At 71.4% G+C, this 111,052-nt stretch carries 117 protein-coding genes and 2 pseudogenes (2 of these 119 running past the window's edge); 45 read left to right on the forward strand and 74 right to left on the reverse strand.

What is annotated here, in order from left to right; translation table 11 throughout:
* A protein-coding gene (locus BJY16_RS05280; protein WP_311775298.1) for a class I adenylate-forming enzyme family protein crosses the window boundary here: on the reverse strand, positions 1-651 show its start. It extends 876 nt beyond the left edge of the window; the window shows 651 of its 1,527 coding nt (coding positions 1-651); its start codon is at positions 649-651; its stop codon lies beyond the left edge, outside the window.
* 351 nt (positions 652-1,002) lie between these two features.
* Between BJY16_RS05280 and BJY16_RS05285 the strand changes: the two genes are divergently transcribed.
* Both BJY16_RS05285 and BJY16_RS05290 read left to right on the forward strand, forming a co-directional pair.
* Complete coding sequence (locus BJY16_RS05285; RefSeq protein WP_185037992.1) at positions 1,003-1,947, forward strand: ECF subfamily RNA polymerase sigma factor, BldN family; 945 nt, start codon at positions 1,003-1,005, stop codon at positions 1,945-1,947.
* Between the two features lie 166 nt (positions 1,948-2,113).
* Positions 2,114-2,974: pseudogene (locus tag BJY16_RS05290) on the forward strand (DUF5667 domain-containing protein); the annotation flags it as partial.
* Positions 2,975-3,365: 391 nt separating this feature from the next.
* On the opposite strand, the gene BJY16_RS05295 reads toward BJY16_RS05290, so the two are convergent.
* From BJY16_RS05295 to BJY16_RS05315, 5 genes are all read right to left on the reverse strand, one after another.
* Positions 3,366-4,376: a lysophospholipid acyltransferase family protein gene (locus BJY16_RS05295; protein ID WP_185037994.1), complete on the reverse strand. Its 1,011-nt coding sequence runs from the start codon at positions 4,374-4,376 to the stop codon at positions 3,366-3,368.
* Positions 4,373-5,452: an NAD-dependent epimerase/dehydratase family protein gene (locus tag BJY16_RS05300; protein ID WP_185037995.1), complete on the reverse strand. Its 1,080-nt coding sequence runs from the start codon at positions 5,450-5,452 to the stop codon at positions 4,373-4,375. Before BJY16_RS05300 ends, BJY16_RS05295 begins: the two co-directional genes overlap by 4 nt.
* A 73-nt stretch (positions 5,453-5,525) precedes the next feature.
* Positions 5,526-5,627 (reverse strand): 30S ribosomal protein bS22, encoded by a 102-nt coding sequence (locus BJY16_RS05305; protein WP_007465623.1) that lies wholly within the window; start codon positions 5,625-5,627, stop codon positions 5,526-5,528.
* Between the two features lie 170 nt (positions 5,628-5,797).
* Positions 5,798-6,010: a helix-turn-helix domain-containing protein gene (locus tag BJY16_RS05310; RefSeq protein WP_014694808.1), complete on the reverse strand. Its 213-nt coding sequence runs from the start codon at positions 6,008-6,010 to the stop codon at positions 5,798-5,800.
* Positions 6,011-6,203: 193 nt separating this feature from the next.
* A complete protein-coding gene (locus tag BJY16_RS05315; protein ID WP_185037996.1) occupies positions 6,204-7,124 on the reverse strand; it encodes a proline dehydrogenase family protein in 921 nt (306 codons plus the stop codon).
* 89 nt (positions 7,125-7,213) lie between these two features.
* Here BJY16_RS05315 and BJY16_RS05320 point away from each other — a divergent pair, with 89 nt between their 5' ends.
* Positions 7,214-7,792, forward strand: a complete 579-nt coding sequence (locus tag BJY16_RS05320; RefSeq protein ID WP_185037997.1) for a CGNR zinc finger domain-containing protein — start codon at positions 7,214-7,216, stop codon at positions 7,790-7,792.
* Positions 7,793-7,872: 80 nt separating this feature from the next.
* Here BJY16_RS05320 and BJY16_RS05325 read toward each other — a convergent pair whose 3' ends face one another.
* Positions 7,873-8,679: a sugar phosphate isomerase/epimerase family protein gene (locus tag BJY16_RS05325; protein WP_185037998.1), complete on the reverse strand. Its 807-nt coding sequence runs from the start codon at positions 8,677-8,679 to the stop codon at positions 7,873-7,875.
* Between the two features lie 122 nt (positions 8,680-8,801).
* Here BJY16_RS05325 and BJY16_RS05330 point away from each other — a divergent pair, with 122 nt between their 5' ends.
* A complete protein-coding gene (locus BJY16_RS05330; RefSeq protein WP_185037999.1) occupies positions 8,802-9,647 on the forward strand; it encodes a DUF3109 family protein in 846 nt (281 codons plus the stop codon).
* 34 nt (positions 9,648-9,681) lie between these two features.
* On the opposite strand, the gene BJY16_RS05335 is transcribed toward BJY16_RS05330, so the two are convergent.
* Together BJY16_RS05335 and BJY16_RS05340 are read right to left on the reverse strand one after the other, a co-directional pair.
* The gene (locus BJY16_RS05335; RefSeq protein WP_185038000.1) at positions 9,682-10,365 is read right to left on the reverse strand and encodes a response regulator; all 684 of its coding nucleotides are present in this window, start codon (positions 10,363-10,365) and stop codon (positions 9,682-9,684) included.
* Positions 10,366-10,439: 74 nt separating this feature from the next.
* Positions 10,440-11,726 (reverse strand): sensor histidine kinase, encoded by a 1,287-nt coding sequence (locus BJY16_RS05340; RefSeq protein ID WP_185038001.1) that lies wholly within the window; start codon positions 11,724-11,726, stop codon positions 10,440-10,442.
* Between the two features lie 199 nt (positions 11,727-11,925).
* Here BJY16_RS05340 and phoU point away from each other — a divergent pair, with 199 nt between their 5' ends.
* Entirely contained in the window at positions 11,926-12,582 is a 657-nt protein-coding gene (phoU, locus tag BJY16_RS05345; protein ID WP_185038002.1) for a phosphate signaling complex protein PhoU, read from the forward strand.
* Positions 12,583-12,652: 70 nt separating this feature from the next.
* Here phoU and BJY16_RS05350 read toward each other — a convergent pair whose 3' ends face one another.
* Complete coding sequence (locus BJY16_RS05350) at positions 12,653-13,399, reverse strand: phosphoglyceromutase (protein ID WP_185038003.1); 747 nt, start codon at positions 13,397-13,399, stop codon at positions 12,653-12,655.
* Between the two features lie 113 nt (positions 13,400-13,512).
* Between BJY16_RS05350 and BJY16_RS05355 the strand changes: the two genes are divergently transcribed.
* Positions 13,513-14,778 (forward strand): MDR family MFS transporter, encoded by a 1,266-nt coding sequence (locus BJY16_RS05355; RefSeq protein ID WP_185038004.1) that lies wholly within the window; start codon positions 13,513-13,515, stop codon positions 14,776-14,778.
* A gap of 894 nt (positions 14,779-15,672) precedes the next feature.
* Positions 15,673-16,917 carry an MFS transporter gene (locus BJY16_RS05360; protein ID WP_185038005.1) on the forward strand — a complete coding sequence of 415 codons (1,245 nt, stop codon included), beginning with the start codon at positions 15,673-15,675 and terminating at the stop codon, positions 16,915-16,917.
* A 705-nt stretch (positions 16,918-17,622) separates the two neighbouring features.
* Here the strand turns inward: BJY16_RS05360 and BJY16_RS05365 are convergent.
* Together BJY16_RS05365 and mshA are read right to left on the reverse strand one after the other, a co-directional pair.
* Positions 17,623-18,123: a type III secretion system chaperone family protein gene (locus BJY16_RS05365; protein WP_185038006.1), complete on the reverse strand. Its 501-nt coding sequence runs from the start codon at positions 18,121-18,123 to the stop codon at positions 17,623-17,625.
* The gene (gene mshA / locus BJY16_RS05370) at positions 18,117-19,406 is read right to left on the reverse strand and encodes a D-inositol-3-phosphate glycosyltransferase (protein WP_185038007.1); all 1,290 of its coding nucleotides are present in this window, start codon (positions 19,404-19,406) and stop codon (positions 18,117-18,119) included. The genes BJY16_RS05365 and mshA overlap by 7 nt, the downstream gene beginning before the upstream one ends.
* A gap of 109 nt (positions 19,407-19,515) precedes the next feature.
* Between mshA and BJY16_RS05375 the strand changes: the two genes are divergently transcribed.
* On the forward strand, positions 19,516-20,271 hold the full coding sequence (locus tag BJY16_RS05375) for an SDR family oxidoreductase (protein ID WP_185038008.1): 756 nt from the start codon (positions 19,516-19,518) through the stop codon (positions 20,269-20,271).
* A 3-nt stretch (positions 20,272-20,274) separates the two neighbouring features.
* Positions 20,275-21,075 carry a class I SAM-dependent methyltransferase gene (locus BJY16_RS05380; protein WP_185038009.1) on the forward strand — a complete coding sequence of 267 codons (801 nt, stop codon included), beginning with the start codon at positions 20,275-20,277 and terminating at the stop codon, positions 21,073-21,075.
* A gap of 45 nt (positions 21,076-21,120) precedes the next feature.
* On the opposite strand, the gene BJY16_RS05385 is transcribed toward BJY16_RS05380, so the two are convergent.
* Both BJY16_RS05385 and BJY16_RS05390 read right to left on the reverse strand, forming a co-directional pair.
* On the reverse strand, positions 21,121-21,525 hold the full coding sequence (locus tag BJY16_RS05385) for a response regulator (protein WP_185038010.1): 405 nt from the start codon (positions 21,523-21,525) through the stop codon (positions 21,121-21,123).
* 120 nt (positions 21,526-21,645) lie between these two features.
* Positions 21,646-22,872, reverse strand: a complete 1,227-nt coding sequence (locus tag BJY16_RS05390) for a S8 family peptidase (protein ID WP_185038011.1) — start codon at positions 22,870-22,872, stop codon at positions 21,646-21,648.
* A gap of 247 nt (positions 22,873-23,119) precedes the next feature.
* Between BJY16_RS05390 and BJY16_RS05395 the strand changes: the two genes are divergently transcribed.
* Positions 23,120-23,332 (forward strand): DUF7455 domain-containing protein, encoded by a 213-nt coding sequence (locus BJY16_RS05395; protein ID WP_185038012.1) that lies wholly within the window; start codon positions 23,120-23,122, stop codon positions 23,330-23,332.
* A 35-nt stretch (positions 23,333-23,367) separates the two neighbouring features.
* Positions 23,368-24,975, forward strand: a complete 1,608-nt coding sequence (locus BJY16_RS05400) for a sensor histidine kinase (RefSeq protein WP_185038013.1) — start codon at positions 23,368-23,370, stop codon at positions 24,973-24,975.
* Between the two features lie 287 nt (positions 24,976-25,262).
* On the opposite strand, the gene BJY16_RS05405 is transcribed toward BJY16_RS05400, so the two are convergent.
* From BJY16_RS05405 to BJY16_RS05435, 7 genes are all read right to left on the reverse strand, one after another.
* Complete coding sequence (locus BJY16_RS05405) at positions 25,263-26,063, reverse strand: SRPBCC family protein (protein ID WP_239177195.1); 801 nt, start codon at positions 26,061-26,063, stop codon at positions 25,263-25,265.
* 86 nt (positions 26,064-26,149) lie between these two features.
* Positions 26,150-26,896, reverse strand: coding sequence for a hydrolase (locus tag BJY16_RS05410; protein WP_239177197.1), 747 nt, complete (start codon positions 26,894-26,896; stop codon positions 26,150-26,152).
* Positions 26,897-27,013: 117 nt separating this feature from the next.
* Positions 27,014-27,250 carry a carbon storage regulator CsrA gene (gene csrA / locus BJY16_RS05415; RefSeq protein ID WP_185038014.1) on the reverse strand — a complete coding sequence of 79 codons (237 nt, stop codon included), beginning with the start codon at positions 27,248-27,250 and terminating at the stop codon, positions 27,014-27,016.
* Positions 27,251-27,383: 133 nt separating this feature from the next.
* The gene (fliW, locus tag BJY16_RS05420) at positions 27,384-27,806 is read right to left on the reverse strand and encodes a flagellar assembly protein FliW (protein ID WP_260418266.1); all 423 of its coding nucleotides are present in this window, start codon (positions 27,804-27,806) and stop codon (positions 27,384-27,386) included.
* 17 nt (positions 27,807-27,823) lie between these two features.
* On the reverse strand, positions 27,824-28,807 hold the full coding sequence (locus BJY16_RS05425) for a flagellin N-terminal helical domain-containing protein (RefSeq protein WP_185038016.1): 984 nt from the start codon (positions 28,805-28,807) through the stop codon (positions 27,824-27,826).
* A 14-nt stretch (positions 28,808-28,821) separates the two neighbouring features.
* Positions 28,822-30,282, reverse strand: coding sequence for a flagellar hook-associated protein FlgK (gene flgK / locus BJY16_RS05430; RefSeq protein ID WP_185038017.1), 1,461 nt, complete (start codon positions 30,280-30,282; stop codon positions 28,822-28,824).
* The gene (locus BJY16_RS05435) at positions 30,282-30,767 is read right to left on the reverse strand and encodes a flagellar protein FlgN (RefSeq protein WP_185038018.1); all 486 of its coding nucleotides are present in this window, start codon (positions 30,765-30,767) and stop codon (positions 30,282-30,284) included. The genes flgK and BJY16_RS05435 overlap by 1 nt, the downstream gene beginning before the upstream one ends.
* A gap of 247 nt (positions 30,768-31,014) precedes the next feature.
* On the opposite strand from BJY16_RS05435, the gene BJY16_RS05440 reads away from it, so the two are divergent.
* The 14 genes from BJY16_RS05440 to BJY16_RS48290 all read left to right on the forward strand — a co-directional run bounded on the left by BJY16_RS05440 (position 31,015) and on the right by BJY16_RS48290 (position 44,485).
* Positions 31,015-32,217 carry a flagellin N-terminal helical domain-containing protein gene (locus tag BJY16_RS05440; RefSeq protein ID WP_185038019.1) on the forward strand — a complete coding sequence of 401 codons (1,203 nt, stop codon included), beginning with the start codon at positions 31,015-31,017 and terminating at the stop codon, positions 32,215-32,217.
* A gap of 128 nt (positions 32,218-32,345) precedes the next feature.
* Positions 32,346-33,812: a flagellar filament capping protein FliD gene (gene fliD / locus BJY16_RS05445; RefSeq protein ID WP_185038020.1), complete on the forward strand. Its 1,467-nt coding sequence runs from the start codon at positions 32,346-32,348 to the stop codon at positions 33,810-33,812.
* 51 nt (positions 33,813-33,863) lie between these two features.
* Positions 33,864-34,247: a flagellar export chaperone FliS gene (gene fliS, locus BJY16_RS05450; RefSeq protein ID WP_185038021.1), complete on the forward strand. Its 384-nt coding sequence runs from the start codon at positions 33,864-33,866 to the stop codon at positions 34,245-34,247.
* A gap of 7 nt (positions 34,248-34,254) precedes the next feature.
* On the forward strand, positions 34,255-34,575 hold the full coding sequence (locus tag BJY16_RS05455; protein ID WP_185038022.1) for a hypothetical protein: 321 nt from the start codon (positions 34,255-34,257) through the stop codon (positions 34,573-34,575).
* Between the two features lie 181 nt (positions 34,576-34,756).
* Complete coding sequence (locus BJY16_RS05460; protein ID WP_185038023.1) at positions 34,757-35,104, forward strand: flagellar basal body rod protein FlgB; 348 nt, start codon at positions 34,757-34,759, stop codon at positions 35,102-35,104.
* Positions 35,105-35,106: 2 nt separating this feature from the next.
* Positions 35,107-35,499 (forward strand): flagellar basal body rod protein FlgC, encoded by a 393-nt coding sequence (locus tag BJY16_RS05465; RefSeq protein WP_185038024.1) that lies wholly within the window; start codon positions 35,107-35,109, stop codon positions 35,497-35,499.
* Positions 35,500-35,564: 65 nt separating this feature from the next.
* Positions 35,565-35,843 carry a flagellar hook-basal body complex protein FliE gene (fliE, locus tag BJY16_RS05470; protein ID WP_239177199.1) on the forward strand — a complete coding sequence of 93 codons (279 nt, stop codon included), beginning with the start codon at positions 35,565-35,567 and terminating at the stop codon, positions 35,841-35,843.
* Position 35,844: 1 nt separating this feature from the next.
* Positions 35,845-37,470, forward strand: a complete 1,626-nt coding sequence (gene fliF, locus BJY16_RS05475) for a flagellar basal-body MS-ring/collar protein FliF (RefSeq protein WP_185038026.1) — start codon at positions 35,845-35,847, stop codon at positions 37,468-37,470.
* Between the two features lie 12 nt (positions 37,471-37,482).
* Positions 37,483-38,508, forward strand: coding sequence for a flagellar motor switch protein FliG (gene fliG / locus BJY16_RS05480; RefSeq protein ID WP_185038027.1), 1,026 nt, complete (start codon positions 37,483-37,485; stop codon positions 38,506-38,508).
* On the forward strand, positions 38,492-39,160 hold the full coding sequence (locus BJY16_RS05485) for a FliH/SctL family protein (protein ID WP_185038028.1): 669 nt from the start codon (positions 38,492-38,494) through the stop codon (positions 39,158-39,160). Before fliG ends, BJY16_RS05485 begins: the two co-directional genes overlap by 17 nt.
* Positions 39,157-40,464, forward strand: a complete 1,308-nt coding sequence (locus BJY16_RS05490) for a FliI/YscN family ATPase (RefSeq protein ID WP_185038029.1) — start codon at positions 39,157-39,159, stop codon at positions 40,462-40,464. Before BJY16_RS05485 ends, BJY16_RS05490 begins: the two co-directional genes overlap by 4 nt.
* Positions 40,465-40,965: 501 nt before the next feature.
* Positions 40,966-41,433 carry a flagellar export protein FliJ gene (locus tag BJY16_RS05495; RefSeq protein ID WP_185038030.1) on the forward strand — a complete coding sequence of 156 codons (468 nt, stop codon included), beginning with the start codon at positions 40,966-40,968 and terminating at the stop codon, positions 41,431-41,433.
* A complete protein-coding gene (locus BJY16_RS05500; RefSeq protein WP_185038031.1) occupies positions 41,430-42,416 on the forward strand; it encodes a lytic transglycosylase domain-containing protein in 987 nt (328 codons plus the stop codon). The genes BJY16_RS05495 and BJY16_RS05500 overlap by 4 nt, the downstream gene beginning before the upstream one ends.
* Positions 42,417-42,457: 41 nt before the next feature.
* Positions 42,458-44,485, forward strand: coding sequence for a flagellar hook-length control protein FliK (locus BJY16_RS48290; RefSeq protein WP_185038032.1), 2,028 nt, complete (start codon positions 42,458-42,460; stop codon positions 44,483-44,485).
* A gap of 80 nt (positions 44,486-44,565) precedes the next feature.
* Here BJY16_RS48290 and BJY16_RS05510 read toward each other — a convergent pair whose 3' ends face one another.
* The 25 genes from BJY16_RS05510 to BJY16_RS05630 all read right to left on the reverse strand — a co-directional run bounded on the left by BJY16_RS05510 (position 44,566) and on the right by BJY16_RS05630 (position 66,541).
* Entirely contained in the window at positions 44,566-44,781 is a 216-nt protein-coding gene (locus tag BJY16_RS05510; RefSeq protein ID WP_185038033.1) for a hypothetical protein, read from the reverse strand.
* Positions 44,778-46,289, reverse strand: a complete 1,512-nt coding sequence (locus tag BJY16_RS05515; RefSeq protein WP_239177201.1) for a hypothetical protein — start codon at positions 46,287-46,289, stop codon at positions 44,778-44,780. Before BJY16_RS05515 ends, BJY16_RS05510 begins: the two co-directional genes overlap by 4 nt.
* Positions 46,279-48,321, reverse strand: coding sequence for a flagellar biosynthesis protein FlhA (locus tag BJY16_RS05520; protein WP_185038035.1), 2,043 nt, complete (start codon positions 48,319-48,321; stop codon positions 46,279-46,281). The genes BJY16_RS05515 and BJY16_RS05520 overlap by 11 nt, the downstream gene beginning before the upstream one ends.
* A gap of 148 nt (positions 48,322-48,469) precedes the next feature.
* Positions 48,470-49,561 (reverse strand): EscU/YscU/HrcU family type III secretion system export apparatus switch protein, encoded by a 1,092-nt coding sequence (locus BJY16_RS05525; RefSeq protein WP_185038036.1) that lies wholly within the window; start codon positions 49,559-49,561, stop codon positions 48,470-48,472.
* Positions 49,562-50,326, reverse strand: coding sequence for a flagellar biosynthetic protein FliR (locus tag BJY16_RS05530; RefSeq protein WP_185038037.1), 765 nt, complete (start codon positions 50,324-50,326; stop codon positions 49,562-49,564).
* A 1-nt stretch (position 50,327) separates the two neighbouring features.
* On the reverse strand, positions 50,328-51,209 hold the full coding sequence (fliP, locus tag BJY16_RS05535) for a flagellar type III secretion system pore protein FliP (RefSeq protein ID WP_239177203.1): 882 nt from the start codon (positions 51,207-51,209) through the stop codon (positions 50,328-50,330).
* Positions 51,210-51,213: 4 nt separating this feature from the next.
* Positions 51,214-51,657, reverse strand: a complete 444-nt coding sequence (locus BJY16_RS05540) for a FliO/MopB family protein (RefSeq protein WP_185038038.1) — start codon at positions 51,655-51,657, stop codon at positions 51,214-51,216.
* Positions 51,658-51,668: 11 nt separating this feature from the next.
* Positions 51,669-52,439, reverse strand: coding sequence for a flagellar motor switch protein FliN (gene fliN / locus BJY16_RS05545; RefSeq protein ID WP_185038039.1), 771 nt, complete (start codon positions 52,437-52,439; stop codon positions 51,669-51,671).
* Positions 52,436-53,386: a flagellar motor switch protein FliM gene (locus tag BJY16_RS48295; protein ID WP_185038040.1), complete on the reverse strand. Its 951-nt coding sequence runs from the start codon at positions 53,384-53,386 to the stop codon at positions 52,436-52,438. Before BJY16_RS48295 ends, fliN begins: the two co-directional genes overlap by 4 nt.
* A 111-nt stretch (positions 53,387-53,497) precedes the next feature.
* Positions 53,498-53,953 (reverse strand): flagellar basal body-associated FliL family protein, encoded by a 456-nt coding sequence (locus tag BJY16_RS05555; RefSeq protein ID WP_185038041.1) that lies wholly within the window; start codon positions 53,951-53,953, stop codon positions 53,498-53,500.
* A 15-nt stretch (positions 53,954-53,968) separates the two neighbouring features.
* Positions 53,969-55,054 carry a flagellar motor protein MotB gene (locus BJY16_RS05560; RefSeq protein ID WP_185038042.1) on the reverse strand — a complete coding sequence of 362 codons (1,086 nt, stop codon included), beginning with the start codon at positions 55,052-55,054 and terminating at the stop codon, positions 53,969-53,971.
* A gap of 5 nt (positions 55,055-55,059) precedes the next feature.
* Positions 55,060-55,851: a flagellar motor protein gene (locus BJY16_RS05565; protein ID WP_185038043.1), complete on the reverse strand. Its 792-nt coding sequence runs from the start codon at positions 55,849-55,851 to the stop codon at positions 55,060-55,062.
* A 1-nt stretch (position 55,852) separates the two neighbouring features.
* Entirely contained in the window at positions 55,853-56,134 is a 282-nt protein-coding gene (locus tag BJY16_RS05570) for a flagellar FlbD family protein (RefSeq protein WP_185038044.1), read from the reverse strand.
* Positions 56,135-56,345: 211 nt separating this feature from the next.
* Positions 56,346-57,671 (reverse strand): flagellar hook protein FlgE, encoded by a 1,326-nt coding sequence (locus BJY16_RS05575; RefSeq protein ID WP_185038045.1) that lies wholly within the window; start codon positions 57,669-57,671, stop codon positions 56,346-56,348.
* A gap of 39 nt (positions 57,672-57,710) precedes the next feature.
* Complete coding sequence (locus BJY16_RS05580) at positions 57,711-58,151, reverse strand: flagellar hook assembly protein FlgD (RefSeq protein WP_185038046.1); 441 nt, start codon at positions 58,149-58,151, stop codon at positions 57,711-57,713.
* Between the two features lie 139 nt (positions 58,152-58,290).
* Complete coding sequence (locus BJY16_RS05585) at positions 58,291-58,779, reverse strand: hypothetical protein (RefSeq protein ID WP_185038047.1); 489 nt, start codon at positions 58,777-58,779, stop codon at positions 58,291-58,293.
* A 7-nt stretch (positions 58,780-58,786) separates the two neighbouring features.
* The gene (locus BJY16_RS05590; RefSeq protein ID WP_185038048.1) at positions 58,787-59,149 is read right to left on the reverse strand and encodes a response regulator; all 363 of its coding nucleotides are present in this window, start codon (positions 59,147-59,149) and stop codon (positions 58,787-58,789) included.
* Positions 59,146-59,631: a chemotaxis protein CheX gene (locus BJY16_RS05595; RefSeq protein ID WP_185038049.1), complete on the reverse strand. Its 486-nt coding sequence runs from the start codon at positions 59,629-59,631 to the stop codon at positions 59,146-59,148. Before BJY16_RS05595 ends, BJY16_RS05590 begins: the two co-directional genes overlap by 4 nt.
* Complete coding sequence (locus BJY16_RS05600; RefSeq protein WP_172898943.1) at positions 59,628-60,014, reverse strand: response regulator; 387 nt, start codon at positions 60,012-60,014, stop codon at positions 59,628-59,630. The genes BJY16_RS05595 and BJY16_RS05600 overlap by 4 nt, the downstream gene beginning before the upstream one ends.
* Before the next feature lie 5 nt (positions 60,015-60,019).
* Positions 60,020-60,865, reverse strand: a complete 846-nt coding sequence (locus tag BJY16_RS05605; protein ID WP_185038050.1) for a CheR family methyltransferase — start codon at positions 60,863-60,865, stop codon at positions 60,020-60,022.
* Positions 60,862-62,034, reverse strand: coding sequence for a protein-glutamate methylesterase/protein-glutamine glutaminase (locus BJY16_RS05610; RefSeq protein ID WP_185038051.1), 1,173 nt, complete (start codon positions 62,032-62,034; stop codon positions 60,862-60,864). Before BJY16_RS05610 ends, BJY16_RS05605 begins: the two co-directional genes overlap by 4 nt.
* Before the next feature lie 13 nt (positions 62,035-62,047).
* Positions 62,048-62,920, reverse strand: a complete 873-nt coding sequence (locus BJY16_RS05615) for a hypothetical protein (RefSeq protein WP_185038052.1) — start codon at positions 62,918-62,920, stop codon at positions 62,048-62,050.
* On the reverse strand, positions 62,920-63,357 hold the full coding sequence (locus tag BJY16_RS05620; protein ID WP_093619555.1) for a chemotaxis protein CheW: 438 nt from the start codon (positions 63,355-63,357) through the stop codon (positions 62,920-62,922). The genes BJY16_RS05615 and BJY16_RS05620 overlap by 1 nt, the downstream gene beginning before the upstream one ends.
* 1 nt (position 63,358) lies before the next feature.
* A complete protein-coding gene (locus BJY16_RS05625; RefSeq protein ID WP_185038053.1) occupies positions 63,359-65,719 on the reverse strand; it encodes a chemotaxis protein CheA in 2,361 nt (786 codons plus the stop codon).
* Between the two features lie 123 nt (positions 65,720-65,842).
* On the reverse strand, positions 65,843-66,541 hold the full coding sequence (locus tag BJY16_RS05630) for a response regulator transcription factor (protein WP_185038054.1): 699 nt from the start codon (positions 66,539-66,541) through the stop codon (positions 65,843-65,845).
* A 397-nt stretch (positions 66,542-66,938) separates the two neighbouring features.
* On the opposite strand from BJY16_RS05630, the gene BJY16_RS05635 reads away from it, so the two are divergent.
* Positions 66,939-67,607, forward strand: coding sequence for a CAP domain-containing protein (locus BJY16_RS05635; RefSeq protein ID WP_185038055.1), 669 nt, complete (start codon positions 66,939-66,941; stop codon positions 67,605-67,607).
* Positions 67,608-67,620: 13 nt separating this feature from the next.
* Here the strand turns inward: BJY16_RS05635 and BJY16_RS05640 are convergent, their stop codons facing one another.
* Complete coding sequence (locus BJY16_RS05640; RefSeq protein WP_275408059.1) at positions 67,621-68,673, reverse strand: UDP-N-acetylmuramate dehydrogenase; 1,053 nt, start codon at positions 68,671-68,673, stop codon at positions 67,621-67,623.
* A gap of 65 nt (positions 68,674-68,738) precedes the next feature.
* Between BJY16_RS05640 and BJY16_RS05645 the strand changes: the two genes are divergently transcribed.
* From BJY16_RS05645 to BJY16_RS05655, 3 genes are all read left to right on the forward strand, one after another.
* Positions 68,739-69,500: a maleylpyruvate isomerase family mycothiol-dependent enzyme gene (locus BJY16_RS05645; protein WP_185038056.1), complete on the forward strand. Its 762-nt coding sequence runs from the start codon at positions 68,739-68,741 to the stop codon at positions 69,498-69,500.
* A 157-nt stretch (positions 69,501-69,657) separates the two neighbouring features.
* Positions 69,658-71,061, forward strand: a complete 1,404-nt coding sequence (locus tag BJY16_RS05650) for a GH1 family beta-glucosidase (RefSeq protein ID WP_185038057.1) — start codon at positions 69,658-69,660, stop codon at positions 71,059-71,061.
* A gap of 10 nt (positions 71,062-71,071) precedes the next feature.
* The gene (locus tag BJY16_RS05655) at positions 71,072-72,082 is read left to right on the forward strand and encodes a LacI family DNA-binding transcriptional regulator (protein WP_185038058.1); all 1,011 of its coding nucleotides are present in this window, start codon (positions 71,072-71,074) and stop codon (positions 72,080-72,082) included.
* A gap of 182 nt (positions 72,083-72,264) precedes the next feature.
* Here BJY16_RS05655 and BJY16_RS05660 read toward each other — a convergent pair whose 3' ends face one another.
* From BJY16_RS05660 to BJY16_RS05710, 11 genes and pseudogenes are all read right to left on the reverse strand, one after another.
* Positions 72,265-72,783, reverse strand: a complete 519-nt coding sequence (locus BJY16_RS05660; RefSeq protein WP_185038059.1) for an O-acetyl-ADP-ribose deacetylase — start codon at positions 72,781-72,783, stop codon at positions 72,265-72,267.
* Positions 72,784-73,478: 695 nt separating this feature from the next.
* Positions 73,479-74,279: an EI24 domain-containing protein gene (locus tag BJY16_RS05665; RefSeq protein ID WP_239177205.1), complete on the reverse strand. Its 801-nt coding sequence runs from the start codon at positions 74,277-74,279 to the stop codon at positions 73,479-73,481.
* Positions 74,280-74,307: 28 nt separating this feature from the next.
* On the reverse strand, positions 74,308-74,784 hold the full coding sequence (locus BJY16_RS05670; RefSeq protein WP_185038060.1) for a hypothetical protein: 477 nt from the start codon (positions 74,782-74,784) through the stop codon (positions 74,308-74,310).
* Between the two features lie 282 nt (positions 74,785-75,066).
* Positions 75,067-75,951, reverse strand: coding sequence for an alpha/beta fold hydrolase (locus tag BJY16_RS05675; protein ID WP_185038061.1), 885 nt, complete (start codon positions 75,949-75,951; stop codon positions 75,067-75,069).
* Positions 75,952-75,976: 25 nt separating this feature from the next.
* A complete protein-coding gene (locus BJY16_RS05680) occupies positions 75,977-76,291 on the reverse strand; it encodes a DUF2516 family protein (RefSeq protein ID WP_185038062.1) in 315 nt (104 codons plus the stop codon).
* 61 nt (positions 76,292-76,352) lie between these two features.
* Positions 76,353-76,859, reverse strand: a complete 507-nt coding sequence (locus tag BJY16_RS05685) for a hypothetical protein (protein ID WP_185038063.1) — start codon at positions 76,857-76,859, stop codon at positions 76,353-76,355.
* A 2-nt stretch (positions 76,860-76,861) separates the two neighbouring features.
* Positions 76,862-77,284: pseudogene (locus BJY16_RS05690) on the reverse strand (helix-turn-helix domain-containing protein); the annotation flags it as partial.
* Positions 77,285-77,379: 95 nt separating this feature from the next.
* Complete coding sequence (locus BJY16_RS05695; protein ID WP_185038065.1) at positions 77,380-78,291, reverse strand: asparaginase; 912 nt, start codon at positions 78,289-78,291, stop codon at positions 77,380-77,382.
* Positions 78,288-79,121 carry a beta-keto acid cleavage family enzyme gene (locus tag BJY16_RS05700; RefSeq protein ID WP_373873436.1) on the reverse strand — a complete coding sequence of 278 codons (834 nt, stop codon included), beginning with the start codon at positions 79,119-79,121 and terminating at the stop codon, positions 78,288-78,290. The genes BJY16_RS05695 and BJY16_RS05700 overlap by 4 nt, the downstream gene beginning before the upstream one ends.
* A 111-nt stretch (positions 79,122-79,232) precedes the next feature.
* On the reverse strand, positions 79,233-80,258 hold the full coding sequence (ygfZ, locus tag BJY16_RS05705; RefSeq protein ID WP_221502330.1) for a CAF17-like 4Fe-4S cluster assembly/insertion protein YgfZ: 1,026 nt from the start codon (positions 80,256-80,258) through the stop codon (positions 79,233-79,235).
* Between the two features lie 8 nt (positions 80,259-80,266).
* Positions 80,267-80,689, reverse strand: coding sequence for a Fur family transcriptional regulator (locus tag BJY16_RS05710; protein WP_185038068.1), 423 nt, complete (start codon positions 80,687-80,689; stop codon positions 80,267-80,269).
* Between the two features lie 31 nt (positions 80,690-80,720).
* Between BJY16_RS05710 and BJY16_RS05715 the strand changes: the two genes are divergently transcribed.
* On the forward strand, positions 80,721-81,449 hold the full coding sequence (locus tag BJY16_RS05715) for an aminotransferase class IV (protein WP_185038069.1): 729 nt from the start codon (positions 80,721-80,723) through the stop codon (positions 81,447-81,449).
* A 962-nt stretch (positions 81,450-82,411) separates the two neighbouring features.
* Here BJY16_RS05715 and BJY16_RS05720 read toward each other — a convergent pair.
* Together BJY16_RS05720 and mtfM are read right to left on the reverse strand one after the other, a co-directional pair.
* Positions 82,412-83,011 carry a heme-binding beta-barrel domain-containing protein gene (locus tag BJY16_RS05720; RefSeq protein WP_185038070.1) on the reverse strand — a complete coding sequence of 200 codons (600 nt, stop codon included), beginning with the start codon at positions 83,009-83,011 and terminating at the stop codon, positions 82,412-82,414.
* Positions 83,008-83,112, reverse strand: a complete 105-nt coding sequence (mtfM, locus tag BJY16_RS48300) for a small membrane protein MtfM (protein WP_275408060.1) — start codon at positions 83,110-83,112, stop codon at positions 83,008-83,010. The genes BJY16_RS05720 and mtfM overlap by 4 nt, the downstream gene beginning before the upstream one ends.
* 14 nt (positions 83,113-83,126) lie before the next feature.
* Between mtfM and BJY16_RS05725 the strand changes: the two genes are divergently transcribed.
* A complete protein-coding gene (locus tag BJY16_RS05725; RefSeq protein ID WP_185038071.1) occupies positions 83,127-83,501 on the forward strand; it encodes a DsrE family protein in 375 nt (124 codons plus the stop codon).
* Between the two features lie 9 nt (positions 83,502-83,510).
* On the opposite strand, the gene BJY16_RS05730 is transcribed toward BJY16_RS05725, so the two are convergent.
* From BJY16_RS05730 to BJY16_RS05740, 3 genes are all read right to left on the reverse strand, one after another.
* A complete protein-coding gene (locus BJY16_RS05730) occupies positions 83,511-84,365 on the reverse strand; it encodes a hypothetical protein (RefSeq protein ID WP_239177207.1) in 855 nt (284 codons plus the stop codon).
* 111 nt (positions 84,366-84,476) lie between these two features.
* Positions 84,477-84,899 carry an NUDIX hydrolase gene (locus BJY16_RS05735; RefSeq protein ID WP_185038072.1) on the reverse strand — a complete coding sequence of 141 codons (423 nt, stop codon included), beginning with the start codon at positions 84,897-84,899 and terminating at the stop codon, positions 84,477-84,479.
* Between the two features lie 10 nt (positions 84,900-84,909).
* On the reverse strand, positions 84,910-86,910 hold the full coding sequence (locus BJY16_RS05740) for an ATP-dependent DNA helicase (RefSeq protein WP_185038073.1): 2,001 nt from the start codon (positions 86,908-86,910) through the stop codon (positions 84,910-84,912).
* 55 nt (positions 86,911-86,965) lie between these two features.
* Here BJY16_RS05740 and BJY16_RS05745 point away from each other — a divergent pair, with 55 nt between their 5' ends.
* Positions 86,966-87,472, forward strand: coding sequence for a DUF402 domain-containing protein (locus BJY16_RS05745; protein WP_185038074.1), 507 nt, complete (start codon positions 86,966-86,968; stop codon positions 87,470-87,472).
* On the opposite strand, the gene sigJ is transcribed toward BJY16_RS05745, so the two are convergent.
* Positions 87,455-88,333 carry an RNA polymerase sigma factor SigJ gene (sigJ, locus tag BJY16_RS05750; protein WP_185038075.1) on the reverse strand — a complete coding sequence of 293 codons (879 nt, stop codon included), beginning with the start codon at positions 88,331-88,333 and terminating at the stop codon, positions 87,455-87,457. The genes BJY16_RS05745 and sigJ overlap by 18 nt on opposite strands.
* Before the next feature lie 101 nt (positions 88,334-88,434).
* Here sigJ and BJY16_RS05755 point away from each other — a divergent pair, with 101 nt between their 5' ends.
* The 4 genes from BJY16_RS05755 (at position 88,435) to BJY16_RS05770 (ending at position 93,639) form a co-directional block, all read left to right on the forward strand.
* On the forward strand, positions 88,435-89,295 hold the full coding sequence (locus tag BJY16_RS05755) for a PI-PLC domain-containing protein (RefSeq protein WP_185038076.1): 861 nt from the start codon (positions 88,435-88,437) through the stop codon (positions 89,293-89,295).
* Positions 89,296-89,364: 69 nt separating this feature from the next.
* The gene (locus tag BJY16_RS05760; RefSeq protein WP_185038077.1) at positions 89,365-89,991 is read left to right on the forward strand and encodes a DUF47 domain-containing protein; all 627 of its coding nucleotides are present in this window, start codon (positions 89,365-89,367) and stop codon (positions 89,989-89,991) included.
* Between the two features lie 4 nt (positions 89,992-89,995).
* Positions 89,996-91,003 (forward strand): inorganic phosphate transporter, encoded by a 1,008-nt coding sequence (locus BJY16_RS05765; RefSeq protein ID WP_185038078.1) that lies wholly within the window; start codon positions 89,996-89,998, stop codon positions 91,001-91,003.
* Between the two features lie 1,418 nt (positions 91,004-92,421).
* On the forward strand, positions 92,422-93,639 hold the full coding sequence (locus BJY16_RS05770) for an IS110 family RNA-guided transposase (RefSeq protein WP_311775284.1): 1,218 nt from the start codon (positions 92,422-92,424) through the stop codon (positions 93,637-93,639).
* A gap of 102 nt (positions 93,640-93,741) precedes the next feature.
* On the opposite strand, the gene BJY16_RS05775 is transcribed toward BJY16_RS05770, so the two are convergent.
* Positions 93,742-94,731: a Gfo/Idh/MocA family protein gene (locus BJY16_RS05775; protein ID WP_185038079.1), complete on the reverse strand. Its 990-nt coding sequence runs from the start codon at positions 94,729-94,731 to the stop codon at positions 93,742-93,744.
* Positions 94,732-94,815: 84 nt separating this feature from the next.
* Between BJY16_RS05775 and BJY16_RS05780 the strand changes: the two genes are divergently transcribed.
* Entirely contained in the window at positions 94,816-95,586 is a 771-nt protein-coding gene (locus tag BJY16_RS05780) for an NUDIX hydrolase (protein WP_373873438.1), read from the forward strand.
* Positions 95,587-95,638: 52 nt separating this feature from the next.
* Here the strand turns inward: BJY16_RS05780 and pstB are convergent, their stop codons facing one another.
* The 6 genes from pstB to BJY16_RS05810 all read right to left on the reverse strand — a co-directional run bounded on the left by pstB (position 95,639) and on the right by BJY16_RS05810 (position 101,545).
* Positions 95,639-96,415, reverse strand: coding sequence for a phosphate ABC transporter ATP-binding protein PstB (pstB, locus tag BJY16_RS05785; protein ID WP_185038080.1), 777 nt, complete (start codon positions 96,413-96,415; stop codon positions 95,639-95,641).
* Positions 96,416-96,431: 16 nt separating this feature from the next.
* A complete protein-coding gene (gene pstA, locus BJY16_RS05790) occupies positions 96,432-97,481 on the reverse strand; it encodes a phosphate ABC transporter permease PstA (RefSeq protein ID WP_373873439.1) in 1,050 nt (349 codons plus the stop codon).
* A gap of 32 nt (positions 97,482-97,513) precedes the next feature.
* Positions 97,514-98,584, reverse strand: a complete 1,071-nt coding sequence (gene pstC, locus BJY16_RS05795) for a phosphate ABC transporter permease subunit PstC (RefSeq protein WP_185038082.1) — start codon at positions 98,582-98,584, stop codon at positions 97,514-97,516.
* Positions 98,585-98,625: 41 nt separating this feature from the next.
* Positions 98,626-99,729, reverse strand: a complete 1,104-nt coding sequence (gene pstS, locus BJY16_RS05800; RefSeq protein WP_185038083.1) for a phosphate ABC transporter substrate-binding protein PstS — start codon at positions 99,727-99,729, stop codon at positions 98,626-98,628.
* Positions 99,730-99,983: 254 nt separating this feature from the next.
* Positions 99,984-100,817 carry a mycothiol synthase gene (gene mshD, locus BJY16_RS05805; RefSeq protein ID WP_185038084.1) on the reverse strand — a complete coding sequence of 278 codons (834 nt, stop codon included), beginning with the start codon at positions 100,815-100,817 and terminating at the stop codon, positions 99,984-99,986.
* Between the two features lie 11 nt (positions 100,818-100,828).
* Positions 100,829-101,545, reverse strand: coding sequence for a winged helix-turn-helix transcriptional regulator (locus BJY16_RS05810; protein WP_185038085.1), 717 nt, complete (start codon positions 101,543-101,545; stop codon positions 100,829-100,831).
* A gap of 244 nt (positions 101,546-101,789) precedes the next feature.
* On the opposite strand from BJY16_RS05810, the gene BJY16_RS05815 reads away from it, so the two are divergent.
* The 6 genes from BJY16_RS05815 to BJY16_RS05835 all read left to right on the forward strand — a co-directional run bounded on the left by BJY16_RS05815 (position 101,790) and on the right by BJY16_RS05835 (position 106,016).
* Positions 101,790-102,803, forward strand: coding sequence for a hypothetical protein (locus BJY16_RS05815; RefSeq protein WP_239177218.1), 1,014 nt, complete (start codon positions 101,790-101,792; stop codon positions 102,801-102,803).
* Between the two features lie 70 nt (positions 102,804-102,873).
* Positions 102,874-103,665, forward strand: coding sequence for an LmeA family phospholipid-binding protein (locus tag BJY16_RS05820; RefSeq protein ID WP_239177220.1), 792 nt, complete (start codon positions 102,874-102,876; stop codon positions 103,663-103,665).
* 68 nt (positions 103,666-103,733) lie between these two features.
* A complete protein-coding gene (locus tag BJY16_RS48305; protein WP_311775359.1) occupies positions 103,734-103,808 on the forward strand; it encodes an Ms5788A family Cys-rich leader peptide in 75 nt (24 codons plus the stop codon).
* A gap of 175 nt (positions 103,809-103,983) precedes the next feature.
* Positions 103,984-104,832 (forward strand): sulfurtransferase, encoded by an 849-nt coding sequence (locus tag BJY16_RS05825; protein ID WP_185038086.1) that lies wholly within the window; start codon positions 103,984-103,986, stop codon positions 104,830-104,832.
* A 5-nt stretch (positions 104,833-104,837) separates the two neighbouring features.
* On the forward strand, positions 104,838-105,170 hold the full coding sequence (locus tag BJY16_RS05830) for a DUF1416 domain-containing protein (protein ID WP_373873437.1): 333 nt from the start codon (positions 104,838-104,840) through the stop codon (positions 105,168-105,170).
* 693 nt (positions 105,171-105,863) lie between these two features.
* Positions 105,864-106,016, forward strand: a complete 153-nt coding sequence (locus BJY16_RS05835; protein WP_185038087.1) for a hypothetical protein — start codon at positions 105,864-105,866, stop codon at positions 106,014-106,016.
* On the opposite strand, the gene BJY16_RS05840 is transcribed toward BJY16_RS05835, so the two are convergent.
* Positions 105,994-107,184: an AI-2E family transporter gene (locus BJY16_RS05840; RefSeq protein WP_239177222.1), complete on the reverse strand. Its 1,191-nt coding sequence runs from the start codon at positions 107,182-107,184 to the stop codon at positions 105,994-105,996. The two genes, BJY16_RS05835 and BJY16_RS05840, sit on opposite strands and share 23 nt — an antisense overlap.
* A gap of 250 nt (positions 107,185-107,434) precedes the next feature.
* On the opposite strand from BJY16_RS05840, the gene BJY16_RS05845 reads away from it, so the two are divergent.
* Complete coding sequence (locus BJY16_RS05845; RefSeq protein ID WP_185046288.1) at positions 107,435-107,731, forward strand: GroES family chaperonin; 297 nt, start codon at positions 107,435-107,437, stop codon at positions 107,729-107,731.
* Here BJY16_RS05845 and BJY16_RS05850 read toward each other — a convergent pair.
* Positions 107,722-109,449 carry a PrsW family intramembrane metalloprotease gene (locus BJY16_RS05850; protein ID WP_239177224.1) on the reverse strand — a complete coding sequence of 576 codons (1,728 nt, stop codon included), beginning with the start codon at positions 109,447-109,449 and terminating at the stop codon, positions 107,722-107,724. The genes BJY16_RS05845 and BJY16_RS05850 overlap by 10 nt on opposite strands.
* Before the next feature lie 72 nt (positions 109,450-109,521).
* The gene (locus BJY16_RS05855) at positions 109,522-110,697 is read right to left on the reverse strand and encodes an FUSC family protein (RefSeq protein ID WP_185038088.1); all 1,176 of its coding nucleotides are present in this window, start codon (positions 110,695-110,697) and stop codon (positions 109,522-109,524) included.
* A 21-nt stretch (positions 110,698-110,718) separates the two neighbouring features.
* Between BJY16_RS05855 and BJY16_RS05860 the strand changes: the two genes are divergently transcribed.
* Positions 110,719-111,052 carry the 5' portion of an HD domain-containing protein gene (locus BJY16_RS05860; RefSeq protein WP_185038089.1) on the forward strand. 314 nt of this gene lie beyond the right edge of the window, so 334 of the gene's 648 nt are visible here — the first part of the coding sequence; its start codon is at positions 110,719-110,721; the stop codon falls past the right edge of the window.

Consider the following 111,052-nt stretch of genomic DNA (forward strand, 5'->3'; position numbering starts at 1 on the left):
CGCCGCGTGGTGCGCCACGCTGCCCAGCCCGGTGTTCAGCCCGTAGGCGTGGAAGAACGGCACCGAGAGCAGCACCACGTCGTCCGGCCCGACCACGGCCGGCTCGATCCGGTCCAGCTGCTCGTGGTTCGCGGCGAGCGCGGCGTGGGTCAGCATCGCGGCCTTCGGCCGGCCGCTCGTCCCGGACGTGTAGAGCAGCACCGCGAGATCATCCGCGGCCACCCGCGGCAGCTCGGTGGTCACGGCCGCATCAAATTCCGGACGTACGCACGACTCGCCGAGTCCGAGCCGTAACTCGTCCGCCTGTCCGATCACGATCAGCGCACAGCCGGCGTCGGCGATCGCGTAGCCGGCCTCGTCCGCGGTGTACCCCGGATTGATCGGCACCGCGACGCGGCCGGCTCGCAAGGTCCCGAACCAGGTGACCACGAACTCCACGGTATTGCCGAGCACGGATGCGACGCGATCTCCGGGCGCCGTCCGGCCGGCCACGAAATGCGCCGCCGCGGTGACCTTGGCATCCAGATCCGCCCAGGTCAGGACGGTGTCACCGGCGATCAGGGCGGTGGCCTGCGGGCGGCGGGCAGCGGCCTGGGCGACCGGGTCACGGGCGGGTTCCTCCACGACGCCCGAGTCTGGCACAAACGTCACCCGACCGGGATAGCGGACAGCCGGTCCGTTGCCCTGCGGCCCCGGATCAGCGAGGGTGACCTTGATACCGGATGCCGAGTTCGGACGGATTCGCGGCTTTGCGCGCAGCGCACATGGTGTGCGACTCCCCGTGTCCGAACTCGGTGATACTTCCGGTCTGTGTAACGGACTCCACACGAACGGGTGAGGTTACCGGCGATTTCCGCGGGTTGCCCCACCCCTTTTGTATGCGAGTGACCACCCTCATCCCGAGGAGGCCGCTGTGCCACACAAAGGACGGAATCGCCGTGAATCCCTGCCTGGCGGGGCGGATTCACGGACGCCGCAGGCCCGCCGGGTTGAGGAGGCGCAGTGACTCATGTGTACGCCGGGGACCCGTACCACCGCGACGCCCTACCGGGGAGACAAGCGCTCTCCGAGGGCTTGAACGCGATCCGGGAGTCGGTCGACGGAATGATCACCAACGCGATCCGCGGGGACGGCCCGCGGCGCACCGGCAACCGCCGGTCGCTGAACAACTCGCCGTCGGTACCGGCGCCCGGAGCCAACGGCAAGTTCGGCGGCAACCGGCTCGGCGCCCGGCCACCGGCCCAGCCGACCGCCGGGCAGCGCTCCAACCTCCCGGAGGGCGAGACGATCGGCGGTGAGCACACCGTCGTGCTGCCCACCCAGAGCAAGACCGGGCCGCCCACCGAGACCCAGCCGCCCAAGGCCCGCCCGGACCGGGGCGACCCGGCCGCCGAGGTGTGGGCGCTGGTCGAGCGGGCCCAGGCCGGCGAGTCGGAGGCGTTCGGCCTGATCTACGACCGGTACGTGGACACCGTCTTCCGGTTCGTCTACTTCCGGGTCGGCAACCGGCAGCTGGCCGAGGACCTCACCTCGGACACCTTCCTGCGCGCCCTCAAACGGATCGGCAGCTTCACCTGGCAGGGCCGTGACCTGGGCGCCTGGCTGGTCACCATCGCCCGCAACCTGGTCGCCGACCACTTCAAGTCGGGCCGGTACCGGCTCGAGGTGACCACCGGCGACGTGCTCGACGCCGACCGCGAGGACCGTGGCCCGGAGGGCAGCCCGGAGTCCGCGGTGGTCGACCACATCACCAACGTCGCCCTGCTCACCGCGGTCAAGCAGCTCAACCCGGAGCAGCAGGAGTGCATCGTGCTGCGGTTCCTGCAGGGCTTCTCGGTGGCCGAGACCGCGCAGACGATGGGCAAGAACGAGGGCGCCATCAAGGCCCTGCAGTACCGCGCCGTCCGCGCGCTCAACCGGCTCCTGCCGGAAGGATTCCAGTCTTGATCGGGCGCTCCCGGATGTCGATCTCCGATACCCGATGGTCCCCCTCCGCACCCGTAACCGGACCCGCGTGTCGCGCGTTTGTCCGGATGCGACCCGTGGCTGCCAACCGTGGTCCGGTCGCCGACGCCGGCATACGGGCCGGCGGGACACTCACGAGCGAGGGGAGGTGCCCACGGTGAAGTTGCCTTTTCTGGATCGCCGGAGCGCCGAGCGCTTCGCGGAACAGGTCGACGACCTCAGTGGCGCCGGTCGGCACCACACCCGTGGTCACGCCGATGACGAGCTGATCGAACTGGTGGCGCTCAGCCACCGTCTGGCCGCCACCCGGCCGGCCGGGCAGGTCGACGCCGAGTTCCGCGTCGGTCTGCGCGCCATGCTGGTCGCCACCGCCGAGCGGGACGGCATCGGCCGGACCGCCGTCGAGGCGGATCCCGAGCCGGTCGCCGAGCCACCGGCCCGCGGACGAGCCGTCTTCGGCCGTCGGATCCGCACCCGGGGCGCGATCGTGCTCGGCGTGGCCGCCGGGGCGATGGCCGTCTCCGGGATCTCCGCGGCGAGCGAGAGCGCGTCACCGGGCGACGCCCTGTACAGCGTCAAGCGCTCCACCGAGCGGGCCCAGCTGGCCATCGCCGGCTCGGACGCCAGCCGCGGGCAGCTGTCGCTGGACTTCGCGCGCAACCGGCTGACCGAGGCGACCGCGATGAGCGGCGACGCCGCGGCGTTCCGGGACGTGCTGGACGACATGGACGCGGACACCCGCAAGGGCGTCCGGCTGATCACCACCTCCGCGGTGTCCCGAAAGGATGCCAAGCAGCTGACCACCCTGGACACCTTCGTCACCGAGCAGCGGGCGACCTTCGAGCCGACGCTGCGCAGCCTCTCCACGCCGAACCGGGAGCGGGCGCTGACCTCGCTCGGTCTGCTGTCCGACGTGGCCCAGCGCACCGAGCAGCTGCGGACCGGGCTGGACTGCGAGAAGGTGGCCGCGGCCGGCTCCGACGAGCTGGGCCCGAAACTGCACGGCTGCGGGGACGGCTCCGGGCCGGCCGACAAGACGCCGCCGACCTCGACCCACTCCGGTGGCGACAAGTCCAACAAGAAGAACGGCCAGGACAGCACGCCGGACAAGCCGACCCGCACCGGGTCGACCGCCCGGCCGGGCAGCTCCGCGGACACCACGGTGCCGGGCGACAAGGCGACCACGACGCCCGCCGGCGGCGCCACCTCCACCGGGACCAGCACGCCGGCCCCGGACGGGACGCCCGCCATCGACGGCGGCGAGCCCGAGGACGACGGAGGGCTCGGCGGCCTGCTGGGCGATCTGTTCTAGTTTCACCTCATGACGTGGCGAGGGGCGGTGCCGGATTACTCCGGGGCCGCCCCTCAATCGTCACTATAGGACGGTTCGCACCTGCCTGCTACCGAGCGAACGGATCGGGCCGTTTCTGCAGCAACTCGTGCAGGGTCGCCTGAATCGTCTCCCGGACCTGGTCGGCCAGGTTGTAGACGACCAGCGGATCGTCCGCGTACTCGGTGAGGTGGGCGGTCGGGATCGGCGGGCAGAACTCGATCAGCCACTTGCTGGGCAGCGGGATCAGGCCCAGCGGGCCCAGCCACGGGAAGGTCGGGGTGACCGGGAAGTACGGCACGCCGAGCAGCCGGGCCAGCGGTTTCAGGTCGGCCAGGATCGGATAGATCTCCTCGGCGCCGACGATCGCGACCGGGACGATCGGGGTGCCGGTGCGCAGCGCCGCCGAGACGAACCCGCCGCGGCCGAAGCGCTGCAGCTTGTACCGCTCGGAGAAGCGCTTGCCGATCCCCTTGAAGCCCTCCGGGAAGACGCCGACCAGCTGGTCGCTCTGCATCAGCCGCTCGGCGTCCGGGTTGCAGGCGACCGTGGCGCCGGCCGCCCGGGCCAGCTCGCTCAGGCCGGGCATCCGGAAGACCAGGTCGGCGCCGAGCAGCCGGAGGGCCCGCCGGTGCGGATGGTTCTCGCGCAGCGCCACGGTGAGCATCAGGGCGTCCAGCGCCAGCGTGCCGGAATGGTTGCCGACCACCAGGGCGGGGCCGTCGGCCGGCACGTTCTCGATGCCGAACACCTCGGTGCGGAACCAGTCGCGGTAGAGCACCCGGAGCATCGGGTGGAACACCGCGTCGGTCAGCTCCGGGTCGAAGCCGAACTCGTCCACCTCGTAGGCCCCGGCGAGCCGGCGGCGCAGGAAGGCCAGGCCGCCGGCGATCCGCCGGTCCCAGACGTCGATCGGGTCCGGGACCGCGACCGGGGCCGCGGTCGACTCCAGCTTGGCCACCTGCTCGTCCGGCTTCTCCGGGATCGGGCGGCGGCCGTTCAGTTTCCTCGGCTCGGGCACCTCGGGCAGCCGGAAGTCGGCGTGCCCGGGCAGCATGTCGCGGAACTCGTCCTGGCTCACGGGTGGTCACTCCCGGCGGGGGTGGCGTCGGCTGTCGCCCGCACCCGCCGGATGCCGTCCAGGATCGCCTGCTCGGCGGCGGCGAGCCGGTCGGCGGTCAGCGAGGAACCGGCCACGTGCGCCTGGATGAACTCCTCGAACGCGGTGGCGGTGGTGCGCGGGGTGAAGCCGAACTCACGGGTCAGCCGGGTGGTGTCGACCACCCGGCCGTGCACGAAGAGGTCGATCTGGTCCAGGCCGATCTGCTCGACGCCCAGCTGACGGGCGAGCGCGGCGGCGGTGGACAGCCCGCTCTCGGGCAGCGGCAGGGCGATCCGGCCGGCCCGGCGAACCGCCTGGGACAGCATCAGGACGCCGGCGCCGGCGACGTTGTAGGTGCCGGGATGCTCCTCGGTGACCGACCGGTGCAGCACCTCGAGCGCGTCGTCCACGTGGACGAACTGGAGGCGGGCGTCGCGGCCCAGCACGGTGGGCACCAGCGGCTGGGCGAAGTACCGGGTCAGCGAGGTCTCGGCGGACGAGCTGATCATCGGGGCGAAGCGGAGGACGGTGGCCGCCACCTCGGGACGGCGGCGGCGGAACCCGCGGACGTAGCCCTCGATGTCGAGGATGTCCCGGGCGAACGGGCCGCGGGGCACCGCCCGCGGCTCGGTGTCCTCGGTGAAGACGGCGGGGTCGCGGAACGACGCGCCGTAGGCGGCCGTGGAGGAACGCACCACCAGCTTGCGCAGCCGTGGCGCGCCCTGAGCGGCGGCCAGCACCTGCATGGTGCCGATGACGTTGTGCTCTTTCATCCCGGCACGGCCGCCGTGGTCCGGGTCGGGCACGCTGGTCACCGCCAGGTGCACGACCGCCTCGGCGCCGAGCTCGGCGATGGCCTCGGTGGCCGCGCGCGCGTCGGCCCGGATCCGCTCTACCCCGTCCAGCAGGCCGAGAAGGCGTGCGGGAGGGTCATGCGGATCCAGACCGACGACACGGTCGATCCGGGGATCTGCGGCGAGGCGCGCGGCCACCCGAGCGCCGAGGTATCGGCTGACTCCGGTGACCACGACAACGCTGGGCGGTGAGGTCACCACGAGCGCACCTTTCGATGCAGAGCCTGGGGTCGGCAAGCGACGGCGTCAGCCGGGTAGTGCACCCGGCCGGCCGTCACTTGCCCAAACGGCGACGCTGGACGCGGGTCTTGCGCAGCAGCTTGCGGTGCTTCTTCTTCGCCATACGCTTGCGGCGCTTCTTGACCACGGAGCCCATACGAAAGCCTCTCGAACCATGTTTGAGTGGAACCGGCGCGCGACCGGAACCGAACTGGACGGCGCCCGGAACGGCGCCGCTAGGTGGCGGCACGCGTCGGACCGGGAACCAACCGGTCCAGCGTACCGGCCCGCTCCGTGAGGGCCAACACGACCCCGGCAGCCCAGCCCTCAGGCGGTCTGGGAGAACGCTCCGCGCAGATACTCGTGTACCGCGTGCTCGGGCACCCGGAACGAGCGGCCGACCCGGACGGCGGTGAGGTCACCACCGTGCACGAGCCGGTAGACGGTCATCTTGGAGACCCGCATCAGCGTGGCCACCTCGGCCACGGTCAGGAACCGCACCTCCGAGAGGCGTTCCTCGGTCTGGGCTGGACCCGTCATCTCGTCGCACCGATCCTTTCGCAGGCACGCGCCTCGCCTGGCGAACGTGCGTGTCATCAGAACCGTATCGATGCGGCTGTGACCAGGGCGTCGCGTTCCGTAATTTGCCCACAAAAAGTCAAGTGCGACACGCCTGGTCTGTGACTGATTAGCCCGATAAGGTCGCCTTCGGCGAAAAGTCAGCCCGGCCGCGTCACTTCCGCGACGAAACGGCCTTCACCAGGAAGGCGGCGTTCGCCGGACGCTCGGCGAGGCGGCGCATCAGGTAGCCGTACCACTGCTGCCCGTACGGCAAGTAGACCCGCACGGTGTGGCCGTCCCCGGAGAGCCGGGCCTGCTCCTCCGGCCGCACGCCGTGCAGCAGCTGGAACTCGTACTCCCCCGTCGACCGGTCGAACCAGCGGGCCCGGTCCTCGGTGATCGCGATCAGCCGCGGGTCGTGGGTGGCCACCATCGGATAGCCGTCGCCGGACATCAGGATGTTCAGACAGCGCACGAACGACTTGTCCACGTCCAGCGGCGACGGGAACGCCACCGACTCGGGCTCGGCGTAGGCGCCCTTGCAGAGCCGCACCCGGGACCCGGCGACCGCCAGCTCGCGGCAGTCCCCCTCGGTCCGGCGCAGGTGCGCCTGCAGCACCGCACCCGTACCGGGGAAGTCCTTGCGCAGCTCCAGCAAGGTCTCCAGGGTCGCGTCGGTGGTGCTGTGGTCCTCCGCGTCCAGGGTCACCGTGGTGCCCGCCTCGGCCGCCGCGGCACAGACCGCCCGGGCGTTCTCATACGCGATCTTCTCGTCCAGGCGCTGGCCCAGGGCGGACAGCTTGACGCTGACCTCGGCGGCCGGGGTCAGGCCGGCGTCGTGCAGGCGGGACAGCAGCCCGATGTACTCGTCCCGGACCGCGTGGGCCTGCTCGGCGCTCCGGGTGTCCTCGCCGAGATGGTCCAGGGTGATCGCCAGCCCGTCGTCGGCCAGCCCCCGGCTCGTCCGGACCGCCTCCTCGGCGGTGCCGCCGGCGACGAAACGCCGGACCATCCCTTTGGTGACGGGCGCGGACTCGACCAGCCGCTCCAGCCGGGCGGAGCCGGCCGCGGCGAGAAACAGGGAACGGAGCATGCGTCGAGCGTAATCGCCCGGTCCGGCCCGGGCGCGGCAGTGCGGTCGAGGAATCGCACCTCGCGGCCGGTTGCGGCTACCGTGGTCGGGTGAACTTCGATGCGTACGCCCGGACGGCGGTCGACCTCGTCAACGCCGGCCTGGACGATCTCGCCGGGCTGCGGGCTCTGCTCTCCGGCGACCTGGACTACATGCGGGACCAGGTCGTGGAGAAGGACCTGGCCGCCTTCCGCCGGGCCCAGCGCCGGCTGCGCGAGGTCTTCGAGCACGGGACGGCCGGCCACGACGCCGACGCCGTGCGCGAGCTCAACGCGTTGCTCGAGGCATACCCGGTGCAGCCACGCATATCCGGTCACGACGCCAGCGACTGGCACATGCACGTCACCAGCCGCGGCGCCTCGGTGAGCGCGGAATATCTGGCCGGCGCCGTCTGGGGCCTGGCCGTCTGGCTGTGCGAGTACGGCAGCGCCCGGTTCGGCATCTGCGCCGACGAGCGGTGCGGCAACGTCTACCTGGACACCTCGTCGAACAACTGCCGCAGGTTCTGCTCGGAGCGCTGCGCCACGCGGTCCCACGTCGCCGCCCACCGCGCCCGCAAGCGGGCCGCGCAGTCCCCGGACCCGGTCCCGGCGCCGGCCCCGGCGTCCGAGACCCTCACTCCGGCCTGACGCCCGTTCCGTCACCGGCCGCCATCTCCGGCCGCGACCGCAACAGGCCCGCGCGAAGGCGACAGCCGCTGGAGGAGCGGTCAGGACTTGACGGCGGGCTGGGGCGAGAGGTGGCGGCGGGCGAACTCCAGGGACTCTCGGAGGTCGGCCTCACGGACGGCCCGGCTCGGGGCCTTGCGGGTGTTGATCTCGCAGGCGACGGAGCCGGTGAAGCCTCGGGTGGCCAGCGACTGCAGGAGCTCGGCGCAGGGCTGGGTGCCTCGGCCGGGGACCAGGTGCTCGTCGCGGCCCTCGCCGGAGCCGTCGCCCAGGTGCACGTGGCGCAGGCCGGCGCCCATCCGGTCGGCCATCTCCAGCGAGTCGATCCGGGACGCGGCGCAGTGCGACAGGTCGAGCGTGTAGGCGTCGAAGCCGGTCTCGGTCGGGTCCCAGCCCGGGGTGTAGGGCACGAACCAACGGCCGGCCATCTTCACCGGGAACATGTTCTCCACCGCGAAGGTGAGATCCGGGTGCCGGTCGCGGACCTTGGCCAGGCCGGCCGCGAAATTCTTGGCGTAGTCACGCTGCCAGGTGAACGGCGGGTGCACCACGACCGTGGGGGCGCCGAGCGACTCGGCGAGCTGGGCGGCCCGGGTCAGCCGCTCCCACGGGTCGGAGCTCCACACCCGCTGGGTGACCAGCAGGCAGGGGGCGTGCACCGAGAGGACCGGCACCCCGTAGTGGTCGGCCAGCCCTTTCAGGGCGCCGGTGTCCTGGCTGACGGCATCGGTCCAGACCATGACTTCGAGTCCGTCGTAGCCCACCGTGGCCGCCATCTCGAACGCGGCCGCCGTCGGCTCGGGGAAGACCGAGGAGCTGGAGAGAAGCACGGGAACTCGAGAACTCACGCCTCCCAGCCTAACCACGCACGGCACCGACGGATAAATCCGCTCCAAACGGTCATGATCCACAACGGCGCCCCGGGTCGCTTGTCCGGCCGGAGCGATCCGGCCCGCGTAGGCTGTTCGGGATGAGCCGCGCACGACGCCCCGCGGAAGTGAAACTCGACTTCCCTCGGGAATGGATCGAGTTCCTCGACCCCGCCGACGAGCAGCACCTGGTCCGCGCCGACCTGACCTGGCTGCTCTCCCGCTGGACCTGCGTGTTCGGCTCCGCCTGCCACGGGATTCTGCCCGGTCGCGCCGAGGACGGCTGCTGCTCGCACGGCGCGTTCTTCACCGACGCCGACGACGAGAACCGGGTGAAGGCGGCCGCCGCCCGGCTCACCCCGCAGACCTGGCAGCACCACCGGCGCGGGTTCAAGAACTGGACCGAGATGGACACCGTGGACGGCACCAAGCCGGCCCGGCGGACCGCCACCCAATCGAGTGACGGGCCGTGCGTGTTCCTCAACGACGCGGACTTCGCCGGTGGCGGCGGGTGCGCGCTGCACGCCCAGGCGCTGCGGGACGGGGTGCACCCGCTGAAGTACAAACCGGACGTCTGCTGGCAGCTGCCGGTGCGCCGGGAGCAGGACTGGATCACCCGGGCCGACGGGACGAAGCTGCTCCAGTCCACCCTGACCGAGTTCGACCGCCGCGGCTGGGGGCCGGGCGGCCACGACCTGGCCTGGTGGTGCACGTCGTCACCGGAGGCCCACGTGGGCACCGAGCCGATGTACCTGTCCTACGCCCCGGAGCTGACCGAGCTGATCGGCGAGGCGGCCTACCGGAAACTCGCCGAGCTCTGCGCGGCCCGGATCGCCGCCGGCCTGATCGCCGTCCACCCGGCCACGACAGCGGCGCTGACCCCGCCGGAGGCACCGAAACGGCGAGGCGGCCGTGAGCCCGCCTCGCCGCGGGCGGCCCGCGACTGATCCTGGCCGGATCGGGTCGCGGGCCCGGGTCGTCCTACGGCTCGAACTTGTAGCCGAGGCCGCGGACGGTGACGATGTAGCGCGGGGCGCTGGGCTCCGGCTCGACCTTCGAGCGCAGCCGCTTGACGTGCACGTCCAGGGTCTTGGTGTCGCCGACGTAATCGGCGCCCCAGACCCGGTCGATCAGCTGGCCGCGGGTCAGCACCCGGCCGGCGTTCCGGAGCAGGAGTTCGAGCAGCTCGAACTCCTTCAGCGGCAGCTGCACGCCGGAGCCGTCGACGGTCACCACGTGCCGTTCGACGTCCATCCGGACCGGGCCGGCGGCCAGCGTCGGGGTGCTCACCTCGGCGGCCTCGCCGCCCTGGCGACGCAGCACGGCGCGGATCCGGGCGACCAGCTCACGCGGCGAGTACGGCTTGGTGACGTAGTCGTCGGCACCGATCTCCAGCCCGACCACCTTGTCGATCTCGCTGTCCCGGGCGGTGACCATGATGATCGGGACTGCGGACCGTTGCCGGAGCTGGCGGCACACCTCGGTGCCGGACATCTCGGGCAACATGAGGTCGAGCAGCACGATGTCGGCACCGGTCCGGTCGAACTGCGTGAGCGCGGAGGTTCCGGTCGCGGCGACCGAGACCTCGAAGCCCTCCTTGCGCAGCATGTACGACAGGGCGTCGGAGAACGACTCCTCGTCCTCGACCACGAGCACGCGGGCCAATGAAGTTCCTTCCGTCGTCGGCGGCTGGGGCAGCGGGGTTTTCTCTGATGTCGCGGCGGAGCCGCCTCGGAGAATCACTGCCCGGCCACACCTGACTCGATCTCAATTGCCGTCGGTGACGGCGAGGGGGATTCGGGAGGGCGCGCCGGTAGGCGCAAGGTGAACGTAGATCCCTCGCCGAGAGCGCTGGTCACGTCCACACGACCACCGTGGTTGGTGGCGATGTGCTTGACGATGGCGAGGCCGAGGCCGGTCCCGCCGGTCGCCCGGGACCGAGCCTGATCAGCTCGGTAGAACCGTTCGAAGATCCGGTCCACGTCCTGCGGAGAGATTCCGATGCCCTGGTCCGCGACATCGATCTCGATCCAGTCGGCTTCCTGCCGCATGGTGAGCTCGACCTTGGTGTCCGGCCCGGAGTAGGCGATGGCATTCTCCACCAGGTTCGTCACCGCGGTGGCGAACTGGCTGTCACTGCCGTAGGCCATCAAGCCTTTCGGGCCGGAGTAGGCGATCTCGATGTTCTTCGCCGAGGAGGTCGTCCGGGTGCGGTCCAGCACCTCGGCGACCACCCAGTCCAGCGCGACCGGCTCCGGGTGCGGCAGCGGCTCGGCGCCCTGCAGCCGGCTGAGCTCGAGCAGCTCGCTCACCAGCCGGCCCATCCGGGCCGACTCGTGATGGATCCGCTCGGCGAACCGGCGGGCGGCGAGCAGGTCCTCGGACTGCGCCTCGGGCGCCGAGTCGGGCAGCTGGGTGGCGTCCAGCAGCGCCTCGGCGAGCAGCTGGAGCGCCCCGATCGGGGTCTTCAGCTCATGACTGACGTTGGCCACGAAGTCCCGCCGGACCCGGGCCAGCCGGTGCGACTCGGTCACGTCGGCCGCCTCGACGGCGACATGCGTCGCGTTCAGCGCGACCGCGCGCAGGTGCAGGCCGAGCGGCGCCTGCGCGCCACCGGCACGACCCCGCGGAAGATCAAGTTCAACTTCCCGGCGTACGCCGGTCCGCCGCACCTGGCCGGCCAGCGTCCGCAGGATCGGGTGGGCGGCGATGGTGCCCGGCGCCCCGCCGGAACGCAGCAGTCCCATGGCCCGGGCGGCCGGGTTGACCAGCACCGGGTAGTCGTCCGCGTCGAGCACGACGACGCCGACCCGCAGCGAGTCGAGGCTCTTGCGGCCGAGGCCCTTGAGACCGTGCTTGCCTGCCGGGCGATCGTCGTCCGGTTCGATGGCGGCTCTCCCCTCCGGCGAACCGGCCCCGTCCATCTCCTCCGACGCCGGTCGGCGGAAACGGGCGAGAACCAGCCCGGCACCGACACCGACGGCCAGCGCGGCTGAGACCAAGCCGACGGCGTATTCCCACTCCACGCTGCGATCGTAGGGTCATTGTTTACCTGGACCACAAGGCCAAAAGGGCAAATCGGGCTCACGTTGAATAATGTTCACCACTGAGCCTGGCGTCGTTCACCGGAGTTCATGTTCAGGAAGCCCGGCCGACCTAGCGTGAGCTGCACACATCGGCCGTTACCGCGAGGTGGGACGGCCCCGACAATCGGGACTTTAGAACATGCGCGAGGAGTTTCAGGCCGATCTCATCGAAGTGAGCCGGCTGCTGGTGACCATGGCGGAGTCGGTCCGCGCCGCACTGCGCAAGGCGACGACCGCGCTGCTGACCGCCGACCTGCAGGCGGCCGAGTCCGTCATTGCGCGCGACGCCGACGTGGACGCCATCTACGCACAGGTCGAGGCGAAGGTGGCCGACATCATCGTCCGGCAGGCGCCGGTCGCGGTCGACCTGCGCCGGGCGATCACCGCCCTGCACATCTCCGCCGACCTGGAGCGGATGGGCGACCTGGCCGAGCACGTGGCCAAGACCGCCGCCCGGCGGCACCCGTCGCCGGCCGTGCCGGCCGAGCTGCGCCCGGTCTTCAAGGGCATGGCCGAGATCGCCGACCACATGGCCGAGAAGATCACCCAGGTGCTGGCCGACTCGGACGCCGGCCTCGCCACCGAGCTGGAGAAGGACGACGACGCGATCGACGACCTGGAGCGCCAGCTCTTCAAGATCATGCTGGCCGACGACTGGCCGTACGGCGCGGAGACGGCGATCGACGGCGCGCTGCTCGGCCGGTTCTACGAGCGGTACGCCGACCACGCGGTGAACATCAGCGAGCACACCATCTACTTGGTCACGGGGGAGCCGGCCGCGGGTCAGCAGGCCTGACCGCCCCGGCAACGATGCGGGCCGGGACACCACGGGGGTGTCCCGGCCCGCACTCGTCACCGGTGCCTGATCAGCGACCCTGGTTCGCCACCGCGGCCGCGGCCTCCTTGGCCGCCGCCGGGTCCAGGTAGGTGCCGCCCGCGGTGACCGGGCGCAGGTTCTCGTCCAGGTCGTAGCGCAGCGGGATGCCGGTCGGGATGTTCAGCTTGGCGATCGCCTCGTCGGAGATCTGGTCCAGGTGCTTGACGATCGCGCGCAGCGAGTTGCCGTGCGCGGCGACCAGCACCGTCTTGCCGGCCCGCAGGTCCGGGACGATCGCGTCGTACCAGTACGGCAGGGCCCGCTCCAGCACGTCCTTCAGGCACTCGGCCTTCGGCTTGATCTCCGGCGGCAGGTCCGCGTACCGGGCGTCGTTCGCCTGGGAGAACTCCGAGTCGTCCTCGATCGGCGGCGGCGGCACGTCGTACGACCGGCGCCAGAGCATGAACTGCTCCTCGCCGTACGCCTCCAGGGTCTGCTTCTTGTCCTTGCCCTGCAGAGCGCCGTAGTGCCGCTCGTTGAGCCGCCAGGAGCGCTTCACCGGGATCCAGTGCCGGTCGGTGATGTGCAGGGCGATCTCACTCGTCCGGATCGCGCGCCGCAGCAGGCTGGTGTGCACGACGTCGGGCAGCACGTTCTGTTCCTTGAGCAGCTCTCCACCGCGGCGGGCCTCATCCTCGCCCTTGGCGTCCAGGTCCACGTCGACCCAGCCGGTGAAGAGGTTCTTGGCGTTCCACTCGCTGTTGCCGTGTCGCAACAGCACCAGGGTTCCAGTCATGACCACATCTTCCCCGCACCGCCCGGCGCCGGACCGGGCGGGTGGAAAATCGGTTGCGGCATCCCCTAGGTTGTAAGGCGGCGAGGCCGGGTTCAGTGCTTACGGGGGATCTTGTGCGAGGTTGGTTGCGGCAGGCCGCCGGCGGATTGCCCCGGCAGTTCTGGTTCCTCTGGACCGGCACCCTGATCAACCGCCTCGGTTCCTTCGTGGTGCTGTTCCTGAGCATCTACCTGACCGGGGAGCGGCACCTCAGCCAGAGCCAGGCCGGTCTGGTGCTCGGCCTCTACGGCGTGGGCGGCGCGGTCGGCACGATGACCGGCGGGGTGCTCGCCGACCGCTGGGGGCGCCGGCCGACCATGCTGGTCGCCCAGTTCGGGGCGGCGGCGCTGATGCTGACCCTCGGGTTCGCCGGGTCGTACCCGCAGATTCTGATCGTCACCGCGCTGCTCGGGGTCTTCACCGAGGGCGTGCGGCCGGCCTTCTCGGCGATGATGGTCGACGTCGTGCCGGAGCGGGACCGGGTCCGGGCCTACTCGCTGAACTACTGGGCGATCAACCTGGGCTTCGCGCTCGCCGCGATCGCCGCCGGCCTCGCCGCCCAGGCCGACTACCTGCTGCTCTTCGTGGTCGACGCGGCCACCACGGTGGCCACCGCGACGATCACGCTGATCTTCCTGAAGGAGACCCGGCCGGCCCACCGCCCGGTCACCGCCGGCGCCCCGCGCGGCGGCATGCTGACCGCGCTCCGGGACCGGGTCTTCGTCGTCTACTGGCTGGTCAACCTGCTGGTCGTGCTGGTGATCATGCAGCACATGTCGACGCTGCCGATCGCCATGCTGGCGGACGGCTTCTCGGCGGCCACCTACGGCTGGGTGATCGCGGTCAACGGCATCCTGATCGTGTCCGGTCAGCTCTTCGTGCCGCGGCTGCTCGACGGGCACCGCCCGCACCGCGTGCTGGCGATCGGCGCGTTGATCATCGGAGCCGGGTTCGGGCTGGTCGCGGTCGCGCACTCCGCCTGGATGTACGCGGTGACCGTGGTGATCTGGACGCTCGGCGAGATGATCCAGTCACCCAGCAACGCCACCACCGTGGCGGAACTCTCGCCGACCGCGCTCCGCGGCCGCTACCAGGGGCTGATCTCCCTGTCCTGGCAACTCGGCACGGCGCTGGCACCGGTCCTCGGCGGCCTGGTGCTGCAGGGCTTCGGATCGGCGGCGCTCTGGGTCGGCTGCTTCGGCCTGTGCGTCGCGGCCGCCGCCGGCCACCTGCTGACCGGCCCGGCCCGCGAGCGGCGCGCCGCCCTCCGCCGCGCCGAGGAAGCCGCCCTCCTGACCCCCACCCCCACCACCGACCCGACCCCAGCCCCCACCTCCTGACCGGGCCCACCCAGCACCCGCTCTCACGCCCGGCATTGCCACCACGCCGCCACGCCGCCAGCACCCGGCCTCACGCCCGGCAATGCCGCCACGCCGCCAACACCCATTCCTCCCGACGGACAGGCCCTGGCACCCGCCCTTCACGGCCGGGACACCCCCTGACCCGCCGCCACTCCGCTTGACCCGCAGGCCCCCATACACGCTTCAGACCGGCACGATCTCGGCACCCACCGCGCCCTGAAGCATGAGCCGCGTCCGTCGCCGGCCTTCTCCGGCCGCTTTGCCGACCGAAGAGACCGCCAGCGGGCGGCCGGTGCCGCTGGGCCGGCGGGCGCGTTTGAGAAATGCCGCAACCCGCCAACGCGGTCCTTCAGTGCGGAGTGCCGGCGTCATGGACCGGGGCGTTGGCGGAGGGGTCGGTTTTCTTCGTTGCGCCTGGTCAGATACGTTTAGGAAAGTTTGCAGTTGGGATTCGGGTCAGCGGGTCGTGGCCACCCGCGGACGTCGCCCCGGAGGGCCTCGCGTTCTGGACGCGCAGCGGCCAGCGAGGCACGCAGGGGTCCCTGGCGGGAGCGGCGATCAGTGATCAGCGCGGATCCGAGTCATCGATCTTTTGCCTTTGAACTTGATCTTGATCGCGGCGGGTCGGCGGGCATGGGTCGGTGGGCACGGGTCGGCGGGCACGGGTCGGCGGGCACGGGTCGGCAGGCACGGGTCAGCAGACACGGGTCAGCGGGCACCGGTCGGCAGGCACGGGTCAGCAGACACGGGTCAGCAGACACGGGTCAGCAGACATGAGTCGGCGGGCACGGGTCGGCGGGCACGAGTCGGTGGATGCCGGTCGGTGGGCAGCGGGTCGATGGATGGCGGCGCGGGGACGAAGTGGGAGCGAGGATGGGTGTGCGGTGGTTGCGCGGGGCGGTTGGCGGGCTGCCCGGGGTGTACTGGTTCCTCTGGGCCGGACTGCTGATCAACCGGGTCGGCGGGTTCGCCGTCCTCTACCTGTCGCTCTACCTGACCGCTGAGCGTGGTGCCGGCGCGGCGCTGGCCGGCCTGGTGGTCGGCACCTACGGGATCGGCGGGGTGATCGGCACGCTGGCCGGCGGCGTGCTCACCGACCGCTGGGGGCGCCGGTCCACCCTGATCTGGTCGCACCTGGCCTGCGCCGCGGTGCTGGTGGGGCTGGCCGTCAGCACCCCGCTCCCGCTGATCGCCGGCCTGTGCCTGCTGCTCGGGCTGACCCAGGCGATGCCCGGGCCGGCGTTCGTCGCGGCGATCACCGACGCGGTGCCGGCGGATCATCGGCTGCGCGCCTTCAACCTGCAGTTCTGGGCCTTCAATCTGGGCACCGCGGGAGCGTCGCTGCTGGCCGGGGCGCTCGCCCGGTGGAGTTACCTCGGCCTGTTCCTGCTCGACGCGGCCAGCACCCTGATCACCGCGCTGATCATCGCGTGGAAGGTGCCGGAGACGCTGACCCGGGCGGGCCGCTCCGCGCCGTCGACGGGCGGGATGCGGACCGTCTTCGCCGACCGGATCTTCCTGGTCTTCGTCGGGCTGACCCTGTTGCAGGCGCTGCTCACCAGCCAGACGAACACCATCGTGCCGCTGGCGATGCACGACGACGGGCTGGGGCCGGGCGGGTACGGCCTGGTGACCGCGCTCGGCGGGGCGCTGATCGTGGTGGGGCAGCTGTTCGTGCCCGGGTTCATCGACCGGCGGCGCAAGGATCGGGTGCTGGCGCTGTCGATGGCGGTGATGGCGGCCGGGTTCGCGGTGCTGGCGGTCGCCGACAGCCTGCCGGTGTACCTGGTGGCCGCGGTGATCTGGACGGTCGGCGGGATGATCGCCGCGCCGCCGAACGCCGCGATCAACTCGGAGCTGGCCCCGGCGCTGCTGCGCGGGCGGTACCAGGCGGTGTTCTTTCTCAGCTTCCCGGCGGCGTCGTTCGTGGCGCCCGCGCTGGGCGGGGCCGGGCTGGAGTTCTTCGGCGCCGGGCACTGGGTGATCGTGGCCGCGGTCGGCCTGCTGGCGGCGGGGTTGCATCTGGCGGCCGGACCGGCCCGGGAGCGGCGGGTGGCGGCGCTCGAGTCCACTGCGGATCAGCACCGGGAGAACACATCGGACAGATCCGCGCAGTGAACGCGGGAATCGACGTGCCGGGCTCCTTGCGAATGAGTCATGGCAATTCGATGAACGAAAGATCCTGACTCGTAACATGCCTGTAAACAAAAGCGCCGGCGGCGGCGGGCGACCCCCATCCCCATAGGCGTCGCCCGCACTAACCGCCGGTCTCGGGTCGCGCCGTCCCCCAACGGCTCATGCCACCCGTCCCCAAACGCCGATCCGTGGCGATCATTACTGATCGACCCGTTCCCCGAACTGACGGCTCGGCGTCCATCGACCACGCTAGTTGGGGCAGTCAAGCCTCACAAGCCGTATTCGTGTCGACATCTGTCTCGGGCGTCACAATCGCCAACAACCAACCGATCGGACGATCCGCCAATCACTCATCCGGCCTCCGCGAGACGGCGGAAATTACGACTCTTGCCGCCCGGGGGAAATGATGAACATCGAATCAGCGGACCCTCGGCGCGATCTTGCCGACGGGCGTCATCCGGATGAATTCCCGACTCGCATGATCACGTTTCCGCACGTCAGCGGGATCTTGCCGGATTCCGCGGTGTTATCGACGCCGCCGGACCACCACCGCGATCATCCACGCGGATGGATGACGTGCGAGCCGCCGGCCGGACGGCGGCATCCCTAGTCAGACCGCCCGGGTGGCCGCCGCCACCGGGATGGCCACTGTGGACAGCCGGGTGGGGGGCGTGACAGACGGCGCGGTCAGGACGTGCCGCCGCTGACGTTGTCCGGGGCGGCGAAGTGCTTGAAGGCCTGCAGGTTGGCCAGTGACTCGCCGCGCTTGACCCGCCACTCCCACTCGCGGCGGATCGACGTACCGAAGCCGATCTCCAACATCGTGTCGAACGACTCGTCGGCGTAGGTGAGCACCGCGCCCAGCAGCCGGTCCAGTTCGTCCTCGTCGAGGCCGTTCAGCGAGACCCGGCCGGTCAGGTAGACGTCGCCGACCGCGTCGATGGAGAAGGCCACCCCGTACATCCGGGCGTTGCGCCGCAGCAGCCAGGCCCACAGCTCCTCGCGCCGTTCGTCCGGCTGGCGCATGACGAACGCCTCGATCCGCAGCGCGTGCTCGCCGACGATCAGGTTGCAGGCGGTCTTCAGCTTGTGCGAGCCGGGCAGAGTGACCACATAGGACGCCTCGCCGGTCGGCTCCCACTCCAGCTCGCGGTCGTTCAGCACGCGCTCGATCAGCTCGGTCACCATGCGCAGGTCGCCCCTTCCAGCCGGGCGGCGATCAGCGCCCGGTGCTCGGTCACCGCGTCTCGGTAGACCCGGATCAGGTTCTTCGCGGTCCGGTCCCAGGAGAACCGGCGGGCATGCGCCACCGCGCCGGCCGACAGCCGGCGGCGGTAACCCGGCGCGTCCAGCAGTTTCTCCAGCACCCGCGCCCAGTCGGCCGGGTCGTGCCCGTCGATCAGCACCCCGCTCTCGCCGTCGCGCACCGCGGTGACCAGGCCACCGACCGCGGCCGCGACCACCGGCGTGCCGCAGGCCTGCGCCTCCAGCGCGACCAGCCCGAACGACTCGTTGTAGGAGGGCACCGCGACCAGGTCGGCGGCCCGGTAGAGGGCGGCCAGGTCGGCGCCGGTCTGCGGGGGCAGGAAGACCACCGCGTCGCTGACGCCGAGCGACGCGGCCAGCTCGATCAGCGCGGACGGCCGGTCCAGGCCGCTGCCGCTGGGACCGCCGCAGATCACCACGGTGACGTCCTCGCCGCCACGGGCGCGCAGCTCGGCGAGCGCGGAGATCAGCACGTCGGGCGCCTTGAGCGGCTGGATCCGGCCGACGAAGGCGACGATCCGGCCGTGCTCGGGCAGCCCGAACCGGGCCCGGTCGGACCGGCCGGGACGGAACCGGTCCAGGTCGACGCCCGGCTGCACCACGCTGACCCGGCCCGGGTCGGCCTGGTAGTGGGCCATCAGGTCGTGCGCCTCGAACCGGGTGTTGGCGACCAGCCGGTCGGACTCGGCGACCACCTGCTCCTCGCCGATCACCCGGGCTTTCGGCTCCGGGCGGTCGCCGGCCGCGATCAGCCTGTTCTTCACCTTGGCCAGGGTGTGCGGGGTGTGCACGTGCGGCACGCCCCAGCGCTCCCGGGCCAGCCAGCCGACCTGGCCGGAGAGCCAGTAGTGCGAGTGGATCAGGTCGTAGTGGCCGGGCGGGTGCGCCGCCTCGGCCCGCAGCACGCCGGTGGTGAACGCGCAGAGCTGGGAGGAGAGCTCCTCCTTGTTCAGCCCCTCGTAGGGACCCGCGGTGACGTGCCGGACGTGCACACCGGGCGCCATCTCCACCATCGGCGGCAGGTCGCTCGCGGTGGCCCGGGTGAAGATCTCCACCTCGACGCCGGCCGCGGCGAGCCGCTTGGACACCTCGACGATGTAGACGTTCATCCCGCCGGCGTCGCCGGTGCCCGGCTGCTCCAGCGGTGAGGTGTGCACCGAGAGGGTGGCAATCCGCCGGGGTGTGGGCCAGCCGACCTCAGCCACGATCGTTCCCTCCGCTCGGACTCATACCCAGTCATCTTCCCCATCGGCGTGGGCTGAACCACTACGCAGCGGGACCGAGGTGACTCAGGTCATGCGGTTAGATCGGACCATGCAGAGAATCGCAGTGGTGACCGGGGCCTCCAGCGGGATCGGCGCGGCGACCGCACGCCGCCTGGCCGGTGAGGGTTTCCACGTGGTCGCCGCGGCCCGCCGGGTGGACCGGCTGGACGCGCTGGTCAAGGAGATCGGGCCGGGCGCGACGGCGGTGGCGTGCGACGTCACCTCGGACGAGTCGGTGGCCGGGCTGGCCGCCGCGGTGGCCGGGCTGGGCGGCCCGCTGGCCCTGCTGGTCAACAACGCCGGCGGCGCCCGTGGGGTGGACCCGGTCGCGGCCGGTTCGACCGGCGACTGGCAGTGGATGTTCGACGTGAACGTGCTGGGCACCCTGCGGGTGACCAAGGCGCTGCTGCCGGCGCTGGAGGCGAGCGGGGCCGGGACGATCGTGACGATCGGTTCGACCGCGGCCTTCACGCCGTACGAGGGTGGCGGTGGCTACGTGGCGGCCAAGCACGCGCAGACCGCCCTGGTCGGCACGCTGCGCCTGGAGCTGTCCGGCAAGCCGGTCCGGGTGGTGGAGATCGACCCGGGGATGGTGCGCACCGACGAGTTCGCGCTCAACCGGTTCGCCGGCGACCCGGACAAGGCCGCCGCGGTCTACGCCGGGGTGAAGGAGCCGCTGGTCGCCGACGACATCGCGGACATCGTCGCGTTCGCCGCCACCCGGCCGCAGCACGTCAACATCGACCGCCTGGTGGTCCGGCCGATCGCCCAGGCCGCGCAGCACAAGGTGCACCGGGAGCTGTAGGCGGTGAAGCCGGTCGGCGCGATCACCCGGGGCACGACGAACCCCAACCGCCTGCGGCGGGTGGACAACTTCATCGCCTTCCGGTGCGCGGACCGGTTGCGGTCCGCGGTCGATCCGCTGGTCGTCGATCTGGGGTACGGCGCGACGCCGGTCACCGCCGTGGAACTCCGGGGGCGGCTGGCGGCCGCGGTCCGCCCGGACGTCACGGTCGTCGGTCTGGAGATCGATCCGGTACGGGTGACCGCCGCCCAGCCGTACGCCGACCCGCCCCGGCTGGAGTTCCGGCGGGGCGGGTTCGAGCTGGCCGGGCTCGCGCCGGCCGTGGTCCGCGCGTTCAACGTGCTCCGGCAGTACCCGGAGGACGGGGTGGCGGCGGCCTGGCGGCAGATGACCGGCACCGGGGCGACGCTGATCGAGGGCACCTGTGACGAGCTGGGCCGGATCGCCACCTGGGCGGTGGTCGAGGCGGGCGGGCCGGTGACGCTGACCCTGTCGGCCCGGCTGCCGGTGCTGGAGCATCCGGCGGTCTTCGCCGAGCGGCTGCCGAAGGCGCTGATCCACCACAACGTGCCCGGGCATCCGGTGCACGAGCTGCTGCGCGCGCTGGGGCGGGCGTGGGAGACCGAGGCGACGCCGTTCGGGCCGCGGCAGCGGTGGCTGGCCACCGTCCGCCGGATGCGCGACGAGGGCTGGCCGGTGCTGGACGGTCCCGCCCGCTGGCGCCTGGGCGAGCTGACCGTGCCTTATGGCGTCGCCTCCGGCTCCGCGGCATCCCACCCCGGAGAAACGGCCACGCTTCGCTAACCGATTCCGGTGCTCTCGCGATCGACGGGCGAACTGCGCCGTGGTTCAGTTGGCGTTGCCGTTGCCGAGGACCGTGCGCAGGGCGGTGAGCAGGGCGTCGGCGGTGAACGGCTTCTTCACCAGCAGGGCGTCGTCGCCGACCAGGCCCTTGGTGACCGCGATGTCCTTGGGCAGCCCGGAGATGAACACCACCCCGGTCCCCGGCCGCATCTCGATGATCGTGCCGGCCAGTTCGCCACCGGACTTCCCGCCCGGCAGGGTCAGGTCGGTGACCAGGACGTCGATATCGCCCGGGTGGTCGCGGCAGACCGAGATGGCCTCGTCCGGATCGCCGGCCACCAGGGCCGCATACCCTTTGCGCTGCAGCATGCGGCGCATGATGTCGCGGAGATCTTCTTCGTCGTCGACGACCAGGACGGTGGGCGTTTCGGCGACCGGCGCCTCGGACATGGGTCCTCCTCGCGGGCTGGGGTCGATCTCACGCTAGCCGCCGGAGGGCGCCGGACGACGACGTTCGCAGAAAAGCCGAATGCCGCTCTTCCCCCGGGGGGAAGAGCGGCATTCGTGAGGTCAGCGCTTCTTGGCGGCGGCGGCGCCGTTGTCGGCCAGGTAACCGGTGTAGAGAACCTTGTTCGGCGAGCCGGTGCCCGGGTTGCGGACCAGGCCCGCGCCGGCGTGCTCGACCAGGTCGTCGCGGACCTGCTGCGGGGTCCACTCCGGGTGGGCGCCGAGCACCAGGACAGCCGCGCCGGCCACGTGCGGGCTGGCCATCGAGGTGCCGCTCATCGTGGCGGTCGCCGAGTTCGAGCCCTTGCCGGCCGACTTGATGTTGACGCCGGGCGCGAAGATGTCGACGCAGGTGCCGTAGTTGGAGAAGGACGCCCGCTTGTCGGCGCTGTCCACGGCGCCCACGGTGATCGCGTTGGCGGTGTCGGCCGGCGAGAACTTGCAGGCGTTCTTGTTGTCGTTGCCGGCCGCGATGGCGTAGGTGACGCCCTTGGCGATCGACCGGTTGACCGCGTCGTCCAGCGCCTTGCTGACCGGGCCGCCGATGCTCATGTTGGCCACCGCGGGCAGCTTGGCGTTCTTGGTGACCCAGTCGACGCCGGCGATGAAGTCGGAGTACGAGCCGGAACCCGCACAGTCCAGCACCTTCACCGCGACGATCTTGACGTCCTTGGCGACGCCGTACGTCGAACCGCCGATCGTGCCGGCCACGTGCGTGCCGTGCCCGTTGCAGTCGTTCGCGGTCTTGTCGCCGTCGACGAAGTCCCAGCCGTTGCTGGCCCGGCCGCCGAAGTCCTTGTGCGAGACCCGGACGCCGGTGTCGATCACGTACGCGGTGACGTCCTTGGCCGAGCGGTACGAGTACTTCTTGTCCAGGCTGCGCGAGCGCTGGTCGATCCGGTCCAGGCCCCAGGTGGCGCCGGGCTGCACCGACGACGGCGCGATCACCGCGTCCTGCTCGACGTAGCGCACGGCCGGGTCGGCGGCGAGCCGGGCGGCCTGGGCGGCCGACATCCGGGCGTGGAAGCCGGAGACCGTGGCCTGGTAGTTCTCCAGCACCTCGCCGCCGTAGGCAGCGGTCAGGGAGCGGGAGTCGGCGTCGTGCCCCGGGTTGAGCACGACGATGTAGCTGTCCGGGATGGCGGCGGCGCCGGCCTCCAGGACCGTGCCGGTGCGCGGCGCGGCGGGAGCCGCGGCGGCCGGCACGGCGAAACCGTGAAGAGAAGCGGTGGCGGCGCTCGCGACGGCCAAGAAGCGGATGGCCAGGCGACGGGCGTCGGAACCGAGCATCAAGTGTCTCCCTCAGGTAGGTGCCCCGGCCCGGAGGTGCATGCCGTGGCGACTTGAGGGAAATCTTGAAGTGGGAAAAGTGCAGGTCCAGGTCGCACCGGGTTGCGACGACGTTGCGCCGTTCACACCGGAACAACGGGTGGAACCACTAAGGCCACCCAGCGCAGGGCCGATCTAGTCCGCTGTCAGGACCGCTGCACACCGCCACTGAGCCCCGCTTCATTGGCCCATGAGCAAGGAGAGCGATATGACCACCCTGCTGTCGCCCGAGATCGACACCGTCGGCGAGCTGACCGATCGCTGCGATCGCTGTGGAGCGGCCGCCAAGCTGGAGGTAACCCTGAGCAGCGGCGGCGACCTGGCCTTCTGCGGGCACCACGCGAACCGGATGCACGCCGAGATCTCGCGGGTGGCCAGCAAGATCCGCCTGGAGGAAGGCTTCGCCTGGGCGGGTAAGTAACCGCCTGCGTCGCGATATGATCATTTCCTCACGTCATGGGGGGATATGTGCATATCGCGGCACGCGGCGTGGGCAGGCTGTCCCGGCTGATCGCCGGCTGCGCCGGAGTCACGGTCACCGTGCTCGGCCTCCTGAACACGCACACGTCCGACACCACGTCGCCGGAGGGGCTCCCGCCCGCTCCGGCGTTCGTGTTGATCCCGGCCGGGCTGGCCCTGCTGCTGCAGGCGGTGCCGCTGGCCGACGGTCTGGCCGGGCGGCTGCGCGCCGGGGCCGCCGCCGTGCTCGGGCTCTCCGCGGCGGTGCTCGGCGGCGTCGCGCTGGACCGGCACCCGGCCGCCGGGCTGGCCACCGTGCTGGCCGGCCTGGCGCTGGCCGGCCTGGACGTCCGGCTGCCCCGGATCGGCCCGGTCCCGGTCCGGATCACCGACCCGCTGCTGCTCGGCGCCGCCACCATCGCGCTGGTCGGGCTCGCCTCCCGGCTGGTCACCGCCACCGTGATGCCGCCTTCGCTGGCCGCCGGCCTGCTCCTGCTGACCGCCGGGGCGGTGCTGGCCCGGCCCGAGGCGCCGGCCGCCGAGGACTCCGCCGCCGACCAGCTGCTGGTCGCCGAGCTGCGCGACCGGCAGGACTTCGCGGACACGCTGCTCCAGTCGATGAACGAGGCGGTCATGGTGCTGGACGCCAACTACCGGGTGATCGACGTGAACCGGCGCTGGCGCGAGCTCACCGGCCACCGGGACGAGGTCCGCGACCCGCCGCCGCTGCCGCCTCCCGGGCATGGCGGCGACTGGCTGCTGCCCCGCGCCGACGGCACCGAGGTGCCGGTGCTGGCCACCATGGCCGCCATCCCGGACGCCGCCGGCGCGCCGCGCGGCTACGTCGCCACCTGCGTCGACATCGCCTCCCGCAAGGAGGCCGAGGAGGCGCTCAGCGAGCACGCCGCCGAACTGGAGCGCGGCAACGCCCAGCTGGCCGCGGCGAACGCGCAACTGGCCGCCGCGCTGGCCTTCAAGAACGACCTGACCTCGATGCTCACCCACGACGTGGCACAGCCGATCAGCTCGATCGCCAGCCTGGCCGAGCTGCTCTGCGCGGACTGGGCGGACCTGCCGGAGGACATCCGGCTGGAGCTGTCCCTGAAGATCGACAAGAACACCCGCCGCCTGGTCAAGATGATGAACGACCTGCAGCTGCTGTTCCGCCTGGACACCGGCGCGGTGACCGCCCGCCGGGTGCCGGTGCCGCTGCTGGAGGTGGTCCGCACGGCCCGCGGCGAGACCGCCGGGGCCGACCAGGTGGAGATCGCGATCGACGAGGAGCTGTCCGCGCTGGCCGACCGCGGGCACCTCGCCGTGGTTGTGGAAAACCTGTTGAAGAACGCGATCGCGCACGGGGCCGCGCCGATCCGGGTGGGTGCCGAGCGGCAGGGCGGCACGGTGCTGCTCTGCGTGCAGGACAGCGGCGCGGGCATCCCGGAGGACGTGCTGCCCAACCTGTTCGGCCGGTTCCTGCGCGGGGCCGGGCTGGGCCTGTTCATCGTCCGGCACCTGGTCGAGGCGAACGGCGGCTCGGTGCGCTACGAGCACGCCACGCCCCGCGGCGCGCGCCTGCTGGTCACCCTGGAGGCCGCACCGCGCTGAGGCGCCGTCTCAGGCGCCATCCGATCCGTCATTCCTCGCCGCGAGCGGGCCCTGGACACGCCGATTCACCCAGGTGCGCTGGCGGGCACGACGAAGGCCGGCCCAACGGGCCGGCCTTCGGTTCTGACTGTGATCTGGCTTCCGCAACTACCCACGGACGTCGCCCTTGCGGGCTGAGCGTTCTGGACGCGCCAGCGGCCAGCTCAGCCCGGAAGGGTCCCTGGCGGGAGCGACGGCCGGTGATCAGCGCGGACCCGAGTCAGCAAGCTCTTGATCTTGATTGTGGATCAGCCGATGCCGCGGTCCTCTTCGTTGATCATGCCGTTGCCCCAGATGTCGGCGGCGGCGGTGCGGCCGCCCATCCGGGCCGAGCCGGACGAGGCCCCCCGCTTGGCCGCCGGCATGGTGCCCGGGCCGGCCGCGTGGTGCAGCGGGTTCTCGGTGAGGCCGGTGCCGGTCGGGTCGGCGTTGCTCAGGTCGGCGGCGCCGGTGTCCCAGCCGGCCCCCGGCGACGGCTCGGTGTCCTGCGCCAGCCCCGTCCCGGCCGGCGGATGCTTGTGCACGCGGGCGGCGACCGACGCCGGCGAGGCGTAGTCCGGCTTGCTGAACAGGGTGTGCGACGGGCCGGGCAGGCGCTTGACGCTGGCCCCGGTGGGCATCGGGCGGCCGCCCAGCACCCCGCTCTCGACCAGGCCCTTGAAGGTGGTCAGGTCGGCCTTGAGCCGGCGGTTCAGCGACTCCTGGCCGTGCCGGTCGCTGGGCATGAGGAACGCGATGTCGGCCTCGAGCTGGGCGACGATCTGAGTCTTCGTCTCCCCCATCGGGCGCAGCGTGATGGTCTCGGCGAGGAGCGGCCCCTCCATGGTCGACCAGGAGACCCGCTCGTCCGGCGATCGTTCGATGATCTGCGCGTCGAACTCCCGGCGCTTGCCGTCCACGTCCATGATCCAGTGCGTCTGGTCCCGGCCGGTGGTGGTCACCTGGCGGACCCCGGTCATGAACCGTGGGTAGTTCTCGAACGCGGCGAGTTGCTCGTACACCGTGTGCAGCGGTGCACTCACCTCGATGGCCTGCTGAACCATACTCATCGCATCTCTCCCATGCTGAAGTGCTGGCATGACAGAGCGTACGGAGACGAGTGCGACCCGTGTTCGCTTTCGCGGAGACCCGGCTTTCAGACTCTGCGCAGGTACTGCCAGCCGCCCACCTCGGCGGCGTACCGGGCGTCACTCGCGGGCACCAGCGTCACGGCGGCGTCGCGCAGCAGCGCCACCAGGCGCGGGGACGGGCTGCGCCAGGCCTCGCTGATCTCCACCAGGGTGCCGGTGGACCGGCAGGCGGCGGCCAGGTCGGCCAGCAGGGCCGGGGACACCGCGGCGTCGTCCACGCCGGCCTGGGCCAGCAGCGCGAGCGGGCGGGCCAGCTGGGTGGGCACGTAGCGGCAGGCCCGTTCCAGGCCCCGCACGGTCGCCTCGACCAGCAGCTCGGCAACCTGCTCGGGGGTCAGCTCACCGGCCTCGACCAGGGCGCGCACCGCCCGGGCGTCCAGCAGGTCGTCGCCGACCGGCAGGGCGGAGACCGCCACCGACAGCGCGTCCAGCTGGGCCAGGTCGGCGGGCAGCGCCAGCCAGCCGTCCGGGCGGACCACCTCGACCTCGGCGGCCACCCGCAGGGTCATCTCGGTGCGGTGCCGGGCCCGGCGCACCGCGTCCGCGTACGCGGTCAGCCAGGTGGTGTCCGGTCCGGCCTGGTCGGCGAAGGTCAACGAGGTCAGCCCGGCCCGGTCGGCGGCCGAGGCCACCACACCGACCGCGTCCCGCCCGGCCGCGAACCCGGTGTGCACGTGGGCATCCACCGTCAGGTCCAGCGCGTACGCGGTACCGACCGCGCCACCGCCGATGACTGATTCCCGCTCTGCCACGTTCGCTCCCCGACTGAAGTTCTCCGTCGGGGAGAAGAATGCGGCCCGCGCGTTGTCTCCGGGGTCAGCCGCCGGTGCAGGTGAGGTGCGCCCGCCACCGGCGGTGGCGGGCCGCCCTCAATTTCCCGGCTTCTCCAGCATCTTGGTGACCGCGTGCACCGCGTCGTCGGTCGGCGACGCCGCCTCCCGGTTCGCGTCCCGCAACTCGCGGTACACCTCCTCGCGGTGCACCTGCACGTCACGTGGCGCCTGGATCCCCAGCCGGATGACGTCGCCCCGGGCCTCCAGCACGGTGATCACGACGTCGTCGCCGATCATCACGCTCTCGCCGGCCCGCCTGGTCAGCACAAGCATCGACGCCCTCCTCCTCCATCCATGGAACGGACAGCATGGCAAAGGCGCGGCCGCGAGGGAACGCGACCGCGCCTTCGAGGGTTTGTCACGGGCCGCGCGCCGCGGCCGTCGCGAGCAATCCTCAACTGGAGGTTCAGTACGACCGGTTCATGATCGCCCGGACCGGGTAGCCCGAGCCGGTGAGGACCGTCTGCATCGCCCGCATGCTGTCCCGGTCGACCACGATCGGGGCGAGCAGGTTGGCGGTCGTCTCCTCCTTGCCCGCGGTGATCACCGTGAGCAGCAGCACCCGGTCCGGGTCCTTGGTGTTCAGCGCCGCGAACACCGACTCGTCGATCTCCGGGGCGTACTCCGGGAAGAACGGCTCCGGCGGCGCCACCAGGAACCGCAGCTCCGGGTTGTCGAGCGAGGTGAGGGCGTAGAGCAGACCGTCGTCGTTCAGGCGCACCAGGACGAATTCCTTGTGCGCCGGGAACCCCGGCATGGGCACCGCCATCGAGATGGTCGGCAGGCCCAGCGACGGGTCGGTCATGGTGGCCTCGATCGGTCGGGACATGGTGCGAGTAGTCATGGTCACCTCAGGAAATCGATGAGCGAGGGCTGGATCACCTTGGCCGTGGCGGCCAGGGCGGCCTGATACGAGGTCTGCTGGAGCTGCAATTCCATGATCGCCTTGGGCAGGTCGACATCCTCGATATCGGACAGCTGCGACGACACGGACATCAAGCGATCCTCAGCGGACTGCTTCATCTGTGTAACCCGATTGTATCGAGCGCCTACGTCCGAAAGAGTGGAATTCAGCAGATCAGACGCTTTGTCGAGGTTCCTCAGGCCGGTGTCGATAGCAGCCGAGTCGCCCGACTTCATGGCGTCGGACAGGTCCTTGAGCACGTTGAACAGCTGTGCCGGGTTCCGTACCCGGAGCGCCGGGTCGGTCTGGTCGGCCAGCTCCTGCCCGGTCGCGTCGACGTACTTGCCGTCGTCGTTGACCAGGTAGTCGTTGCCGAACACCTCGGGACCGCGGACGTCCACCCGCACCCTGGCGTTCGGGCCGATCATCCGGTTCGTCTCGCCGGACGCCTCGCCGACGTAGCCGCCGCCGGAGTAGGCGGTGGGGTCCGGGGTCGAGCCGCCGAAGACCGGGCGGTCCAGGTACTTCGTGTTGGCGAACTGCATCAGCGTGCCGCGGATCTGGTCGATCTCCGCGGCCCGCGCGTTGTTCGCCTCCGGCGTGCTGCCGCCGCCCGCGCTGGTCGCGGCCAGCGTGAGCTCCCGGACCTTGGCGACCAGCACGGTGGAGCTCTGCAGGGTGTCCTGCACGGTGCCGAGCCGGCCCATCGCGTCGTCGGCGTTGGTCGAGTACTTCTTGTTCGCGCGGACCTCGCCGCGCAACTGGAGTGCGGTCACCGTGCCGGTCGGCGAGTCCGACGGGCGGTGCAGCTGCTTGCCGCTGGAGATCTGGTCCTGCGCGGTCTGCGTCCGGCTGAGGTTGCGCTGCAGGCTTGCCATCGTCCGGGTGCGGACGCTGCTCTCGGTGACCCGTGGGCTGCTGCTCATGAGCCGTCGTCCCCCTACCTACCGACCATTCCGGTCCGGTTGATCAATTGGTCGAGCATCGAGTCGATGGTGGTGAGCACCCGGGACGCGGCCTCGTAGCCACGCTGGTAGGTGAGCAGGTTGGTCATCTCCTCGTCGAGGTTGACCCCGGACTCCGCGTCGCGCGCGGCGTCCACCTGGTCGGTCACCGCGTTCTGCACGTCGCGCCGGCGGATCGAGGCCTGCGCGGACACCCCGAGGTCGCCGATCAGCTGCTGGTACTCGGAGTCGGCGCCGTCCCGCGAGGTGGCCAGCTCGGCCAGGTCGTCGGCGATCCCGCCGTCCAGGACCCGGGTGGCGGCGGGGGCGGTCGGATCCCCGGTCGAGACGGCCAGGTCGGCCGGGTCGCTCACCGCCACCGCGATGTTCAGCGCGGTGATCCCCGGCTTGGGGTTCGGCGGGTTGTCCGGGTCGATGTCGCCGTTGACGAAGAACTCCTGCCCGGTCTCGCCCTTCATGGTGTAGCCGGTGCCGTACTTGTCGTTGACCGTCTGCGCCAGCTTCTGGGCCACCTTGTCCAGCCGGCCGGAGATCTCGTGCAGGGTGCCGCCCTGGGCGAGCAGCTCCATCTGCGAGCCCATCGTCCCGCCCGCGGCGACCGGCGTCCCGGTGTCCTTCCAGCGCAGGTTCACCGTGATGTCCTGGTCCAGGTCGGCGATCTGGGTGGCGCTGCCGGACGCGATCTCGATCGGGCGGTTGCTGAACTCGCTGACCAGCGGCGCGCTGCCGATGAAGACGTTGGTCGCGCCGTCCGGCAGGTCGGTGGCGGTGGCGCCGACCATCTGGGAGAGCTTGAGGATCTCCTGCGAGCGCTGGTCCATCAGCTCGTTGGCCTGCAGCCCGGCCGCCTTGGCGACGACGATCTCCTTGTTCAGCTTGGCGACCGCCTCGGCCGACTTGTTCACGTCGCCGACGTAGGTGTCCAGGCCGGCCCGGACCGACTCGAACTGGTTGTTGAGCGCCTTGGACGCGTCGTTGAGCGTGGCGGCCACCGTGGTCGCCTGCTCCAGCAGCGCGGACTTGGGCGCGGCCTTGTCCGGGTTGGTGGCCACCGCGTTCCAGCCGTCCCACATGTCCTGCAGGCGGGCCTGCAGCGCGGTGTCGCTGGGCTCGGCGAAGACGTCCTCGATCAGCGCGTACGCGCCGGCCTTCTCGTTGAGGTACGCCGAGTTCGCGTGCTCGGTGTAGCTGCGGTGGTCGAGCGCGGTGTTCCGCAGCCGCTCCACCGTGGAGACGGTGACGCCGGCGCCCACCGCGGTGGTGGTGGCGTAGATGCCGGGGGTCAGGTTGGCGTTCTGCGCCTGCATGACGACGCGCTGCCGGGTGTACCCCTCGGTGCTCGCGTTCGCGATGTTCTGGCCGGTGATGTCCAGGCCGCGGCGCTGTGCGTACAGGGACGTCAGCGCGGTGTTCAGTCCACTGAATGTGCTAGCCATCAGATCGCCTCATCGACGAGGGTGGGGCGGCGGATGCCGCCGGTGACGGTCTGGCCCTGCGGTCCGTACGTTTCCACAGACTCGGCGAACACGAGCATGGTTTCGCGAGCCGCGCGTTGTCCCGCGGTGAGCAGGTCACGGTTGACGTCGGCCAGGGCCCGGATCTCCGACGTCAGCAGCAGGAACGCCTTACGGTGCTGGTGGAGCAGGTCCGCCCAGGGATCGGGCGCCGCGTCGGCGAGTTCCCCGAGCGAGGCCTCCGGGTTGAGACCGAGCTCGGCGGCCACCTCCTGGGCGTACGCCGCGCGGATGACCTCGGTCTGCCGGATCTGGTCCAGCACCACCTCCACCTCCCGGGTGGCGTGGCTCAACCAGCGGGATCGGTTGGCCGCGAGGAGCAACTGCTCCTCCTCGAGCTTGAACAGGAGCATCTCCAGCAGCTCCCGGGAGCGCCACAAGACGCTGGCCAGGTCGGTCAGACTCACCCGGTCCTCCGTCGTTCGCTGGTCGGGCTGCACCCTTTCGGCAACCCACTCATTCGGACAGGTCGGCATGTTCGCCGTGCCGCTGAGTGGTTTCGCCCGATCGGCATTTATCCGGTTAGCCGGAAAAGGCCGAGATTTTCTCGGAGAATCGCTCAGCGCCTCTCGGCAGCACGCCGAAGGGAATGGCGCAACACCACGGCTCATGGACGGGCCGGTTCAAGACCCCAGTCAAGGAGGAATCACCACAATGGGTCTTCGCATCAACCAGAACATCGCCGCGCAGAACGCCTACCGGAACCTGTCGGTCACCGACAGCCAGATGTCCAAGTCGCTGGAGAAGTTGTCCAGCGGTTTCCGGATCAACCGGGCGGCGGACGACGCGGCCGGCCTGTCGATCTCCGAGGGTCTGCGCGCGCAGACCGGCGGTCTCAAGGTCGCGGTGCGCAACGCCCAGGACGCGATCAGCGTCGTGCAGACCGCTGAGGGTGCGCTGAACGAGGTCACCAGCATGCTCCAGCGCATGCGTGACCTGTCGGTCCAGGCTTCCAACGCGTCCCTGGACACCGAGGCGAAGGGCGCCGCGCAGAAGGAGTTCGACCAGCTCGCCAAGGAGATCGACCGGGTCGGCGAGACCACCGCGTTCGGCAAGTCGAAGCTGCTCGACGGCTCCTTCGGCACCACCGAGGGCAACACCGCCGACAACCCGCTGACCTCCATGCCGTCGACGATCTCCTTCAACATCCAGAAGATCGGCAGCAAGGACCTCAGCGACAGCCCGATCGCGGTCAGCGTCACGCCGGCCGCCGGTGACACCGCCAAGGACGTCGCCGACAAGCTGAACACCGCGATCAAGACCGCGCTGACCGCTCCGGCCAACGCGGCGCAGGGCTTCACCGGTAACGAGCTGCACGTCTCGTCGGACGTCAAGGCGGACGGCACCGGTATGTCGTTCAGCCTGGACGGCACCGCCGAGTTCGACATCTCCGACCAGGTCGGCGACGCGTTCAAGGACGGCAGCAGCACCACCAAGACCGCCTCCACCAACGGCGACTTCCAGATCGGCGCCAACGCCGGCGAGAAGCTGAACGTGTCGATCGGCAAGGTGAGCGCCTCGGCGCTCGGCCTGAGCGGCCTCGACCTGTCGGGGCCCGCCGACGCGAACGGCGACTCGGGTGCGGCCAAGGCGATCAAGGCGCTCGACTCGGCGATCAAGTCGGTCTCCGACCAGCGCGCCTCGCTCGGTGCCTCGCAGAACCGCTTCGAGCACACCATCAACAACCTGAACACGGCGGTGGAGAACCTGTCCGCGTCGGAGTCCCGGATCCGGGACACCGACATGGCGCAGGAGATGGTCTCCTTCACCCGGAGCCAGATCCTCACCCAGGCCGGCACGTCGATGCTGTCGCAGGCGAACCAGTCCTCGCAGAACGTGCTCTCGCTGCTCCGCTAACCGAACCGCGACCGAAATGCGACCGTTCGGCAACTGATTCAGCCCGACAGTGACCGAACAGATGGGGGTAGCCGGTACGCCGGCTACCCCCGCTCCACACATGTCCTCGGCAGGAAAGCAGGCTTCTTGTGACCAGCTCCGTTGACGGCCTCGTCAGTGGTCTCAGCACCTCCTCCCTGATCGGTCAGCTGATGCAGGTGGAGGCCGCACCGCAGACCAAGCTCAAGACCAAGGTCAAGACCGCCGAGACCGCGGTGGCCTCGTACCAGTCGGTCAACAGCAAGCTCAAGGCCTTCAAGGCCGCCGCGGACGATGTGTCCAAGCTCAGCACCTGGCGCTCCACCAAGGCGACGTCCAACTCCTCGTCGGTGACCGCGAGCACGACGACCGGCCTGGTCAACACGGCCGGCAGCGTCACCTTCGACGTGAAGAGCGTGGCCCGGGCCCAGACCACCACCATCAAGCTGCCCACCAACACCACCAGTGACAGCAACAACGACGGCAAGCTGGAGAAGACGCCGGTCAACCTCGGCGCCTCGGTCACCGTCACGATGGGCAAGTACGACGAGAACGGCAACTTCACCCCGGCCACGCCAGCCAAGTCGGTGACCCTGGACCTGACCAAGGGCAGCTCGGCGCAGGACATCGCCGGCAAGGTCAACTCCGCCGGGCTGGACGTCCGGGCGTTCGTGGTGAACACCTCGGACACCGAGGGCATCCTCCAGTTCACCGGCAGCAAGACCGGCGAGGACTTCGGCTTCCAGGTGACCGGCCTGGAGGGGCTCGGGCTCGACACCAACGGCAACGCCGGCGCCAGCCCCGCCTCGACCTACGCGAAGAACGCGACCCTGCAGGTCGGCGGCGAGGGCGAGGCCGGTTACACGGTCAGCAGCGCGACCAACACCTTCAGCGGGCTGATCCCCGGCGTGACGGTCAACGTCACCAAGGAGGAGACCGGGGTCACGGTCAGCGCGGCCACCGACATCAGCGGGATCACCGCGAAGATCCAGTCGATGGTCGACGCGATGAACGCGACGCTCACCGAGGTCAAGGACCAGACCGCGTACGACAGCTCCACCAAGAAGGGCTCGCCGCTGACCGGCGACTTCATGGTCCGCCAGATGACGCAGAGCATCCTCGGCATGGTCAGCGTCGGCATGGCCAAGTACCCGAACCCGCGGTACGACAAGGACCTCCCGGTCGACGAGACGACCAACCCCAAGGAGCTGACGTTCCCCGAGCAGTCGCTCAACAAGCTCGGCATCCAGCTGAGCCGGGACGGTCTGCTGACCTTCAACGCGACCGACTTCACCAACGCGTACAACGAGAACCCCAGCCGGATCCAGGAAGTGACCCAGGCGGTCGCCACCAACTTCAGCGCGCTGGCCGACAAGCAGTCGAAGAGCGTCACCGCGGTGATCACCGGCCGGAAGAACGAGATCGACTCGATCAACGACCAGATCAGCAACTGGGACACCCGGCTGGCCTCCCGCCGCGAGGCGCTGCAGCGGCAGTACGCCGCCATGGAGACCGCGCTCGGCAACATGAAGAACCAGTCGTCGTGGCTGGCCGGGCAGATCGCCAGCCTTGGCTGACCGTCGTCCACCGCCACCCGCCAGCCCTCACCAGCCTGACAAAGGGATTCGATGACCGCTCCGGCCCCGCACCTCCGTGACCGTTACCTGCAGGACTCGATCAACACCGCGTCGCCGGCGAAGCTGCTGGTGATGCTCTACGACCGGATGATCCTCGACCTGAACCAGGGCGAGGAGGCGCTGCGCGCCGCCGACCGGGCCCTGGCCAACGACAAGATCTCGCACGCCCAGGAAATCCTCATCGAGCTGCGGACGACGTTGCACGTCGACGAGTGGGAGGGCGCTCCCGGCCTGGCCAACCTGTACGGCTACATCCTGACCGAGCTGATCGGCGCGACCATCGCCGGAGACCCGGACCGGGTGGCCACCTGCCGGAAGTTCCTTGAGCCGCTGCGCGACGCGTGGCGCGAGGCCGCGGCTGCGGCGGCGGGCTGAGCGCGCCATGACCGGGGACTGGCGGGGCGCCTGGACGACGGCGCTCGACGAGCTGGAGATGGACGTCGCGGCGGTCGAGGCGATGCTCGCCGACGAGCATCGGCAGGCCGAGACCCCGCCGGCCGACCTCTGGCGGCCGCCGACCGAACTGGGCGCGCTGCCGCTGGAACTCAAGCCGCGGGCCGACGAGATCCTCACCCGGCAGCTGGCCGTGGCGGAGGAACTCGCCCGGCGGCTCACCGCGAACCGCCAGCAGAGCGCGATGACCTCCCGGATCGAGACCGGCGAGGCGGTCAAGCGCCCGGTCTATCTGGACCGCGCCATGTGAACCACCACGAACGTCCCGGATCCCCGGCCAGGGGGTCCGGGACGTTTTCGTGTGCAACCTCGCAGCAACCGTCTGACACTCAGCGGATCGCCGGGCTCGCCGAACTGCATGGTACGAGCACGGATTGCTCACCGAAGTGCCACGGAACGGCGACCAGACGGATCGATCAGGGAGCTGCGAAGTGTTCGACGACCTTTCCACCTCTGCGCTGCGCGTCGCTGTCAGCGGCCTGTCGGCCCGGCAGAACGCCATCGCCAACAACATCGCGAACGTCGAGACCCCGGGCTTCCGTGCCCGTAAGGTCAAGTTCGAGGAGGCTCTTCAGGGCGCTGTCGCCCGCGGCCAGTCGCCGCTGGGGATCAACCCGAGTGTCCAGGAGTCGCTGGAGCCCACCCGGCTCAACGGCAACAACGTCAACCTCGACGAGGAGACGCTGTCGCACATCGACACCACGATGCGGTACCAGCTCACGCTCCGGGCCATCGACAGCAAGTACGGCCTGCTGCGCGACGCCATCAAGGGAGCCTGAGGATGAGCATCTTCAACGCCATCGGGGTCGCCGGCACCGGGGTCACGGTCTACCGCAAGTGGCTCGACGCGGTCTCCGACAACATCGCGAACATGAACAACACCAGCCGCACCTCCGAGAACGCGTTCCAGGCCCGGTACGTCCAGGCCCGCGCCGCGCAGGACGGTAACGGCGCCGAGGTGGCCGGGGTGCAGCTCGGCAACGCCGAGGGCATCCTGGCCTACGAACCGGACAACCCGCTCGCCGACGCCGAGGGGTACGTCCGGCGGCCGGACATCGACATGGGCAGCCAGATGGCTCAGATGATCATGGCGCAGCGCTCCTACCAGGCCAACCTCTCGGTCGTCGACCGGGCCCGGGACGCGTACACCGCCGCTATCAACCTCGGGAAGTGATCATGACTCCGATCAACCCCATCGGCGGAATCTCCGGCTTCAGCGGAATCTCCGGAATTTCGGGTATGTCAGGACTGTCCGACAAGCTGGACCTCGACGAGGCCGCCAAGACCGCCAGCCCGAACACCGACTTCGCCCGCATGCTGTCCAAGGGCCTGGAGAGCGTGCAGGCCTCCCAGGACAAGGCGAGCGACCTCGCCGTCCAGGTGGCCAACGGGACGCTGCAGGACCCGGCCCAGTACACGATGGCCGCCAACGAGGCGTCCCTCGGACTCCAGATGACCCTCGCCATCCGCAACAAGGCCGTCGAGGCCTTCCAAGAGATCATGAGGATGCAGGCCTGAGATGACTGATCGCCTTCCCGCTCCGGTACGCCGCATCACGGACACCTTCAAGTCCTTCACGCCGGGACAGAAGGCTGTCACGATCTTCGCCGTCATCGCCATCGTCGTCGGTGGGTACTTCTTCGCGACGTGGGCGGCGAAACCCTCCTACGCGATCCTGTTCAACAACCTGTCGACCAAGGACGCCAGCGCCATCGTCGAGTCGCTGCAGAAGGCCGGCACCTCGTACGAGCTGGCGAACGACGGCCAGACCATCATGGTGCCGCGCGACCAGGTCAACGCGCTGCGGCTGCAGCTCTCCGGCGAGGGCCTGCCCAACGACGAGGGCACCGGCTACTCACTGCTCGACCAGCAGGGCATCACCACCAGCGACTTCATGCAGCACGCGAACTACCAGCGGGCGCTGGAGGGCGAGCTGGCCAAGACGATCAAGTCGATCGACGGCGTCGAGGCGGCCACCGTGCACCTGGTGATGCCGGAGAAGGACGTCTTCGCCGACAGCAACGCCAAGACCACCGCCTCGGTGCTGGTCGCCTCCAAGGCGACCAGCCCGTTGAGCTCCGACCAGGTGCAGTCGATCGTGCACCTGGTCGCCTCCAGCGTCGAGGGCCTGGACCCGACCCAGGTCACCGTGGCCGGAGCGGACGGCAAGATCCTCTCCACCGGCGGTGGCGCGGCCATCGCGACCGGCGGGGACAGCGGCTCCGAGGCGCAGACCGTCGAGTTCCAGAACCGGATGAACGCCTCGCTGCAGACGATGCTGGACCGGCTGGTCGGTCCCGGGCACTCGGTCGTCACCACCACCGCCGACCTGGACTTCGACCAGACCGAGACGCGGAGCAAGACGTACAGCTCGGACCCGTCGCTGCCGTCGCTCTCGGAGACCAGCAGCTCGGAGACGTACAGCGGGAGCGGGGTCGGCAACGGCGGCGTGCTCGGCCCGGACAACATCCAGGTGCCGAACGGCGCCGGCTCCAACGGCCAGTACGCCAACAAGAACGAGGCCCGCAACAACGCCCTGAACGAGGTGCAGGAGGTCCGCCGGAAGGCGCCCGGCAGCATCCGCCGGCTCAACGTGGCGGTCCTGCTGGACAGCACCACCGCGGCCTCGGTCGACCCGCTCCAGGTGCAGCAGCTGGTCAGCTCGGCGGCCGGCGTCGACGCCACCCGCGGCGACACGATCGCGGTCAGCGCCATGCCGTTCGACACCTCGGCCCAGCAGGCCGCCCGCGACGAACTCGCCGCCGCGGCCGCCGCCGAGAAGCAGAACAAGCAGATGACCCTGGTGAAGACCGGCGCGCTCGCCTTCGTGGTGCTGGCTCTGATCTTCCTGGCCTGGCGGGCCAGCCGGCGGGCCAAGCGCCGGCAGCAGCTGACCGCCGAGGAGAAGGCGCACCTGGAGGAGATGCAGGCCGCGCTGGACGCCCAGCGGCAGGCCGAACTGGAGGCCACCCAGGCGATGAGCGCCGCCGCGATGATCGAGGGCGGCGCCCCGGTGGAGGTGCACGACGAGGCTCGTGAGGAGCGGCACCGGGAGATCGAGCAGATGGTCCAGGAGAAGCCGGACGAGATGGCCACCCTGCTGCGCGGCTGGATGTCCGCCGACGCGACCACGACGCACCACTAAGAGGAGTAGGAGTTGACCACACCCGCGCTCACCACGCTCTCCATGACGGGCGTACGCAAAGCGGCCATAATGCTGATCCAGTTCGGCAAGGAACAATCCGCGCAGGTGCTGGCGAACATGACCGAGAAGGAGGTCGAGGCGCTCTCCGCCGAGGTGGCGCGGCTGGGCAAACTCGACCCCGTCCAGGTCGACGACGTGATGGACGAGTTCTATGCCATGGCGACCACCCGGTTCGCCGGGTCCGGTGGCATGGACTACGCCCGGGAGCTGCTGGAGGCGTCGCTCGGCAAGGAGCGGGCGGCGCTGATCCTGGACCGGCTCGAAGCGTCGATGAACGACATCCCGTTCAACTTCCTGAGCCACGCCGACCCCCGGCAGCTGCTCTCCTATGTGCAGTACGAGCACCCGCAGACCATCGCGCTGGTGCTCGCCCACATCCCGGCCGGGCTCGCTTCGTCGATCCTGGCCGGTTTGCCGTTGGAGGTGCAGACCGAGGTCGCGCACCGCATCGCGATCATGGACCGCACCTCGCCGGACATCATCCGGCAGGTGGAGAGCGCGCTGCAGCGCAAGCTCTCCAGCGTGCTCCAGCCGGACGAGCTGTCCACGGTCGGCGGCCTGCAGCCGCTGGTGGACATCATCAACCGCGCCGACCGGACCACCGAGCGGCTGATCCTGGAGGCGCTCGAGTCGCGCAGCCCGGAGCTGGCCGAGGAGATCCGGCGCCGGATGTTCATGTTCGAGGACATCGTGAACCTGGAGGACCGGGCGGTCCAGCTGATCCTGCGCCAGGTGGAGCCGGCCGATCTGGCCACCGCGCTCAAGGGTGTCCCGGAGACGGTGCGTGACAAGGTCACCAAGAACCTCTCCGAGCGCGGCCGGGAGAACCTGCTCGAGGAGATGGACCTGCTCGGCCCGGTCAAGGTCAAGATGGTCGAGGAGGCGCAGGCGAAGATCGTCGGCGTGATCCGCACCCTGGAGGACTCCGGCCAGATCGAGATCCAGCGGGGCGGCGAGGCCGATGAGCTCATCGCCTGACCGGCCGGTGATCCGCGGGGCGGTGGCCGAGACGGCCACCGCCGCCCGGTTCGCCACCGATCTGAAACTGCCCGACCCGAACGACCCGAAGCTGCTCGAGGAGGCCCGGCAGCAGGCCCGGGCCGCCGGCTACGCGGAGGGCTGGGCGCAGGGCAAGCGGGAGGCCGCGGCCGCCGCCGAGGCCGCCGCGGCGCGCGCGCTGGAGGCCGAGCACCAGCACGACCACCGGCGCGCGGCCGCCCTGACGCACGCCGTGAACGCCCTCGGCCGGGCCGTCACCGAGCTGGAGAACCAGCTCATGCCGACCTTCACCGAGCTGCAGGAACTCGTGCTGGCCAGCGCGTTCGAGCTGGCCGAGGGGATCATCGGCCGGACCCTGCAGGACGATCCGGACCGCGGCAAGGACGCGCTGCGCCGGGCCATGACCGCCGCACCCGAGCACGGCGACGTGCAGCTGCGCCTGCACCCGGAGGACTACGCCACGCTGGTCGCCGGGGACAGCGGCGAGTTCGACTACCAGGGCCGCCGGATCACCCTGCACCCCGATCCGAGTCTGCGGCCCGGCGACGCGATCGCCGAGACCGGCACCGCCACCGTCGACGCCACCATCGAGGCCGCGGTGGCCCGGGCCCGGGAGGCCCTGCGGATATGACCGACGTCTTCCAGCACCGGATGCGGAACGCGATCCACGCGGCCCGGCCCACGGTCAGCGGCCGGGTCACCGGCGCGGTCGGACTGCGGGTCACGGTCAGCGGGCTGGAGGCCCGGGTCGGCGAGCTGCTGCGGATCGGCACCGGCCCGGAGGCGGTGCTGGCCGAGGTCGCGGCGCTGGACGGACAGCAGCTCAACTGCCTGCCGCTCGGCCCGATCGCCGGGATCGGGGCCGGCACCCCGGCGATGAGCACCGGCGGGCCGCTGCGCATCTCGGTCGGCCCGGACCTGCGCGGCCGGATCCTGGACGGCCTGGGCCGGCCGATGGACGGCGGGCCACCGCTGCGCGGCGAGCTGGTCGGGATCGAGATGGCGCCGCCCTCGGCGATGGAGCGCCAGCTGGTCGACAAGCCGATGTCGCTGGGCGTACGGGTGCTGGACACCCTGGTCCCGTGCGGCCGCGGCCAGCGGATCGGCATCTTCGCCGGCTCCGGCGTCGGCAAGTCCACGCTGATGAGCATGATCACCCGTGGCACCTCGGCCGAGCTGAACGTGGTCGCCCTGGTCGGCGAGCGCGGCCGCGAGGTGCGCGAGTTCATCGAGCACGACCTCGGCCCGGAGGGCCTGGCCCGGTCGGTCGTGGTGATCGCCACCTCGGACACCCCGCCGCTGGTCCGGCTGAGGGCCGGCTCGGTCGCCACCCGGATCGCCGAGTACTACCGCGACGAGGGCGCCGACGTGCTGCTGATGATGGACAGCGTGACCCGGGCCGCGATGGCCCAGCGCGAGGTGGGCCTCTCGGTCGGCGAGCCGCCGGCCACCCGCGGCTATCCCCCGTCGGTCTTCGCCATGCTGGCCAGCCTGCTGGAACGCGCCGGTCCGGGCGCCCGGGGCAGCATCACCGGCCTCTACACGGTCCTGGTCGAGGGCGACGACCACAACGAGCCGATCGCCGACGCGGCCCGCTCGATCCTGGACGGCCACATCGTGCTGGACCGCAAACTGGCCACCGCCGGCCACTTCCCGAGCATCCAGGCCCTCGACTCGATCTCCCGGGTGGCCAACAAGATCACCTCCCGCGAGCAGCGCGCCGACGCCACCGAACTGCGCCGCCTGATGGCCGCCCACCGCGAGGTCCGCGAACTGGTCGAGATCGGCGCCTACGTCCCCGGCACCAACCCGGAGGCCGACCGCGCCAACGCCGCCTGGCCGCTGATCAGTGCCTTCCTCCGCCAGGACCTGGACGAACGCATCACCGCCGACACCGCCTGGGCCCAGCTCCGGGCCCTCCTCGCCACCACCTGACCGTTTCCGGACAAACCCTCCTCGCTGCCGCGATACCGCCGACACGTCCCAGGATCTTTTTCCGGTACGACTGGGCGCCCCGTGGCAGTCGGCACGCGAGGCCCGCCTCCCCGCACGGCTGAGACGCGGCTCGTGCGGGCAGGCTGGCCCCCACGGCCCCGTCCGCAGCCCCGAGGGGGCATGGGGAACCAGCCGCGCACGGGGGACCGGCGGGACTGCGGATTCGCACGGGACCCGCGGAGCGTGGATCGGGCCCGGACCGGCAGCGGACCCGCACGAGCCGCGCCACGGTCCGGGGTGTGGCGGCCTCGCGCACGGGTGCGGACAGGGCAGGCGTCCGTACCGGAAATGGGTTTGATCTGCGCATTCCAGGTGGACCACGGCCGATGGCGGACAGCGCGCCGGGGTGGCGGCCGAAAGTTGGGTGCAAGCGCTCAGCGACCGGCGCGGGTGTGCCGAAGCGGTCATGTGAGGGCCCCACCGCCCGGCTAGGAGGCCAGCATGAACCGCCTGTTCCGTCTCACTCCGGTGCTCCGCGCGCGCAAGGCGCAGGAGGACGCCGCGCGCGGTGAGCTGATCCAGTCCCGCGCCGAGATCCGGGAGGCGCAGGCGCTGGTGAAGCGCCGGCAACTGGACCTGGTCGGGCAGGACGCGCCGACCGAGGGTTCGGCCCGGGCGATGGTCGCGGCCCTGGTGGCGCGGCAGTCGCTGGCCGCCGGGGTGTTCAGCGCGCAGCGGATGGTCACCGACGCCGAGGAGGTCGAGCGGGAGAAGCTGGCCGCGCTGACCGACGCCGCGAAGCGCCGGCGCGCCGTGGAGATGCTGTCCGAGCGGCACGCCGCCATGGTCAAGGCCCACGATCTGCGCACCGACCAGGCGAACCTGGACGAGCTGGCGGTCACCTCGAAGGCCCGGAACGCCGCGAGCGGCGCGGCGGGATCCCCCGACGAGAACGGGAGCAACGCATGAGCCTCGGCGTTTCCGGTGTGCTGGGCCGTGTCGCCGAACTGCAGGAACAGCTGGGTCTGACCCCGCCGCCGGCCGCTCTGGACCCGGCCGGGAAGTCCGGTGACAAGTTCGCGTCCGCGCTGGCCAAGGCGACCGGCGCCGGTCCGGGTGCCGGCGGGGCCACCGGGCCGACCGGGGCGGACGTGGTGACGGCCGCGAAGAAGTACCTGGGCACGCCGTACGTCTTCGGCGGCACCGACCCGGCCAAGGGACTGGACTGCTCCGGCCTGGTCCAACAGGTCTACCAGGACCTGGGCGTCAAGATGCCGCGCAACTCGTGGCAGCAGGCCACCGCGGGCCGCCCGGTGGCCAGTCTGGCCGACGCCAAGCCGGGCGACGTGCTGGCGTTCGACTCGCCGGTCGACCACGTGGCGATCTACCTGGGCGACCACAAGATGATCGCGGCGCCGAAGCCGGGCGACCACGTCAAGATCCAGTCGGTGTACGAGAAGCCCACCCACATCCGCCGGATCCTCGACGACGTGCCGGCCGCCGCGGTCCAGGACATGTCGGCGCTGCGCCCGGCCGGGCTGCGCGGGTCGGCGGCCGGCGGGCTGGCCGGGGTGCCGTACGCGGACCTGTTCCTGAAGGCCGGCGCCAAGCACGACGTCTCGCCGAAGCTGCTGGCCGCGGTGGCGAAGGTGGAGTCCGGGTACAACCCGAAGGCGGTCAGCCCGGCCGGGGCGCGCGGCCTGATGCAGCTGATGCCGGGCACCGCGCGCGGGCTCGGGGTGGACGACCCGTTCGATCCGGCGCAGGCCGTGGACGGGGCCGCCAGGATGCTGAAGGGCCTGCTCAAGGAGTTCAAGTCGGTGCCGCTGGCGCTGGCCGCCTACAACGCGGGCGGCGGTGCGGTGCACAAGTACGGCGGCATCCCGCCGTTCAGCGAGACCCAGGCGTACGTGCCGAAGGTACAGAAGGCATTGGCCGCGCTCGGCGGCTGACTCTCCCACCCATCACCGGAGCAAGTGAGGAGCCCCATCCCATGCCGAGTTCCGTGACCGGACCTGAGCACCGGCCTGTCACCGAGGCCACCCGCCGACCGGGCGCGCGGCGCGACGAGGGGGCGGACTTCGGGTCGGCGCTCTCCGCCGAGCTGGGCCGCCCCGATCGGGACGAGGCCGAGCAGGCCGGGCGAGCCGACCTGGCCGGTACCGCCCGGCGGGCGGATCTGGCCGGTACGGACGGGCGGGCCGACCGGGCCGGGACCGCCGCCGCGGACCGGGCCGCCATGGAGCGGGCCGGGACCGACCGCGCCCTGACGGGCCGGATCGCGGCGGACCGCGCCCGCCTGGACCGGGCCACGGACCAGCGAGCCGCCGACCGGGTCGCTTCGGAGCGGACCGCCGCCGACCGGACCGCTACCGACCGGACCGCCGCGGACCGGGCCGCGCAGCGGGCCGCGGAGCAGCGGACCGCCGGCCAGCGCGACGCGGCCCGGGAGCTTGCCGACCGGACCTCGGCGGATCGGGCCGCCGCCCGGCGCGCCGCCGCCGACCGCGCGCCGAACCGGGCCACCGCCGAGCGGAGCGTGGCCGACCGGACCACGGGCGACCGCACCGAGCGGGCCGGCGGCCGGAAGGACGACGACGTCAAGGACACCGGCACCGAGCGGCCGGCGGATGCCGCGAAGGAGCCGCACGGCCCGGACCGCACCGCCCACCGTGCCCGGGCCAAGGCCGCCGGCGAACCGGCCGCGACGACCCCGGAGGCCACCACCGAGGCGACCGGCACCGAGAAGGCGACCGAGGGTACCGAGAAGACCGACGCGGACGGCACCGCGCAGACCACCGCGACCGCGGTCGCCGTCCCGGCGATGCCGTTGGTCACCCCGGGCGTCCCGGACGCTGCCCCGGCCGCCGCCACCGCCGGGACCGCCACCGGCCCGGCCGCCGCCACCGCGGTCGCCGCCGCCACGGCACCGGAGGCCACCGCGCCCGCCCCGGCGGGTCAGCCCGCCGCCCCGGCGACCACCGCGCCCACCGCCGCCACGCCGGACGCGCCGCAGCAGGCCACCGGCGCGGCCACGGCGGCGGCCGGGGTCGCGCCGGCCGCCGGTCCCGCGACCGCCGGCGCCGCTCCGGCCGCCGGGCAGCCCGGTGCCACGCCGGCCGGCACCGCGCCACAGCAGCAGCCCGGAGTGGGCACCGCCGTCCCGGCCTCGGCCGGGGCCACCGCGGCCCGCCCGACCTGGGCGAGCCCGGCCGCCACCGGCACCGACCCGGCCGCCACGACGAACGCCGAGGCCGCCGCGACCACGCCGGCCGACCCGGCCGCCACCGCCACGACGCCGGCCGGGACGCCGGCCGCGGCCACCGCCACGACGCCGGACACCGGCACCGACGCCGGGGGTGACCCGGGTGGGTCCGGGCAGCCGGGGGCGGAGGCGTTCGGTACCCCGGAGAACAACCAGCAGACCGCGACCGGACCGGCACCGCTGCCCACCGCGGTCCCGGCGGCGGCACAGCCCGCCGACGCCGGCCTGCCGCCCGGCGCGCCGCTGCCCGGGGTGGCCGGCCCGCAGGCCGCCGCGCCCGCCGCTCCGGCCGCTCCGGCCACGCCGGTCCCGGCGCCGAGCACGCCGATGCCGGTGCCGATGGCCGAGCAGCTGGCCATGCGGATCGTGCCGTTGCGGCTGGACGCGGACGGCGTGCACCGGCTCACCGTGCAGCTGCACCCGGTCGACCTGGGCCCGGTCCAGGTGGTCGCGGAGATCCGCAACGGCGACATCAGCGTGCAGCTCACCGGCGGCACCGAGGCCGGCACCGAGGCGATCCGGGACGCGCTCGACGACCTGCGCCGGGACCTGCGCGACGCCGGGTTCGGCAACTGCTCGCTGGACCTGCGCCAGGGCGGCCAGCAGGATCAGGCCCGGCAACGGTTCGAGGCGGGCGGCGGGTTCGGCCGGCGGACCGGCGGGGACGGCCCGGGCGGCACCGAGCCGCCGGTCGAGCCGGCCCCGGTGACGACCCGGCGGATCACCCCGGCCGGGCGGTTCGACACCCACGCCTGACAGACGCGAGTCGGCGCCGGCCCAGAGGCCGGCGCCGACGTCGTGCGCGCACTGACAACTCTTCCCCAAGGCGCCAGCGCTCAGTCCACCCGCTCACCCGGCGCGGCCGGGGTCTCCTCGGTGACGCCGTAGCCGGAGGTGACGAACCGGAACCCGGCCAGCAGCACCGCCGCGATCGGCACCGCGATCAGGAACCGGATCAGCACCTGGGTCAGCTCGAGCTGGTCGAACAGCAGCCGGTACCACGCCGGCAGGCTGATCAGCAGCGCGAACACCAGGACCGACGGTCGGATCATCGGCGGCCCGTGCGGCCGGCCCGGCGGGGCGACGCGGCGACCGGCATCACCTCGGCGGCGATCCGGGCGCAGAGCATCGCGGCCCAGGCGTGCGGGGTGGCCGGTTTACCGTCCAGCGAGAAGATCGGCACGTCCAGCCCGAGCACCGACGCGGGATCCGCGGTGAGCTCCACGCTGTGCACCACCAGCGCCTCCACCTCGCCGAGATTGCGCAGGTGGCGCGCGGTGTCGGCGGTCTTGCGGGTGGCGTCGACGACGGCCCAGAGCGCGGTGGCGCCGAGCGCGTCGCACATGTCGTTCACCCAGAACTCGTCGGTGCCGCCGACCGGCGCGTCGATCACCACGATCCACGGGTGGTCCGAGGTCTGCAGCTTGTCGGCGCGGGACTCGGCGGCGTCCCGGCTGGAGATCAGCCGCGACGAGTGCAGGCCGGTGCCGGCCGTCGAGGGCGCCGCCAGCAGCAGGTGGGTCTGGTCCACGTGGATCTGTTCCAGCAGCTGCTTGGCGATCGGCACGGCGGTGTGCACCTCGCCGGCCAGCACCAGGATCTCGCCCGGGCCGTCCGGGATGCCGGGCGCGGCCGGCCGGGAGGCGAGCACGCTGAGCACCCCGGCGTAGGTGTCGCCGCCGGTGATCTGCCGGGCCATCTCCTCCGGCATGCCGACCGTCATCAGGTTGGTCTGCACCGGGTCGAGGTCGTCGGCGGCCCGGGACCGGACCGGCTTGGCCTTCGGCGCGGGCGGCGGCGGGGCGGCGGCCGGGACCGGCTCGTCGTCCTCGGAGAGGCCGTAGACCTCGGCCGCGGAGCGGATCGGGGCCGGCGGCGGCTGCTGCTGGAACGCGGCCCGGGGTGGCGCCGCGCTCGGCTCGGCCGGGCGGATCGGCGCCGGCGAGACGGCCGCCGGGGAGACCGGGGCGGTCCGTTCCGGGCGGCTGGGCCGGCCGGGCAGCGCGGCCGGCAGGCTGGGCCGGGCGCCGCCGTTGACCGGTGACTCGGTCGCGGTGGCCGGGGTGAACGGGCGTACCCCGCCGGCGTCCGGGTCGGCCGGCTGCCGGACCCGGTGGCCGGACCGGTGCGTCTCGCCCAGGTGACTGGCCACGTCCAGGCCGGCCATCAGCTCGGCGAACGCGGCGCCGGTGTCGCCCAGTGCGGCGTCCCGGCCCTCCTGCCGGGCCGGTGCGCCCAGCTTCGGGATGCCGGGCCGGCCGGGCGGCGGGGCCGGCGGCACGTCGCCGGTGAACCGGTCCCGCGACTCGGCCTGTTCGAGCAGCCGTTCCAGCGGGTTTGCGCCGTTCCCGGCGACGGTCTGTTGCGCCATGTCCTCACTGTCCTCATGTGCGTCCGATACGTCCGGTACCTCGACGGAGACCTCGTAGTGCTGCTTCGCGAAGAAGCCTCCGATGCCACCGCTGCGTACCTTGTCGGCGGAGATGATCCGGACGCGCGAGCCGTACTCGTCGCGTACCTGAGCCAGTAACGGCTCGATGGCAGGTCCCTCAAGCAGCACCCGCGTAGGCACCGTTCACCACCCCTATCGTTTCGATCTGTGCGGTGGAACCAGAGATTTCGCTGTACGACAGCACCTGCACCCGGCGCGAGCCGGCCCGCAGCAGTCGCATCAGCGGCAACCGCAACTGTGGCGAGCAGGCCAGGACCGGGTTCAGGCCCTGCTGCTCGGCGGCCTCGGCGAGCCGGCTGGCCTCGCTGACGATCGCCTCGGCACGCATGCCGTCGATCGCCATGAAGGCGCCGGTCTCGCTCGGTCGCAGCGATTCGAGCAGACTCTGCTCGAGCATCGGGTCGAGTGTGATCACGGTGAGCCGGCCGCCGACCGCGTACTGGGCGGCGATCGCCGGGCCCAGCCCGCTCCGGGCGGCCTCGACCAGGCCGTCGTGATCCATCGACAGTTTGGCGCGCAGCGACAGCGCCTCGAAGATCCGGACCAGGTCGCGGATCGGCACGCCCTCGTCCAGCAGCGACTGCAGCACCTTCTGGATCTGGCCCAGGCTGAGCAGCCCCGGGGTCAGTTCCTCGACCACCACCGGGTGGGTCCGCTTGACCATCTCGGTCAGCGCCCGGACGTCCTCCCGGCCGAGCAGCCGGCTGGCGTTGCTGCGGACCACCTCGGCCAGGTGCGTGATGATCACCGAGGCCCGGTCCACGACCGTGGCCCCGGAGAGCTCGGCCTGGTAGTGCAGCTCGGCCGGGACCCACTTGCCGGCCAGCCCGAAGACCGGCTCGACACCGGCCCGGCCGGGCAGCGCCTGCAGCCCCTCGCCGATCGCCAGGACCGTCCCGGGCGGCGCCTGACCGGAGCCGGCGTCGGTGCCGGAGATCCGGATCGCGTACGACGACAGCGGCAGGTCCAGGTCGTCCCGGGTGCGCACCGGCGGCATGATCACCCCGAGCTCCAGGGCCATCTTGCGGCGCAGCGCGCGCACCCGGTCGAGCAGGTCGCCGCTGCTGGCGTCGACCAGGTCGACCAGGTCCGGGGCGAGGGCCAGCTCGAGCGGGTCGATCCGCATTTCACCGAGCAGCGACTCGGGCGAGTCGGCGGCCGGCATCTCGACCGCCTCGGCGACCGGCGCGACCTCCTCCGGGATCGGCTCCTTGATCCGCTGCGCGATCACCAGCACCCCGATCCCGACCACCAGGAACGGGATCTTCGGCAGGCCCGGGATGACGCACAGGGCGAGGGCCGCGCCGCCGCCGATCCGCAGCGCCAGCCGGTTCTGGCTGAGCTGGGCGGTGACGCTCTGGCCCATGTCGCCGGAGGTGGCCGAGCGGGTCACGATCAGACCGGTGGCCACCGAGAGCAGCAGTGCCGGCACCTGGGAGACCAGGCCGTCGCCGATGCTCAGCATGCTGAACTGGTTCATCGCGTCGACCGGGGCCAGGCCGTGCTGGACCACGCCGACCGCGAAGCCGCCGATCAGGTTGATCAGGGTGATGATGATGGCCGCGATGGCGTCGCCCTTGACGAATTTGGAGCCACCGTCCATCGCGCCGTAGAACTCGGCCTCGGCGGCCACCTCGGCCCGGCGCTTCTTCGCCCCGGCCTCGTCGATCAGGCCGGCGTTCAGGTCGGCGTCGATCGCCATCTGCTTGCCGGGCATCGCGTCGAGGGTGAACCGGGCGCCCACCTCGGCGACCCGCTCGGCGCCCTTGGTCACCACGATCATCTGGACGATCACCAGGATCGAGAAGATCACCAGCCCGATCACCAGGTTGCCACCGACCACGAAGCTGCCGAACGCGTGGATCACCTTGCCGGCGTCGCCGTCGCGCAGCACCAGCCGGGTGGCGCTGATGTTGAGCGCCAGCCGGAAGAGCGTCATCACCAGCAGCAACGCCGGGAACACCGCGAAGTCCAGCGGCTTCTGCACGAACATGCTGGTCAGCAGGACCAGGAGGGCCACCGTGATGTTGAGCGCGATCAGCAGGTCCAACAGGAAGGTCGGCAACGGGACGACCATCATGATGATGATGCCGATGACCCCGATGGGTACGGCGAGCTTGCTGAGGCTCAGGTTCTTCACGACACCTTCCCGGCATGGACAGTCCGACGCCATCCGGGCCCCGGTGACCCGCCCTTACCGGCGTGTCACTGGGACCCCTGTGGCACCGCCACGCCCCGATCTTCCCCGGTTACTGCGCGCTACGTGAGTAAATCTCCCGAAATTTCGGTTACGTCATTGCCGGCGTGGGGTTGGGGTTGCGGTGCAGGCCGGCCGCCGAGCCCTTCGCCTTGAGACTCATCACGAACGCCAGCACCCGGGCCACCGCCCCGAAGAACTCGGCCGGGATCTCCTGGCCCACCTCGCAGCCGGCGTTCAGCGCCCGGGCCAGCGCGACGTCCTGCACCATCGGCACCCGGTTCTCGGTGGCCAGCTCCCGGATCTTCGCGGCCAGCGGGCCCTTTCCTTTGGCCACCACCCGCGGGGCGCCCTTCTCCGGCTCGTAGCGCAACGCCACCGCGACGTGCACCGGGTTGACCACCACGACGTCCGCGGTGGGCACGTCGGCCATCTGCCGGTTGCGCGCCATGGCGAACTGCCGGGCCCGGATCTGCGCCTTGATCAGCGGGTCGCCCTCGGCGTTCTTGTTCTCCTGCTTGACCTCTTCCTTGGTCATCCGCAGTTGCTTGTTGGTCCGCCGCCGGACCACGAAGTAGTCGGCCGCGGCCATCGCGATGCCGGCCACCGCCGCCGCCCGGATCAGTGACAGCGCCGCGTCGGTGACGATGCCGAGCAGCGCGGTCAGCGGCAACCGGCCCGCGGTCATCAGCTGCGGCACGATGTCCTTCATCGTCATCCACAGCACCCCGGCCAGCACCCCGGTCTTGACCAGCGCCTTGGTGGCCTCCCAGAGCGCGTGCGGGCCGAGCATCCGCTTCAGCCCGGGCCACGGGTTGAGCCGGTTGAACTTCGGGATGAACAGCTTGCTCGCCACCCGGATGCCGCCCTGCGCGCCGGCCGCGGCGACGCCCACCGCCATCATGGTCAGCGCCAGCGGCAGCACCGTCCAGCCCGCGCTGAGCAGGCCGTCCTTGAACATCGCCAGGCCCTTGCCGGGGTCCGGGTCGGCGATCGTCTCGGGCACCTTGGCGATCATTTCCTCGGCGTGCTGCATCGCCTTGCCCAGGGTGCGGGGCAGCATCACGCTGGCGGCGAGCATGCCGAACCAGGCGCCCAGGTCCGGCGTACGCCCGATCTGGCCCTCTTGCTTGGCCTTCTTGAGCTTTTGGGCTGTCGGTTGTTCGGTCTTCTCCCCCGACATCTAGCCCCCGCTCAGCCGGACCACCGCCGTCACCGACCGCTCGACCAGCGTGTGCAGCGCACCGGGCAGCATCGAGATGGCCAGCCCGGCCAGCGTCACCACCAGGAAGATCTTGATGGGGAAGCCGAGCTGGAACGCGTTCAACGCGGGCGCCACCCGGTTGAGCAGGCCGAGCGCCACGTCGGCGAGGAACAGCACGCAGATCAGCGGACCGGCGATCTGCAGCGCCGCCAGGAACATCTCGCCGACCCCGCTGACCAGCAGCCGGCTGAACGTCTCGAAGGAGAACGTGGTGTTCAGCGGCAGCGTCCGGAAGCTCTGCAGGAAGCCGCGCAGGATCAGCTGGTGCCCGTCGCTGGCGAACAGCAGGGTGACCGCGACCAGGTTGTAGAACCGGCCGAAGATCGAGCTCTGGCTCATCCCGAGCGGGTCGTACGCGGTGGCCAGGGTGAACCCGCCGAACAGGTCGAGCAGGTCACCGGCGGCCTGCAGGGCGGCGAACAGCAGCGCGGTGAGGAACCCGAGCCCGACCCCGACGAAGATCTGCAGGGCCACCGCGGCGATCAGCGCCGGCGTCTCCAGCGACGGCAGCGTGGTGCGCAGGTACGGCGCCATCGGCAGCGCCATCCCGACCGAGAGCAGCGCCTTCACCGGCCCGGGGATGAGCCGCGAGTTGAACGGCGGGCAGATCACCATCCACGCGCCGGTCCGGCAGGCCCCCAGCATGATCGCCAGCAGCTCGGCGATCGGCACGTTGTAGTTCATCTCAGGTCCGGTACGAACCGACCAGCGCCGTGATGATCAGCCCCCAGCCGTTGACCAGCACGAACAGCAGCAGCTTGAACGGCAGCGCGACGGTCACCGGGGGCAGCATCATCATGCCCAGCGACATCAGCGACGCGGAGACCACCAGGTCGATGATCAGGAAGGGGATGAAGATGACGAACCCGATGATGAACGCGGCGCGCAGCTCGGAGAGCACGAACGCGGGCACCAGCGTGGTCAGCGGCACCGCGTCCCGGTTCGCCGGCTTCTTCGCGTCGGACACCTTGAGCAGCAGCGCCAGCTCGTCCTCGCGGGTGGTCCGCCACATGAACTCGCGCAGCGGCTTGATGCCGTCGTTGAACGCCTGCGACTGGGTCTTGTCACCCTTCAGGTAGGGCTGCACGCCCACGTCGTTCATCTGCGAGACGGTCGGCCCCATGATGAAAAGGCTGAGGAACAGGGCCAGCCCGGCGATCACCTGGTTGGGCGGCAGGGTGGTCAGCCCGAGCGCGTTGCGGGTGATCCCGAGGACCATGAAGACCTTGGTGAAGCACGTGCAGAGCAGCAGCAGCGCGGGCGCCACCGAGAGCAGCGTCAGGCCCAGCACGATCACCAGGCTGGAGGCCGGACGGCTGCCGTCCGGGTTCGTACCGTTGATGTTGAAGTTGATGCTCGGCGGCGAGGTCGCCGGCGCCTGCGGCACCCGCTTCACCACCGGTTGCCGCTCCGCCGCCGGGTGCGCCGGCGCCTGCGGCGCTCTCTGCGGTACGACCATCGGCGCCGCCACCTCGGCTCCGGGCGGGCCGGGCGCCGCGTTCACCGGCGCCGGGAACGCGAGTGCCAGTCCGGCACCCACGATGAGCAGCAGGATCACGCGTCGCATCAGATCATCGCCTCGTCGTTCGCTCGCGCAGGAACTCCAGGGTCGAGCTCCAGGTCTTCGGCGACAGGATCGAGCCGTGCTGCGCCGGGCCGGTGGGCGCGGCCGGGTGCCGCCCCGGCAGGGTCGTCGTGGTCCCGTCCACCTCGATCAGCTCGGTCGGCTCCAGCACCAGGTGGTCGCGGTGCTCGGCGTGCGGCGTCTCGAACATCTCCAGCTCGGCCTCGCCCAGGTAGCTGATCTGCTGGTCGGTCACGCCGAGCACCATCGCGCGGTCGGCCACCCGGACCACCGCCACCGACGAGCCGCGGGACAACTGCTGGCGGTTGAGCACCGCCAGCTGGCCGTGACTGCTCTTGCCGAACGGGCGGCGCAGCGCCCGGGCCAGTCCCCACATCATGAACAGCACGATGAATAGGGAGAAGCCGACCTGGAGGAGGAGCCGGAACAAGGTCGTGACTCCTATTCGGCGCCCGGCGAGACGATCTCGGTGATCCGGATGCCGAAGTTCTCGTCCACCACGACCACCTCGCCGCGGGCGATCAACCGGCCGTTGACCAGCAGGTCGGCCGGACTGCCGGCGGCCCGGTCCAGCTCGACGATGGCGCCCGGGGTGAGCGAGAGCAGCTCGCGCACGCTCATCCGGGTGCGGCCCAGCTCGGCGGAGACCTCCATCTCCACGTCGTGCAGCATGTCCAGCCCGCCGCGCCGGCCCACCGCGGGCGCGGTCCGCTGGGCCACCCCGCCTCCACCGGCCGCCGCCGCGGCGGCGACCAGCGGATCCTCGCTGGGCCAGGGGCTGAGCGAGAGCGCCAGCACCGCCCGGACGTCCTCGTCGTCGCGCAGCGGGATGGCGACCGAGCCCTCCTTGGCGGCCAGCGCGCTCAGCGCCACCTGCGGCTCCATCAGCTGGCCGGGGTCCAGGACCACCGGCCCGAAGACCCGGGAGGCCGCCTCCAGCGCCGGCCGGACCGCCGCGGTCAGGTCCAGCTCGCCGAGCGGGCTCTCCTTGAGCGCGTCCGCCAGGTCCTGGCCGACCACCACGACGACCTCGCCGTTGGCCGCGCCGCTGAACCGCGCGGTGATCGCCTGGCCCTCGATCACCGTCCCGGCGTCGGGGACCACCGGATCGCCGGCGACCAGGGCCCGGCTGGTGGGCAGCACGGCCAGCGCGGCGTCCGCCGCGTTCCGGGCGAGGATCAGCTGCGGCGCGGTGATGGTGGGGGCGGTCATGAGCGGCCAGACTCCTTGGACTCGTTCTCGTTGGGGGACGGCACGACGAGACAGGCGAGCCGCGCGCCCTGATTACCGGGAACGGCATGCGCGAAGACGATGTCGTTCACGGTCACCTCAAGCGGCCGGCTGGTCAGATGCCCGAGCGGCACGACGTCACCCGGACGTAGATCCACGATGTCATCGGTACGCATCCGGATGGGCTGGAATCGCACTGCTACGTCGATCGGAGCGGCGGAAAGTCCGGCCGTCAGGTTGCGCAGCGCCCGGTCCTTGGCCTGCCGCTCGGCCGCGCTGAGCACGACCGCCTCGGTCCGGGAGAGCACCGGCAGGATGGTGTTGAACGGCAGGCAGATCGTGGAGATGCACTCCTCGGCGCCGATCTTGGTCTCGAACGAGGCCACCACGACCGCGTCGCCGGGCGCGTGCGCGCGCAGGAACTGCGCGTTGTACTCGATCTCCTTGAGCTTCGGCGAGATGTCCACCAGGCTCTCGAAGCCGTAGCGCATCTCGCCGAGCATCCGCTCGATCAGGCCGCGCAGCAGCGGCATCTCCACCTCGGTCAGCGGCCGCTCCGGCTGGGAGCCGCCGGGGCCGCCGAGCATGTGGTCGATCGCGGTCATCACCGCGGACTGGGCGATCTCGATCAGCACCGTGCCGGGCAACGGGTCGAGGGTGACCACCCCGATGATCGTCGGGTTGGCCAGCGACGCCACGTACTCGTCGTAGTTCAGCTGCTCGATGGAGATCAGGGAGACGTTGCTGACCGCGCGGAGCCGGGTGGTGAGCAGGGTGCCGCAGCTGCGCGCGTACGTCTCGAACGCGATCTGCAGGGTGCGGACGTGCTCCCGGGAGAGCTTGATCGGGCGGCGGAAGTCGTACGCCGTCGGCCCCCCACCTTGGCCACGGCGGGAGATCTTGCCCGGGGTGCGTGCGGCGGTGGTCACGTCGTCCTGATCGGCGGACTTCGCGAACCGCTGAGCGCTGGGGGCGCTTTATGCCCTTATTACACGGATGGGCGGGTCTCCCGGAGGAGACCCGCCCTGCCGTCGCCGGCCTTACTGCGTGACGAACGAGGTGTAGTAGATGTCCATGACCATCTTCTTGCCGTCCTCGGTGTAAGCCTTGACCAGCTTGGCCACCAGTTCTTCCTTGAGCTTCTCGCGGCCCTCTTCGGTGGAGAGCTCGGCCACCGTCTTGCCGGTGTACTCGTCGATCGCCAGCTCGTAGGCCTCGCTCAGGTCGACCGCCTCCTCACCGGAGTCCTCGGTCTGCTGCAGGGCGAAGCCGAGCTTCAGGTAGTGCCCGTCGGCCAGGTTCACCGTGATGCTGTTCTCGGCCGCCGTGACGATGCCCTTGACCGGCGCCTTCGCCTCGGCCTTGTCGCCCTTGAGCATGAAGAACGCTCCGGCGCCGCCACCGCCCAGCACGACCAGCGCCAGGGCGATGACAACCATCATCATCTTGTTCGACTTCTTCGGCGCCTCGGCGGCCGTGTCCTTCTCGTCTGCCATCAGAACTCCCCCCGGTCAGTTACGTGTGTCAGCGGTGATCAGCGTGCTGTGGTCAGTGGTGCCGGTCGTGCCGGTCGACCCGGTGGTGCCGGTGCCGGCGGAGGCGTTGTCCGCCTCGACCTTCTTGGCCGCGGCCTCGGCGGCCGCCTTGGCCTCGGCCGTGGTCTGGCCGGCGTGCAGTTTCGCGTCGCTGCCGGCCGCCGCGGGCAGCAGCGCCGCCTGGTCGGCGGTGAGCATGGTCAGCACGACCACGTCCACCCGGCGGTTCATGGTGATCGAGCGCGGGTCCTTCGGGTCGATCAGCGGCTTGGTGTCCGAGAAGCCGACCGCGCTCAGCCGCTTCTTCGGGATCCCGTGCCCGGTGAAGTACCGGACCGTGGTGGAGGCTCGCGCCGCGGAGAGCTCCCAGCCGCTCGGGTAGTACTTGGTCTTCGCCTTGAGCTGGTTGGTGTTGCCGTCCACCTCGATGTTGTTCGGCAGCTTGGCCAGCGTCGGGGCGATCGCGCCGAGGATCTTCTCGCCGGTCGGGCGCAGGTCCGCCCGGTCGCCGGCGAAGACGACCTCGTTGGTCACCACGGTGATCACCAGACCGCGCTGGTCGATCGTGAACTTCACGTTGTTGAGCAGCTTGGCCGCGGCCAGGGCGTCCGAGATCTTGTTCTCGATCGCCTTCATGTTCTCGGCTTCCTTGACTGCCTTGTCGGCATTCGCGGAGGCCTTCTTACGGTCCTCGGCCTGGATCGCCCGCTCGACCGCTTCCTTCTGCTTCTGGTTCAGGCCCTCGGTGCCGGAGCTGCCGTCACCGGGGTTGGCGCCCGGGTCGATCTGCACGATCTGGGCGTTGTTCGAAGCGCCGTCCAGCGGGGCGTAGTTGCCGGTGAAGGCGGCGCTCTTGGAGCCGAAGCTCGCCGAGAGGCCCTGCGCCAGCTGGGCGAACTTCTTCTGGTTGATGTCACTCATCGAGAACAGGACGACGAAGAGGACGAACAGCAGGGTGAGCATGTCGGCGTACGACACGAGCCAGCGCTCGTGGTTGACGTGCTCCTCGTGCTCTTCATGGCCCTTCTTCTTGCGCTTGGCGCCCCCGCCACCAGAGCTCATGTAGATCAGGCCGCCTTCTTCGAGGAGGCCGCAGCCTCAGCCTTCTTCATCTCGTCCGGCGGAAGCAGGCTCCGCAGCTTCTGGGCGACCAGACGCGGGTTGGAGCCGGCCTGGATCGCCAGCACACCGTCGATCACCAGCTCCATCTCCTCGGCCTCGACCGCGGAGAGCCGGGTCAACCGGGCCGCCATCGGGAGCCAGATGATGTTCGCGCTGAGCACGCCCCACAGGGTGGCGACGAACGCCGCGGAGATCGAGTGGCCCAGGGTCTCGGGCTTGTCGAGGTTCTCCAGCACGTGCACCAGGCCCATGACCGTGCCGATGATGCCGATCGTCGGGGCGTAGCCGCCCATGTTCTCGAAGAACTTCTTGGCCGCGTTGTCGGCCTTCTTCTTGGCGGCGACCTCGGCGTGCAGGATGTCGTGCAGCTCGTCCGGGTCGGTGCCGTCGATGGCCAGCTGCAGACCCCGCTTGAGGAACGGGTGCTCGACCGTCTTGACCGCGTCCTCGAGGGCCAGCAGACCCTCGCGGCGGGCCCGCTCGGCCAGCTTCACGACGTTGTCGAGCAGCTGGGTCGGCGGCGTCACCTTGGCGGTGAAGGCCTTCTTCAGCACCCCGACGAACCCGGTCGCGTCCTTGAGCACACCGCCGGCCATGGCGGCGGCGAACGCGCCACCGAACACCAGCAGCATCGAGGGGATCAGGAGGATGGAGGCGGGCGAGCCGCCTTCCAGGATCTGGACGGTGAAGACGATCACCAGTCCGGCGACCACTCCGACGATGGTTGAGATGTCCATGTCAGCGTTCCTTCCGGTGCAGCGGGAGCACCTTGGCGTCGAGCTCGTCGTCAGACGAGGCAGGGGCGGCAGCCACGGGCTCGGGCTCCATGCGACTTGCCTGGGCGATCAGCGAGGCGCGGTAATGACGCACCGAGTCGATGAATTCGGGCACGGACTCGGCGATGACGTACTTGGTGCCGTCCACCAGGGTGACGACCGTGTCGGGCGTGCAGTCCACACGCTCGACCAGGTCCGGGTTCAGCGCGAACACGGCACCGTTGATGCGAGTTACGAGGATCAAGACTGTTCCGTCCTTGGGTCGTCCTTGGCTGGTGAAGGCCGTCCGTGGCCCTTCGCCTGTTACTTCGGCCCGACCTCGGTTGCCGATGAGATCGAGCCGGTCGCTATCCGGGTGCGAGCGCCGCGACCTGCGCGGCACGTTCCCCCCACACGGAAAGCGGCCGGGACAGGCGTCTCCGCCCGTCCCGGCCGCCGCCGAGAGACTGGTGCTACTACCGCTTCATGCTGACGAGCTCCTGGAGCAGCTCGTCGGAGGTGGTGATGATGCGCGAGTTCGCCTGGAAGCCACGCTGGGCGATGACCAGGTTGGTGAACTCCTGGGCGAGGTCGACGTTCGACATCTCCAGGGCGCCACTGATCACCTGGCCCATGCCGGCGCTGCCGGGCTGCCCGACCTGGGCGTACCCGGAGTTGACCGTGCTGCGGTACAGCGAGTTGCCGACCTTCTCCAGGCCCTGGACGTTCTTGAAGGTGGCCATCGCGACCTGGCCGAGGACCTCCTTCAAGCCGTTGCTGTAGACACCGATGATCTGGCCGGTGTCGGAGACGGTGTAGGACAGCGAGGTGAGCGCGCCGGCGGTCTGCCCGTCGGTCTCGAACACCCGCGCGTCGGAGAGCCCCGAGTACGACGTGACATCGGTGATGTCGACGTTGTAGAGCGGTTTGGTGTTGTCGGCGGGGTCGGTGCCGATGTCGAACGAGAGCTTGAGCGTGGTGCCGTCCGCCTCGTACGCCTTGCCGTTCTTGTAGGTCAGCGTGGTGGCCGTGCCGATCGGCGTGGACGCCGGGTCCATCGGGTCGACGCCCTCCTCGTAGGTGTCCACCCGCCATTCCGAGGTGTTCGCGGCGTTGTCGTTCGCGGTCCGGGTGAACTTGGCGGTGACCGTGTGGGTGCCGCCCTGCGCGTCGTAGACCTTGACCGGGATCGTGGTGACGTAGCCCGGGTTACCCACCGGGGTGCCCTCGATGCCGTAGTTCTTCGGGTTGTTCACGTCCGGGATGTTGTCCGAGCTCAGGTTGCCCTTGAGGGTGATCTTCTTGGTCCGCTCCGGCTCGATCGTGGCGCCCAGCGGCATCCGGATGTCGTCCGGCTTGCCCGCCGCGTTGACCACGCCGTTCTCCGCGGTCCAGCCCTGCACCGGCTCGCCGGTGGAGGTGGTCAGCAGGCCGTTGGCGTCGAAGGAGAACGAGCCGGCCCGGGTGTAGAGCATCTCGTTGCCGCTGCGGCTGATGAAGAAGCCGTCGCCCTGGATCATCATGTCCCCGGACTTGCCGGTGGTCTGCGCCGAGCCCTGGCTGAAGTTCTGGGTGATGCCGGCGACCCGGACACCGAGGCCGACCTGCGCCGGGTTGGTGCCGGCCTGGCCGTTCTGCGGCGCGCCGGCCGCGCCGATCATCTGGCTGAGGGTGTCCTGGAACTGCACCGTCGCCGCCTTGTAACCCGTCGTGTTGACGTTGGCGATGTTGTTGCCGGTGACGTCCATCATCTGCTGGTGCGCGTGCAGGCCGCTGATGCCGGAGTAAAGAGAACGCAGCATGGAGGTATTCCTTCGCGATAAGGAGGAGGAATGACGGAATTAGGCGGTCTGCTGAATCTCCGTGACCTTGGACAGCTCTACATCCGTGTTCCCGACCTTGAGCGTCGGTTCGCTGTCTCCGTTGAGCTTCGCCGCGGACACCACCCCGGTCTGCATCTGACCGAGCGGGTCCATGTACGTGACGGTTTTGCCGACCAGCGCGCTGGCGTTCACCATCCGCTGGCCCTTCATCATGCTGATCATGTCTTCCAGCTTCTCGACCTGCGTGAACTGCGCGGTCTGTGCCAGGAACTGGGTCGAGTCCGCCGGATTCGACGGGTCCTGGTACTTCAGCTGGGCGACCAGCAGCTTGAGGAAGGTGTCCTTGTCGCCGAGGTCCTTGCCCTTGGCCGCCTGCTTCGCGGCTTCGGCCTTCTGAGCGGCGGCTGCCTGCGCGGCTTCCGACGAGGCGCCGGAACCACCGATTCCAGAGGTCGTCATTGACTGCTCCTGTCCCTTGGCAAGCTCAACCTAAGCTTCGGCCCGGGCCCGGATTTGCTTAGCCACAAATTTGCGGGCCCGCCGATCCCGGCGGGCCCGCAATGAACAATCTTCGATTTTTAGCGCTCAAATCCAGCCCTCAGGGCGCCAGCGAGAGGCTGAGCTTGCCCTTGCCGTAGCGGTTCACCTCGACCATCAGGTCCAGCCGGCGGCCCAGGGCGAGCAGCACCGCGCGGGCGTCGCCCGGGAGCTCCATGCCCGGGTAGATCACCTGGTAGAGCTTGATGTGCGGGGCGCCCTCCTTGTTCAGCAGGCTGGTGAAGATGTTGCACAGCTCGAAGACGTTCTCCGCCAGGTTCGGGAAGAGCTGCTTCTCGTCGATGCTGTCCTCGGCGGCGCCGGCCGGCAGCAGACCGAGCGCGGCGCCGGCGTTCGCCGCCAGGCTCAGCTGCATGCCCATGGCCGCGTAGATCTTCTGACCGGCGTCGGTGAAGATCGCGACCGTGGCGGTCTTGATCTCCTCCGCGCTGAGCGGGTCGCCGGGGCTGACAGTCACCTCACGGCCGAGAAGGTCCTCGAAAAGGTTGCGTACGGCTAAAGAGCCGGGAAGAACCGAGACGTCTGACATGTCGCAATCATCCCAAAATAGGAGCGAAAACTTCGTCGAATCGCTCAGCGGTGAAGGGCTTGACGATGAAAAACGCCGAGCCGGAGGCTTCGGCAGCCGTCTTCATCTCGGGCGTGCACTCCGAGGTGACGAAACCGAACTTGACGTTGTTGCCGGCCGCCCGGAGTTGCCGCAACACCTCGATACCGGTCATTCCGGGCATATTCCAGTCGGAGATGACCAGATCCGGCTTCTCCGCCGTGGCCTTGTCGAACGCCTCCTGCCCGTCAGCGGCCTCGACCAGGTCGTGGTCGCCGAACCCGGCCTGCCGCAGGGTACGGACGACGATCTGCCGCATCACCCGGCTGTCATCGGCGATGAGGATCTTCATGCACCCTCCTCCTTCGTGTCGGTGCTGCTCTGCCACATCGAAATGGACACCGGCTCGCCTTCCCAGAGTCCATAGACGCCGCTGATGCGCTCGGTGTTCGGATAACGCGCCGAGCTCTCCGGCGCGAGCACCACTTGCGGGAGCGACAGCTGCGCTCCCGGCGGGAGCATCGCCTTGACGTTGCCGCCGACGATGTTCGCCAGTTCGCCGAGCGTGTCGGAGATGTCCTCCTCGCTGACCTCCTCCAGCTCCATGGCCAGGAAGGCGGCCGCGGCGCGCTGGGCGGCGGCCCGGGAGGACGCGTACACGACGTGCCCGGTCCAGGATCCGGTGATGGAGACCGACGAATGGACCTCGGAGGGCTGGTTCTCGTCGTACGTCTGCATCAGCGGGCTGACGCCCTCCGGATCCAGGTACGACTCCCAAACCTGCTCCACCATCTCAGCGAGGTCGTTCTCGTCCACCTCGACTTCGACACTCATGAGTTCGCTCCGGTCGGGACGAGGCCCAGCAGGGCCAGCTTTTCGATCATGGCACCTTCGGTGAAGGGTTTGATCACATATTCATGGGCGCCCGCGGCGAGCGCCCGGACGATCTGGCTCTGTTCGCTCTCGGTGGTGACCATCACCAGGGTCATCTCCCGCAGCCGCGGATCGGCCCGGACCTTCATCACGAACTCGAGCCCGTTCATGTTGGGCATGTTCCAGTCGATGAGCGCCAGCTCCGGCACCTCGGTCATGTCGGCCAGCAGGTCGAGCGCTTCCTTGCCGTCGCCGGCCTCGACCGCCTCGAAGCTGAGCTTCGTGACGATGCGTTTGAGGATCATGCGCATCGCGCGCGAGTCATCGATCACCATGGCGCGCATCGGCGTCATCCCCTCCTTCCGGCGCCCGCGGGCACCGCGTTACGGATTCGGTAGGCGGATGTGCGGCCCGCGGCCACCCGCTCGTAGTTGTCGTCGATCCCGATCGTCGTCTCGGCCGCTCCGAGGAAGAGCCAGCCGTCAGGGCGCAGGATCTTGGCGGCGTTCTGCAGCACCTGCCGCTTGGTGGCGACGTCGAAATAGATCAGGACATTGCGCAGGAAGATCACGTCGAACGGCTGCATCGGCGGGAACGGCGCGGTCAGGCTCATGTGCTTGAACGAGACGCTCTTGCGCAGCGCCGGGATCACCCGCCAGTGCGCGCCGGCCCGCTCGAAGTACTGGACCAGCTGGGTGGCCGGCAGCCCGCGGTTCACCTCGACCTGGCTGTACTCGGCCTTCTGCGCCCGCTCGACCATCGCGGTGGAGATGTCGGTGCCCTGGATCTCGTAGGACCAGCCGGCCGGCAGCGCCTCCTGCAGCGTGATCGCCAGGCTGTACGCCTCCTGGCCGCTGGAGCTGGCCGCCGACCAGAAGCGCAGCTTGCGGGCACTGGCCCGGGACTTGATCAGCTCCGGCAGCACCACGTCGGTGAGCGCCGAGAACGGCTCCCGGTCCCGGAAGAACGAGGTCTCGTTGGTGGTCAGCGCGTCGATGATCTTCCGCTGGTGCTGCGGGTTCGGGCGCTTCTGCAGATCCGCGATGAAGTCGTTGACGTTGGGCGCCCCGACCGCCCGGGCGACCGGGATCAGCCGGGCCTCGACCAGGTACTCCTTGCCGGGCGCCAGCACGATGGACGCCTCGCGGCGGACCAGGTTGGCGACGAACGTGAACTCGGCCTGGGACAGGGTCATCGGGCCACCGCCGCGGACCGGCCCACCCGAACCCGGCTCAGCAGCGCGCCGGCGATCCGATCCAGCGGCAGCACCTCGTCCGCCAGTCCGGCGCCGACCACGGCGCCGGGCATGCCCCAGACCACCGAGCTCGCCTCGTCCTGCGCCAGGATCTCGCAGCCCGCGTCGCGTAGCACTTTCGCACCACCTCGTCCGTCTTGTCCCATTCCAGTGAGCACCGCTGCGAAGGCGGTGCCGCCGTACAGCGCCGCCACCGACCGGAACATCACGTCCACGGCGGGCCGGCAGGAGTTCTCTTGCGGTGCGTTGCTCAGCTGGGTCAGCGTCGAGGTGCCACGGCGGGTGAAGACCAGGTGCCGGTCGCCCGGCGCGATGTAGACGGTGCCGGCCGTGACTTCCATCCCGTCGCCGGCCTCGACCACCTTCAGCGGGGTGCTGCGGTCCAGCCGCTCGGCGAACATCTTGGTGAAGACCGGGGGCATGTGCTGGGTGATCACCACCGGAACCGGCAGGTCGGCGGGCAGGCCGAGCAGGACCTTGGTGAGCGCGTCCGGGCCGCCGGTGGACGAGCCGATCGCCAGGATGTCGACCCGGCCCTGCGGGCCCCGCCGAGCCGCGGGACCGGCCGGAGCCGGGCCGGCGGTGGCGCCCGGGCGGACCGCGCCGGGCGGCGGCAAGCCGGGCCGGCCGGGCACCGGACCGGCGCCGGGACGCGGACCGGCCGCCGGGGCCGGGCCCCTGAGCGGCGCGGCGGGCGGCGGGCGGCGGCGCCCGCCGAGCGCTTGGATCTTCGGTACGAGCTGCTCCCGCACCGCCGCGATGGACTCCTTCACCGAGCCCACGTTGCTCGGCTTGGTGACGTAGTCGGTGGCGCCCGCGGAGAGCGCCTCGAGGGTTGCCGTGGCACCCGCCGCGGACAGCGTGCTGAACATGATCACCGGCAGCTGGGTGTGCCGTTTGCGCAGCTCACGCACGGCTTCGATGCCGTCCATCTGCGGCATCTCGATGTCCATGGTGACCACGTCGGGCTTGAGCTGGTCGATCTTGGCCTGCGCCAGCAGGCCGTTCGCCGCGGTGCCGACCACCTGGATGCCCGGCGCCTCCCCGAGAGCGTCGACGATCAGCCGACGGACCACCACGGAATCGTCGACGACGAGGACCGAGATCATTCGACCACTCCCTTCAACCAAGCCAGGCAGGACCCAGCGCCGCCACCACCGGTGCGAGCAACCGGTGTGCCGTCGCGGTGTCCAGCAGATCGCGGACGACCAGCGCCTGAACGGCGCCGCTGAGCATGTTCCAGACCCCGCCGGCCCGGTCGGCCAGCGGGATTCCGGCCGTGTCCACCGCCTGCACCAGCAGCATCTGGGCTGCGGCCGCGGTACGGACCCGGTCCGAGAGGTACGCCGCCCAGGACGCCGAGTGCACGGCGGGCGACCATCCGGCGGTGTTGCGCCGGGCGTCGTCGGCAGCCGTCGAGACCCGCTCCCGGTCCTCCGGGCGCAGCGTGCGCAGCCGGTCGAGCAGGGCGGAGACGGTGTAGTGGTGCGGGCCCAGGTCGATCGGGGCGCCCGCGGGCAGTTTCTTCATGGCCGACACCCAGCCGGCGCCGAGACGCCGGCGGCTCTCCTCGTCCAGCACCTCCCGCAGGTAGCAGCCGACCGCCGCGTCGCAGAGCAGCGCGGTGGCGGCGGCCGCCTCCTCGGTCTGCCGGGCGTCCCGGCCGGTGCCCTCCCAGGTCCACGACATCACGTCGTAGCGCAGGCAGGTGAGCAGCGCGTCGACCGAGCCGATCGGCGCCCGCTCGACCAGGGCCAGGTTGCCCGCCGGATCGTCCTTGGACATGCCCTTGAGGTTGGGCATCCGCCGCGCGGCGCTCTCCACCTCCACCCAGAGCGGGCCCCGGACACCCTCGTCCGGGAGCCGCTCGGCGAGCACGGGCAGATCGGCGCGCTGCAGGCGCAGTCCGCGCAGCAGGACGTCGGCCGCGGCCGACCCACCGGGCAGGCGGGTCAGGTCGAAGCCCAGGACGGGGGCGCTGACCAGGCTGTACATCAGTTCGTGGCGCGGTACGTGTCGACCGCCTGATTGACGTCGAGAGCCAGCATCAAGCGCCCGTCCAGCTTGAACGTGCCGACCACCAGCTCCCGGGTCGGTCCGCTGAGCGTGTCCGGCGGCGGCTCGAAGGTCTCGTCGTCCAGGTCGACCACCTCGCCGATCTTGTCCACCAGCAGGCTCACCGGTTCCCCGTCGCCGCGCAGGATCACGTTCATCACCGGACCCTGCAGCGCCTGCCGGGCGAGCCCGAGCTGGACCCGCAGGTCGACCGCCGCGATCACCTGGCCACGCAGGTTGAACAGGCCGCCGACGGCCGGCGGGGCGAGCGGCACCGGGGTGTACTCGTTGTACGAGAGCACCTCCTGCACCGTGTGCACCTCGACCCCGAAGAGCTGGCCGTCCACCTCGAAGGTGGCGAACTGGCGACTCGCCATGTCAGGCCTCCACCAACATCTCGTCGGACGCGTCGCTGTAGAAGTTCGGGTCGGCCGCGAGGATCGCCCGGCGTACGTCCAGCAGCTCGGTGACCCGTTGCTGGATCACCGCGGTGCCGACCAGGCCGTCCTCCTCGGCGTCCCGGCGGGCCGTCGTCGAGTTCTCGGCGATGTCCACGATCCGGTCGACCACCAGCGCCACGCTCCGTCCGCCCTCGCTGTAGACGACCACCGAGACGGTGTCGCCCTCCAGCTCCTCGCCGTACGCCCCGAGCAGGTGCGACAACCGCACCAGCGGGAGGATCTGCCCGCGGTACTGGACCACCTCGCGGGAGCCGGCGTGCTCGATCCGGTCGCGCGGGAACTCCTCGAGCCGGGTGACCGTGTCCAGCGGGATCGCCACCCGGCGCTCGCCGACCGCGGTGACCAGCAGGCGCTCGGTGCTCCCGGTGCCGGCGCCGCGCTTCTCCGCGACGTTCTCCCGTTCCGAGTCGACCGCCAGGTGCGAGCGGCGGGCCAGCGAGGAGACGTCCAGGATCAGGCCCACCTTGCCGTCGCCCAGGATGGTGGCGCCGGCGTACAGGCCGATGTCCTTGAACCGGGTGTTCAGGGCCTTGACCACGACCTCCTCGGTGTTCAGCACCCGGTCCACGACCAGGCCGAACCGCCGGCCGTCGGCCTGCAGCACCATGATGTAGACGCCCTGGTCGCCGCCGACCTCCAGGCCCAGCGCGCGGTCCAGCCGGACCAGCGGGAGCAGCTTGCCGCGCAGCCGGTAGACCGGCGCGCCGGAGGCGTACTCCACCTTGGTGGTCTGCCCGTCCACGAAGACCAGCTCGAGCACCGCGACCTGGGGGACCACGTAGCGCTGGTCGCCGCAGTCGACGGTGAGCGCCTGGATGATCGCCAGGGTCAGCGGGATGGTCAGGCGCCAGACGGTGCCCTCGCCGGGCGTCGAGTCGACGCTGACCGCGCCGCCGATGTTCTCGATGTTGGTCTTCACCACGTCCATGCCGACGCCGCGGCCGGAGACGTTGGTGACCTTCGCGGCGGTGGAGAAGCCGGGCTGGAAGACCATCGCCATGATGTCGCGCTTGTCCATGTTCGGCACCTGCTCCGGCCGGAGCAGCCCGTTCTCCACGGCCTTCTGCGCGATCCGCTCCACGTTCAGGCCGGCGCCGTCGTCGGCGACCTCGACCGCGACGTGCCCACCCTCGTGGTACGCGCGCAGGGTGAGGGTGCCCTCCGGGCCCTTGCCGGCGGCGATCCGCCGCTCCGGGTCCTCGATGCCGTGGTCGACCGCGTTGCGGACCAGGTGGGTCAGCGGGTCCTTGACCGCTTCGAGCAGGCTCCGGTCGAGCTCGGTCTCCTTGCCCTCCATCACCAGCTGGACCTGCTTGCCGAGCGAGTTGCTCAGGTCCCGGATGACTCGGGGCAGCTTGGACCAGATGTGCTCGATGGGCTGCATCCGGGTCTTCATGATGCCCTCTTGCAGCTCACTGGTGATCATGCCGAGCCGCTGCGCGCTGCGCACCAGGCCCGAGTCGCCGATCTCCATCACGCCGCGGACCAGCTGGTTCCGGGCCAGCACCAGCTCGCCGACCATGTTCATCAGGGTGTCCAGCAGGTCGACGTCGACCCGGATGGCGCTGTCCGCGATGCTCCGCTTCGGGGCCTGCGACTGCAGCGCCTCGCTGACCGCGGCCGGCTGCGTCTTGCCCTCCTCCAGCAGGATCGTGCCGAGCTTGCGCTCGTCGCCCTCGATCTGCTGCTGCAGCGCCGAGGTGACGTCGGCGGGCTGCGCGGCGCCGGCTTCGACCAGGATCTGGCCGATCGGCTGCCGCTGCTCGGCGACCGGCTCCGGGGCCGGGCGGGGCGCGGCCGGCGTCTCCGTCTCGACCGACACCGTGGCCTCGGCCTCCGGCGCGGGCGCGGCCGGAGCGGCCGCCGGGGCCGCGGCGGGGGCGCCGTCGGCCGGCGCGTCCATCTGCGCCTTGATCCGGACGATCATGCTGTCGATGTCGACCTCGTCCTCGGTGCCCTTCTCCTCGATCGAGGAGAGCAGCGAGCGGACGCCGTCGATGCAGAGCAACAGAACGGTGATGGTCTCCGGGGTGACCGGCTGGACGCCGTCCCGCAACCGGGACAGCAGCGACTCACCGGCGTGGGCCAGCTTCTCCAGCCGGGAGAAGGCCAGGAACCCGCTGGTGCCCTTGATCGTGTGGATCGCCCGGAAGATTCGCGAGATCAGGTCACGCGAACCCGGTTCCTGCTCGAGGCTCACGAGGTCCCGGTCGATCTGGTCCAGGTTCTCGTGCGACTCCATGAGGAATTCGCCGACGATCTCGCCAAGGTCTTCCACGTCAACTCCTCCTGCTCGGCTTCACAGCCCTCATCGACCCCTGCGCGCGCCAACTGAGAAGACTCGCCCGGTACGCCTTTTTCTCCTGGCCGCCAGCCGTTCGGGCCCCGGCTGGGGCGAAGGTCAGGCTTCTCCGCCCGGACGGCGGTAGCGGTAGCCGAACCCACGAACCGACTCGATCGGCGATTCGTCGGGATCGGACCAGCCGAGCTTGCGCCGCAGCCGCAGCACCGCGAACTTGACCCGCTCCTGGCCGATGCCGGTCGGGTCGTCCCACGCCTGGGTCAGCAGCTGGTTCGGCGAGAGCACCGCGCCGGCATGCCGCACCAGCGCGTTGAGCAGGCGGAATTCGGTCGGCGTGAGCCGCTTCTCCTCGCCCTTGACGTAGACGCGACGCTTGGTCGGGTCCAGGTGCACCAGGCCGTCGTCGTAGATCTGGCTGGCCCAGCTGTTCTGCCCGCTGGACGAGCGGCGCAGCAGCGCCTCCACCCGGGCCAGCAGCTCGTTGTTGGCGAACGGCTTGGTCAGGTAGTCGTCGGCGCCGCCGCGCAGGCCGCGGACCTTCTCCGCTTCCTGCCCGTGCGCGGTGAGGACCAGCACCGGCACGTCGGACACGTCCCGGAGCCGCTCCAGCACCTGCCAGCCGTCCATCTCCGGCAGGCCGACGTCGAGCACCACCAGATCGGGATGCTCGGCGTACGCCTCCTTGAGACCGGACCGGCCGTCCGCGGCGTGGGCGACCTCGTACCCGGCCCGGCTGAACAGCAGCCGCAGAGCGAGTGCGATGTCCGGGTCGTCCTCGACCACGAGTAGGCGACTCATCGTGTGCTCACCCTGCCCCCAACCCGTGCTCGCGCCCGTTTCCGGGCACGGTCGATCCCCTCGCGCGATGGCGCGCCGGGAAGTCGGTGTCTTGCCTGGCACCGCCCGCGCGAATCGCGGACGGGAGAATCCAAAGGCGCAAAAACACCATAGCGTGATGTCATCGCCTATTTACGGACAGTGACAGTTTAGCGGGCAAAGGCCCGGCACACCGGCCGGTCCACCAGGATCAGTGGGCAAGATCCGCGGGACGCCGCTGGACCACCCATCCCCCCAGCATTTCATTTCTAGTACGACATTTCCGCCGTTCCGGGAAAGATGTGACACGCAGCGAAGTAAGGGGTCCGATATCCCTGGTGGACGAATCGGCGTCCACCACGGATCCGGGAGGAAACCCGTGTTCGACAAGGTGGTACGTCGCGCCTCCGCGCTCGCGGCCGCGCCCGCACTGCTCGCCCTGCCCGCCGCGCTGTTCGCGCTCCCGCACGCGGTGCACGCTCAGGGGCCGGTGATCCCCGGCCGGCCGCCGGGCCACCCCTCGCCGGCGGTCACCGCCTCGCCGACGCCGCCGGACGGGTCACCCGGTCCGGCGACGGCCCCGCGCACCCCGGCCGCGCCGATCACGCCGAACATCGCCGCGGCGCCGGCCGGCGCGGCCACCCCGGATCCGGAGAAGGCCCGCGCCCGCACGCTGATGCACCAGGTCATCCGGCTGACCAACCGGGAGCGGGCGCGAGCCGGCTGCCCGCGGCTCGGGGTCGACCACGAGCTGATCCTGGCGTCCGTCGCACAGTCCTACTACATGGCCCGGACCCGGCTGTTCAGCCACGTGTGGCGGGACGGCTCGACGTTCGCGATGCGCGCCGAGCGGGCCGGCTACCAGGCGCCGGCCGGGGAGAACATCGCCTGGGGCTACCCGACCGCGCGCGAGGTGATGGCCGCCTGGATGGCCAGCCCGGGGCACCGGGCCAACATCCTCAACTGCGGGGCCCGGTCGATCGGCGCGGCCATCGTCTACGCCGCGGACGGGACGCCCTACTACACCCAGGTGTTCGGCTGGCGCTGAACCGGTTCGCCGGTCAGAGCTCGCAGTTGACCAGCACGGGCTCGGGGTGCAGCTCGACGCCGAACCGGTCGCGCACCCCGTCCCGGATGGTCCGGGCCAGATCGAGCAGCGCCGCGGTGTTCCCGCCGCCCCGGTTGGTCAGCGCCAGCGTGTGCTTGCCGGAGATGGCCACCCCGGCGCCGGCGAATCCCTTCGGGAAGCCGGCCTGCTCGATCAGCCAGGCCGCCGGGATCTTCACCGTCCCGTCCGCGCCCGGCCAGTGCGGCATCTCGCCGCGGGCCGCGGTCAGCTCCGCGAAGAAGCCGGCCGGGACCACCGGGTTGGTGAAGAACGAGCCGACCGACCAGGTGTCCCGGTCCTCCGGGTCGAGCACCATGCCCTTGCCGGCGCGCAGCTTGAGCACGGTCTCCCGGGCGAGCTCCAGCGGCACCCGGTCGCCCGCCTCGACACCCAGCTGGCGGGCCAGCTCGGCGTACCGGATCGGGCTCGACAGGTTTTCCGTGGTCAGCCGGAAGTCGACCGCGGTGACCAGGTAACGGTCGTTGTGCTTGAACACGCTGGAGCGGTACCCGAACCGGCACTCCGCCGGGGTCATCTCCCGCTGCACGTCGTCGATCCGGTCGTAGGCGTGCACCGCCGCGATGGTGTGCGCCACCTCCTGGCCGTAGGCGCCGACGTTCTGGATCGGGGTGGAGCCGGCCGCGCCCGGGATACCGGACAGGCACTCCACGCCGGACCAGCCGTTGCTCACCGCGTACCCGACGAACTCGTCCCAGGGCTCGCCGGAGGCGACCCTGACCAGCACCTCGCCAGCGCCCTCGGAGACCACCTCGACCCCGCGGTCGCGCAGCAGCAGCACCTCGCCGGCGAAGCCGGCGTCGCCGATCACCACGTTGCTGCCGCCGGCCAGGACCAGCAGCGGGCGTCCCTCGGCCGTGGCGCGCCGCACCGCGGCGACCGCCTCGCCGGTGTCGACCGCGACGGTCACCGTGCCGGCCGGCCCGCCGAGGCGTAGCGTCGTGTACGCCGCCAGCATTCGGTCCGCAGTCGGGGATGTGTCAGTCACGACGTTCACCCTAAGCTCATCGGGCAGAGTGATTCACCGGCGGTCCGGCCGAGCGGGAGACTGCGATGAACAGGTTGCACGCGACGAAGGACTTCTGGCTGGCGGCGCTGCGCGCCGACGGCCCGGCCCTGTGGGACGCGGTCACCGAGACCGGGCCCGGCGTCCCGGTGCCCGGCATCCCCGACTGGACCACCGCCGACCTGGCCCACCACGTCACCGGCACGCTGCGCTGGGTGCGCGCCACGGTGGCCCGCGGGGTGACCGGTCACCCGGAGGTGGCGCCCGGCGCCGACCCGCCGCCGGACTGGGACGAGGCCCTCGACCAGCTGCGCCGCGAGCTGACCGGCACGATCGAGACGCTGGAGGCGCTCGATCCGGACTTCCCGGCGTGGAACTGGGCGCCGCAGCCGAAACGGGCGGCGTTCTGGGACCGCCGGATCGCCCACGAGATCTCGGTGCACCGCTGGGACGCCGAGGCGGCGGCCGGCCGGCCCACCCCGATCGAGACCAAGCTGGCCACCGACGGGGTCGGCGAGATCCTGGACACCTGGCTGCCGGCCGGCAAGCGGCAGGGCCCGACCGACCTGCACGGGGTGGTGCACCTGGTCGGCACGGACGCCGAGACCGAGTGGTTCGTCCGGCTCCGCGGCGCCGGGATCGCGCTGCTGGACACCGGCACGATCCTGGACTCCGACGACCACCACGCCCGGGCCAAGGCGATCGGCACCGCCAGCGACCTGCAGCTGGCCCTAATGGGCCGGAAACGCACCGACCAGCTCGCGGTCAGCGGCGACCCCCGTCTGATCCAGGCCCTCCGCACCGGTTGACCCCGGCTCCGGCCGGTCCTCCCACCTCGAAGCGGAGCCGCTCAGGCTCCGCCGGCGATAGATGACGCCCAGGTATCTATTCCGTCTCGTAAGATGAACCGGTTAAGTTCACGGGACTAGATCATGCGAATGATGCGGAACAGGAAGCGGTGAAGACATGACGGCAACCGTCACGTCCACGTCGGCGCAGCCGGCGCGTGCGGGGATCACCTTTCCCGACGGCTTCGTCTGGGGTGCGGCCACGGCCTCGTACCAGATCGAGGGCGCGGCACGGGAGGACGGTCGCGGCCCGTCCATCTGGGACACCTTCAGCCGTACGCCCGGCAAGGTGTTCGCCGGGCACACCGGCGACATCGCCTGCGACCACTACCACCGGTACGTCGACGACGTGGCGCTGATGGCCGACCTCGGCCTGGCGTCGTACCGGTTCTCGGTGGCCTGGCCCCGGGTCCGCCCGGACGGCACCGGCCCGGTCAACACCAAGGGTCTGGACTTCTACGACCGGCTCACCGACGAGCTGCTCGGCAAGGGCATCGACCCGGTCGTCACGCTCTACCACTGGGACCTCCCACAGACCCTGGAGGACCGCGGCGGCTGGGCGAACCGGGAGACCGCCGAGGCGTTCGGCGAGTACGCCGAGGTGGTCTACCGCCGGCTCGGCGACCGGGTGAACACCTGGACCACCCTGAACGAGCCGTGGTGCTCGGCCTACCTGGGCTACGGCTCCGGCATCCACGCCCCCGGCGTGCAGGACCCGGCCAAGGCGCTGGCCGCCGTCCACCACCTGAACCTCGGCCACGGCCTGGCCGTGCAGGCGCTGCGGGCGGCCGGCGCGCAGCGGGTCAGCATCACGCTGAACCCGTGCGAGGTCTACCCGGTGGACCCGGAGAGCGCGGCCGACCGGGACGCCGCCCGGCTGATCGACGGGCTGGCCAACCGGATCTTCTTCGACCCGCTGCTGCGCGGCGAGTACCCGGCCGACGTCCTCCAGCACATCGCCCGGCTGACCGACCTGTCCTACCTCAAGGACGGCGACCTGGCGATCATCAACCAGCCGATCGACGTGCTGGGGATCAACTTCTACAACCCGGCGTACGTCTCGGCGAAGCCCGGCGCCCCCGGCGACCTGTCCTACCCGGGCAGCGAGGGCATCGCGTTCCGCCCGCCGGTCGGCCCGGTCACCGACATGAACTGGCCGATCGAGCCGGCCGCCCTGACCCGCCTGCTCACCCGCATCCACCGGGACTACCCGGGCACCCCGCTGATGATCACCGAGAACGGCGCGGCGTTCCCGGAGGGCCCCGGCCCCACGGGCGAGGTCGCGGACCACCGCCGGATCGATTACGTGGACGGTCACCTGCGCGCCTGCCACGACGCTCTGGCCGCCGGAGTGGATCTGCGGGGATACTTCCTCTGGTCCCTGATGGACAACTTCGAATGGGCCGAGGGATACGCGAAGCGTTTCGGTATCGTGCACGTCGACTACACGACGCAGCAGCGGGTGCTCAAGGACAGCGCGAAGTGGTACCGCGAGGTGATCAAGCGCAACGGGCTTTCGTAAGGAGCGATTTGTGACGACGCGGGAGCGGCCCACCCTGGAAGCGGTGGCCCGGCGCGCCGGGGTGTCCCGAGCCACCGTCTCCCGCGTCGTCAACGGCTCCACCACGGTGGCCGCCACCATCCGGGAGGCGGTCAACCGGGCCGTCGACGAGCTGGGTTACGTGCCCAACCAGGCGGCCCGCAGCCTGGTCACCCAGCGGACCGACTCGGTCGCCCTGATCCTGCCGGAGACGGCGAACCGGGTCTTCTCCGACGACCTGTTCTTCCCGGCGATCATCCGCGGCGTCGGGATGGAGCTGGAGGCGGCCGACAAGCAGCTGGTGCTGATGATGACCGGCTCCGAGGCCGGCCACCACCGGGTGGAGCGCTACGCGGTCGCCGGCCACGTCGACGGGGTCGTGTTCGCCTCGATCCACGGCGCCGACCCGCTCCCCGGCGCGCTGGCCCGCCGCGGCATCCCGGTGATCTGCAGCGGCCGCCCGATGACCGCCGAGCCCCCGGTCCCCTACGTCGACGTCGACCACGCCGGCGGGGTGGCCGCCGCGGTCCGCCATCTGATCGCCGGCGGCCGCCGCCGGATCGCCACCATCGCCGGCCCGCAGGACATGGTGGCCGGCGTCGAGCGCCTGGCCGGCTACACCGCCACGCTCCGCGCCGCCGGCCTCCCCGAGCTGGTCGTCGAGGGCGACTTCACCCGCGAGTCCGGCATCACCGGGATGCGCGCGCTGCTCGCCCGGGACCCGGAGCTGGACGCGGTCTTCGTCGCCTCCGACCTGATGGCGCACGGCGCGCTGATGGCCCTGCGCGAGGCCGGCCGCCAGGTCTCCGGCGACGTCGCGGTGATCGGCTTCGACGACTTCGAGATCAGCCGCTACAGCGACCCGCCGCTCACCACGGTCCGCCAGCCGATCGGCGAGATGGGCCGCACCCTGGCCCGCCAGATGCTCCTGCTGATCAACGGCGACGAGATCCCGGAGTCGGTCGTCCTGCCCACCGAGCTGATCGTCCGCGACTCCGCCTGACCGCGTTCGCCTCGGGCGCCCGCAACCCCATCCCTTCCGCGAGGTCCGCTCGGCTCCCTCCCGCAGATTTGGGGTACGCCCACCGCGCCCGCAACCCCATCCCTTCCGCGAAGTCCGCTCGGCTCCATCCCCGCAGATTTGGGGTACGCCCACCGCCCCCGCACCGGCCGGTGGCAGCGAACTCACGCCGGGGAATCAGCGACGGACCGGGCCACGGCAGCGGTCTCCGTACCGAAAAGCACCAGATATGCCGTCGTCAGGCGCACCGGCTCGAACGGGCGCAGCACGCTCAACGCCTGCCGGACCGCGTCCTCCACCGGCCACCGATAGATCCCGGCCGAGATCAGCGGAAACGCGACCGTCGCCGCGCCGAGCTCGTCCGCGACCCGCAGCGAGGAGGCGTAGCAGGACCGGAGCAGGTCCGCACGGTCCTCGGTGGCGCTGAACACCGGCCCGACCGTGTGGATCACCCAGCGCGCCGGCAGCCGCCCCGCGGTCGTCGCGACGGCCTGGCCGACCGGCAGCCCGCGGCCGTATCGGGAGGCGCGCAACGCCCGGGTCTCGGCCAGGATCTCCGGCCCGCCCTTGCGGTGGATCGCGCCGTCCACCCCGCCGCCGCCCAGCAGCGACGAGTTGGCCGCGTTCACGATCGCGTCCACCCGCTGCGCGGTGATGTCCCCTTCGACCAGCTCGACCCGCACCACGAACCTCCCGGCGACCTCGAAACGGCACAGTCCGGGCCGGACTCTGCCAGCCCGTCCCGGAAGCCGCACCCGAGTTCCGCGACGCCCGCAACGGCTGGCCACGGATGCTGCCTGGGCCGGCCGATCGACGTGGCAGGTTATCCACACCAGCACGTCATCCACAGCCCCGTCCCGGGCGATCCACTCTCCGCGCGACACTGTCTTCGGGCGGCTCCCCCTGGGCGGGCGGGGACTGGGAAGTGGCCCTGCTGTCCCAACGCGTTGCAACGACCCCTTGAAACCGCCGGCGGGCGGGGACTGGGAGGTGGCCCTGCCGTCCCAACGCGTTGCAACGACCCCCTGAAACCGCCAGCGGGCGGGGACTGGGAGGTGGCCCTGCCGTCCCAACGCGTTGCAACGACCCCTTGAAACGCCGGCGGGCGGGGACTGGGCAGTGGCCCTGCCGTCCCACGTCCGCACCGATTCGGACACCACGATCAGAGGCGCCCGCGAGCAGCTGGAACCGACCCACCTGTCCATCCCAGCGGTACCCATCGGGCTGGCCTGTGCAGGTGTCTCAAGACCGGTCAGACACCCGTGAGGGCCAGCCGGGAGAGGGAGCGCGTCACGGCCGGCCCCAAGCGGGCCTCGCGGAGCGTCCGGCCACGGGACCGGCCGCGCGGCGGGCGCTCCGGGCGTACCGGAAATGGGTTTCAGAGGGAACTTGTGGTGGTGATCTCGATCGGCTTGCCCAGGGCTCGGCGGGCCAGCAGCGTCGCGCCGGCGATCGCGGCCGGCATCAGGAAGATCGCGCCGAGCGGGATCAGGAACGTGCAGAAGACCGCGCCGCCGAAGCCGAGCGTCAGCGGGACGTTGGCGGCCAGGACCGCGCGGCGGTGCCGGAGCCGCTGGCCGCGGCGCTGGAACGGGACGCCGGTGAGCTCCAGCGCCAGCAGCCAGCCGCCGACCGCGCCGGCCAGGACCGGGACCACCGTCTGGCCGATCACCGGGACGAAGCCGAGCGCGAAGAGCGGGACGCCGGCCAGGATGCTGAGGCCGATCAGCCGCAGCGAGTCGGCCAGGCTGCGGCGCAGCGCGCTCCAGAAGCCGACCTCGACCGCTTCCGGGACGCCGCCGTAGCGGTCCTCGACCAGCTCGGAGATCTTCTCGTAGAACGGGTCACCGATCAGCAGGGTGACCGCGGTGAAGGTGAGGACGCCGAGCAGCAGGGTCAGGCCGAGCAGCCCGGCGCCGGCCAGCACCTCGACGAAGTCGCGCCAGAAGCCGGACCAGTCGTCGGCGAACCAGGTGACCTGCTCGGAGAGGTCCGGCAGGAAGCGGATCAGGACGACCAGGCCGATCGTGTAGAGCACGCCGGAGAGCAGTGCCGGGAGCAGGCCCAGGCCGAGCAGCCGCGGACTGCTCAGCACCAGGCCGAGGCCGCGGCCGAGCAGACCGACCCCGGTGGCGAACTGGCGAACCGCGGCCAGCGGGCGTTGCGGATCTTCCTTCACGACCCGGCAGCTTAGTCGTGCCTGTCGATCAGGGGGCGGGCGGCGCGCTCGGGTCGGTGGTGTCGCCGGTGCTCGGCGGGACGCTGTCCGACGGGGTCGGGGTGGGTTCCGGCGGCCCGGTGATCTGGGTCGGGGTGGGCACCGGCGGCATGCTCAGGATCGGCGGCGGCGACGAGGTGGCGGCGGTGACCGGAGGCGCCGAGGCGGGCACCGTGACGGTCTTGGTGATCACGGTGCTGCTGACCACCACGACCGGGGGCGGCGCGTCGCCCGCCGGGCGGCCCGGGCGTCCGGCGTAGCCGTCCGGGGACTGTCTGGTGTGCGGCGGGGCCACGCCGAGGGCGTCGCTGCCACCGGTGCCGCCGGTCTCCGCGGCCGCCACGGGTCGCGCCTTCGGGGTGCCCAGCGCCCAGCCGACCACGACGGCGAAGGGCAGGCCGATCGCGAGAACCCCAATAAAAACGGATTTAGGAGACAACAGCACGTCGAGTTCACCGCTCGACAACGCCAAAAGTTACGGCTTTCGGGACATTTCACTTTGCGTACGCGGTAAGCACCGCCCCGGCGACGGGCAACTCGCACCCCCGGGCACCGCCCCGGCGACCAGCGACTCGCACCTCCGGGCACCGCCCCGGCGAGCAGCAACTCGCGCCTCCGGGCACCGCCCCGGCGACCAGCGACTCGCACCTCCGGGCACCGCCCCGCCGAGCGGCTGATCGCGGGGACGGCACCGCACGCCGAGCGGCTGCTCGCGGGGACGAGCGTCGCCGCGACCGGCGCCCCGCGCTCAGTCGTTCAGGAACGCCGAGACCCGGTCGCGCAGCTCGTTCCGGTTCGTCCACATGACCGTCGGGCGGTCGTAGATCTCCAGCTCCGCGCCGAGCAGCTCGGCCAGCCGCTCCGCCCACCCCGCCGGATGGATCTCGTCGCCCAGGCAGCCGAGCACCAGGGCACGACCCCGGAACGCCTTGAGCAGCGACTCGTCCGGCAACGCCGGGCTGGTCCAGAGCGTGGCCAGCTCCGCGGAGAGCCCGTCGCGCTGCAACTGGTCGACGCGCTGCCGCAGATAGCTCCAGCCGGCCGGGGTGTTCCGCACCGACGGCGGCAACTCCGCCTCGACCGCGTCGGCGATCATCGCGGCCTCGCCGGACTCGACCGAGGCGAGCAGCCGGTCCAGGCGCTGCGCCGCGGCCGCCGGACGGTGCCCGTCCAGCGGGGCGGGCAGGAAGAGCACCACCCGCTCGAACCGGTCCGGGGTCTCGGCGAGCAGCCGGCACAGCGCGCCGGCGCCCATGCTGACCCCGAGCGCCCGGGTCGCGCCGGCCAGGTCGGCCACGCCGCGCAGGTCGCTCGCCAGGTCGCCGAAGGTCCACGGGCCGGGCGGCGCGTCGGAGCGGCCGTGCCCGCGGAACTGGAAGAAGACCCGGCGGCCGGCCACCGCGCTGCCCAGCGGGCGGGTCCCGGCGATGTCCCCGGCCAGGCCGTGCGCGAACACCGTCATCGGGCTGCCGGCGCCGGTGATCAGCTGCTCGACGCGTACCCCGGAGGGAAGAGTGACCAGCTCGGTGGCCGGACCCGGCAGCGTCGGGCGACCAGACCGCGGTCCGGTCCGATCGGCGCGCTGCAGGCGCGGCCCGCCGTCCGGCGGCGGCGGCCCGAAGCGCCCCCTCACCGGACCGCCACGCGAAGCGACCGGGTCACCAGAAGCCCTTGCCGTCCGCGATGTCCTTGAGCCCGGGCCGCACGTCCAGCAGGTAGATCAGCGCGGCCGCGATGCCGATCAGGCCGAAGATGCCCAGAGCGGACTGGCCCCAGTAGGTGAGCAGCAGGCAGACCCCGATGATCGCGGCCCAGGCGCCCTTGGGCAGGGTGCCGAGCGCCTGGAAGCCCGCGCCCCGCTGGGTCAGGCAGTGCACGAACGCCACCGTCTCCAGGATCAGGGCGACCAGCAGGATCGCGAACTGGATATAGGCCTGGACGGCGAAGGCGAAGATCGGCGCGGAGAGTGCCATGCCGGAGAGTCTATGCCGCGGGCCCCGGCAACGCCGGGGCCCGCGGATCATGTCGGGGTGCTTACTCGGCCGGCTTCGGGGCCGGGGTGGCCTTGGCCCGCTTGCGCGGCTTCGGGGTGGCGGCGGCCTCGACGGCCTTGGCCTCCTCGACGGCGGCCTCGACAGCCTTCGGCTGCTCGGTGGTCTCGATGTCCGCGTTCACCACGTCGGCCGACTCGACGATGCCGGTGCCGACCACCTTCTCGCCGCGGGCGACCAGGGCGACGTAGGCCGCGACGGCCCGCTCCTGGGCGATCTGGGCAAACGCGGTGGCGGCGGTCTGCGCGTTGCTGCGGATCGCGGCGAAGTCCGCGGTGGCGGCCTTCTCCTGCAGCGCGGTGGCCTGGGCGGCCGCCTTCTTCTGCAGGTCGCCGGCCTGCACGTTGGCGGTGCGCAGCGAGGCGACGGCGCGGTCGCTGAGCTCGGTCAGCACGGCCGGCAGCTTGCGCAGCTGCTGGTAGGCCAGGTCACCGGCGCCGGCGGCGGCGTAGAGCGGGGCCGGGATCTTGGTCTTGGTCTGCTCGGTCATTTCGTCTCCTCGGCGATCGGGGTGGTCCGGGGCGCGTCGTCCGCGTCGGTGTCCGACGTGGTCTCTGACGGCGGTGGCGCGTTCCGAGCGTTCTCATTGCGGAACGTCTCGTAGATCTGCGACAGGGACTGCTTCTGCGCGATCGTGAGCTCCGGGTCGACCGCGATGGCCGCCAGCACGCCCTGCTGGCCCTCGCCATCGAGCAATCCGGCCCGCAGGTACATCGCGGGTGTCGACACACGCAAGGCGCTGGCGATCTGCTGCAGCACCTCGGCGCTCGGCTTGCGGAGGCCACGCTCGATCTGGCTGAGGTAGGGGTTGCTCACCCCCGCCTTGTCGGCGAGCTGCCGCAGCGAGATCTTCGCGGTCTGCCTCAGGTCGCGGATGAACGTCCCGATGTCCTGGGGCAGGTCCTTGTTGGCCATGTCCCCAAGTTAGCTCGCGGTGCTAGCTCCTGCAAGCAAAGTGCTAACAGGAGCTAGCGTGAAGCGCGTCACCCGGAGGAAACTCAGGGTGACCCCTACCAGACCGCGCGGACCTCGCCGACCGGGCGGCCGCCACCCAGCACCGGCTCCTCGATCAGCGGCGGCTCCACCCCGAGCTTCCGCAGGGCCGCGAGCAGCACCGGCACCCGTGCCCGGGCGCTGCCGTCGGAGATCTTCACCGCGATCCCGCCGACGCCCGGCAGGGCGGCCGCGGACACCCCGTCCGCGCCCCGCTTCACCAGCAGGCCGGGGACCGCGCGCATCAGCACGGTGTCCTCCGACTCGGGGCCGGCCACCAGCTCCGGACGGGCCCGCATCGCGTCCGCCACCTGGCGTTCCGGGGTACCCGGCGCCGCCTCGACCAGCCGCAGGAAGGCCCGGGCCAGCGCGTCCGGCGAGATCGCCAGCACCGGCGCGCCACAGCCGTCCACCCCGGCCGCGGCGATCGGCTCGCCGGCCAGCTCGCTCACCGCGTCGGCGAGCGCCACCTGCAACGGGTGCTTGGGGTCCAGGTACGACTCCAGGTCCCACCCGTTCGCCACACAGGTGGCCAGCATCCCGGCGTGCTTGCCGGAACAGTTCATCAGGACCGGCGCCGGCTCCCCGCCGGTCCGCAGGTACGCCCGCTTCGCCGTCTCCCCGAGCGGCAGGTCGGCCGGGCAGCGCAGCGCCTCCGGCCCGAGCCCGGCAGCGGCCAGCATGGCGGTCACCCGCTCCACGTGGAACGGCTCGCCGTCGTGGCTGGCGCTGGCCATCGCCAGATCGGCGAACTCCCGCGGGACCAGGCCGCTGCGCAGCATGCCGACGGTCTGCAACGGCTTGTTCGACGAGCGCGGGAAGAACGGGCTGCCGGTGTCCCCCACGCCGGGCCGGCCGGTCAGCGCGACGATCCCGTGGTGCACGCTCTCCACGAAGCCGGAGCGGACCACCTCCGCGACGATGGTCACCGGGCCGGCACCCCGAGCAGCTCGCGCGCCTGGGCCGGGGTCAGCGGCGGACGCTGGGCCAGCTGGGCGAAGCCGACGGCGCGGGCCACCAGCTGCATGTTCGACTCGACGGGACGGCCCTTGGCGTACGTGATGGTGTCCTCCATGCCGACCCGCAGGTGGCCGCCGGCGGACAGCGAGGCCAGCATCACCGGGATGGTGCTGCGCCCGATCCCGGTCGCCGAGAACGTGGTGCCGGCCGGCAGGTCACGGATCGCCTGCTCGCAGGCGACCAGGGCGGCCGCGGTGCCGGGCATCCCGCCGGGCACCCCCATCACCAGGTCGACGTGCACGTGCCCGCCGAACGGCAGCCCGTGCTTGCTGAGCAGCCGCTGCAGGGTGGTGAGCTGGCCCAGGTCGAAGATCTCGTACTCCGGGACGATGCCGCGCTCCTGCATCCGGGTGTGCAGGCCGACGATGAACTCCCAGCGGTTCAGGAAGACGTCGTCGCCGAAGTTGACGGTGCCCATCGTGCAGGAGGCCATCTCCGGGGCCGCGTCCAGCACGGCCAGCCGATCGGCCTCCGGGTCGGTCACCGCGCCGCCCGACGAGAGCTGCACGATCAGCCCGGTCGACTCGCGCAGCGCGGCCACGGTGGCCCGCAGCCGGCCCTGGTCCAGGGTCGGCCGGGCGTCCGCGTCCCGGATGTGCACGTGGATGATCGAGGCGCCCAGCGCCTCACACTCTTTCGCGGTGGCGACCAGCTCGTCCAGGGTCACTGGCAGAGCCGGCACGTCCGCCTTGCTGCTCTCCGCGCCGGTCGGGGCGACGGTGATCAAGGTGCCGGTCATGCCGGTCATCCTGCCACGCCGCGGGCCGCTCCTCCCGATGCGGAAAAAACCGCTTCCCGGTACGCCGGCCGCCCGCCGACTGGTCGCCGTCGGCCGCCGGCTCCTCCGCCGTCAGCTGTCGATCGCCGCCGCCGACTCGCCCACCGTCAGCCGGGCGTCGTCGGCCACGTTCCGCTTCACCACCGCCAGCGCGACCATCCCCAGCTCGTGGTGCCGCACCGCGGTCCCGACGAACCCGACCGCCCGCCCGTCCAGCTCGACCGGGGTGCCGTGCGCCGGCGGGTGATCGGTGGCCACCCCGTCCAGGTGCAGCAGCACCAGGCGGCGCGGCGGGCGGCCCAGGTGGTGCACCCGGGCGATGGTCTCCTGCCCCCGGTAGCAACCCTTGTCCAGGTGCACCGCGGTGGCCTGGAACTCCGCCTCGGCGGGGATCGTCTTGTGATCGGTCTCGTGACCCAGGCGCGGCGTCCGGGCGGCGACCCGGATCGCCTCGTACGCCCACAGGCCGGCCCGGGGCACGCCGAGCTTCTCGATCACCGAGGTCTTCGCGTGCCGGGGGACCAGCAGGTCCACCCCCAGCGGGACCCGGCGAGCCAGGCCGCCCTCGAACGGTCGTACGTCATAGCGCGCCGTGGCCTCGGGCGGCACGGACCCGGCGGCGAACTTGGGACCCGGCACCGCGCCGATCCGGGGTGCCGCGAGCTCCGGGAAGAGGTCCGCGGCGGCCGGGCCGATCAGGGACAACACGGCGATCTCGGACGTCGCGTCGCGCGGCTCGACCCGAGTGAAGAACCGCATCATCTCCAGATACTTCAGCAGACCGGCGCCCGCACCCGGCTCGGTGTCCAGCCACGCCGTCGTCCCGTCCTCGGTGACGAACGCGTGGTGTTCCACATGCCCGTGCGGCGACAGCACCAGCAGCTCACTGCCCTGATTCGCCGAGATCGCGGAGAGATGCTGCGTGGTCAGCGTGTGCAACCAGCTCGCGCGCTCGTCGCCCGGAACGGCGAGCACCTCCCGGTTCGACCGGTCGACCAGGCCGACCGCGGTCTCCAGGAGCCGCTGCTCCTTCATCGGGTCACCGAAATGGGCGGGCACGCCCGCGTCCGCCGAACTCGGGTCGAGATCCTCGACCATGATCACGGTCACTCCGACTCCTTGCACTTGCCGCAGACCCCGAACAGGGAGACGTGCCCGACGTCGACCCGGAAGGCGCGCTCGTCGCGCAGCCGGTCACAGACCGGCAGCAGCACCGCCGGATCCATCTCCTCGATCGACCCGCAGGACCGGCAGACCAGGTGCACATGCTGGTCCTCGCCGGCCGGATGGTAGGTCGGCGAACCGTGCGAGAGATGGGTGTGGTTGACCAGGCCGAGCTCTTCCAGCAGCTCCAACGTCCGGTAGACGGTGGTGATGTTGACGCCGGCGACCCGCTCCCGGACCGCGTTGTGCACCGTCTCGGGGGTCGCGTGACCGAGCTCGTGCACCGCCTCCAGGATCAGCTGGCGCTGCGGGGTGAGCCGCAGGCCGCGCTCGCGGAGCATGGCGGCAAGCGAAGTGGCGGACACCCCACGAGCATAGTTCGCTAGTTTCACGGTGATGAACGAGCAGATCCTGGTGTCCCCGGCCGATCTGATGGGCGACGGGGTGTTCGAGACCCTGCACCTGCGCCCGTCCGGCCCCTGGCTGCTCGACCAGCATCTCGACCGGCTGGCAAGGTCCGCCGCGCTGCTCGGCCTGCCCCCGCCGCCCCCGGTCACGCCCCCGGCCGGCCAGACCGGTGTGATGCGGATCATCTACACCCGGAACCTGTTCCACGTCGGCGTCACCCCGATCCCGGAGCAGGTGCTGCGCGAACGCCGGGACGGGATCCGGGTGCTCAGCGCCGGCCTCGGCGTGTCCGCCGGGCGGCAGCCCCCGTGGTCGCTGTCCACCGCCAAGACGCTGTCCTACGGCACCAACTTCGCGGCCCGCCGCTGGGCGGCCCGGCACCGGGCCGACGACGTGATCTGGACCGCGATCGAGGGGCAGGTGCTGGAGGCCCCGACCGCGTCGGTGGTCTGGCTGGCCGGCGACGAGCTGGGCACCGTCCCGTGGGAGGAGGCCGGCATCCTGCCCGGCATCACCGCCGCGCACCTGCTGTCGCTGGCGCCGTCGGTGGGCCTGCGCCCGGTCCAGCGAATGATCACGCTGCCGGAGCTGGCCGCGGCGGACACGATCTGGCTCACGTCATCCGTCCGCGGTCTCGCCGAGGTGGTCACGCTCGACGGGGTGAACAGGAAGCGATCGCCGTGGACGGCCCGGTTCCTGAGGCTGCTCGGCTTCTGAGCCCGCTCGTCAGCGCCCCAACTCACCCGTCGCAACCCGCATGTCCCACTCGCGGTCGCAACTCTCCAGTGGCAACTCGCCGTCGCAACCCGCAAGTCCCCCATCGCCGTCGCAACCCGCTGGTCGCAACCCGCAGGTCCCAACTCGCCGTCGCAACCGGCACGTCGCCACCCGCCAGTCGCAACTCGCCGGTCCCCACTCCTGAGTCCCCGCCCGCCCAGGGGGCGCCAGCCCATCGGTCATCGTGGCGGAAACGGCCAAGATCCCGCGAGCACCCTGTGGACAACCGCCGCGGGGTGTGTGGACAACCCGCTGCGGGTGCGTTCTTGGGGAGTGCGGCGCGGTGCCCCGCGGCTGGTCGAGGTAGCGGCCACGGCGAGCGATCCCCGGCTGGCTCCCATGGGTGTGTCAAGCGCATTGACACACCCATGGGAGCCAGCCGGGCCGTTCGTGGCGGCTGCGGCGGTGACCAGAGGCTTTCTCGCTGCCGCTCGGACTGTTGCGAATCATTTTTTGGTACGACTGGGGGTTCTGTGCGACCGGCCCGCGAGGCTGCGGCCCGGGCACGGCCGTGGCGCGTGTCGTGCGGGTCCGCCTCGGGGACACCGCGAGGCTACGGCCGGGGCGCGGTTGCGGCGCGACGCACGATTCCGGCCAGCAACGCACGGCTGCGGCGCGACGCACGGTATTGCGGACGGCGGACGCCATGACTCGCGTCGCGGCCGTGGCCAGGTGGGGCCTCGCGATGTGCCCACGGACCCGCACGACACGCGTAGCGGTCGGGAGCGGGCCGGGCATCGCGGGCCGGCCGCCACAGGGCTGCCGGTCGTACCGGAAAAAGATCTGTAAGGGTGCGGGCGGTGTCGCGGCAGCGGGAATGGTTTGTCAAGAGAGCCGCCGACCGGCTCCGCGGGAGTGCGACGGGGAGCCGACAACCGGCTCCCCGTCGAAAGACGCGTCCCTCAGCCGCCGATCCGGAGCAGCCGCGCCGACATGTGCGGCGTCAGCTTGCTGTTGTCGATCGAGATCTCGTGCGCGTAGAGCAGCGCCGCGTCCACGATCCCGAACAGCCGGTGCCCGCCGGTGACGTGCAGCCCGGACGGCGTGTACGCCACCGCGTCCGTCCCCATCTCCAGCCGGGTGGTCGCCGCCTTGCCGAGGTACAGCTCGGCAACGCCGTCCGGCCGGATCATCGTGGCTTCCATCTCGTCGCCGGGCCGGCCGTCGACCAGCACCGGCCGCCAGAAGCCGGACTCGGTGAGCGCCTGCCCGAGCGGCTGCGACTCGTCGTCGAGCAGCCAGGCCCGCGACTCGTAGCGCAGGAAGTCCCGCCCGTCGTGGCTGATCCGGATCTCCTGGGCGAAGTTGTAGTCCTCCTCCGCCGGGAATCCGCCCTGGCCCCGCCCGCGCCACAGGCCGACGAACGGCAGCAGCCCGAGCAGCGACGGGTGCAGGTCGGGACCGACCCGCAGGTCGTGGGTGTCCTCGTAGGGATAGGCGTCGACCGGCGGGGCGTTCAGCCACGGCGGCGGCCCCAATGGGTTGTCCTGCTCGCCGCTCACCAACGCCCCCTCGAAATACGCATCGCCAAATAGCCGAAACCGCCCGCCAGCGCGCCCATCCCGGCGACCAGCAGGCTCACGAACCCGATCTCCGTAACCATGTCCGGCCCATCTTATGCTGGCCCGTATGGCACGTTTGCTGGTCGTCAAGGCCACCGCCGGCGCCGACGCCCCGGAACGCTGCAACCAGGCGTTCAACGTGGCGACCACGGCCGCGACCGCCGGGATCGACGTGTCGCTCTGGCTGACCGGCGAGTCCACCTGGTTCGCCCTGCCCGGCCGGGCCGCCGAGTTCGAGCTGCCGCACGCCGCGCCGCTGCCCGACCTGATCGAGGTGCTGCTCGAGGCCGGCCGGATCACCGCCTGCACGCAGTGCGCCGCCCGCCGCGACATCGGCCCGGCGGACGTGCTGCCCGGCATCCGGATCGCCGGCGCCGCGGTCTTCGTCGAGGAGATCATGTCGGACGGCGCGCAGGCCCTCGTCTACTGACGCTGCGCGTCAGGCACGACACCCGGTGGTCACGCTGACCTGCAACCGCTCACCGGACGCGTCGACGACGACCGATTCAGGCCCTTTCCGGTACGCCCATCCGCCCGCCCCGGCCCACACCGGCGTCACCCCGCCGGGCACCCCGCGCGGCCCGTCCGCGGCGGGGCCGGCCGTCGCCCGGTAGGTGGCCGCCGTCCCGCCCGCCGGGCACCGGACCGCCTGCACCGAGACGCCCCCGCCGGCCGGCCCGCCGAGCGCCGCCACGGTCTCGGTCAGCGTGGCCGGCGCCGGCTCCCCCGGCGCCGTGCCGGCCGCACCGGCGTCGCCCGGCGTCCCGGGCCGGCACCCGGTGTCCACGGTCAGCGTCAGCACCTGATCGGCGGCCTGCGCCCGCGCCTCGATCGCGATGAAGTCCCCGGCATCGGCGAACAGCGACAACCGGGTCCCCGCGCGGGTCGGCACCACCGCGGCCCGATAGCCGCCCGGCAGCGCCGCCGCCACCGCGTCCAGCGCGGTCCGGGCCTGCCCCTCGGGCACGTAGAGGAACACGTCCTGACCGGCGCTCGCCCCGTCCCGGACCGGGGTCAGCTCGCACGTCCCGGTCCGCGGCGCGCCGAGCCGGACCACCCACGGCCCGCTTTGCGCGGCGGCCAGCACCGTCCCGGTCGCCGCCCGCAGCGCCGGCGTCGCCGCCCGCAGGTCCTGCTGCTCCGGCACGGTCGCCGGATCGTTGCGCACCGACCACCACGAGATCCCGGTCAGCGCCACGACCCACCCGGCCACCACCGCGACCGGCCAGCGCCACCGGCGCTCCCGACGCGGCGGAGTCACCGGCGTCCCGATCGTCTCTCCCGGCGCCGTCACGGCAGCCATGGTGACACGCCCCGAACAGCCCGCCTAACCACCGCCGCCCCCGAACCACGCTCCGCGAATCGAACCCTCCGTCAGCGGAGCACCCCGGCGAGCCGGACCGCCTCAGGCCGCGCCGGCCACCGCCGCGCGGTACTCCTCGGAGTCGAGGAAGCGCGCGATCATCTCCGCCGTCCCCGGCGTGAACGGCCGCCCGGGCACCTCGTCCCCCGGCACGAACACCATCGCCGCGCCCTCGCCGAGCACGACGTCGGCCTGGGTGGCCGTGGTCCGCCCGAAGAAGTAGTGCTTCACCCGGCCCTCGGCCGGCAGCTCCTGCCGCGCGAACAGGGTCAGCTCGCCCTCCGCCCGGACCTGGGCCTCCTCCCACAGCTCCCGGGCCGCCGCCTCGCCGGGCGTCTCGCCGTCCTCGATCGCCCCGCCGGGCAGCCCCCAGACGTCCGGGTAGTAGGGCGCCTTGTCGTCGCGCAGCTGGAGCAGCAGCGCCCCGCCCACCCCGACCAGGAACGTGCAGGCGATCTGTTTCACCGGGGTCTCCTCAGCTCTTGGCGAGGCGGGCGAGGGCGCCCATGGCGACCTCGGACCGCGTCGTGTACCAGAACGGGGGCAGCGACCTGCGCAGGAACGTGCCGTAGCTGCGGGCCGTCTCCAGACGGGAGTCGAGGACCGCGACCACGCCCTTGTCGCCGGTCGAGCGGATCAGCCGGCCGACGCCCTGAGCCAGCCGGACCGCGGCGATCGGGACGCTCACCGAGGCGAACCCGGAGCCGGGCCGGGCCGCGTCGGCGGCGGCCGCGCGGGCGGCGGCCAGCGGCTCGTCCGGCCGCGGGAACGGCAGCCGGTCGATCACCACGAGCTGGCAGGAGTCGCCGGGCACGTCCACGCCCTGCCAGAGCGACATCACCCCGAACAGGCAGCTGGCCTGCTCCTCCCGGAACTTGCGGACCAGGATCGGCAGGGTCTCGTCGCCCTGCAGCAGGATCGGCAGGTCGGTTTTCGCCCGCAGCAGCTCGGCTGCCTGGGTGGCCGCCTTGCGTGAGGAGAACAGCCCGAGCGTCCGCCCGCCCAGCGCCTGCACGAGTTTCAGCAGCTCCTCGCCGGCGGCGTCGGACAGGCCGGAGGCCATCGGCCGGGGCAGGTGCGCCGCGACGTACAGAATCCCCTGTTTCGGATAGTCGAACGGGGAACCGACGTCGAGCGACGTCCAGCCGTCCCCGGAGGACGCCTCCGCGGTGGCGACCGGCAGCCCGAGCGAGCGGGCCACGGTGTCGAACCGGCCGCCCAGCGTCAGCGTCGCCGAGGCGGCCACCACGGTGCGGTCCGAGTAGAGCGCCTGGCCGAGCGTGCCGGCCACCGAGAGCGGGGCCACCACGAGCGCCCGCCGCCCCGAGCCGAGGTCGGATTTCTCCACCCAGGCCACGTCGAAGTCGTCCTCCTCGAGCAGCCGCTGGGCGGTCGTGGAGAGCTCGTCGAGGACCGCCTTGGCCTGCTGCTTGCGAACCGGGTCGGGATCGTCGGACTTGATGTCGCCGATCGCGGTGAGGCCGGCCCGGGTGGCCGTCTCCAGCAGGGTGACCGCCTGACGGAGCGGCTCCGGCAGCCCGTCGGTGAGCCGGCCGGCCGACACGTCGGCCAGGCCGACGGTGAGCGCGTCGGCCGCCTCGGCGAGCGCCTCGGCGGCGGCCGGCGGGACCAGCGTGCGGGCCCGGCGGCCGGCCCGCTCGATCGCGTCCGGGGTGAGCTCGGCCTGCGACGCCGACGAGACCCGCTCGGCCAGCTCGTGCGCCTCGTCGACGACCAGCAGCTTGTGCGGCGGGATGATGTGCCGCTCGGCGAGCATGTCGACGGCGAGCAGGCTGTGGTTGGTGACCACGATGTCGGCCTCGCGGGCGCGCACCCGGGACGCCTCGGCGAAGCACTCCTGCCCGTACGGACACTTGGCGGCGCCGACGCAGTCCCGGGCCGGCATCGAGACCGCCCGCCAGGCGCTGTCGTCCACACCCGGGTCCAGCTCGTCCCGGTCGCCGGTCTGGGTCTTGTCCGCCCACTTCCGGATCCGGACCACCTGCTTGCCGATCTTGCCGGCCTCGCCCAGCCACTGCCCGGCCTTGGGCGCCGGGGCGTCGTCGAAGAGGGTGTCGGTGGGCGCCGCCTCGGAGTCGGCGTGCTCCAGCTTGGCCATGCAGAGGTAGTGGTGCCGGCCCTTCAGCACGGCGAAGCTCGGCTTGCGCCCGAGGACCGGCTCGACCGCGGCGGCCAGCCGGGGCAGGTCGTGCTCGACCAGCTGGTTCTGCAGGGCGAGGGTGGCGGTGGAGACCACCACGGGGCCCTCCACCAGCAGCGCGGGGGTCAGGTAGCCCAGGCTCTTGCCGGTGCCCGTGCCGGCCTGGACGAGCAGGTGCGTCCGGTCCTTGACGGCCTTGTCGATCGCCTCGACCATGGCCTGCTGACCTGGGCGGGAGGAGCCGCCGGGGACGGCGCCGACGGCGGCGGCGAGGAGCTCTCCGGCGGTCGCCTTCTTCTTGGTAGCTGCGGGCACCCAGGAACCGTACCCGGGACCACCGACAGAACCGGTGCACCGTTAGGGTGCACCCATGCCGAGCGAGATGGTCCGGGTCATCTACACGAAGTACGACGGTTCGGCGCATCGCGACTATCCGGCCCGCCGGCTGGCCGAGGACGACCTGGGCGTCTGGGTCGGCGTGACGCAGGGCACCGCGTCGGTCTACCACGGCCGCCCGTCCGTCGAGCAGATCCCGTTCGTCCTGCTCATCCCGCATCAGGCCTGGTGGACCGGGATGTTCAACCCGCCGCCGCGGACCAGCGAGGTCTACTGCGACATCACCACCCCGGCCCGCTGGGAGGGTGACACGGTGCACATCGTCGACCTCGACCTGGACGTGGTCCGGCGCCGCGAGACCGGGCTGGTCGAGCTGCGCGACGAGGACGAGTTCGAGGAGCACCGGACGCTGTTCGGTTACCCGGAGGACCTGGTCGGCCACGCGAACGCGGCCGCCCGGCTGCTGCTCGACCGGCTGGGCGACGGCACCGAGCCGTTCGCCTCGCACTACCGCAAGCACCTGCTAGAGGTCACCCAGTAAGACCTTCTCCGGGTTCTGCTGCAGGAAGATCCCGGTGATCCGCCCGTCGTCGACGGCGACGGTGAGCACGCTGCGCACCGGGGCCCCGTCCATCCGGCCCCGCAGCAGCATCCCGGCGCCGCCCGCCACCAGCACCGGCGCCACCTCGACCTCGGTCATCGTGGCCATCCGGTGGGTGAGCAGGCCGTGGAAGAGGCGGCCCACCTTCTCGGCGCCGTGGATCGGCCGCAGCGCGCTGCGGACCACCCCGCCGCCGTCGCTGATCGCGACGACATCCGGGGCCAGGACCGCGGCCAGCGTACGGAAATCGCCGCTCTGTGCCGCCGCCAGGAAAGCGGTCAGCACCCGCCGCTGCTCGGCCGGCCCGGCGGTGTGCCGGATCCCGCCCTCGGTCACCGCCCGCCGCCCCCGGGAGGCGTGCTGCCGGGCCGCCGCGGGCGTGCTGTCCAGCACCGTGGCCACCTCCTCGAACGGCACCCCGAACGCGTCGTGCAGCACGAACGCCACCCGCTGCTCCGGGGTGAGCCGCTCCAGCACCACCAGCAGCGCCATCCCGACCTGGTCGGCGCGCTCGGCGTGGCCGGCCGGGTCGGCGTCCGGGTCGACCGCGAAGACCGGGAGCCACTCGCCGGGGTAGGCGGTACGGCGTACCCGAGCCGAGGTGAGCTGGGTCAGGCAGATCCGTGAGGTGACCGTGGTCAGCCAGCCGCGCGGATCCCGGATGTCGCTCTGCTGCGCGAAGCGCAGCCAGGCCTCCTGCACCGCGTCCTCGGCCTCGGCCCGGTTGCCGAGGATCCGGAAGGCGACCGCCGTCAGGTAGGACCGGTGCGCCTCGAACTCGTGCACGGCAGGCGACAGCATGGGCACATTCTGCGCGGCTTGCCCAGGCTGGGGTATCACCTGTGCCACAGTATGAAACGGGATTTTTACCGTAAATGGGGTGGTGAGCGCACGTGCAGGACATGGCGACTCTCGCGGGCAGCCTGGCCGGACTCGCCGGCGCCGGCGGCGCCATGTCGATCGCCCTGGCCCGCCGGCCCCGGCCCTGCCTGACCGCCGGGCACGCCCTGGTGCCGGACCGGCTGACCGACCCGCTGCCGATGGTGCTGCGGCTCGGGCTCGGCGGGATGACCGTCCGGGTCACCCCCGGGCCGCACGGCGAGCTGTTCCTCGGTCCCGGCGACCCGCGGCCCGGCCGCACCCTGCGCCGGCTGGTGCTGGCCCCCCTGTTCACCCGGGCCCAGGCCAGCGCCGGCCGGCTGTGGAGCGATCAGCGGGCGCCGTTCCAGCTGGTCGTCGAGTTCGCCGGGCCGGGCCGGGACACCGAGTCGCTGCTGCGCGCCTATCGGATGCTGGACCAGCAGCTGCGGGACCACGCGCCGCTGCTGAGCCGCAGCGCCGGCGGCGAGGTGACGCCGGGCGTGGTGACCGTCACGGTGGCCGGCATCGTCAACGTCCGGGAGCTGCTCGCCGCCCAGCCGGTGCGGTACGCGTTCGCCGACGGCACGTTCGACGACCTGGACGCCGGGCCGGCCCCGCTGGACCTGGTCCCGGTGCTCAGCGAGCCGTGGACGCGCCGGTTCGGCTGGGACGGCCGGGAGCCGATCACCGCCGAGGAGCGGCATCAGCTGCACGCGCTGGTCCAGGCCGCGCACGATCAGGGCCACCTGGTCCGGGTCGGCGGGCTGCCGGACGCGTCCCGCCGGGCCCGGACGGCGATCTGGTCCGAGTTGATCCACGCCGGAGTGGACGTGATCGCCGACGCCGACATCTCCGGACTCGCAAAGCATCTCCGCCGGTTTGGGACCGTGTCGAACGGGTGAACACCCGTGGACCGATAGCATGCCTGCGGAGATCATGCGAGAAAAACCCGTCGATCGAGGTCCTGTGCCGTGAAGTTCTCATTCCGCCCCGTCGAGGGCGTCTTCTACGACCTCTTCACCAAGGCCTCGTTGAACCTGGTGAAGGGCACCGAGCTGCTCAACGAGCTGGCTCTGCCCGGCGTGGACGTCCAGTCGGTCAGCGAACGGCTGAGCGATGTGGAGCACGACAGCGACGCGATCACGCACGAGCTGTACAAGAAGATCAACTCCACCTTCATCACGCCGTTCGACCGGGCCGACATCTACTCGCTCGGCTCCCAGCTGGACGACGTGATGGACCACCTGGAGGCGGTCGGCAACCTGCTCTACCTCTACGGCCTGACCGAGCTGCCGTCGCTGCCCCGGGAGATGCACGAGCTGATCACGGTGCTCGACCAGCAGGCGAAGATCACGTCGGACGCGATGCCCCGGCTGCGCTCGATGAAGGGTCTCGAGGAGTACTGGATCGAGATCAACCGCCTGGAGAACGACGGCGACCGGGCCTACCGGATGCTGCTGGTCCGGCTCTTCTCCGGGGAGTACGACGCACTGACCGTCCTGAAGATGAAGGAGGTCGCCGACGAGCTGGAGGCGGCCTGCGACGCGTTCGAGCACGTGGCGAACACGGTCGAGACCATCGCGGTCAAGGAGTCGTAAAACCTTGTCACCCGAACTCGTCGCCGTCCTGGCGGTGATCATCGCCGCGATGGTGTTCGACTACACCAACGGCTTCCACGACGCGGCGAACGCGATCGCGACCAGTGTCAGCACCCGCGCGCTCACCCCGCGGGTGGCCCTCGGGATGGCCGCGGTCGGCAACTTCATCGGCGCGCACCTGGGCACCGAGGTCGCCAAGACGGTCGGTGACGGCCTGGTCGACCTGCCCACCGGCATCCCCAGCCTGGGCATCGTCTTCGCCGGCGTGCTCGGGGCCGTCGCCTGGAACCTGATCACCTGGTATTTCGGGCTGCCGTCCAGCTCCTCGCACGCGCTCTTCGGCGGGCTGGTCGGCGCCACCCTGGTGGCCGGCCTGGGCAGCGTGCAGTGGATGAACATCGTGCAGAAGGTCCTGATCCCGATGGTCCTCTCGCCGGTGGTCGGGCTGATCCTCGGCTTCGTCGCGATGATCGCGCTGATGTGGACGTTCCGGCGCGGCCACCCGGGCAAGCTGAACCGCGGCTTCCGGATGGCGCAGACCGTCTCGGCCGCGGCGATGGCGGTCGGGCACGGCACCCAGGACGCCGCCAAGACCATGGGCATCGTGGTGCTGGCGCTCTACACCGGCGGTTTCCAGGATGACACCACGCACATCCCGCAGTGGGTCTACTGGGCGTCCGCCACGATGCTGGCGGCCGGCACCTACACCGGCGGCTGGCGGATCATCCGCACCCTGGGCCGCAAGATCATCGACCTGGGCCCGTCCGAGGGTTTCGCCGCCGAGACGGTGGCCAGCTCGGTCCTCTACTTCAACGCCTTCGTCCTGCACGCGCCGATCTCCACCACCCACACCATCACCTCAGCGATCATGGGCGTCGGCGCCACCAAACGCCTCAGCGCGGTCCGCTGGAACGTCGCCGGCAACATCGTCATCGCCTGGGTCACCACGTTCCCGGCGGCCGCCCTGCTGGCCTGCCTCCTGTACTTCGTCTGCCGCCCCCTGTTCGGCTGATCCCGCCCGCGGGCGTCGCCTTGCGCCGGCGCAGGCCGTTCCGCGCCGCCCCGCGCCCCCACGCACGCCGTTCCGCGCCGCCCCGCGCCCCCACGCACGCCGTTCCGCGCCGCCCCGCGCCCGCGCACGCCGTTCCGCGCCGCCCCGCGCCCCCACGCACGCCGTTGCGCGCCGCCCGCGCACGCCGTTGCGCGCCCCACGCACGGCGTTCCGAGCCACCCCGCGCCCCACGCACGCCGCTCCCAGCCATCCGCGCCCCCGCGCCCCCACGCACGCCGTTCCGAGCACCCGCGCCCCCGCGCCCCACGCACGCCGTTCCGGGCCGCCCCGCCGCGCTGAACCGCACGAGGCCCGCCGCGCATTCGAGGCCCGCGTCGCTCTCGAAACCCGCCGCACATCCGCAGCCCACCGCGGACTCGAAGCCGCCGGACATCCGAAACCCGCGCCACTCTCAGATCCCGCCCTCCCAGGGGGACCTTCCCTGGACAGTCTGGCGGATTCCGCGAATCGCGGCGGGTGGCCTGTGGACAACGCGGTGGTGTGGACAACGCGCCGGCGCGGACATGCGGTGGGGCGGACATGCGGTGGGGCGGACATGCGGTGGGGCGGACATGCGGTGGGGCGGACATGCGGTGGGGCGGATAGGCCGACCGCGCGGATACCGGGTGGTGCAGACGGCGCGGCGGTGCCGACAGCGGGTTTACGGGCAGCGCGGCGGTCGGACCACGCGACCACGCGGAAACCGCAGTCGTGCGGACCGCGCGATCACCCGGACAGAGCGGCGGCGCGGACAGCGGGGTTTGCAGAGAGCGCGATGGCGCGGACCACGCGGATACCGCGACCACGCGGACAGAGCGGCAGCGCGGACAGAGCGGCTGACGCGGTGCGGCGGTGCGGGCAACACGGCGGGGCGGGCAACTCGGCGAGGCGGTGGGGCGGGCAGGGCGGCGGGGCGGGCGGGGCGGCAGCGCGGACAGAGCGGCTGACGCGGCGCGGCAGCGCGGGCAACACGGCGAGGCCGCGGGCGGGCAGGGCGGCGGGGCGGGCAGGGCGGCAGGGCGGCAGCACGGGCAGCGGGGCGGGGCGGCAATGCGGCGGGCGGGCAGCGGAGCGGGCGGTGCGGCGGGGCGGCGGGGCGGGGTTCGGTGACCAGCCGCGGACAGTGAAGAGGGCGGCGATCGCTTTGGACGCGCAGCGGCCAGATCGCCGTCCTCGGCCCGCGCTACTTAAAGAGAATTTGGTGTACGACCGCGGCCCGGCCAGGCTTGGTCGAGGTGATCGGTAGGGTGCTCAGGCCCGCGCTGCCCACTCATATGGCGGGGTGTGGCTCTCTCCCGGCTTGGACCCTGCCGGTCACCGTGGCGCGGAGTGGCTGAAGAGGGGTTTGCCCAGCTGTAAGTAGCGTTGCCCTCCCGCTGGTGTGGTTCTGCCGCGACGACGGGAAGGTCAACGGGTACATGGGTCAGCTGATCATTGGAGTCGATCCGCACAAGCGGTCCGCGACGATCGAGATCATCAACGAGCGTGAACAGGTGCTGGCCCGTGGCAGGTACGGCACCGACACCGGTGGCTACCAGCAGATGCTCGCCGCCGGCCGCCGTCACGCCGGCCGGGTGTGGGCGGTCGAGGGCTGTAACGGCATCGGCCGGCACCTGGCCCAGCGGCTGGTCGCCGACGGCGAAACCGTGCTGGACGTCCCGGCGAAACTCGCCGCGAAAGCCCGCAACTTTGACACCGGGCACGGCCGTAAAACCGACGGTCACGACGCGCACCACATCGCGGTGACCGCCCTGCGCACCCCGGGCCTGCGCCGCGTTCACGCCGACGGCGCCACCGTCGCGCTGCGGCTGCTGGCCGACCGCCGCGACCAGCTCGGCGCCACCCGCACCGAGACCATCAACCGGCTGCACCAGCTACTGCTCGAACTGATCCCCGGCGGCGCGAAGAAGAACCTGACCACCGACCAGGCCCGCACCCTGCTCGAACGCGTCAGCGTCCCGGCCGGCGACATCGTCACCGCCACCCGCTATCAGCTGGCCGGCGACCTGGCCGACGAGCTCACCACCCTGGACACCAAGATCAAAGCAGCCAACCGGCAGCTGAAGACCGTGCTGGCCGCCACCGGCACCCAGCTGACCAGCCTCAACGGCATCGGCCCCTCCGGCGCCGCCCGCCTGCTCGGCGACATCGGCGACATCAGCCGCTTCCCGACCCGCGGGCACTTCGCCACCTGGAACGGCACCGCCCCCATCGACGTGTCCTCCGGCGACAACCATCATCACCGGCTCAACCGGGCCGGGAACCGGCGCATCAACCGGGTCCTGCACATCATGGCCATCACCCAGCTCCGCTTCGACACCCCCGGCCGCGCCTACTACCAGCGCAAACGCGCCGAAGGCAAAACCGCGATGGAAGCCATGCGAGCGTTGAAACGACGCCTGTCCGACACCGTCTACCGCCAAATGATCAAAGACGACCACACGGCACAACAGACAGCGACGGGTCCGGGAGGACACACGGGGGCGACTCTGAACTCCAGCGCGGCCGACCCAAACCCCAAGATCGACACTTCGGAAAAGTCACAACCCGGACCCGCCAACCACCACCCTAAAACACCCCTCACACCAACCCCTTGACAGAGGGGTGCCGGGAGCATGCGGTCCGCACCACCGCGGACCTGCGTATATGAGGCGTTTGAACGGTATGGGGTGTCGGCTGGATCGGGCGGCGGGCGGGTCTCAGAGCAGGCTGGGGTAGGTCACGCCGATCTGGTCGCGGATGGAGTCGAGGAGGTTCATGACTTCGAGGGTGGTGGTCTGGGAGACGATCGGGCTCTCCAGTTCGCCGGCGGCCAGGCAGCGCTGCACCTCGGCGGCCTCGAACTGGTAGCCGTTGCCCGGGAAGTCGAAGGTGAAGGTCTCCGGCGCCTTCTCCGGGCGGCTCAGCGTGAACGAGCGGGGCACCATGAAGCCCGGCGGGATGTCGATCCGGCCGTCGGTGCCGGTGATCGACGCGGCGTTCCGGCTGGCGCCGTTGATGCTGCAGGTGAGCGCGGCGACGGCGCCGGACTGGTAGCCGAGCAGGACGCCGGTGTGCTCGTCGACCCGTTCCGGGGTGAGGTGTGCCCAGGCCTGCACCGAGATCGGCAGCCCGAGGAACAGGTGGGCCAGGTGGATCGGGTAGACCCCGAGGTCGAGCAGCGCCCCGCCGCCCAGCTCGGGGGCGCGCAGCCGGTGCTCGGCGGCGAACGGCCCCTGCAGCCCGAAGTCCGCGTGGATCGCGCTGACCCAGCCGATCGCACCCTCCTCGACCAGCTCGGCGGCCTTGCGGATGGCCGGGTTGCAGCGCATCCACATGGCTTCCATGAGGAACACGCGGTTGGCCCGGGCCGCCTCGATCAGCCGGGCCGCGGACGGCAGGTCCAGCGTGATCGGTTTCTCCACCAGCACCGCCTTGCCGGCCTCGACGCACTCCAGCGCACCGGCCAGGTGGAAGGCGTGCGGGGTGGCCACGTAGACCACGTCCACCCCGTCGTCGGCGGCCAGCGCGGTGTACGACCCGTGCGCCCGGGCGAACCCGAACCGCTCGGCGAAGGCGTCGGCGGTGGCCTGGTTGCGCGAGCCGACCGCGGCCAGCTCGGCCCCCGGCACCAGCGGAAGGTCGGCGGCGAAGGTGGCGGCGATCCCGCCGGGACCGAGAATGCCCCAGCGAACGTTCTGTCCGGTCATGATCCATACGGTATCGCTCATCCGGTGCCCGGGGAGCCGCCTGAAGGAGCCGGAAGGTGGCACGATCGACCGGTGACCGAGCCGATGCCACTGCCGCCCGCGATGATGAAGAGGGCCCGGGATTTCACCGGGCCGCCCGCCCCGGCCCGCCCGGCCGCCACGGTGGTCCTGCTGCGGCCGTCCGGCGACGCCTTCCAGGTGTACGTGCTGCGCCGGATGACCTCGATGGCGTTCGGCGGCGTCTACGCCTTCCCGGGCGGCACCGTCGACCCGTCCGACCGTCCGGAGACGCTGCGCGACGACTGGGCGGCCCGGCTCGGCGTGCCCGAGGAGCAGGCCCGGGCGGTGGTCGGCGCGGCCGCCCGGGAGCTGTTCGAGGAGGCCGGCGTGGTGCTGGCCGGCCCGGCCGCGGAGCCGGACCGGACGGTGGCCGACGCCGGCGATCCGAGCTGGGAGGCGGACCGGGCGGCGGTGCTGCGCCGCGAGCTGACCATGGCCGAGCTGCTGGCCCGGCGGGGGCTGCGGCTGCGCGACGACCTGCTGCTGCCGTGGGCCCGGTGGATCACCCCGGAGTTCGAGCCGAAACGGTTCGACACCTGGTTCTTCGCGGCGCTGCTGCCGGAGTCGCAGGAGGCCCGGGACGTCTCCGGCGAGGCCGACCGGACCGCCTGGGTGGATCCGCGCGACTCGGCGGACCTGCCGATGCTGCCGCCCACCCGGCACACCCTGGACCAGATCGCCGCGGCCGGCACGATCCCGGGCGTGGTGGCCGCCTCCGAGCACCGGGACGCGGCCCGCCCGGTGATGCCCCGGATCGACGTCGCGCCGGACGGCACCGCCACGCTGAGTCTGTGAGACAACGAAGAGCGCCGATTCCCGTACGGAAATCGGCGCTCTTGTGACAACCTCAACCGAAGCGGCCGGTGATGTAGTCCTCGGTCTTCTTCTGCGACGGGTTGCTGAAGATCTTCTGGGTGTCGTCGTACTCGATCAGACGCCCCGGCTCGCCGGTCTTGTCGATCGAGAAGAAGCCGGTCTTGTCGCTGACCCGGGCGGCCTGCTGCATGTTGTGCGTGACGATGATGATCGTGAAGCGGTCCTTCAGCTTGAACATCAGGTCCTCGATCGCCAGCGTCGAGATCGGGTCGAGCGCCGAGCAGGGCTCGTCCATCAGCACGACCTGCGGCTCGACCGCGATCGTCCGGGCGATGCAGAGCCGCTGCTGCTGACCGCCGGAGAGGCCGGCGCCGGGCCGGTCCAGCCGGTCCTTGACCTCGTCCCAGAGGTTCGCCGAGCGCAGCGACTTCTCCGCGGCGTCGTCCAGGATCGACTTCTTCTTGACCCCGTTGAGCTTGAGGCCGGCCACCGCGTTCTCGTAGATCGACATGGTCGGGAACGGGTTCGGCCGCTGGAAGACCATGCCGATCATGCGACGCACCGCGGTGATGTCCACGTCCGGGTCGTAGATGTTCTGGTCGTCGATGGTGAGCCGGCCCTCGATCCGGGCGTTCGGCAGGACCTCGTGCATGCGGTTGATCGACCGGAGGAAGGTCGACTTGCCGCAGCCGGACGGGCCGATCAGGGCGGTGATGGTCTTCGGCTCGACGACCATCGAGACGTTGTCGATCGCCTTGAACGAGCCGTAGTAGGAGGAGACGTTGCTCGCCTCGATGCGCTTGGCCATGGTGGGGGAACCTCTTTTACCGGGTCAGTTTGTTGCGGCGGGCGAGCAGCTTGGCGCCGATGGTGAAGATCAGCACGAGCGCGACCAGCGTCAGCGCGGCGGTCCAGGCCCGGGCCGGCGCGTACTTCGAGGCGTCGCCGGCCTGCTGGAACACGTAGAGCGCCAGCGACGACTGGCCACCACTGAACGGGTCGAAGTTGATCCGGGCGAGGCCACCCGCGACCAGCAGCACCGGGGCGGTCTCGCCGGCCGCGCGGGCGATGGCGAGCATGACGCCGGTGACGATGCCGGGCGCCGCGGTGGGCAGGACCACCTTGATGATCGTCTTCCACTGCGGGACGCCGAGCGCGTACGCGCCCTCCCGCAGCGGACCGGGCACCAGGCGGAGCATCTCCTCGGTGGAGCGCACGATGGTCGGCAGCATCAGCACGGTCAGCGCGAGCGCCGCGGCGAAGCCGGAGTACTGCGGGTTCCCGTCGTTGAACCACGGGCTGACGATCAGCACCCAGAAGGACAGGACGAACAGGCCGGCCACGATCGACGGGATGCCGGTCATCACGTCCACGAAGAAGCGGACCGTGCCGGCGAACCGGCCCTTGCCGTACTCGACCAGGTAGATCGCGCCGAGCACGCCGAGCGGCACGGCGAACAGGGTGGCGATGCCGACCTGCTCCAGGGTGCCGATGATGGCGTGGTAGGCGCCGCCGTTCGCGTCCCGGGCGCCGATGTTCGCCATCGAGGAGCCGAAGAAGTCGCCGTCCAGGCGCTCCACGCCCTTGGAGACCAGCGTCCAGACCACCGAGGCGAGCGGCAGCACGGCCAGCACGCAGGCGGTGTAGATGGCGGTCTGCCACATCCGGTTGCGGGCGGCCCGCTTGCCCTCCACCCGGGCCGCCGCGACGTTGAGCCCGACCAGGTAGAGCACGCCGGCCAGGACGGCCACCAGGACCCAGTTGCCGACGCCGGTGCCGAGCACCACGGCGGCCGACAGCACGATCGCGGCGGCGGCCACCGCCAGGTTGGCGGCCAGCGGGAACTTGCGGCTGCGAATGTTGTCCGGCGTCATCACGACGCCCGGCATCTCGCGATCAAGAAGACTCATGCGGCACTGTCCCGGAACTCGCGGCGACGGTAGATGATCGCCCGCGCGGTCATGTTGACGACCAGCGTGATGGCGAACAGCACCAGGCCGGAGGCGATCAGGGCACCGCGGCCGGTGTCGTTCGCCTCGTTGAAGGAGTTGGCGATGTTCGCGGCGATCGAGTTGCCGCCGGACTGGATCAGGTTGAACGAGATGTTCCAGGTGATACCGAGGGTGAGCGCCAGCGCGATGGTCTCGCCGAGGGCGCGGCCCAGGCCGAGCATCACGGCGGCGACCACGCCGGGCTTGCCGTACGGCAGGACCGCGGTGCGGATCATCTCCCACTTGGTCGCGCCGAGCGCCAGCGCGGCCTCCTCGTTCATCGCCGGGGTCTGCTGGAAGACCTCCCGGGAGAGCGAGGTGACGATCGGCAGCACCATGATCGCGAGGACCACGCCGCCGAGCATGATCGACTGCCCGAACGGGCCCTCGCCACCGAAGATCGGCAGCCAGCCGAAGTAGTGGTTCAGCCAGACCGAGAACTCGCGGATCGGCTCCTGGAAGACGTCGCGTCCCCAGAGGCCGAAGACCACGCTGGGCACCGCGGCGAGCAGGTCGATCGCGAAGCCCAGCGGGGTGGCCAGCCGCTTCGGCGCGTAGTGCGACAGGAACAGCGCGATCCCCAGCGCGATCGGCACCGCGACGAGCAGCGCGATGATCGACGACAGCAGGGTGCCGAAGGCCAGCACGGAGATGCCGAAGGCCGGCTCCGCCGCGTTCGGGTTCCAGCGGTTGTAGGTCAGGAAGTTCTCGGTGTCGGCCGAGAGGGCCGGCACCGCCTTGGAGATCAGGAAGACGGCGATCGCGACGATGATGACCAGCACCATCGCGCCGGCAGCCCGGGAAATCCCGCGGAAGCCGGTCTCCATGGAGAACCGGGCCTTCTTGGGGAGGGCGCCGCCGCCACCGAAGGGGGGCTCGTCGTAACTGCCCGGTGGCATGCCGGAGCCGGCGCCCCGGGCGTGACGTCCAGTCACACCCAGGTCGCCGGCGGTGGCGTTCACCGAGCGAGAGGGATAGTCACCCATCTACGCGCTCGCTGTCGTCTCGGAGGGATTGTCGAACCGGGTCAGGACAGCTTGTCGACCGACGCGGCAACCTTGGCGCGCACCGTCTCGGGCAGCGGCGCGTAGCCCAGGTCGGCCAGCTTCTTCTGGCCCTCGGCGGAGGCGGTGTACTTCAGGAAGCCCTGAACCGCCTTGCCCTTGGCGGCGTCCGCGTACTTGGTGCAGACGATCTCGTAGGTCGCCAGGACGATCGGGTAGGCGCCGGCCGTCTTGGTGTTGTAGTCGATGTCCAGCTTCAGGTCGTCGCCGGTGCCCTTGACCGTCGCGCCCTCGATCGCCTTGCCGGCGGCCTCGGGGGTCAGCTCGGTGTACTCACCGGCGCCGTTCTTGACCTTGGCCATCTTCAGGCTGCTGTTCTCCGCGAAGGACAGCTCGACGTAGGAGATGGTGTTCGGGGTGCTCTTGATCTTGGCGGCCACACCGTCCGACTTCGGCGCGCCGGTGCCACCCTTGGTGGCCGGCCACACCTTGGAGTGGTCGAAGGTCCAGTCCTTCTCCGCGGTCTTGCTCAGGTACTTGGTGAAGTTGTCGGTGGTGCCGGACTCGTCCGAGCGGTGCACCGCCTCGATGGTGGCCGACGGCAGCTTGGCGTCGGCGTTCTCCGCCTTGATCGCCGGGTCGTCCCACTTGGTGATGGTGCCGGCGAAGATCTTCGCGATCGTGCTCGGCGACAGCTGCAGGCCGTCGGCGCCGTCCACGTTGTAGACCACCGCGATCGGGCCGGTGACCATCGGGAGGTTGAGCGCCGGCGAGCCGCACTTGGCGTCGGCCTGGGGCTGCTCGTCGTCCTTCAGGGCGGAGTCGGAACCGGCGAAGTCGGCCAGGCCCGAGATGAAGGCCTTGACGCCGGCGCCGGAGCCGGTGCCCTGGTAGTCGATCTTGGCGTCGGCACAGGCCGCGGTGTACGCCTTGATCCACTCGTCCATGGCGTTCTTCTGAGCGCTCGAGCCCTGAGCCGTCAGGGTGCCACCGGCACAGGTGCCGGCGGACGGAGCCGCGGCGCCGGTGTCCGAGCCCTTGTCGTTGTTGTCCGAGCCGCACGCGGTGAGCGCGATCGTCGCAGTCAAAGCAATGCCGGCAACGAGACCGGACCGCTGGAACTTCACGGTTGTTGTCCCCTTCGGGTTCAGTGCAGCCGGTCGCTCACCGGCTCGAAGGGAAAACTAAGAGTGCCAAGTGACCTGCGAACCGGTCGCAAATGAACTGGGAGTGAACACGTTCGGCCGTCGAGATGGCCAAGCCCTGATTGCCAGTTGTCCGTTAAGTGAACCGCGCGCCCCCCATCCGAAATGTCGGATATGCTGGCGCGCTCGTGACCTCAGCGAGATATCGGCTTGTCCGGGGCGTTACCTGAAGCCGTTCACCGGCTGTAGTTGATGTCCGCCTGGTAGACGTCGAACCCGAGGCGCCGGTAGAGCTTCACGGCGGCGGTGTTCGACTCGTCGACATAGAGCCCGGCGACGGTCAGGCCGGCGGCGGCCAGATGCCGCAGCCCGGCCACGCTCAGCGCGGCGCCCAGGCCGCGGCGGTGCCCGGACGGGTCCACTCCGAGCACGTAGATCTCGCCGAGCGCGGGCTCGGTGTCGGTGGCCGGGTGCACCTTGGTCCAGTGGAAGCCGAGCAGGGTGTCGGCGATGTCCACGGCGAGCAGGAAGCCGGCCGGGTCGAACCACGGCTCCGCCTCGCGCAGCCGGAGATCCTCGATCGTCCAGCGGCCCTGCTCCGGGTGCTCGGCGAAGGCTTTCGCGTTCACCTCGAGCCAGGACTGCTCGTCGGCGCCGGGCCGGAAGCCGCGCACGGTCACACCGGCCGGCAGCGGGATGTCCGGCAGCGGCTCGAGCAGCGAGCGGCGCATCTGCCAGAGCACCCGGGCCCGGGTGAAGCCGTGCCGCTCGGCGAAGGCGCGCGCGCCGGGATCGTCGCCGTGCGCCCAGATCCGCAGTGGCCCGTCGCCGGCGGCGGCGAGCAGCGCGGTGCCGTGCCCCCGGCGGCGGTGCGCCGGGTGCACGACGAGCTCACCGGACCCGTCCTCGACGAACAGGTAACCGGCGAGGCTGCCGTCCTCGGCGCGGGCCAGCAGATGCCGGCCGCCGCCGTTGCGGACGCGCAGCACCACGTCCTCGGAAAGGGGATAGTCCGCCGCCTCGGCCAGGGCCAGGACGGCATCGCTCTCGGCGGCGGACAGCCTCTCCATCGACGGTGCGGTCAGACCGGGAGGGAGACCGGGTCGTTGTCCGGCAGCTGGCGGCCGGACGGCGGGACCACGAACTTGTAGCCCACCTGGCGCACGGTGCCGATCATCGACTCGTACTCCGAGCCGAGCTTGGCCCGCAGGCGCCGGACGTGCACGTCGACGGTGCGGGTGCCGCCGAAGTAGTCGTAGCCCCAGACCTCGCGCAGCAGCTGGTCGCGGGTGAAGACCCGGCCCGGGTGCTGGGCGAGGAACTTGAGCAGCTCGAACTCCTTGTAGGTGAGGTCGAGCGGGCGGCCCTTCAGCTTCGCGGCGTAGGTGTCCGGGTCGATGTTCAGCTCGCCGGCCCGGATCGAGCCGCCGGCCCCGGCGGTCGCGTTGTTCAGCCGGCCGACGCTGAGCCGCAGCCGGGCCTCGACCTCGGCCGGGCCGGCGCTGGCCAGGATCACGTCGTCGACGCCCCAGTCGGCGTTCAGCGCGATCAGGCCGGCCTCGGTGACCACCGCGATCAGCGGGACCCCGATGCCGGTGGCATGCAGCATCCGGCAGGTGGCACGCGCCTCGGACAGCTCGGAACGGGCGTCGACCAGGACTGCGTCCGGGCTCGGACCGGAGACCAGCGTGCGCACGTCACGGGGGGCGGTCCGAACCGAGTGGGGCAGCAGGTCCAGGGCGGGCAGCACGGCGGAAGGCTCACCGGCACGTGCCGTCACCAACAGAAGGATCTCCACACTCACCTCCGTCCTCGCGGCGCGAGGCCGCTCGGGTGACCCGGTCTGCGCAGCTCAGAGCTCCGCCACCGGAGAGACTGGGCCCGGCGTCACCGACGGGTGGGTTGCGGTTACCTTAACCGATCCATCGGTGGTCACCACGGCTTCGCACCCGCAAGTGACGTACTAAACCCCTGTTCGCCGGGTTCGTAACGCGCCTTTTACAAAGTTGGGTGCCAGCCGGGCTTCTGGCACGATCGCAGGCGTGTTCCCCTCCATGCCGCAGGACGACCCCTGGGATGCCGACGCCTCCCGTGACGTCGCGCGTCTGACCCCGGGCCGCCCCAAAGCCGGGATGTACGGCGCCGTGCCGGACGACGAGCCCGAGGAGCGGCCCTCCTCCGCCGATCCGGAGACGGAGGACGAGGAGGAGTTCGAGGAGATCGAGGTCGTCCCGGTCCGGCCCAAGCTGTCGGTGGCGATCGGCGGGTTCGCGGCGCTGCTCGGCGCGGCCCTGATCGCCGGGACGCTGACCACCGGCCCGGACAACCGCACGGCGTACGCGATCATCCTGTTCGGCGTCCAGCTGCTCGGCCTGCTCGCCTGGACCATGGCACTGAACCCACCGGCCCGCTCGGCGACCGCCGCGATCAGCGGCGGCACCGGCCTGGTGGCCTGCTATCTGGCGGCCACCAGCGAGCAGCCCGGGCTGCTGCCCCTGCTCTACGTCGCGGTGGCCGGATTCCTGGTGGCGCTCGGCGGCCAGCTGGTCCGGGCCGACGACCGGCACCGGGTCGGCGACTCGTGGCGCACCACGCTGCTGATCGTGCTCGGCGTGGTGGCCTACGCGATCCCGATCGTGCTGACCCGGCAGTCGCTCGGCTCGCAGGCGATCCTGGTCTGCTGCACCGGCGCCGGGCTGGCGCTGCTGGTCTCCCGGCTGACCGACGCGGTGCTCCCGAAACCGCGGATCGCCGCGCAGGTGCCCCGCGGCGCCGCCGGCATCGTGCTGGGCGCGATGGTCGGCACCTTCGCCACCGCCTGGCTGGGCAGTCAGCTGATCTTCCCGTTCACCCCGGCCAAGGGCGCGGTGGCCGGCCTGATCGCGGCGGTCGCGGCGATCCTGGTCGACCTGGCGGTGAACTTCGGCGAGGCGGGCCGCCGGCTGGCCGGCGAGGCGCCGACCTTCTGGCTGGCCCGGCACATGACCGGCCCGCTCGGCGGGTTCGCGCTCACCTTCGCCGCCGCCTACGCGCTCGTGCACCTCTATCTCACCTGAACCCTCCGTTTCCGGGGACCGTGGACGTGGGCATGTACGGTCCTCAACAGCCCACGACCCGGGAGGCCCCGTGACCGAGGAGTACGCGACCGACCAGCGCCCGCGCCGCCGCCGGGGCCGGGGGCTCCTGATCGCTGTCGTGGTGCTGCTGCTCCTGCTGCTCGGCGGCCTGCTGGTGGTCGACCGGTACGGCGCGTCGTACGCCGAAGGGGTGATCGGGGACAAGGTCGCCGAGCAGGTGGCCGCGCGGAAGGCCAGCAGCGACACCCCCGAGGTGGACATCAAGGGCGTCCCGTTCCTGACCCAGGTGGCCCGCGGGGAGTACCAGGAGATCCAGATCCAGCTTCCGAACTTCACCGGCCCGACCGGCACCGGCGACAAGATCCACATGGACCTGCTGGACATCCGCGCACGGGACGTGAAGGCGCCGCTCGACGCGCTGCGCAGCGGCCAGGGCACCGTGGTGGCCGGCACTCTGACCGGCACCGGCACCCTGGACTACCCGCAGCTGGTCGAGCTGATCGGGCAGAAGGGTCTGAAGCTCGCCGAGAAGGACGGCAAGCTGGTCGGCTCGGCTCAGGTGGCCGCGCTCGGGCAGCAGTTCGACGTCTCCGGCACCGCCAAGCTGACCGTGGTCGACGGCGGGATCCGGGTCCGTTTCGCGGATGTGAAGGCGGCGAATCTGCCGGACCTGCCGGTGATCCAGAACCTGGTGCAGTCCTACGTCGACAAGCTCAGCCTCGACCTGCCCGCGCCGGAGCTTCCGCTGCAGCTCAAGGTACGCACGCTGACCCCCGAGCCGGACGGGCTGAAGGTGACGTTCGGGGCCAACGACGTGAACCTCAACGCCGGCGGCCTGTGATCCGCGCCTCGTCCCGGATCGTGGTCGGTACTGTTCCGCGCTCTGGAACCGCTGGTAGGGTCCGTTCTATGAGCCCGTTGCTCACGAAAAGGCGCGCGATCGACCTGTGTCGCGTGGCCGCGTGCCTGTGTCGCTCCGTCTGACTGACGGAGCCGCTCGGTGCTGAGCACCCTCTTCTTCTAGCCCAGGGCATCTTTCTGTCCGGCAGTGGCGCCGTCGCAAACCAGCCCGTGATCCCACCTATCCATGGGTCCGCGCGGGGTGCGACCACACCTCCGTGCGCTGACTCACCCAATCACCCACACAGGGAGTGAAACGATGAGTCGCGACAACGCACTCGTATCGGCCGACTGGGCCGAGAAGAACCTGGACACCCCCGGCATCGTCTTCGTCGAGGTCGACGAGGACACCACCGCGTACGACGGCGGCCACATCCCGGGCGCCATCAAGATCGACTGGAAGCAGGACCTGCAGGACCCGGTCCGCCGCGACTTCGTCAACCAGGAGCAGTTCTCCGCGCTGCTGTCCGAGCGCGGGATCAGCAACGACGACACCGTGATCCTGTACGGCGGCAACAACAACTGGTTCGCGGCGTACGCGTACTGGTACTTCAAGCTGTACGGCCACGAGTCGGTCAAGCTGCTCGACGGTGGCCGCAAGAAGTGGGAGCTGGACGCCCGCGTCTACACCAAGGACGTCCCGGCCCGCGCCGCGACCTCCTACCAGGCCAAGGCGCCGAACCTGGAGATCCGCGCGTTCCGCGACGAGGTGGTCCAGGCCATCGGCGTGAAGAACCTGGTCGACGTGCGCAGCCCCGACGAGTTCGCCGGTCGCCTGCTCGCCCCGGCGCACCTGCCGCAGGAGCAGTCGCAGCGCGCCGGTCACATCCCGACCGCGATCAGCGTGCCGTGGAGCAAGGCCGCCAACGAGGACGGCACGTTCAAGTCCGACGAGGAGCTCGCCAAGATCTACGGCGACGCCGGGCTGGACGGCAGCAAGGACACCATCGCGTACTGCCGGATCGGCGAGCGTTCCTCGCACACCTGGTTCGTGCTCAAGGAGCTGCTCGGCCAGGAGAACGTCAAGAACTACGACGGTTCCTGGACCGAGTACGGCTCCCTCATCGGTGTGCCGATCGCCCTCGGCGACGAGCCCGGAAAGGCCTGATCGACATGACTTCTCCCGCCAACATCGCCGCCGGTTGCGCCGCTCCCGACCAGTCCGCTCCCCTCCCCGCGAGCGTCGACCTGGAGAAGGAGACCGTGATCACCGGTCTGGTCCGCACCGCCGAGGGTGAGGCCGTGGGCGGCGCCTACGTCCGCCTGCTCGACGGCTCCGGCGAGTTCACCGCCGAGGTGGTCACCTCACCCGAGGGCGTCTTCCGCTTCTTCGCCGCCCCGGGCTCGTGGACGCTGCGCGCCCTGAGCCGCTTCGGCAACGGCGAACTCGCCGTCGACGCCACCCGCGGCGTCAACGAGGTGGCCCTGAGCGTCGCCACCGCCTGACCCACGCTCTGTTCAGGGCGGGACTCCTTCGGGGGTCCCGCCCTTGCGCTTTCCGGACCAAAACCGCTTCCCGGTACGCCCGAAGCGTCCCGCCCCACCACACACCGCAGCCCGCCGCACATCGCAGCTTCGCGCACGCCGCACGCCGCAGCCCCGCCGCACGCGTCGGCCGCACGCGTCGGCCGCACGCCGCGGCCCCACCGCACACCGCAGCCTCGCGCATGCCGCACGCCGCACACCGCAGCCCCGCCGCACCCCGCAGGTACGCCGCACGCCGCAGCCTCGCGCACCGCACGCCGCAGCCCCACCGCACACCGCGGCCCGCCACGCACCCCAGCCCCGCTGTGCACTGCAGCCCCGCTGTGCACAGCCCCCGGCGCGCACCGCAACCCCGGCGGCCACCGATCGCCTGTCCAGGCTCCTCCAAAGCGATCGTGGTGCAACACCCTTGCCCCGCCCACTTCCCAGTCCCCGCCCACCCAGGGGGAGCCGCCCGAAGACAGTGTGACGCGAAAGCGGGATCGCCCGGGACAGGACTGTGGACAACCGGCTGGTGTGGACAACGCTCTTCGGCTTCGGCTTCGGGCTCAGGACTGAGATGGAGACCGGGACCGGGGCGGAGCCGGGACCGGGACCGGGACCGGGACCGGGACCGGGACCGGGACCGGGACCGGGACCGGGACCGGGACTGAGATGGAGACCGGGACCGGGACCGAGACCGAGACCGAGACCGAGACCGAGACCGAGACCGAGACCGAGACCGAGACCGAGACCGAGACCGAGACCGAGACCGAGACCGAGACCGGCTTCGACGCCTCCCCCCTTAGCCGCCGCTGCCCGCCGTGACCACCACCGCATCCGGCGGGATCTCCGGCCTTCGACGGGACAACCGCCGCACGCCGGTGTTCAGCACCGCGATCAGCGGCACCGCGACCAGCGCCCCGATGATGCCGGCCAGCACCACCCCGCAGGCGATCCCGATGATCACCGCGAGCGGGTGGATGGCCACCGCCCGGCCCATGATCAGGGGCTGCAGCACGTGGCCTTCCAGCTGCTGCACCAGGATCACCGCGCCCAGCGTGATCAGCGCGACCACCCAGCCCTGGCCGACCAGCGCGACCAGCACCGCCACCGAGCCGGAGACGGCGGCCCCGACGATCGGGATGAACGCGCCCAGGAAGACCAGCGCGGCCAGCGGGAACGCGAACTGCACGTCCAGGATGAGCAGCGCCAGCCCGATGCCGACCGCGTCGATGAAGGCGACCAGCACGGTGGCCCGGACGTAGGCGCCGAGCGTCGCCCAGGACGCGTCGCCGGCGTCGGCCAGCGACCAGCGCGCGTTCACCGGGAACAGCCGGACGATGAACCGCCAGATCTTGCGCCCGTCCCGGAGGAAGAAGAACGTCGCGAAGAGCACCAGCAGCAGCCCGGTGAGCAGCTCGAACAGGGTCGCCGCGGTGGAGATGCCGGTCGAGGTGAGCGACGAGGTGTTGTCGTTCACCCAGTCCTGCGCGGAGTCGATGGCCTGGTCGACCTGCTTGTCGGAGAGGTGCAGCGGGCCGGTCCGCGCCCAGTCCTGGATCTGCCGGACGCCGGCGCTGGCCTTCTCGGTCAGCTGCGGCACCCCGTCGATGAACTGGTTCACCACCAGGGTGAGCGTCCCGACCACCGCGGCCAGGCCGCCGACCAGCACCAGAAAGGTGGCCAGCGACCGGGGCAGGTGCAGTCTGAGCAGCCAGCCGACGGCCGGGCCGAGCAGCGCGGTGAGCAGCAACGCGATCGCCAGCGGAACGACCACCACGTCGACCAGGCCGATGAACTTCAGCCCGGCGTAACCGACCAGGCCGACCACGATCAGCCGCCAGCTCCAGGCCGCGGCGATCCGCAGCGAGTGCGGCACGTCCGCGTCGTCCAGGCTGGTGGTCGAGCCGTGCACCACGGCCGGCTCGGGTGACGGCGGGGCGTAGTCGTCCTCCGGATCCGGTTCCCGTGCCGGCCGGTCGACACGTGCCATCCGGACCGACTCCCGTCCCGTGTCGTACGCCCTCTTCAGGTTTTCCCGGACACGTTGCAAGCGGTTCAACCGCCTACCCCCTCGCCCCTTGATTACGCCCCCATCACGGTAGTCCGCCGCTGTCCCGGCTGTGCGCCCGCGACCCGCGGACGCGATCCGGACCACGCGGAACGTCGCGCCGGTCGGCGGCGTACCGTCTGCAGTCGTGAGTGCCGACACCGCCCGAACCGACTCCGGACTGCCGATCCGGATGCTGCACGACCGCGTCCTCGTCCGCCAGGACGGTGGGGAGGGCGAACGCCGCTCCACCGCCGGCATCGTCATCCCGGCCACCGCCTCGATGGGCCGCAGGCTGTCCTGGGCCACCGCGGTCGGCGTCGGGCCGAACGTCCGGTCGATCGTGGTCGGTGACCGGGTCCTGTTCGACCCGGACGACCGTTCCGAGGTGGAGCTGCACGGCAAGGAGTACGTGCTGCTCCGCGAGCGGGACGTGCACGCGGTCGCGGCCACCCGGGTCGAGTCGGACGGCACCGGCCTCTACTTGTAGGGCTGCTGCCCCGGCGGCATCGGCGCGAACGGCGGCGGCCCGTAGCCGGGCGGCTGCCCGTAACCAGGCGGCGGTCCGTAACCAGGCGGCGGGCCATACGGGCTGTACGGGCCATAACCCGCCGGATACACCGGCATCGGCGGCGGCAACCGCACCGGAACCGGCATCACCGGCTCGGCCGGCGGCGCCACCGTGCGCACCACCCCGTCCGGGAAGGTAATCCGGTAGCTGTGCCCGTCCCACCAGGCCGGCGGGGTCTGCGGGTCCCGCCCGGCGAAGACCGCCCGGTAGCCGGTGACCGCGCCGAGCAGCTCGCGCTCCTCGGCGGCCGCCTTGGTCATCTCCACCGGGTCGCCGGCCAGCCCGCGCTGCATGCCGTCCCGGATCAGCGCCAGCCGGGTCGCGGCGAACTGGAAGTTCCGCATCGCCTTGCCGCCGGGCGGACCGGCCACCCGCTTGGCCCACTGCCGGGCCGAGTGCCGCCGGCCCAGGCTGCCCAGCGCGGCCACCTCGGGCGGCGCGAACCAGCCGGTCCGCACGTAGTGGTGCAGCACCCGCTCGGCCAGCCGGCCCTCCCAGCTGCGCAGCGCGATCGCGAAACCGACCACGGCGAAGAAGAACGGCACCATGAAGCCGAGGTAGCCGTACAGCATGATCAGCGACTCGCCGGTGGCCGCGGAGAGCGTCGGCAGCAGGTTGAACGTGCCGTGCAGGATCATCGCGAGCAGCAGGCCGCCGATCGGGGCCAGCCAGCGCACGTTCCGGTCCGCGGAGCGCGCCGCGATGCCCAGGCCGATGCCGGTCATCGAGGTGAACAGCGGGTGGGCGAAGCCGGTGAACAGGATCCGGACGATGAAGATGGCGAACACGTTGGTCAGGCCGGTGGCCGGACCGTACTCCTGGGCGCCTGCCGCGTAGCCGTGACCGCCCAGGTAGAGCACGTTCTCCACCATGGCGAAGCCGAGCGCGGAGAGCCCGCAGTAGACGATGCCGTCGGTGATGCCGGACCACTCGGCGCGCCGCTTCCAGAACAGCAGGAGCGGGCCGAGCGCCTTCATCGTCTCCTCGATGAACGGCGCGACCAGCACCGCGACCAGCGCGTCCGGCAGGCCGATCTGGTCGAACAGCCAGGCCGCCCCGGTGTTCACCGCGAGCGCCGCCGCGGTGGCCACCGCGGCGCCCCAGGCGAAACAGAAGATCAGATATTTGACCGGCTCCGGCTCGTAGCGGTCCAGCCAGGCGAACGCGCTGGCCAGCAGCGGGACCGGCAGGACCGCGGCGGTCAGGCCGATGGCCAGCCCGGCCAGGCCGATGTTGTAACCCAGGAAGATCAGCATGCCGACGGCGGCGCCGGCGATCAGCAGGATGACCAGGGTGATCGGCAGCCAGCGGCGCCAGCCGGCGCGGCGGCCGGGGACCGGGGCGACGGTCTGCACCGCCTCCACCGGGAACGGCGGCACTGCGTCCGCCGACACCGCCTCGGCGGTCACGTTGACCGGGGCGTAGGCGGGCGCCACCCCGTCAGCCGGCCAGGACTGCGGAGCCGGCGCGAACTGCCCCGCCGGGGCCGATTGCGGAGCCGGCGCGAACTGCCCGGCCGGCGGCGCCGACTGCGGAACCGGTGGGAACTGCGGGGCCGGCGGAGCCGACGCGGGCTCCGGTGGGGAGCTGGGGTGATGAACCGGATCGGGTGACCCGGTCGGCGAGACGTCGGCCATGCCCGCCAGCGTAGTCACCGCGGGCCTGCCCGGCGTGCCCGAGGAGCACCGAGAAGATCAAGCGGGCATCGATCAGCCGGCGCCCGGCTCCGGCGACCGGCCGGACGGTGGCGCCGGCGGCCGTGCCCGGGCGGCCCGGTTCCGCGCGCCGTGCGGCCGCCCGCGCCAGCCCACGGCCACCCGCACCTGCCGGGTGGCCTCGGCGTACTCGACCCCGGTGGCGCGCAGCAGGTCGGCCACCGAGGTGCGGATCTGGGCCACCACCACACCACCGGAATAGCCCAGCCCGGTGTCGTAGGCCCGCCCGGACTCGGCCGCCGCCCGCAGCGCCCGTTCCCGGGTCTCCACCGGCTCGACACCGCGCGCCCACTCCTGCCGGAGCAGGTCCACCGCGTCGCCCAGGTGCCGGACCGAGGCGGGCAGCACCTCCGGCACCCGCTCCCGGTCGTTCAGCGCGGTCTGCGCCCTGCGGATCATCACCCGGACGTTGCGCAGCGCGTAGGTGAGCTGCGGGGCTCCCGCCACGTACTGCGCCAGCGCGCCCCGGCTGTGCCATCGGGCCGGGGCGAACGCGACGTTCTCCCGGGCCGCCTCGATCGCCGTACCGAAGGCGGCGAACGTCCCCTCCGCGGACCGCAACCGGGCCAGCGCGGCCTCGATGACGTCCGGGTCGCCGTCGGAGAGCCCCAGCGCCGCCTCGTGCAGCCCGGCGGTGAAGGCGCGCAGCGCCGGATCGGCGGCCCGGCGCACCACGCTGAGCGGGTTGATCGGCAGCAGCACGGTCATCACCGCCAGGCCCACCCCGCCGCCGACCAGCGCGTCGAAGAACCTGGTCCACGGGTGCCCGGTCTGCACGGTCAGGGTGGCGACCAGCACCGCCGAGGACGCGGACTGCACGATCAGCGGCGGCCCGCCGCCGACCGCGGTCGCCACCAGCACGGCGAGCAGCACGATCAGCCCGATCTGGACCGGGCCGGTGCCGATCAGCAGGATGATCCCGTCGCCCAGCCCGATGCCGACCGCGACGCCGGCGACCAGCTCGGCGGTCCGGCGCATCCGCTGACCGACCGACGAGGCCAGCGTGATCACCGCGGCGATCGGGGCGAAGAACGGCGCCGGCCGGCCGATCACGTCGTGTGCCAAATACCACGCCAGGCCGGCCGCCAGGCCCGCTTGCAGGGCAAGCATCAGTCCGGCCCGGGCCCGCTTCGCCACCGCGTCGGCCCGATCCCTCGCGACGCCGATCATGCGTGCTACCTCCGTGCCAGGATGGCCATCGTGACATCTTTGCCCGACCGATTCCGGGCGGCGGCGCGCGGCGCCGGCGCCACCGCCGCTGACGACGATCTCGACTCCGCCGCAAATTACCTGCTCAGCCGCTGGACCGAGCCGCAACGTCACTATCACGACGTGACTCACCTCTCGGCCGTGCTGGACGTGGTGGACCAGTTCGCCGGTCTCGCCCCCCGCCCGGACCGGGTGCGGCTGGCCGCCTGGCTGCACGACGCGGTCTACGACCCGCGGGCGCTCGGCGACGCCAACGAGCGGGACAGCGCCGAGTTCGCCCACGGGCTGCTGCTCACGCTGGGCGCGCCGGAGGAGG

The sequence above is a fragment of the Actinoplanes octamycinicus genome, assembly GCF_014205225.1.
GTDB lineage: Bacteria > Actinomycetota > Actinomycetes > Mycobacteriales > Micromonosporaceae > Actinoplanes > Actinoplanes octamycinicus.

Excerpts from the sequence above, each read along its gene's own strand:
- BJY16_RS05305 (WP_007465623.1), bottom strand. The coding sequence starts at position 5,627 with ATGGGCTCCGTGGTCAAGAAGCGCCGCAAGCGTATGGCGAAGAAGAAG.
- BJY16_RS05310 (WP_014694808.1), bottom strand. The coding sequence starts at position 6,010 with ATGACGGGTCCAGCCCAGACCGAGGAACGCCTCTCGGAGGTGCGGTTC.
- BJY16_RS05315 (WP_185037996.1), bottom strand. The coding sequence starts at position 7,124 with ATGCTCCGTTCCCTGTTTCTCGCCGCGGCCGGCTCCGCCCGGCTGGAG.
- BJY16_RS05330 (WP_185037999.1), top strand. The coding sequence starts at position 8,802 with ATGAGCCGCGCACGACGCCCCGCGGAAGTGAAACTCGACTTCCCTCGG.
- phoU (WP_185038002.1), top strand. The coding sequence starts at position 11,926 with ATGCGCGAGGAGTTTCAGGCCGATCTCATCGAAGTGAGCCGGCTGCTG.
- BJY16_RS05350 (WP_185038003.1), bottom strand. The coding sequence starts at position 13,399 with ATGACTGGAACCCTGGTGCTGTTGCGACACGGCAACAGCGAGTGGAAC.
- BJY16_RS05360 (WP_185038005.1), top strand. The coding sequence starts at position 15,673 with ATGGGTGTGCGGTGGTTGCGCGGGGCGGTTGGCGGGCTGCCCGGGGTG.
- BJY16_RS05365 (WP_185038006.1), bottom strand. The coding sequence starts at position 18,123 with ATGGTGACCGAGCTGATCGAGCGCGTGCTGAACGACCGCGAGCTGGAG.
- BJY16_RS05375 (WP_185038008.1), top strand. The coding sequence starts at position 19,516 with ATGCAGAGAATCGCAGTGGTGACCGGGGCCTCCAGCGGGATCGGCGCG.
- BJY16_RS05385 (WP_185038010.1), bottom strand. The coding sequence starts at position 21,525 with ATGTCCGAGGCGCCGGTCGCCGAAACGCCCACCGTCCTGGTCGTCGAC.
- BJY16_RS05390 (WP_185038011.1), bottom strand. The coding sequence starts at position 22,872 with ATGCTCGGTTCCGACGCCCGTCGCCTGGCCATCCGCTTCTTGGCCGTC.
- BJY16_RS05395 (WP_185038012.1), top strand. The coding sequence starts at position 23,120 with ATGACCACCCTGCTGTCGCCCGAGATCGACACCGTCGGCGAGCTGACC.
- BJY16_RS05400 (WP_185038013.1), top strand. The coding sequence starts at position 23,368 with ATGGGGGGATATGTGCATATCGCGGCACGCGGCGTGGGCAGGCTGTCC.
- BJY16_RS05405 (WP_239177195.1), bottom strand. The coding sequence starts at position 26,063 with ATGAGTATGGTTCAGCAGGCCATCGAGGTGAGTGCACCGCTGCACACG.
- csrA (WP_185038014.1), bottom strand. The coding sequence starts at position 27,250 with ATGCTTGTGCTGACCAGGCGGGCCGGCGAGAGCGTGATGATCGGCGAC.
- fliW (WP_260418266.1), bottom strand. The coding sequence starts at position 27,806 with ATGTCCCGACCGATCGAGGCCACCATGACCGACCCGTCGCTGGGCCTG.
- BJY16_RS05425 (WP_185038016.1), bottom strand. The coding sequence starts at position 28,807 with ATGAGCAGCAGCCCACGGGTCACCGAGAGCAGCGTCCGCACCCGGACG.
- flgK (WP_185038017.1), bottom strand. The coding sequence starts at position 30,282 with ATGGCTAGCACATTCAGTGGACTGAACACCGCGCTGACGTCCCTGTAC.
- BJY16_RS05440 (WP_185038019.1), top strand. The coding sequence starts at position 31,015 with ATGGGTCTTCGCATCAACCAGAACATCGCCGCGCAGAACGCCTACCGG.
- fliS (WP_185038021.1), top strand. The coding sequence starts at position 33,864 with ATGACCGCTCCGGCCCCGCACCTCCGTGACCGTTACCTGCAGGACTCG.
- BJY16_RS05455 (WP_185038022.1), top strand. The coding sequence starts at position 34,255 with ATGACCGGGGACTGGCGGGGCGCCTGGACGACGGCGCTCGACGAGCTG.
- BJY16_RS05465 (WP_185038024.1), top strand. The coding sequence starts at position 35,107 with ATGAGCATCTTCAACGCCATCGGGGTCGCCGGCACCGGGGTCACGGTC.
- fliE (WP_239177199.1), top strand. The coding sequence starts at position 35,565 with ATGTCAGGACTGTCCGACAAGCTGGACCTCGACGAGGCCGCCAAGACC.
- fliF (WP_185038026.1), top strand. The coding sequence starts at position 35,845 with ATGACTGATCGCCTTCCCGCTCCGGTACGCCGCATCACGGACACCTTC.
- BJY16_RS05485 (WP_185038028.1), top strand. The coding sequence starts at position 38,492 with ATGAGCTCATCGCCTGACCGGCCGGTGATCCGCGGGGCGGTGGCCGAG.
- BJY16_RS05490 (WP_185038029.1), top strand. The coding sequence starts at position 39,157 with ATGACCGACGTCTTCCAGCACCGGATGCGGAACGCGATCCACGCGGCC.
- BJY16_RS05495 (WP_185038030.1), top strand. The coding sequence starts at position 40,966 with ATGAACCGCCTGTTCCGTCTCACTCCGGTGCTCCGCGCGCGCAAGGCG.
- BJY16_RS05500 (WP_185038031.1), top strand. The coding sequence starts at position 41,430 with ATGAGCCTCGGCGTTTCCGGTGTGCTGGGCCGTGTCGCCGAACTGCAG.
- BJY16_RS48290 (WP_185038032.1), top strand. The coding sequence starts at position 42,458 with ATGCCGAGTTCCGTGACCGGACCTGAGCACCGGCCTGTCACCGAGGCC.
- BJY16_RS05510 (WP_185038033.1), bottom strand. The coding sequence starts at position 44,781 with ATGATCCGACCGTCGGTCCTGGTGTTCGCGCTGCTGATCAGCCTGCCG.
- BJY16_RS05525 (WP_185038036.1), bottom strand. The coding sequence starts at position 49,561 with ATGTCGGGGGAGAAGACCGAACAACCGACAGCCCAAAAGCTCAAGAAG.
- BJY16_RS05530 (WP_185038037.1), bottom strand. The coding sequence starts at position 50,326 with ATGAACTACAACGTGCCGATCGCCGAGCTGCTGGCGATCATGCTGGGG.
- fliP (WP_239177203.1), bottom strand. The coding sequence starts at position 51,209 with ATGCGACGCGTGATCCTGCTGCTCATCGTGGGTGCCGGACTGGCACTC.
- fliN (WP_185038039.1), bottom strand. The coding sequence starts at position 52,439 with ATGACCGCCCCCACCATCACCGCGCCGCAGCTGATCCTCGCCCGGAAC.
- BJY16_RS05555 (WP_185038041.1), bottom strand. The coding sequence starts at position 53,953 with ATGGCAGACGAGAAGGACACGGCCGCCGAGGCGCCGAAGAAGTCGAAC.
- BJY16_RS05560 (WP_185038042.1), bottom strand. The coding sequence starts at position 55,054 with ATGAGCTCTGGTGGCGGGGGCGCCAAGCGCAAGAAGAAGGGCCATGAA.
- BJY16_RS05565 (WP_185038043.1), bottom strand. The coding sequence starts at position 55,851 with ATGGACATCTCAACCATCGTCGGAGTGGTCGCCGGACTGGTGATCGTC.
- BJY16_RS05575 (WP_185038045.1), bottom strand. The coding sequence starts at position 57,671 with ATGCTGCGTTCTCTTTACTCCGGCATCAGCGGCCTGCACGCGCACCAG.
- BJY16_RS05580 (WP_185038046.1), bottom strand. The coding sequence starts at position 58,151 with ATGACGACCTCTGGAATCGGTGGTTCCGGCGCCTCGTCGGAAGCCGCG.
- BJY16_RS05585 (WP_185038047.1), bottom strand. The coding sequence starts at position 58,779 with ATGTCAGACGTCTCGGTTCTTCCCGGCTCTTTAGCCGTACGCAACCTT.
- BJY16_RS05590 (WP_185038048.1), bottom strand. The coding sequence starts at position 59,149 with ATGAAGATCCTCATCGCCGATGACAGCCGGGTGATGCGGCAGATCGTC.
- BJY16_RS05595 (WP_185038049.1), bottom strand. The coding sequence starts at position 59,631 with ATGAGTGTCGAAGTCGAGGTGGACGAGAACGACCTCGCTGAGATGGTG.
- BJY16_RS05600 (WP_172898943.1), bottom strand. The coding sequence starts at position 60,014 with ATGCGCGCCATGGTGATCGATGACTCGCGCGCGATGCGCATGATCCTC.
- BJY16_RS05605 (WP_185038050.1), bottom strand. The coding sequence starts at position 60,865 with ATGACCCTGTCCCAGGCCGAGTTCACGTTCGTCGCCAACCTGGTCCGC.
- BJY16_RS05610 (WP_185038051.1), bottom strand. The coding sequence starts at position 62,034 with ATGATCTCGGTCCTCGTCGTCGACGATTCCGTGGTGGTCCGTCGGCTG.
- BJY16_RS05615 (WP_185038052.1), bottom strand. The coding sequence starts at position 62,920 with ATGTACAGCCTGGTCAGCGCCCCCGTCCTGGGCTTCGACCTGACCCGC.
- BJY16_RS05620 (WP_093619555.1), bottom strand. The coding sequence starts at position 63,357 with ATGGCGAGTCGCCAGTTCGCCACCTTCGAGGTGGACGGCCAGCTCTTC.
- BJY16_RS05630 (WP_185038054.1), bottom strand. The coding sequence starts at position 66,541 with ATGAGTCGCCTACTCGTGGTCGAGGACGACCCGGACATCGCACTCGCT.
- BJY16_RS05645 (WP_185038056.1), top strand. The coding sequence starts at position 68,739 with ATGAACAGGTTGCACGCGACGAAGGACTTCTGGCTGGCGGCGCTGCGC.
- BJY16_RS05650 (WP_185038057.1), top strand. The coding sequence starts at position 69,658 with ATGACGGCAACCGTCACGTCCACGTCGGCGCAGCCGGCGCGTGCGGGG.
- BJY16_RS05680 (WP_185038062.1), bottom strand. The coding sequence starts at position 76,291 with ATGGCACTCTCCGCGCCGATCTTCGCCTTCGCCGTCCAGGCCTATATC.
- BJY16_RS05685 (WP_185038063.1), bottom strand. The coding sequence starts at position 76,859 with ATGACCGAGCAGACCAAGACCAAGATCCCGGCCCCGCTCTACGCCGCC.
- BJY16_RS05700 (WP_373873436.1), bottom strand. The coding sequence starts at position 79,121 with ATGACCGGCACCTTGATCACCGTCGCCCCGACCGGCGCGGAGAGCAGC.
- ygfZ (WP_221502330.1), bottom strand. The coding sequence starts at position 80,258 with ATGGTCGAGGATCTCGACCCGAGTTCGGCGGACGCGGGCGTGCCCGCC.
- BJY16_RS05715 (WP_185038069.1), top strand. The coding sequence starts at position 80,721 with ATGAACGAGCAGATCCTGGTGTCCCCGGCCGATCTGATGGGCGACGGG.
- mtfM (WP_275408060.1), bottom strand. The coding sequence starts at position 83,112 with ATGGTTACGGAGATCGGGTTCGTGAGCCTGCTGGTCGCCGGGATGGGC.
- BJY16_RS05725 (WP_185038071.1), top strand. The coding sequence starts at position 83,127 with ATGCTGGCCCGTATGGCACGTTTGCTGGTCGTCAAGGCCACCGCCGGC.
- BJY16_RS05745 (WP_185038074.1), top strand. The coding sequence starts at position 86,966 with ATGCCGAGCGAGATGGTCCGGGTCATCTACACGAAGTACGACGGTTCG.
- sigJ (WP_185038075.1), bottom strand. The coding sequence starts at position 88,333 with ATGCTGTCGCCTGCCGTGCACGAGTTCGAGGCGCACCGGTCCTACCTG.
- BJY16_RS05755 (WP_185038076.1), top strand. The coding sequence starts at position 88,435 with ATGGCGACTCTCGCGGGCAGCCTGGCCGGACTCGCCGGCGCCGGCGGC.
- BJY16_RS05775 (WP_185038079.1), bottom strand. The coding sequence starts at position 94,731 with ATGACCGGACAGAACGTTCGCTGGGGCATTCTCGGTCCCGGCGGGATC.
- BJY16_RS05780 (WP_373873438.1), top strand. The coding sequence starts at position 94,816 with ATGCCACTGCCGCCCGCGATGATGAAGAGGGCCCGGGATTTCACCGGG.
- pstB (WP_185038080.1), bottom strand. The coding sequence starts at position 96,415 with ATGGCCAAGCGCATCGAGGCGAGCAACGTCTCCTCCTACTACGGCTCG.
- pstA (WP_373873439.1), bottom strand. The coding sequence starts at position 97,481 with ATGACGCCGGACAACATTCGCAGCCGCAAGTTCCCGCTGGCCGCCAAC.
- pstC (WP_185038082.1), bottom strand. The coding sequence starts at position 98,584 with ATGGGTGACTATCCCTCTCGCTCGGTGAACGCCACCGCCGGCGACCTG.
- mshD (WP_185038084.1), bottom strand. The coding sequence starts at position 100,817 with ATGGAGAGGCTGTCCGCCGCCGAGAGCGATGCCGTCCTGGCCCTGGCC.
- BJY16_RS05825 (WP_185038086.1), top strand. The coding sequence starts at position 103,984 with ATGAGTCGCGACAACGCACTCGTATCGGCCGACTGGGCCGAGAAGAAC.
- BJY16_RS05830 (WP_373873437.1), top strand. The coding sequence starts at position 104,838 with ATGACTTCTCCCGCCAACATCGCCGCCGGTTGCGCCGCTCCCGACCAG.
- BJY16_RS05835 (WP_185038087.1), top strand. The coding sequence starts at position 105,864 with ATGGAGACCGGGACCGGGACCGAGACCGAGACCGAGACCGAGACCGAG.
- BJY16_RS05840 (WP_239177222.1), bottom strand. The coding sequence starts at position 107,184 with ATGGCACGTGTCGACCGGCCGGCACGGGAACCGGATCCGGAGGACGAC.
- BJY16_RS05845 (WP_185046288.1), top strand. The coding sequence starts at position 107,435 with ATGCTGCACGACCGCGTCCTCGTCCGCCAGGACGGTGGGGAGGGCGAA.
- BJY16_RS05850 (WP_239177224.1), bottom strand. The coding sequence starts at position 109,449 with ATGGCCGACGTCTCGCCGACCGGGTCACCCGATCCGGTTCATCACCCC.
- BJY16_RS05855 (WP_185038088.1), bottom strand. The coding sequence starts at position 110,697 with ATGATCGGCGTCGCGAGGGATCGGGCCGACGCGGTGGCGAAGCGGGCC.